Origin of the sequence: Pandoraea communis (assembly GCF_902459745.1) — a bacterium.
In the GTDB taxonomy this organism is placed as follows: domain Bacteria; phylum Pseudomonadota; class Gammaproteobacteria; order Burkholderiales; family Burkholderiaceae; genus Pandoraea; species Pandoraea communis.
Genome location: NZ_CABPSJ010000010.1, coordinates 1 through 80,919, shown reverse-complemented (window position 1 = coordinate 80,919; position 80,919 = coordinate 1). Strand labels below are relative to the sequence as shown.

General features: G+C 63.8%; 58 protein-coding genes and 1 pseudogene. 28 read left to right on the top strand and 31 right to left on the bottom strand.

Annotation, left to right across the window (positions count from 1 at the left end; translation table 11 throughout):
* The first annotated feature begins 34 nt into the window (after positions 1 to 34).
* A complete protein-coding gene (locus PCO31110_RS25375) occupies positions 35 to 9,979 on the top strand; it encodes a filamentous hemagglutinin family protein (RefSeq protein WP_217427305.1) in 9,945 nt (3,314 codons plus the stop codon).
* Positions 9,980 to 10,097: 118 nt separating this feature from the next.
* Positions 10,098 to 10,841 carry an RNA polymerase sigma factor gene (locus tag PCO31110_RS25370; RefSeq protein ID WP_174979785.1) on the top strand — a complete coding sequence of 248 codons (744 nt, stop codon included), beginning with the start codon at positions 10,098 to 10,100 and terminating at the stop codon, positions 10,839 to 10,841.
* Positions 10,842 to 10,863: 22 nt separating this feature from the next.
* Here the strand turns inward: PCO31110_RS25370 and PCO31110_RS25365 are convergent, their stop codons facing one another.
* Positions 10,864 to 11,499, bottom strand: coding sequence for a trimeric intracellular cation channel family protein (locus PCO31110_RS25365; protein WP_010805337.1), 636 nt, complete (start codon positions 11,497 to 11,499; stop codon positions 10,864 to 10,866).
* 540 nt (positions 11,500 to 12,039) lie between these two features.
* Here PCO31110_RS25365 and macA point away from each other — a divergent pair.
* The 3 genes from macA to PCO31110_RS25350 are packed head-to-tail and all read left to right on the top strand — an operon-like array spanning position 12,040 to position 16,796.
* The gene (macA, locus tag PCO31110_RS25360) at positions 12,040 to 13,230 is read left to right on the top strand and encodes a macrolide transporter subunit MacA (protein ID WP_150691744.1); all 1,191 of its coding nucleotides are present in this window, start codon (positions 12,040 to 12,042) and stop codon (positions 13,228 to 13,230) included.
* Between the two features lie 24 nt (positions 13,231 to 13,254).
* Positions 13,255 to 15,336, top strand: a complete 2,082-nt coding sequence (locus PCO31110_RS25355; protein ID WP_150691743.1) for a MacB family efflux pump subunit — start codon at positions 13,255 to 13,257, stop codon at positions 15,334 to 15,336.
* A gap of 11 nt (positions 15,337 to 15,347) precedes the next feature.
* Positions 15,348 to 16,796, top strand: a complete 1,449-nt coding sequence (locus tag PCO31110_RS25350; RefSeq protein WP_150691742.1) for an efflux transporter outer membrane subunit — start codon at positions 15,348 to 15,350, stop codon at positions 16,794 to 16,796.
* 87 nt (positions 16,797 to 16,883) lie between these two features.
* On the opposite strand, the gene PCO31110_RS25345 is transcribed toward PCO31110_RS25350, so the two are convergent.
* Both PCO31110_RS25345 and PCO31110_RS25340 read right to left on the bottom strand, forming a co-directional pair.
* Positions 16,884 to 18,467, bottom strand: a complete 1,584-nt coding sequence (locus tag PCO31110_RS25345) for a sensor histidine kinase (RefSeq protein ID WP_150691741.1) — start codon at positions 18,465 to 18,467, stop codon at positions 16,884 to 16,886.
* 36 nt (positions 18,468 to 18,503) lie between these two features.
* The gene (locus PCO31110_RS25340; protein WP_010805332.1) at positions 18,504 to 19,106 is read right to left on the bottom strand and encodes a response regulator transcription factor; all 603 of its coding nucleotides are present in this window, start codon (positions 19,104 to 19,106) and stop codon (positions 18,504 to 18,506) included.
* Positions 19,107 to 19,917: 811 nt separating this feature from the next.
* Here PCO31110_RS25340 and PCO31110_RS25335 point away from each other — a divergent pair.
* From PCO31110_RS25335 to PCO31110_RS25305, 7 genes are all read left to right on the top strand, one after another.
* Positions 19,918 to 23,262 carry an autotransporter outer membrane beta-barrel domain-containing protein gene (locus PCO31110_RS25335; protein ID WP_150691740.1) on the top strand — a complete coding sequence of 1,115 codons (3,345 nt, stop codon included), beginning with the start codon at positions 19,918 to 19,920 and terminating at the stop codon, positions 23,260 to 23,262.
* Between the two features lie 381 nt (positions 23,263 to 23,643).
* Positions 23,644 to 24,657, top strand: coding sequence for a ubiquinol oxidase subunit II (cyoA, locus tag PCO31110_RS25330; protein WP_150691749.1), 1,014 nt, complete (start codon positions 23,644 to 23,646; stop codon positions 24,655 to 24,657).
* Between the two features lie 3 nt (positions 24,658 to 24,660).
* Positions 24,661 to 26,667 carry a cytochrome o ubiquinol oxidase subunit I gene (cyoB, locus tag PCO31110_RS25325; RefSeq protein ID WP_010805329.1) on the top strand — a complete coding sequence of 669 codons (2,007 nt, stop codon included), beginning with the start codon at positions 24,661 to 24,663 and terminating at the stop codon, positions 26,665 to 26,667.
* Positions 26,667 to 27,302 (top strand): cytochrome o ubiquinol oxidase subunit III, encoded by a 636-nt coding sequence (gene cyoC, locus PCO31110_RS25320; RefSeq protein ID WP_010805328.1) that lies wholly within the window; start codon positions 26,667 to 26,669, stop codon positions 27,300 to 27,302. The genes cyoB and cyoC overlap by 1 nt, the downstream gene beginning before the upstream one ends.
* Positions 27,299 to 27,670 (top strand): cytochrome o ubiquinol oxidase subunit IV, encoded by a 372-nt coding sequence (gene cyoD, locus PCO31110_RS25315; RefSeq protein WP_010805327.1) that lies wholly within the window; start codon positions 27,299 to 27,301, stop codon positions 27,668 to 27,670. Before cyoC ends, cyoD begins: the two co-directional genes overlap by 4 nt.
* Positions 27,671 to 27,672: 2 nt before the next feature.
* The gene (locus PCO31110_RS25310; RefSeq protein WP_010805326.1) at positions 27,673 to 28,611 is read left to right on the top strand and encodes a LysR family transcriptional regulator; all 939 of its coding nucleotides are present in this window, start codon (positions 27,673 to 27,675) and stop codon (positions 28,609 to 28,611) included.
* A gap of 133 nt (positions 28,612 to 28,744) precedes the next feature.
* A complete protein-coding gene (locus PCO31110_RS25305; RefSeq protein ID WP_150691739.1) occupies positions 28,745 to 29,377 on the top strand; it encodes a hypothetical protein in 633 nt (210 codons plus the stop codon).
* Positions 29,378 to 29,383: 6 nt separating this feature from the next.
* On the opposite strand, the gene PCO31110_RS25300 is transcribed toward PCO31110_RS25305, so the two are convergent.
* The 3 genes from PCO31110_RS25300 to hpnC all read right to left on the bottom strand — a co-directional run bounded on the left by PCO31110_RS25300 (position 29,384) and on the right by hpnC (position 32,671).
* Positions 29,384 to 30,559 carry an NAD(P)H-dependent flavin oxidoreductase gene (locus PCO31110_RS25300; protein WP_150691738.1) on the bottom strand — a complete coding sequence of 392 codons (1,176 nt, stop codon included), beginning with the start codon at positions 30,557 to 30,559 and terminating at the stop codon, positions 29,384 to 29,386.
* A 125-nt stretch (positions 30,560 to 30,684) separates the two neighbouring features.
* A complete protein-coding gene (locus PCO31110_RS25295) occupies positions 30,685 to 31,635 on the bottom strand; it encodes a DMT family transporter (RefSeq protein ID WP_246189981.1) in 951 nt (316 codons plus the stop codon).
* Positions 31,636 to 31,807: 172 nt separating this feature from the next.
* Positions 31,808 to 32,671: a squalene synthase HpnC gene (gene hpnC, locus PCO31110_RS25290; protein ID WP_010805322.1), complete on the bottom strand. Its 864-nt coding sequence runs from the start codon at positions 32,669 to 32,671 to the stop codon at positions 31,808 to 31,810.
* A 177-nt stretch (positions 32,672 to 32,848) separates the two neighbouring features.
* Between hpnC and hpnD the strand changes: the two genes are divergently transcribed.
* The 4 genes from hpnD to PCO31110_RS25270 all read left to right on the top strand — a co-directional run bounded on the left by hpnD (position 32,849) and on the right by PCO31110_RS25270 (position 37,851).
* A complete protein-coding gene (hpnD, locus tag PCO31110_RS25285; protein ID WP_010805321.1) occupies positions 32,849 to 33,697 on the top strand; it encodes a presqualene diphosphate synthase HpnD in 849 nt (282 codons plus the stop codon).
* Entirely contained in the window at positions 33,697 to 34,950 is a 1,254-nt protein-coding gene (gene hpnE / locus PCO31110_RS25280; protein ID WP_150691737.1) for a hydroxysqualene dehydroxylase HpnE, read from the top strand. Before hpnD ends, hpnE begins: the two co-directional genes overlap by 1 nt.
* Before the next feature lie 228 nt (positions 34,951 to 35,178).
* The gene (gene shc, locus PCO31110_RS25275) at positions 35,179 to 37,143 is read left to right on the top strand and encodes a squalene--hopene cyclase (RefSeq protein WP_150691748.1); all 1,965 of its coding nucleotides are present in this window, start codon (positions 35,179 to 35,181) and stop codon (positions 37,141 to 37,143) included.
* 12 nt (positions 37,144 to 37,155) lie between these two features.
* Positions 37,156 to 37,851 (top strand): phosphorylase, encoded by a 696-nt coding sequence (locus PCO31110_RS25270; protein ID WP_150691736.1) that lies wholly within the window; start codon positions 37,156 to 37,158, stop codon positions 37,849 to 37,851.
* Between the two features lie 114 nt (positions 37,852 to 37,965).
* Here PCO31110_RS25270 and PCO31110_RS25265 read toward each other — a convergent pair whose 3' ends face one another.
* From PCO31110_RS25265 to PCO31110_RS25245, 5 genes are all read right to left on the bottom strand, one after another.
* Positions 37,966 to 39,168, bottom strand: a complete 1,203-nt coding sequence (locus PCO31110_RS25265; protein ID WP_150691735.1) for a glycosyltransferase — start codon at positions 39,166 to 39,168, stop codon at positions 37,966 to 37,968.
* Entirely contained in the window at positions 39,165 to 40,160 is a 996-nt protein-coding gene (gene hpnA / locus PCO31110_RS25260) for a hopanoid-associated sugar epimerase (protein WP_010805316.1), read from the bottom strand. Before hpnA ends, PCO31110_RS25265 begins: the two co-directional genes overlap by 4 nt.
* The gene (gene hpnH, locus PCO31110_RS25255) at positions 40,161 to 41,282 is read right to left on the bottom strand and encodes an adenosyl-hopene transferase HpnH (RefSeq protein WP_010805315.1); all 1,122 of its coding nucleotides are present in this window, start codon (positions 41,280 to 41,282) and stop codon (positions 40,161 to 40,163) included. It abuts the gene before it with no gap.
* A 23-nt stretch (positions 41,283 to 41,305) separates the two neighbouring features.
* On the bottom strand, positions 41,306 to 42,265 hold the full coding sequence (gene ispH / locus PCO31110_RS25250) for a 4-hydroxy-3-methylbut-2-enyl diphosphate reductase (protein WP_010805314.1): 960 nt from the start codon (positions 42,263 to 42,265) through the stop codon (positions 41,306 to 41,308).
* Positions 42,266 to 42,624: 359 nt separating this feature from the next.
* Positions 42,625 to 43,272 carry an MlaC/ttg2D family ABC transporter substrate-binding protein gene (locus tag PCO31110_RS25245; protein WP_150691734.1) on the bottom strand — a complete coding sequence of 216 codons (648 nt, stop codon included), beginning with the start codon at positions 43,270 to 43,272 and terminating at the stop codon, positions 42,625 to 42,627.
* 236 nt (positions 43,273 to 43,508) lie between these two features.
* Here PCO31110_RS25245 and hpnN point away from each other — a divergent pair, with 236 nt between their 5' ends.
* A complete protein-coding gene (hpnN, locus tag PCO31110_RS25240) occupies positions 43,509 to 46,142 on the top strand; it encodes a hopanoid transporter HpnN (protein ID WP_150691733.1) in 2,634 nt (877 codons plus the stop codon).
* A gap of 6 nt (positions 46,143 to 46,148) precedes the next feature.
* On the opposite strand, the gene PCO31110_RS25235 is transcribed toward hpnN, so the two are convergent.
* From PCO31110_RS25235 to PCO31110_RS26350, 9 genes and pseudogenes are all read right to left on the bottom strand, one after another.
* Positions 46,149 to 48,266: a TonB-dependent copper receptor gene (locus PCO31110_RS25235; RefSeq protein WP_010805311.1), complete on the bottom strand. Its 2,118-nt coding sequence runs from the start codon at positions 48,264 to 48,266 to the stop codon at positions 46,149 to 46,151.
* 330 nt (positions 48,267 to 48,596) lie between these two features.
* Complete coding sequence (gene dxs / locus PCO31110_RS25230; RefSeq protein WP_150691732.1) at positions 48,597 to 50,513, bottom strand: 1-deoxy-D-xylulose-5-phosphate synthase; 1,917 nt, start codon at positions 50,511 to 50,513, stop codon at positions 48,597 to 48,599.
* Positions 50,514 to 50,535: 22 nt separating this feature from the next.
* Positions 50,536 to 51,609 (bottom strand): 2-aminoethylphosphonate aminotransferase, encoded by a 1,074-nt coding sequence (locus PCO31110_RS25225; RefSeq protein ID WP_010805309.1) that lies wholly within the window; start codon positions 51,607 to 51,609, stop codon positions 50,536 to 50,538.
* A gap of 41 nt (positions 51,610 to 51,650) precedes the next feature.
* Entirely contained in the window at positions 51,651 to 52,838 is a 1,188-nt protein-coding gene (aepY, locus tag PCO31110_RS25220; protein WP_150691731.1) for a phosphonopyruvate decarboxylase, read from the bottom strand.
* A complete protein-coding gene (aepX, locus tag PCO31110_RS25215) occupies positions 52,831 to 54,540 on the bottom strand; it encodes a phosphoenolpyruvate mutase (protein ID WP_150691730.1) in 1,710 nt (569 codons plus the stop codon). The genes aepY and aepX overlap by 8 nt, the downstream gene beginning before the upstream one ends.
* Positions 54,537 to 55,301 carry a phosphocholine cytidylyltransferase family protein gene (locus PCO31110_RS25210; protein ID WP_010805306.1) on the bottom strand — a complete coding sequence of 255 codons (765 nt, stop codon included), beginning with the start codon at positions 55,299 to 55,301 and terminating at the stop codon, positions 54,537 to 54,539. The genes aepX and PCO31110_RS25210 overlap by 4 nt, the downstream gene beginning before the upstream one ends.
* A 15-nt stretch (positions 55,302 to 55,316) precedes the next feature.
* Positions 55,317 to 56,339, bottom strand: a complete 1,023-nt coding sequence (locus tag PCO31110_RS25205; RefSeq protein WP_010805305.1) for a flippase-like domain-containing protein — start codon at positions 56,337 to 56,339, stop codon at positions 55,317 to 55,319.
* Complete coding sequence (locus tag PCO31110_RS25200) at positions 56,340 to 57,089, bottom strand: HalD/BesD family halogenase (RefSeq protein WP_036664576.1); 750 nt, start codon at positions 57,087 to 57,089, stop codon at positions 56,340 to 56,342.
* Between the two features lie 33 nt (positions 57,090 to 57,122).
* Positions 57,123 to 57,737, bottom strand: a pseudogene (locus PCO31110_RS26350) (CDP-alcohol phosphatidyltransferase family protein); the annotation flags it as partial.
* A 502-nt stretch (positions 57,738 to 58,239) separates the two neighbouring features.
* Between PCO31110_RS26350 and PCO31110_RS25195 the strand changes: the two are divergent.
* Positions 58,240 to 58,995: an SDR family oxidoreductase gene (locus PCO31110_RS25195; protein ID WP_150691729.1), complete on the top strand. Its 756-nt coding sequence runs from the start codon at positions 58,240 to 58,242 to the stop codon at positions 58,993 to 58,995.
* 129 nt (positions 58,996 to 59,124) lie between these two features.
* Here PCO31110_RS25195 and PCO31110_RS25190 read toward each other — a convergent pair whose 3' ends face one another.
* The 7 genes from PCO31110_RS25190 to PCO31110_RS25160 all read right to left on the bottom strand — a co-directional run bounded on the left by PCO31110_RS25190 (position 59,125) and on the right by PCO31110_RS25160 (position 64,984).
* Positions 59,125 to 59,472 (bottom strand): hypothetical protein, encoded by a 348-nt coding sequence (locus PCO31110_RS25190; protein WP_010805302.1) that lies wholly within the window; start codon positions 59,470 to 59,472, stop codon positions 59,125 to 59,127.
* Between the two features lie 153 nt (positions 59,473 to 59,625).
* Positions 59,626 to 59,976 (bottom strand): cupin domain-containing protein, encoded by a 351-nt coding sequence (locus PCO31110_RS25185; protein ID WP_010805301.1) that lies wholly within the window; start codon positions 59,974 to 59,976, stop codon positions 59,626 to 59,628.
* Between the two features lie 59 nt (positions 59,977 to 60,035).
* On the bottom strand, positions 60,036 to 60,875 hold the full coding sequence (locus PCO31110_RS25180; RefSeq protein WP_010805300.1) for a siderophore-interacting protein: 840 nt from the start codon (positions 60,873 to 60,875) through the stop codon (positions 60,036 to 60,038).
* Positions 60,875 to 61,522, bottom strand: a complete 648-nt coding sequence (locus tag PCO31110_RS25175) for a PadR family transcriptional regulator (protein ID WP_150691728.1) — start codon at positions 61,520 to 61,522, stop codon at positions 60,875 to 60,877. Before PCO31110_RS25175 ends, PCO31110_RS25180 begins: the two co-directional genes overlap by 1 nt.
* 360 nt (positions 61,523 to 61,882) lie before the next feature.
* A complete protein-coding gene (locus PCO31110_RS25170; protein WP_036664573.1) occupies positions 61,883 to 62,680 on the bottom strand; it encodes a transporter substrate-binding domain-containing protein in 798 nt (265 codons plus the stop codon).
* A 474-nt stretch (positions 62,681 to 63,154) separates the two neighbouring features.
* Positions 63,155 to 63,613: an HU family DNA-binding protein gene (locus PCO31110_RS25165; protein WP_010805297.1), complete on the bottom strand. Its 459-nt coding sequence runs from the start codon at positions 63,611 to 63,613 to the stop codon at positions 63,155 to 63,157.
* Between the two features lie 312 nt (positions 63,614 to 63,925).
* Positions 63,926 to 64,984, bottom strand: a complete 1,059-nt coding sequence (locus PCO31110_RS25160; protein ID WP_150691727.1) for a hypothetical protein — start codon at positions 64,982 to 64,984, stop codon at positions 63,926 to 63,928.
* A gap of 319 nt (positions 64,985 to 65,303) precedes the next feature.
* Here PCO31110_RS25160 and PCO31110_RS25155 point away from each other — a divergent pair, with 319 nt between their 5' ends.
* Positions 65,304 to 66,557 (top strand): sugar MFS transporter, encoded by a 1,254-nt coding sequence (locus tag PCO31110_RS25155; RefSeq protein ID WP_010805295.1) that lies wholly within the window; start codon positions 65,304 to 65,306, stop codon positions 66,555 to 66,557.
* A 21-nt stretch (positions 66,558 to 66,578) separates the two neighbouring features.
* Here PCO31110_RS25155 and pagP read toward each other — a convergent pair whose 3' ends face one another.
* Entirely contained in the window at positions 66,579 to 67,241 is a 663-nt protein-coding gene (gene pagP / locus PCO31110_RS25150) for a lipid IV(A) palmitoyltransferase PagP (RefSeq protein WP_174979783.1), read from the bottom strand.
* 734 nt (positions 67,242 to 67,975) lie between these two features.
* On the opposite strand from pagP, the gene PCO31110_RS25145 reads away from it, so the two are divergent.
* Together PCO31110_RS25145 and dmpG are read left to right on the top strand one after the other, a co-directional pair.
* The gene (locus PCO31110_RS25145) at positions 67,976 to 68,920 is read left to right on the top strand and encodes an acetaldehyde dehydrogenase (acetylating) (RefSeq protein ID WP_010805293.1); all 945 of its coding nucleotides are present in this window, start codon (positions 67,976 to 67,978) and stop codon (positions 68,918 to 68,920) included.
* Positions 68,921 to 68,952: 32 nt separating this feature from the next.
* A complete protein-coding gene (dmpG, locus tag PCO31110_RS25140; protein ID WP_150691725.1) occupies positions 68,953 to 69,972 on the top strand; it encodes a 4-hydroxy-2-oxovalerate aldolase in 1,020 nt (339 codons plus the stop codon).
* Positions 69,973 to 70,055: 83 nt separating this feature from the next.
* Here the strand turns inward: dmpG and PCO31110_RS25135 are convergent, their stop codons facing one another.
* Both PCO31110_RS25135 and PCO31110_RS25130 read right to left on the bottom strand, forming a co-directional pair.
* Positions 70,056 to 70,847, bottom strand: a complete 792-nt coding sequence (locus tag PCO31110_RS25135; RefSeq protein ID WP_010805291.1) for an IclR family transcriptional regulator — start codon at positions 70,845 to 70,847, stop codon at positions 70,056 to 70,058.
* Positions 70,847 to 71,788, bottom strand: coding sequence for a flagellar brake protein (locus PCO31110_RS25130; protein WP_150691724.1), 942 nt, complete (start codon positions 71,786 to 71,788; stop codon positions 70,847 to 70,849). Before PCO31110_RS25130 ends, PCO31110_RS25135 begins: the two co-directional genes overlap by 1 nt.
* A 403-nt stretch (positions 71,789 to 72,191) precedes the next feature.
* Between PCO31110_RS25130 and PCO31110_RS25125 the strand changes: the two genes are divergently transcribed.
* Positions 72,192 to 73,793 (top strand): hypothetical protein, encoded by a 1,602-nt coding sequence (locus tag PCO31110_RS25125; protein WP_150691723.1) that lies wholly within the window; start codon positions 72,192 to 72,194, stop codon positions 73,791 to 73,793.
* Positions 73,794 to 73,862: 69 nt separating this feature from the next.
* On the opposite strand, the gene PCO31110_RS25120 is transcribed toward PCO31110_RS25125, so the two are convergent.
* Positions 73,863 to 75,065: an ammonium transporter gene (locus tag PCO31110_RS25120; protein WP_010805288.1), complete on the bottom strand. Its 1,203-nt coding sequence runs from the start codon at positions 75,063 to 75,065 to the stop codon at positions 73,863 to 73,865.
* A 348-nt stretch (positions 75,066 to 75,413) separates the two neighbouring features.
* Here PCO31110_RS25120 and PCO31110_RS25115 point away from each other — a divergent pair, with 348 nt between their 5' ends.
* The 6 genes from PCO31110_RS25115 to PCO31110_RS25090 form a co-directional block, all read left to right on the top strand.
* Complete coding sequence (locus PCO31110_RS25115; RefSeq protein WP_150691722.1) at positions 75,414 to 75,713, top strand: antibiotic biosynthesis monooxygenase family protein; 300 nt, start codon at positions 75,414 to 75,416, stop codon at positions 75,711 to 75,713.
* 154 nt (positions 75,714 to 75,867) lie between these two features.
* Positions 75,868 to 76,599, top strand: a complete 732-nt coding sequence (locus PCO31110_RS25110; protein WP_010805286.1) for a FadR/GntR family transcriptional regulator — start codon at positions 75,868 to 75,870, stop codon at positions 76,597 to 76,599.
* 51 nt (positions 76,600 to 76,650) lie between these two features.
* Positions 76,651 to 78,063 carry an FAD-binding oxidoreductase gene (locus PCO31110_RS25105; protein ID WP_010805285.1) on the top strand — a complete coding sequence of 471 codons (1,413 nt, stop codon included), beginning with the start codon at positions 76,651 to 76,653 and terminating at the stop codon, positions 78,061 to 78,063.
* A gap of 110 nt (positions 78,064 to 78,173) precedes the next feature.
* Positions 78,174 to 79,064, top strand: coding sequence for an amidohydrolase family protein (locus PCO31110_RS25100; protein ID WP_010805284.1), 891 nt, complete (start codon positions 78,174 to 78,176; stop codon positions 79,062 to 79,064).
* A 137-nt stretch (positions 79,065 to 79,201) separates the two neighbouring features.
* Positions 79,202 to 80,431, top strand: coding sequence for an MFS transporter (locus PCO31110_RS25095; protein ID WP_010805283.1), 1,230 nt, complete (start codon positions 79,202 to 79,204; stop codon positions 80,429 to 80,431).
* A 75-nt stretch (positions 80,432 to 80,506) separates the two neighbouring features.
* Positions 80,507 to 80,919 (top strand): electron transfer flavoprotein subunit beta/FixA family protein (locus tag PCO31110_RS25090; protein WP_150691721.1); only part of this gene is annotated, 413 nt, incomplete at its 3' end.

The window sequence follows — 80,919 nt, the reverse complement described above, 5'->3', positions numbered from 1 at the left end:
TGCCGGTTCGCTTACGCTTGGCCAGTACACGGGCGTGGGCCGCACAGGGGCCTTCGCGACGGATGTCGTGATCGGCGCGATCGATGACATCACGTCGCAGATGAAAGCGGGCGATGCGCTCGACGCGACACGCACGAATACGCTCTGGCTCGATGCGGCGCGTCTGAATGCCACCGGCTACGGCGAGCTGGACCTCGTGACGTCTGGCGACATTAACGTGCGCAGCGACCTGCGTCTGGATAACGGCGGCCGTCTGAATCTGGTGTCGCCGGGTGTCGAGGTGAGCGGCAACATCATCGTGCCGAGTGGCACGGTCAATATCTCCAACACCTATCTGCGCGCGGGCGAGCAATACCCCGTGGCACTGTTCCAGCCCAACGGCACGGTGGGACTGACGCTGTCGCCGGGCGCGCGAATCGACGTGCGCGGGCTCTGGGTCAACGGCGCTACCGATCCCGACTCGCTCTCCAAGGTTGCCTTCCTGAACGGCGGCAACGTCACGTTCGATTCCACCAGCGATCTGACCATCGGCGACGGCAGCGTGATCGACGTGTCGTCTGGCGGCGCAATGCTCGCCAACGGCAAGACCCGGGGCGGCACCGGTGGCAACGTCACGCTGATCGCCGGCGACTCGGCGAGCAATGTGAACGTCAGCGTTGGCACGATGACGATGAACGGCACGATCCTCGCGTATGGCGTGAACGGCGGCGGCAAACTCACGATCTCGACGCCGGACGCCGTCATGATCGGTGCGAACGCGGCGCTGGCCGGTGGCGAACTGGCGGCAGGAACGTCGGCGAACGTCGCGGTGAAACTCGCCGAGCCCTACACCGTTCCCGCAGGCACGCCGCTGCCGTTCTCCTCGGTCGATGCGCACACCAAGCTGATCATGGACGTGCCGTTCCCGGTGCCGATTCAGCTCGACGTGGCGCCGAGCACCCCCACCGCAGCCGATTGGGTCGTACCCGCTGGCGTGGGAATACTCGCTTACAACACGGACGTCAATTCCGGATACAGCAGATACTATCCCGGCGACACGCTGCCGAAGGGCAAGTTGATCTTCAATATGTTTGGCGCGGACGGCAGCGGCAACCTGCCCGCAGGCACCGTCATTCCGTCGAAGGTGTTCCCCACCGGCTTCTCGATCCTGCCATACCGTATCGTGTACACGGCGGGCACGATCAGCAACGTGGACGTGACCTACCCCGTAGGGGTGGTCATCCCGGCCGGCACGACGCTCGCGCGCAACGTCGCCGTCACGCCGGTGCCGACGTTCAACGCGGGCGCGTCGGGCAGCAATACGCCGTTCTTCAGCGCGGGGTTCTCGAGCTACGACATCAATGGCGGGCAGGGCGTGCGCGTAGACAACAGCGTGAAGCTCGCGCCGGTCATGCCTGTGTACCACTTCACGGCAAACAGCGCGAGCGCCCCCACCGGCAGCGATCCGTCGAAGGTCATGGAGGTGGTGCTGCCGCAACTCTTTGCGGAAAACGCGCAGACTGCCATGCTCACACAGCGCGCCGGGGCCAGCCTCGCATTGCGTTCGATCACCAAGGACTATCAGGGCAACAAGGCGGGCGGTGAGGTGAGCATCGGGCAGGGCGCATCGGTCGTTGTCGATCCAGGCCAGAACATCACGCTCGATTCGTTCGGGCAGATCACTGTCGATGGCGCGCTGACCGCCCGCGGCGGCAAGATCACACTGAATGCACAAGCCGATGGCGCATTGCCCAGTGCCCGCAATTTCGACGCTGCCGGCAACAACCTTGGCATGGCGATCTGGTTGGGGCCGACGGCCTTGCTCGATGTCTCCGGCTTTGGCTACACGGCGGTCGACGCCTCCGGGCGCACCTACGGCACCGTGTCGGACGCCGGCAGCATCGCGCTGAACGGCAGCGTATCGTTCGTGATCGTTCGTCCGGGCGCGGAGTTGAACGCCGATGGCGCGGCGGTGAAGGTGAGTACGGCGACGGTGCCGGGGCAGCCGTCGAACGCTCCGGGCAGCATGGCGCTGGCCTCCAACGGCGGGGCGATCGCGCTGAATTCGATGAGCGGTCTGATGTTCGACGGCAACGCGCATGCCAAGTCAGGCGGCGCAGGTACCTCGGGCGGCGATCTGTCGCTGTCGTTGACAACAGCGCAATATCAGGATCCGGCCAATCTGATTCCGATGTCAGTGCTAGTCCCTGGGAAGTTCGTGGTCACACAGCACAGCGGCGTTCCGGCCGCGCTCACCGGACCTTCCGCTGCGGCCTCGTTGGCGTTCGGGCAGGCGACGGTGAGCGTCGATCAGATCAAGGGCGGTGGTTTCAGTTCGGCATCTCTGCTGTCGACCGACTTTCTGATTTTCAATGGCGATGTGTCGCTCTCGCTCGACAAGAGCCTCAAGCTCATGGCGAACGCCATCACGTCGAATCTGCCCCAGGCGGGCATACCGGTGCCCACGAGCAACACCGTGCGGCTGGCCGCGCCCTACGTGAGCTTCAGCGCTACACCAGCCGTCTATCGCGACGGCTATCGGACCGGGGCCATCGGCAACGTGCAGCCGGCTAAGACACCGACCACAGCGACATTCGAGGTCGACGCGAACCTCATCGACATTCAGGGGCCAGTCAGTTTCTCTTCCAACACCTCTTACTGGGACACGAATCTCAGCCAGTGGGTCCAGACCCCCGCCGCGGGCTTCAAGACGACACGCTTCGTGAGTCAGGGCGATATTCGTTTTCTTCCGACAACGGCGTTGGCGGCCGGAACGTCGTTGGGCTCGCCCTGGGACCTGGATTTCGAAGGGGCGCAGATTTATCCGACGACGGGGGCCAGAGCGAACATCGTCGCGGGAGCAAACAACCCGGACTACAACGCCACCCTGACACTGGGCCGCACGACGGCGGACGTGCCGGATATGCCGATGTCCGCGTTCGGCTCGCTGCTGATGTCGGCGCCGAACATCAAACAGGGCGGCGTGGTGCGTGCGCCCTTGGGGACGTTGATCTTGGGACAGGTCGATAACGTACCGGGTTCGGGGGGCATCACCCGGAACATTGCGTTGTTGCCCGGCAGCGTGACATCGGTGTCCACCGACGGCCTCACCATGCCTTATGGCGGCACCTTCGACGGCGTGACGTACACCTACAACGGCGCGAGCATCTCGCCGTTGGATGCGGGCGGCTTCACGGCGGGTGGCTGGGGCATCGGTTCCGGTATCCGGCTCAAGGGACAGTCGATCGCGGTGGACGGTGGCGCGGTGGTCGATCTTTCGGGCGGCGGCTCGCTCACCGGCGCGGGATTCGTGTCGGGTCGAGGCGGTTCGGTCAACGTGCTCAACACGCCGTTGGTCAATGCAAACCCGACCATGAAACTCAGCAAGGCGAGCGACAAGGTCTACGCCATCTTGCCGGGCTACGCGTCGAACTATGCGCCGGTGGCGCCGGAGAGCGGTGCGGGCGATCCGGTCGTCGGGCAGCGCGTCACCATCGGCAACGGTGTGCCGGGCCTGCCTGCCGGCACCTACACGTTGCTGCCGTCGAACTACGCACTGCTGCCTGGGGCCTATCGCGTCGAGATCGGCGGTACGGGCCAGAATCTGCCGGCCATCGCGACGGCGGCGGGCAACGACACCTATTTGACTGCGGGGTATCTGCGTATCGCCAACACGCCGGTAGTCAACCAACTGCCGTCGACCCTGTTGGTCACGCCGGGCACGGCCGTGCGCAAATATTCTCAGTTCAACGAACAGAGCTACAGCGACTTCCTCTCGAGTCAGGCGGCGCAGTTCGGGAACCTTACGCCGATGCTGCCGCGCGACGGTCGTGCGCTCGACGTTGTGTTCGTCATGCCCGACCAGGCGCCGACGACGCCGGCTTTCACGTTCGACGGCAAGGCGCTGTTCCGCGCTGCGCAGGGCGGTGTCGCGGGACAGGTCGCGGTGGAGAACGTCGGCGAAATTACTACGGGAACCCCAACGCCGGGATTCACGGGGTTGTCGGTTGCGGCAAACGACCTGAGCGCGATCAACGCGCCGCGCCTGAGCATTAACGGCTACGCGGCTCCGACGCTGGGACAGCGATACAGCATCTACAACAGCGGCGTCAACGATCTCTACTTGCGCGACGGCGTCACCTTGTCTGCCGGCGAGATCTATCTGATCGGCACCAACATCACGTTGGGCAATAACGTGACGCTGACGACTGTTGGCAAGGGCGCGGCACCGTTCGACACTGCGACGACGGGGTTGCCCTACGTCGCCGGGAATAACACGGTGCTTGGCCTGTCGAACGGCGAGATAGCATTTGCTGGCACGCAATCGAGCAACGGCGCGATCACGATAGGCGCGGGCTCAGGCCTGTTCTCCGAAGGCACGCTGGTCTTCTCGACCAATGGCTCGTCGACGCTCGATTCGACGGCACGCTTCGGCGCGCGCAATATCACGCTCGCGGTGGGCTCGCTCAATGTGGGCGACGCGTCGCAGGTGGCTGCCGCAGGGAACCCGGCAGGCATGCTGTTCAATCAGGCCATGCTCTCGACGCTGATGCATGGCGACGCGTCGAGCGGCGCACCTGCCCTCGAGAAGATCACGTTGGGCGCCGCCGGGGCGATCAACGTGTTCGGCAGCAGCGGTCTCGATACGCGTGGCTCGGGCGTGGATGTCGTTCTGAAGTCCCCGGCGATCTACGGCTATGGCGCGACAGGCGATCGCGCAACGATTGCTGCCGACCGGCTGACGTGGAGTGGCGTGGCGGGGGCATCGGCACCGCCGCTATTGACGGGGGGGCCGGGCAGCGGCGCGTTGAGCCTGGTGGCGAAGGAAATCGATATCGGCCAGTTCGTGCCGGTGGATACGACCAGCGTCACGCGCACCATCTACGGCTTCAACGACGTCGATCTGACGGCCAGCGACCGAATCATGTCGGCCGGCAACAGCAAGCTCTTCGTGTTTCAGGCGCCGAGCACACAAAGCGGCGCGGTCTTCGGCCAGAGCGGCACGGGCGGTAACCTCACGTTGGCGACGCCGCTGCTCACCGGTACGCAGAAATCGATCATCGGCTATACGGCGGGCGGCGCGCTCAATGTCGTGGCCCCGGCGGGAACGACGCCAAGCACGGCAACGTCGACGGTTGCCGGTGCAGAGATCGATCTGACGGGCGATAACGTGCGCATTGGCAGCACCGTCCTGCTGCCCAGCGGCAAGCTCGCCGTGGACGCCACGCACGACGTCGTACTCGCCGACGGCAGCCGCATCGATCTGAGCGGTCAGACCTCGCAGATTCGGGCGCACACCGTCTACGGCTTCGGCGGCACGGCGACGTTCTCGAGCGCGCAGGGCGGCGTGACACAGTCGCCTGGCTCGATCGTCGATGTTTCTGCGCAAAACAGCAATGCGGGGGCGATTACGATCGACGCTCGTGCCGGCACGGTAACTCTGAACGGCCTGTTGCGCGGCAGCGCGAACCCGGGGTTTGTCAGCGCCGACTTTGGGGCAGCAGCCGGCACTTTCGCCGACTTTGCCGGACTGAACGCGCTGCTCACGCAGGGGGGCTTCTTCGATTCGCGTAGCTTCGTGCAGAAACAGGGCGATCTGGTCGTCGGCGACGGCGTGAAGGCGCATAACGTCGGCATCTCGGTCGACAGCGGCAGTCTGACGGTCAACGGCACGATCGACGCTTCCGGCACGTCGCCGGGCACGATCCGTTTGTCGGCCGGCAACGGGCTTACGCTCGGTGGCGGTGCGGTACTCGACGCGCACGGCACGAAGCTTCAGGTTGACAGCTACGGCGTGCCCATCGAATCGAAGAATCGCGGTCATATCGAACTGACGACGTCGGGTGGCACGATGACGCTCTCGCCGGGCGCCGTGTTCGATCTCAGCACACCGGGCGGCGGGCGCTACGGCGAGGTCATCCTCAACGCGATGCGAACGGGGGAGACGTCGGGCGACATCGCTATCAACGCACCGGGGCCGCTGACGATACGCGGTGCCAACAGCGTCGCGCTCAATGGCTTCTGGACGTATAACCTGGCGGCAGGCGGCGCGATTTCGCAGGCGACGCTTGACGGTTACGACACGGCCAGCACTGCGTTCATGAACGCCGCTGCCGGTAACGGTGCGCTGGCGGCGCGCACGGCCGGTCTCTCGGCCTACGGCAGCGCCTACCACCTGCGCCCCGGCGTGCAGATCGCCTCCGTTGGCGATCTGTCGACGATCGGCGACATCGATCTGTCGAAGTACCGCTACGGCGCAGGGGCGGATCGTGATCCGAATTCGGCAACGTATGGCGCGGGCGAACCGATGGCGCTGGTCTTGCGCGCGGGCGGCAATCTGACGATCGGGGGCAGCATTTCGGATGGGTTCAAGTCGTCCTCTGGCACGCCAGCGGTCTACACTCCGATCGACATCTCGACGGATCCTAATGCGCAGCTATGGTCGCCTAGTGACACCGGTCTGAATAATTCCAGCTACGTTTATTCCAGTGCAGTGACACTGATGAATGACTGGACCGTGCCGAACGATCAGTTCTATCAGGACATGGTCTCGGGGTATGGCGTTCCCTTTGTCGATATTGCTGGCCATGCCTATGGGCCGGGTAGCATGATCCCGGCGGGTACCACACTCAGTCCCGGGCCTTCTTTAGGGGGGAACGGTTATCTCGTCTTCGATGTCGCAACTTTGCCGCCCCTGGGAGCTGTGGTCACGCCCGGCGTTGCTGGGGCGGCACCCACGTCGCCGATGGCGCCAATGCTCGCGCCCGGTTCGTCCTCCGCTTCGATTCGCCTTGTCGGTGGCGCAGACGTTACCTCTGCCGACCCGCGTGGGTTGCAGGCGGCACGTGCGCTCGCGGGACAAGGGAATGTCACGCTGAACGACGCGGCGTACAACAACTCGCTGAGCGCTAAGTCCTTCAGCGTGTTGCGCACCGGGACGGGCAATCTCGAGATTCTTGCCGGCGGCAACTTCAGCGAAGCCACGCCGTATGGCGTCTATACGGCCGGTACGAATTCCGCGCCGATACTCGCGGTGGACGGTACCAATCCGTATAACCTGCCGGCAGCCGGTTCGGGCGGCGGTGTTCAGGTCTGGTATCCGGAGCATGGTGGCGACGTGCTGATATCGGCACAGCAGGATGTGACCGGCAATATCCAGATGGCCGATAACTCGCAGCGCTTCGTCGACAGTAACCTCACGTCGAATTGGCTGTGGCGCCAGGGCGGGGCGGGACTCACGACGGACCCGACCGCGTGGGGGATCAACTTCGGCTCGATGGCCGTGCTCGATCCAAACAATATCGCTCCGGGAATCATCGGTTTCCAGGGCATCGGCACGCTTGGTGGTGGCAATTTGACGCTGATGGCCGGACGCAACGCTGGCGTGATGACGTCCGGCAACAACTTCCAGTCGACGGGCCTCGACCTCGCTGTTGCCTCGACCGGTCGTGTGCTGCCCGACGGCAGCCTGGTGCAGACGGGCGGTGGCGATCTGAGCGTGAAGGTCGGCGGGATGCTCAACGGACGTCCGTCCGTGGGGCAGTCGGACCGTCCTGGCGATTACTTCGGTTCGGTGACGAGTTTGCGCGGCGACGCCACCATCGACGCGGGCTCGGTCGGTGCGACGGCGGCGTATGCCAACGGCAGCTATTGGAAGTCCTACGATCCGCGCGCACAGGCGCTCACGACGATCAAAGGTGTGACGCAGACGCGCGGACCGGTGCTGATCCCCGGCGACGGCACGGTCAGCGTCAGTGCGCGGGGCGATCTCGTGCTGGGCGGGGTCGGCGACGCGGGCATGACGGCGTCGCAGAACGTCGACGGCGCCTTCTACACGACTGCCACGGGCTCCCTGACCAAGGGCGGCAACACGCAGTTCACGCTCTTCCGTCCGGCCACCGCCATTCGCCTGTTCTCGGCCGGCGGCGATGTCATGCCCATCGACGGTGGATATGCGGGCAATGGCACCGCGAACGGCGGCAGCTTCTTCCCGGGCAGCCTGAGCGTGACGGCCGCCAATGGCGACATCCGGTTCAATACGGCGATGACGCCGGACGATCCGCGAACCAATCTCGAGTTGATCGCCTCGCCAGTGGGGCAACTCGAAATGTTTGCGGCGGGCACGATCTATGGGCAGGGCGCGACGGTCTCAATGTCCGGCGCCGACATGGCGAGCCTGGCCACGCCGCAGCATCCCTTCTTCCAGACGATCAAGGGGCCAAACCTCAACAGCGCGTCGCCGGACGCGGCGATTCGTCAGGCTGCGGCCAATCCGCTTGCGTATGGCGAAGACACCATAACGTCGCCGCTGCACGGGCAGGATAGTGTGCCTGCCCGTATCTATGCCGGCGTGGATATCGACGATCTGAGTATCGGCAAGACGCTTGTCAGCCTGAACGACCCTGTGGCGCAGTTTGTCCCGACGCACGGCGTCTGGTACGTCGCCGCGAAGCCTTTCGAGGTCATGGCCGGGCGCGACATCGTCGGTGTCGGCACGTTGCCGGACACGTTCGCGAACCTGACCGGCAGCGATGTCACGCTCATGCAGGCTGGGCGCGACATCATCTATCAGTCGGCGAACATTGTCGGACCGGGCCTGTTGGAAACGCAGGCGGGACGCAATCTGTATCAGGGTTATGTCGGCATGCTCACGAGTGTGGGCGATGTGATGCACCCGTCGAACACCACCGGCGGCGCAGACATTTCGGTGCTCGCCGGCGTGGGCGCCAACGGCCCCGATTACACGCGCTTCGCCAGGTTGTACTTCGATCCCGCCAACCAGTTGGCCGGCGGCAGCGCGCTGGCCGGCAGTGGCAAGGTGGTGCACGCCTACGGCGACGAACTGACGGCATGGCTCAAGGATCGCTTCGGCTACACCGGAACGTCGGCCGATGCACTCGGGTACTTCCTCGCGTTGCCGCAGGTGCAGCAGGGCGTGTTCGTGCGTGAGGTGTACTTCAAGGAGTTGCTGCTCGGCGGACGCGAGTACAACGACACGAGCAGCCCGCGCTACGGCAGCTATCTGCGCGGTCGAAGCGCCATCGCCACGCTGTTCCCGGCAAACGACGTGCAGGGCAATCCGCAAAACTACGACGGCGCGATCACGATGTTCAGCAGCGTGACGGGTACGAATACAGTGAACGGTGTGACGACGCCTGTCACGACCGATGCCGGTGTACGCACCAACTTCGGCGGCAACATCCAGATGCTGAACCCGGGCGGCAGAACGCTGGTGGGTGTCGAAGGGGTAACGCCCGGCGCGACCGCAGGTGTGGTTACGCAAGGCGAAGGCGACATTCAGCTCTACAGCCGGGACAGCATCCTGCTCGGTCTGTCGCGGGTAATGACGACCTTTGGCGGCGGCATTCAGGCGTGGTCGGCCGAAGGGGACATCAACGCCGGTCGTGGCTCGAAGACGACGGTGCTTTACACCCCGCCCAAGCGCGTGTACGACAACGTGGGCGACGTGGCGCTCTCGCCGTCGGTGCCGTCCAGCGGTGCGGGTATCGCCACGCTGGCGCCGCTGCCCGAGGTGCCGGGCGGCGACATCGACCTGGTCGCGCCGCTGGGCACCATCGACGCGGGCGAAGCCGGGATTCGTGTGTCGGGCAACGTCAACTTCGCAGCGCTGGCGATCGTCAACGCCGCCAACGTTCAGGTGCAGGGCAAGTCGACGGGGTTGCCGGTGATTGCGGCGGTCAATGTCGGCGCGCTGACCAATGCGAGCGCCACGGCCGCGCAGGCAGCCACCGCCGCGCAGGACGCTATGGCACGCGACCGGGCGGCGCAGCGTCAGAACGCGCCGTCGATCTTCTCGATCCGCATGCTGGGCGGGGGCTCGGATACGCCCGCCCCCAACGCCGACCAGAAGGGCGCATCGCTCGCGCCGCAGGCAAGGGCGAGTTACGACCCGTCGAGCGCATTCCAACTGGTTGGGAATGGAGAGTTGACCGAAGCACAGAAGATGCAGCTCACGCGGGAGGAAAAGGCACATCTGTGACGGCAGCCGGTGCGTTACAAAAAATAATCTGCGGATTTGCCCTTCGATATCCGTCATGTCATTGAGGCTTGCACGAAATGGCAGACAGAAGCGTTCATGGGGATCGGGGGGGGAAACAATGTTCGCGCGTGGACAGTACGGGGAAGCACGGAGCACGGGAGGCGCTGAAGTGGATCTGGGCACGGCAAACAGCGTTGCCGACGCCGTCTCAGCCGCCGAGGCGCGCGAACTCGGCGGGGCCGGGCAGACCGGCGCGGCCATTCAGGTGCTGCGCGAGTGCCTGGAGTCGAACTACGAGCGCTTGCTGCGCCGGCTGTCGCGCCGGATCGGCTGTTCCGATACCGCCAGCGACAGCCTGCACGAGGCGTGGGTGCGCCTTGGCAGCGCCACGTTGCCCGACGCGGTGCACAGCGCCGAGACCTATGTGTTCCGGATGGCCTACAACCTGGCGGTCGACCAGATGCGCGGTCGTCGCATGTGGGAATCGCTTGGCGAGGAGCACGAAGTGTTCGACGTCCTGCCGGACCGGGGGCCCGGCCCGGAGGCGGTGGCCGGTGCGCGCTCCGAGCTTGCGGCGCTCTCCCGCGCATTGGACGAGATGTCGGGACATCACCGGCGCGTGCTCATGGAGTTGCGGGTCGATGACCTGACACGCGAAGAAGTCGCCGCGCGTCATGGCTTGTCGCTGCGCAAGGTAGACACGCTGCTGCGCCAGACACTCGACTACTGCGCCACGCAGACCGGCCGGATGGCATCCGGCGGTATTGGCGAATCACGTCGTCCGGCAAAGCGCGCTGCATCGACTTCCGCCCCGGCGGCGCCCGTCTCGTCATCGCCTCCCTGCGAACACGCCGGCGTCTGATCGTACCGGGAACACCGGCCCGTCAGTGCATCGGCTCGGCCGGTGCTTCGTTCTCAAAGGTGCGAAAGCGCCAGCCGAACCACACGGCCAGCATCCGGATGACAAAGCCGGCGGCGAAGCAGATACCCGTCGCGATACCGTTCTCGACACCCAGACGCAGCATCACGACGTACATCGCCCCTGCGATGCACGCCACGCTCGCGTACATCTCCCGGCGCAGCACCAGCGGCACCTGACCGCAGAGCAGGTCGCGCAGCATGCCGCCGCCAATCCCCGTGAGTACGCCGGCCAGCACGACAATGACCGGACTCGTGCTGACGGTCATGCCGATGTCGCAACCGAGGATGGTGAACGCCGCGAGTCCGATGGCGTCGACGGTGATGAAGGTCATGCGCAGCCGGTGCACGTGGCGCGCAACGATGGAGGTGAGCGTGGCCGCGCCCAGCGTGAGCAGCAGATATTCCGGGTGGGCGATCCAGACCAGCGGGTGCCGGCCGAACAGCACGTCGCGAATAGTGCCGCCGCCCAGCGCCGTCACCATGCCGATGAAGGCGAGTCCGAAGCGGTCCATGCCGCGTTGCATCCCCATGATCGCGCCCGACATTGCTTCGGTCACGATGGCGATCAGGTAGAGGGCGTAGAAGATCTCTGTTTTCATAAAGTCCCTTCAGGTGCCGGGGGAAATATATCACTTCATGAGATTTCCCCGATAGTGACGCCGCCCCGTGGCCTGCCCTGTGATTTGTACAAGTTTTCACCGGGGCCGCGCGATGCGACACTCTTTCCAACGAAACGACGTATGCAGGCAGGTGCCCCGTACGCCGGGCGTCAGAAGCCAGTGGCCTTTGCCAATTATCGAGGAGTCCGTCATGCCCTACATTCCCGGTCTGCTTTCCAACCTCCTTGCGGGTCTGGTGGCCGTGTTCCCTTTCGTCGGCACCCGTTGATGCGAGTCCTCTTTCAGGTTCACAGTCTGTTCGTTGTCGTCGTTGGCGGATTATCTTTGCTGCGGTCGTTGGGACGGATGGTCTCCAACGTTGCCAAACGCCTTAAACTCTCAACTTTTCGTGCCCCGAACGGTGCCTCGGGGCGGTGATCTGCCGGTGCGTGGTATCGGCAGAGCGACCTGCCAGTTGGTGGCAACGGATTTTGCGCAGCGTATTTTTCGACGTGCTTCTTTGACCCCCCACTTCGTTCCATGATCCAGTTCATTCGCCGCCGACGTTATCTTGTCGCCAGCCTCGTCGTGCTCGTTGTTCTCGTGGCGCTCGGTCTGCGCAGTCTCGCGACTCCCAAGCCGCCGCAGTACATCAGCGCCAAGGTCGAGCGCAGCGATATCGAAAACACCGTCCTCGCCACCGGCACGCTCCAGGCGTTCCAGCAGGTCGACGTCGGCGCGCAGGTCTCCGGGCAGTTGAAGTCGCTCAAAGTCAAGCTTGGCGATAAGGTCAGGAAGGGACAATGGCTCGCGCAGATCGACCCGGTGCTGGCACAGAACAGTCTGCGGCAGGCCGAGGCCGACGAGCAGAACCTCCAGGCGCAAAAGCGCTCCACCATCGCGCAGCTCAAGCAGGCGGAACTGGCGTTCGCCCGTCAGCGGCAGATGCTGCCCGACGATTCGACCTCGCGTCAGGATTTCGAGTCGGCGCAGGCCGCACTCGACTCTCAGCGCGCCACGCTCGCGGGCCTCGACGCCCAACTGCGCAAGGCCGGTGTGGCCATCGAGTCGGCCAGGGCCAACGTCGGCTACACGCGTATCGACGCACCTATCGACGGTGAGGTCGTTGCGATCGTTACGCAGGAAGGCCAGACCGTGATCGCGCAGCAGCAGGCACCGGTGATTCTGAAGCTCGCCGATCTGGACACGATCACCGTGAAGGCGCAGGTCTCGGAGGCCGACGTCATCCGCGTGGCGCCCGGGCAGACGGCGTATTTCACGATCCTCGGCGATCCCGACAAGCGCTACTACGGCAAGCTGCGCGCGATCGAACCTGCACCGCAGAACTTTCTCGATACGCAGAGTACGCTTGGTGGCGGTGCCACGCGCAACAATACGGCCGTCTTTTACAACGCACTGTTCGAAGTGCCGAACGCGGATCACCGCCTGCGCATTTCGATGACGGCTCAGGTGAACGTGCTGCTCGGCACCGCCAAGCAGGCGTTGAGCATTCCCGTGGCGGCGCTCGGCAAGAAAGCCGGCGCCCAGCGCTACGAGGTCCGCGTGTTGGGCGGCGACGGCAAAGCCGTGACGCGTCAGGTCGTCATTGGCCTGAACAACAACGTGCAGGTCGAAGTGCGCGAGGGGCTCACGGCGGGCGAGCGCGTGGTGATCGGCGAGGCGAGCGACTCCGTGTCGGCCGCCGACACTTCGGCCAACGCAGGTCGGTAAGGGAAGTCAAAGATGTCGAGCGCCATGGCCCAATCTCCCCTGAACGCAAGTTCGCCCCCCATGCTCGAGCTGACGGGTGTCACCCGGCGCTTTCCGTCGGGGGATCGCGATGTCGTCGTGCTGCGCGACGTGAATCTCACCATCGCGGCGGGCGAGATCGTCGCCATCATGGGCGCGTCGGGCTCGGGCAAGTCGACGCTGATGAACATTCTCGGATGTCTCGATCACCCGAGCGAGGGCAACTACCGCGTGGCGGGACGCGAGACGCGCGATCTCGACGCCGACGCGCTGGCCCAATTGCGTCGCGAGCACTTCGGTTTCATCTTCCAGCGCTACCACCTGTTGCCGCATCTGGACGCCGCCGCCAACGTCGAGATGCCGTCGGTCTACACCGGCACGCCCCACGCGGTGCGTCGCGCGCGTTCGGTGCAGTTGCTCGAACGGCTGGGGCTCGCCGACCGTACCGGCCATCGGCCGAGCCAGTTGTCGGGCGGTCAGCAGCAGCGCGTGAGTATTGCGCGGGCGCTGATGAACGGCGGCGAAGTCATTCTGGCCGACGAACCGACCGGCGCCCTCGATACGCGCAGCGGCAAGGAAGTCATCCGCATTCTCAAGGAACTCAACGCGCTCGGACACACGGTCATCATCGTGACCCACGACGAGAACGTTGCCGCGCACGCCCGCCGCATCATCGAGATTCGTGACGGCGAGGTGGTGGACGACCGGACGAATACACCGGTGGCCGATGTGCCGGAAGCGATGCCGGTTGCTGCCGCCGATGGCGATGGTGGCGACGGGGGTGTCGTTGCCATTCGCACGCCTGCCGCGCCCGTCGCACGTTCGACCGATCCTGCCGCCGCGGACGTCAGCCATGGCGGGGCGTTGCCGCCGCGCCGCTGGGCAGGAGGCATCGACCGCTTTGCCGAAGCGTTCCGCATGGCGTGGATCGCGCTGGTGTCGCACCGTCTGCGCACGTTTCTGACGATGCTCGGGATCATCATCGGGATTACGTCTGTCGTCTCGATCGTCGCGATTGGCGAGGGGGCGAAGCGCTACATGCTCGCCGAGATCGGCAGCATCGGCACGAACACGATCAACATCTATCCCGGCAAGGACTGGGGCGACAATCGCGCCGCCACGATTCAGACGCTCGTGCCGGAAGACGTGAGCGCGCTGTCCGAACAGGTTTATGTCGACAGCGCGACACCGGAGACCGCGCGCAGCTTGCTGCTGCGGTATCGCAACATTGACGCGAGCGCGATGGTGACCGGTGTAGGGGAGCACTTCTTTCAGGTGCGCGGCATGAAGATTGCCCAGGGCATCGCCTTCGGGCCGGACGAGGTGCGCCGTCAGGCGCAGGTCGCGGTGATCGACCAGAACACGCGCCGCAAGTTGTTTGGCGCGAACCCGAACCCGCTGGGCGAGGTGATCTTCGTCGGCAACCTGCCGTGCGTGGTGATCGGCGTGACGGCCGAGAAGAAGAGCGCTTTCGGCGACATGAAGAGTCTGAACATCTGGGTGCCGTACACCACGGCGGCTGGCCGGTTGTTCGGGCAGCGCAACGTCGACAGCATTACGGTGCGCGTGCGAGAGGGTCAGCCGAGCAAAGCGGCGGAGAAGAGTCTGGAATCGCTCATGACGCAGCGTCACGGGCGCAAGGACTTCTTCACCTACAACATGGACAGCGTGGTGAAGACCGTCGAGAAGACGAGTCAGTCGCTCACGCTGTTGCTTTCGTTGATTGCGGTGATTTCGCTCGTCGTGGGCGGGATTGGCGTGATGAACATCATGATCGTGTCGGTCACCGAGCGCACTCGGGAAATCGGTATCCGCATGGCGGTGGGCGCGCGGCAGAGCGACATCATGCAGCAGTTTCTGGTTGAGGCGGTGATGGTGTGTCTGATGGGGGGGGCCATCGGCATTGCGCTGTCGTTTGGCACAAGTTTCATCTTCTCGCTGTTCGTTGCCCAATGGAAAATGGTGTTTTCGATGGGCTCCGTTGTAACGGCCTTCCTGTGTTCGACGCTCATCGGCGTTGTGTTCGGCTTCATGCCTGCGCGCAATGCGGCGCGGCTGGACCCGGTCGAAGCACTGGCACGCGATTGAGGTACTGCCTGATGACCCAAGTCATTCCTACGATTCGTATTCCGACGCTGACCCGTACGGTGCTCGCATTGGCGAGCGCGGCCACGTTGCTGGCCGGGTGCGCGGGTGTGCGCCATGAGCCGCTGCCGGCGGTGCCGGTTCCGGCGCAGTGGACCGGTGCGCCGGTTGCGTCCGCTACCGCAGCGGCGGCTCCCGCCGCCCCCGTCGGCACGATAGCCCCCGATTTCTGGCGCGCGTTCGGCGACCCGGTGCTCGACCGCCTGATCGCCGATGCGCTGGCCGTCAACAACGATCTCGCTGCGGCGGGTATCCGGGCCTATCGCGCGCAGTTGCAAGCCGGTCTGGCGGATACCAATCTCACTCCCGGCGTGACGGTACAGGGCAAGGGGAGTGTGTCGCGCAGACTGGACAACCACTTCGTGACACGGACCAGCGGTCTGACGGCGACGGCGAACTACGAGCTGGATCTGTGGGGCAAACTGGCGGCACAGCGAGATTCCGCCCGCTGGGAGTTCGAAGCCACCGAGGCTGACCGGGAGGCGGCGCGTCTGGCGGTGATCAGTCAGACGGCGCAGTACTACTGGCAGATTGGCTATTTCAATCAGGTGATCGCTTACGCCGAGAGCAACATCGCGTACAGCGAACGTGTTTTGGCGTTGGTTCGTTCGCGTCATGCCGCAGGGGCGGTCTCTTCGCTGGATGTGGCGCAAGCCGAGCAGGCGCTGTCGGATCAGCGAGCGACGCTCACGACGCTGTTGCAACAGCGTACCGAGAACCGTAACGCACTGGCGATTCTGTTTGACCGTCCGCCGCAGCAAGCCGCTGCGGAGCCGTCGGCACTGCCCACGCGGGCGTTGCCTGCCGTGCCGGAGGGGCTGCCTGCGGAGCTGCTGAGTCGACGGCCCGATTTGCGCGCTGCGGAACTGCGGCTGCGAGAGATGCTCGCTAACGTCGACGTGGCGCGGACGAGCTTCTATCCGACGTTCACGCTGACGGGAACGCTCGGGACGTCAAGTTCGTCGCTCGAACGCGTGCTGGCCAATCCGTTTGGGACGTTGGGGCTGGGACTGGCGCTGCCGTTTATCGAGTGGAACACCATGCAATTGCAGATCAAAGTGTCGCAGACACAGTTTGACGAAGCCGCTGTGACCTTCCGTAAGAGCCTCTTCACGGCCCTGAGCGAAGTCGAGAATGCGCTCTCGGCGCGAGAGCAACTGGCGAGGGAAGGGGAGCAGCGTGCGCTGTCGCTGGCGCAGGCGCAGCGCGCGGAAGCCCTTTTGCGTTCGCGCTATCTGGCCGGCGCCATCGACATTCAGCCCTGGCTCGATCAGCAAAAGAGCTTGCGCGACGCACAGGCCGCAGATGCGCAGGTGCGGCTGAACCGGCTGAACAATCGCATGGCGCTCTACAAGGCGCTGGGCGGTTCCGACAACACCTCGGAGGTTGTTCCGCCCGCCTGATCGGGACGGCCCACGAGGCGGCAGGAAAGCAAACAGACCGGCAATGCCGGCCTGTTTGCTTTCTGGCGTCGTCGATGTCTGAAGCTATCAGGCGGCGGGTTCGCTGGTGCCCAGCGATTTCGGCAGCGTGATCGTGAACGTGGTGCCAACACCGACCTGACTCGTCACATCGATGGTTCCCTTATGGAATTCGATGGCGGCGTGGACCACCGCGAGGCCCACGCCCGAGCCGTCCTCCAGCACCGCGTTGCTGCGTGAGCGGAACGACATCTGGAAGATTTCCCTGAGTTCGTCCTCCGGAATGCCCGTGCCGTTGTCGCGCAAGACGACGCACAAGGCCCTGCCCGTATCGGACACGCCGATATCGATCGCGGGCGCCACCATCGTGTACTTGGTGGCATTGCTGATCAGGTTGATGAACGCGTGGAACAGCACGTTGCTGTCGCCGATCATGCGACTGTCGAGACCTTGGGGGGCTTGCACCGTAATCGTCGCGTTCGGGAACATATCCGAGCCGACGCCGCGCACGTCTTCGAGCAGCGCAACGAGCGACAACTCGGCGCGTTTGCCGAACTTCGGGTCGTCGAGCGATGCGCTTTGCGCGGCATCCAGCCAGTTCTGAATCAGATGGTTGAGCTTGGCGACGGCTTCGCGAATCTTCGTATAGCGCGGACTCGAATCCGTTTCCTCGTTACGCGGGCTCAGCAGGCGTTGCGCGTGGCCGTCGATCACATTGAGCAGCGTGCGGAACTCGTGCGTGGCCATCGACCGGAAGGTCTTCTGGAAGTTGTTGAGGCGTTCCTCGTTGGCCAGTGCACGTTGCAGGATCGTGTTCTTGGCTGTCGCGAGCTTCTGATTGCGCACCAGCGACGACGTACTTTCCTGGAACTTGGCGAGCGAGCGCGACAGCGTGCCGATTTCGTCACCGCGCGCAAGCCAGGGCAGTCGCAGCTTTTCCTTACCCGACACCGCGTTGCCCGACATCCGGATCAGGCGCGTGAGCGGTTTGAGGATGGCCGTGTCCACGTAGACCAGGCAGAGCAGCGTCAAAATAATCATCGCGGCGATGAGGCCGTCGATTTGCAGGAGACGGTTGCGAGCCGCCTTGTTCTTGGCTTCGACTTCCTTGATGAGGGCTTCGGTGCTGCGAAACACCAGCGAGCCGAAGGTGCTATTCGCCTGCGTGTACTTGTTGTTCGACTCACCGCGATAGAGCTTGGCGGCGTCGTTCAGCTTGCCGCTCTGGGCGAGCTGGAACACCTGATTCGAAGCGCGCCGATACTGAGCCCACTGCGTCTGGAATTTCGAGAATGCCAGACGGAATTCGTCGTGCACCAGCACCTTCTGATAGCGCTCCGAGGCCGTTTTGATCTTGTCGTCGAACTCGGCGGCGGCGGCGCGGGTATCGGCGAGCGCTTTGGGCGACATCGGGGCGAGGGCTTCGGATTCTACGGTGCGAAAGTCCGAGATGTAATCGTTGAGTTCCTCAAGCACGCTGAGGTGTTCTATCTGCGTGCGTTCGGCCTCGATGGCGCGGCGCTGGGATGCATCGACTTTGCGGTGCACCACAACGCCCACCGCGACCATGGCGATGAGGCTGAGGGCGAGCAGTAAATACATCCTGCGCCGGATCGGGAGTTGCTTGTTGGGTGATGAAGACGCTTTAGCCATGCGGGCGATCCGTCGCGGAAAGAGAGTCTGATGCGATCAAAGCTGGATGATGTTGAGCAGCGCGGCGCGTACCACGGCTTCCGTGCGCGTGGCGACATTGAGCTTCTCGCGGGCGTTATCGATATGGAAGTCCACCGTGCGTTTGCCCAGATCGAGGATGATCGAGATTTCGGCGGACGTCTTGCCGCGTGCCGACCATTGCAGCACTTCCACTTCCCGTTTCGTCAGGCCGAACGGCAGCGGCGCGTCATCCGGCGTTTCGTCGTGCTCGGTGTACTTGCGGATGACAGTGTCGAGCACGTCGAAGTCGACCGGCTTGAGCATGTATTCGTCGGCGCCGGTGCTATGCCCGCGCATGATCGACGCCTTGTCGGCGTTGCCCGTGAGGAAGATGAAGGGAATCTTTCGCTCGCCCTGAATGATGCTGCGGGCGCTTTCCAGAAACTCGAAGCCGGTCATGCCCGGCACATTGATGTCGCACAGGATGACGTCCGGCATGAACGACGCCAGCGTCGCCAGTGCCGTCGTAAAGTCGTGCGCCACCTTGACGACGTAGCCCCGATCCGTCAGGTCTTCGCGAATCAGGTCGGCTGAATCATGATCGTCCTCGATGCAGAATACTTTGGTGGGAGATGACATCCCTCTGGCCCCGATTTTTGTATGTGAATGCCGAAATCGTACTAAAAAATTGCCGGACGACGAAGTTCTTCTTAATTTCCGCGTTGGTGGCATATCGGTTATGCGCGATGGGTTCACCGTGTTGCATAACGAAGAAAGGACCGCTTGGGGCGGTCCTTTCTTCGTGGCAATCAGGGTGATTCAGAGATTGAAAGGAAGAAGGTGGCCGAATTTCTCGAACAGTTCCGTGGCGGCGCAATAGAGGGCAGCGGGCATATTGTTTCTCCTTGATCTGGGGGGCGGCGATCGTGCCGCGTATCAGTAGGCAAAAAAGTGGCCGATGGTCACGGCGCACTGCATACCGGTTTCGACGCACGTTTCGTTGGTCAGCAGGCTGTCGATGAAGTCGAAGAGGTGGCTCATGATGTCGTTCTCCGGGTTCTGGTCGGGGTGAGGGGCGGCTCAGCCGAAGATCGGGGCGATGACGCCCACGAGGCCGAGGAGTGAGGGAAAGCCGTAGGCGATGATGGCGGGCATGTCGTTTCTCCTTGAAGGGTCCGGGGTCCGGGTTTCGGCTGCCGCTGTGTTGCGTCAGTCGGTGAGTGAAGTATCGTCACTGCCCCACCCTGGCGAAACTGTGATTAATACAAGCCGGACCGATTTCCCGTGAAATCGCAGTGTGAAAAACAAAAAAATCCTTGTTTAACAAGGATTTGCGAGTGGTTTTGCCCAAACCCCGTATAAATCGCAGTGACACTCCATCGAGCACTCCGTACCATGCGCTTCGTATTACAAATCATTACGAAATACGAAAATGGGTATGGAGTACTGAATGATGACGATTCGTATGACTGGCGTCGCGTTTGCGGCGCTTTGCATGATGATGTCGCCAGTGGCAGAAGCCGACGATATCGAGCACATCACCGACGGAAACGGGGTGCCGTTCATCGATGCGCGCTTCGTGACGCCGTCCTTTGGCGATTATCGATACTCGGAAACCACGGGGCTGGGCGTGCCGTCGAGCGACACCATTTCGGCAATCCAAAGGGCGCAGACAGTGGCTGCATTGCGCTACTGGGGCGAAATTCTCAGGTTTCCGCAGGGGCAGGTGCCTGCGGTTCTCAACATCGGCCTGTCGAAGACCGGCGGCACCCATGCCGACAGCCCGTTTGGTGCTGACGGTAACGGCGTCGACACACTGGTGGTTTCAGCGCTGCTCAAAGGCGAGGCTCCGGCGCCTTCTTTCTTCAAGGCGCATGGAGAAATCACCATTACCGACATGAATTTCTCGCCGGCGCCGTACATTCCGTCGCAGATACCGCTCAATCGGCAGGCCGATCTGCCTGCGGTGATCTTTCATGAGGTGGCGCATAACCTGGGTATCGGCACGAATATCGTGATGAATTACTCAGGCGGGGCGCCGTACGCTGCGTCTTTCCCGCAGCAGCTCGACGTCTGGACTTCCCACTTGCGCGACAGCAAAGGCAATCCGGCCCAGCCGGGACAAGTCATCCATTGTCCGGTTTGCGTGAATACCCCGTCGGCCAATCCGTTCGACGTCAGTTCGGAGGGGGGATACTTCGCCGGCGACCACGTGAGCGAAGTGCTGGCGGGCGCGATGAAGGGAATTCCCGTGGTTACGACGGGACTCGATAGCAACGCGGCCGACCTTCCGTTCATGTCGCACATCGAGTTGAAAAACAGCTTGATGAGTCACCAGCAGTATCGCAATTACACCGGGTTCATGGAGGCCGAACTGGCGGCGCTTCAGGACCTTGGCTACAACATCGATCGTCGCAACTTCTTCGGCCGCTCGATTTACAACGACGGGCTGACCATCGTTAACGACAGGCCGTACTTCGGCCGCAACGCCGACGGCACGGCCTACTTGCCGAACGTCTACAACACCGCCACGCAAGGCCTGGGGTTACACATCTACGGCAGCTACAACAACGTCTCGCAATTGGCCGATCTGTTGAGCGCGGGGCCCGGTGGCGCGGGCATTCGCGTTGACGGTGTGGGGAATACTGTCGTCGTGCTTCCCGGAACGCGCGTGTATGCCGACGGTGCCTATGGGCGTGGCGTGATGTTCACCTACGGCAAGAATCACACCTTTGTGCAGCGTGGCGACGTCCAGGCAATGGGCGAGCATGGCATCGCGGCGAGCTTCGACTTTGGCTACAACCCTCTCGGCGACGGTCAGGATTTCGAATATCGGGGCTCGTACATCCGCCAGGAGCAGAACAATCCGCTGCCGTTGCCCGACGAAATCAACGGGCCATTGGTATCGCAAGTCGACGTCACGGGCCGGCTCGCGGGCAAATACGCTTCGCTCTACATGTCCGAGAGCGGTTATGTCGGGCAGATCAACATCATGCGCGGGGCGGCGCTCTATGGCGACATTCTGTCGTTCTATTCGCAGCGCGACAGCAGCGGTGCGCTACGGTTGACGCAACTCAAATTCGGTTTGACGCCGGATGCAAACGGCCGTGCCACCTTGCAGCCGGATGCAGCCTTCAACTTGCGCTTCGACGGCAACATCGTCGGCGGCAATCTGTCGCTGTCGATGGTTGGTGGCACCACACAGATCAACGGCGATCACACGGTCTACGACGTGAATGTGGCCAATGGTGCAACCCTTACCGGCAACAGTCGCTATCAACTCGATGCTGCCGGGCGCTTCGTCAACGCGGGCACGGTCGCGCCGTTGCTGGCTGGCGGTTTCATCAGTGTGGGCGGAGACTACACACAAGCGAGCACGGGCCGCTTGCTGAGCTCGCTCGCGGCCGACGGCACTTTCAGCAAACTGGTCGTCTCCGGCAATGCCACTCTGGACGGCACGCTGGCGATTGCGCCGCAGCGCGGTTGGTACGCGAGCGGTTTCAGCGTCACATCGAACCAGTGGCTCAATGCGTCGAGCATCACGGGTGCCTTTGCCAGCGTAACGGCCTTGCTGGCATCACCGACGCTGAACGCCAGTGCCACGTCGTTGGGCAACAACACCTACCGCGTGGCTATCACACGCGCGGCGAGTGCATATTCCCGATACGGTGTCGACGGCAATAGCCAGCGGGTCGGATTGGCGCTCGACAAGCTCGCGGGCGGTGCCGGTGCGGACCTGCAGCCGTTGGTGGCGGCGCTCGACTTTTCTGCGGCGGACGGCAGCGGCATTGCCAGGGCGTTGCCGCAACTCACTCCGGCCGCGTATGGCGCCATGTACACGGGTGGTTTGTTGCGTGAGCGTCAGATTACCGACATGGTTGCGGCGGCTGTTGGCGCCGATGGCGTGAAGGGAGCGGGTGAGGGCGCGCTCAAGGGCAACTGGCGTGCGTTCGCGATGCCTTTCGGCAGTGGATATTGGCGCGGAAGCGCTGGAGACATGGCGGGTGCGAGCGGCAATACCTACGGCGTGGTGTTTGGCGTTGAGAGGGTGGCGGGTGAGGGGCGCGACTGGACGTTGGGCGCGCATGGTGCCATCAGTGGTCAGTCGACGCGTCTGGACGGTCAGACGCCTGGCTCTGGAAAGACTACGGCGCTCGATGTCGGTGTGCATGCGAGGTATGCGCCGGACTTGAATGCTGGGCCGCATGCGTTTGCGTCGGCGCGGGTGGGGGTTGAGGATGGCCGGGTGGATCGTTCGATTGCGGTGAACGGGTATTCGGCGGCGCCGAGGGGGACGTGGACGGGAGCGACGGCGTCGGCCACCGTGGGTGGTGGTTGGCGCTGGCAGTTGAGTGGCACGACGAGTGCGGGGCCGATTGCGGCGCTCGACTACACGGCGCTATATCGACCGAGTCTTACCGAAGGCAATGCTGACGGTGTGCGTTTGCATGTTAACGGCAAGACGTTCAATTCGCTGCGGAGTCGTCTTGGAGGTGAAGTGCGTTTCGAATTGCCGATGATTTCCGGCAATGCGTTGACGGCGAGTATGCAGGCCACGTGGAATCATGAGTTGACGGGTGGCGCAGTGACACAGAGTGCGTACTTCGCGGGATATCCGGGCGCGGCGTTCACAACGCGTAGTGAGGTAGTGGGTAGAGACAGCCTTGGGTTGCAGGCGGGGGTGTCGTATCGGTTGGCGCAGCGCGTTGTGTTTGGTGCGGCGGTGTCGAGCAACCTCTACAAGGCGGGGAGTGCGGACGTGGCGGGGTCGGTGTCGGCAACGTGGCGTTTTTAAGAAACGGAGAAAGAAGGAGGGGGAACCGGGGGGGGAGGGCGTAACAGGCCGGACCGGGGACCCCCTTCCGAGACGAGTTGGGTCACTGTTTGAGTATCGGAAGGGGGTCTCCGGTCTGGTGCCGCTGGGGTAATCAGTACCTGAGCGTGGTGAAAAAGGTGGTTTTCAGCCACGCAAAAAACAAGCTCAAAAGAGCCAAAAGAAAAGCAAAACTACGAAGTACCGGCCTGCGTCATTATGTCGCGATGTATGGAATATGTATATGCGTAGCATTCGTCACGCAAATTGTGTATCCATACATAGAGGCTTTAAATGTCCATGCATAACGTCTTGCCCACCGAGAGGGGAAGGGCAGACACGACACCTGTCGCGCGTTGGCGCATGTGGTGTGCGCGGGTTGCGGCGGCGATGGCGGTGGTGTCCATGAGCGGTTGCACGCTGGAGCTGCTTGACCCGAAGGGCAGTGTCGGGGAGCAGGAAAAGCATCTGATCCTGATCGCCATGGGTGTCATGCTGCTTGTCGTGATTCCGGTGATCGTGCTCACGCTCGTGTTCTTCTGGCGCTATCGCGAGACCAACACCGCTGCGACCTACTCGCCCAAATGGGCGCACTCGACCAAGATCGAAGTGGTCGTGTGGAGTATCCCCGTCGTCATCGTCGTCGCGCTTGCCGTGATGATCTGGGAGACGACTCACAAGCTCGATCCGTACCGTGCCATCGAGCCCGTTGTGTCTGACAAGCCGCCCGTGCGAGTCGAAGTCGTGGCGCTCAACTGGAAGTGGCTCTTCATCTATCCGGACTACCACGTCGCCACCGTTAATAAGCTCGTGTTGCCGGTCGACACGCCCGTCGAGTTCAAGCTCACGGCCGAGTCGTTGATGAACGCCTTCTTCATCCCGCAGCTTGGGAGCATGGTCTACGCCATGTCGGGCATGCAGACCAAGCTGCACCTGATCGCCAACCAGACCGGCACGTATGCCGGGATGTCGTCCGCCTACAGCGGGGCGGGCTTTTCGGACATGCACTTCAAGGCGCATGTGACTTCGCGCGGTGACTTCGACAAATGGGTCAGGGAAGCGCAGGCCGTGCCCGACGCGCTTGACGCACCGACCTACGTCAAGCTCGAACAGCCGGGCACCGGTGCGCCCGTCGCGATTTACGCCAACGTCATGCCGGGGCTGTTCGACGCCATCGTCGGCAAATACATGGGGCCCATGGACGGCACCTCTCAAGGCATGCGTGTCGCGGGCAGTGCCCTCGACGACATCATCGCCGCCGCCAATTGCCGTGTGGACGGCCAACTCGGCCCACTGGATCGCCGCGCGCTTCTCGCGCAGCGTCCCGAGCGCGAAGCCGGTGTGCCACCTGCTGCGCCGCGCGCGTTCACGGAGTAAGTCATGTTTGGAAAACTCGATCTCGACGCCATTCCGCTGCACGAGCCCATCATCATGGGCACGCTTGCCGTGGTGCTGATGGGTGGCGCGGCGCTTCTGGGCGCCATCACGTACTACCGGAAATGGGGCTACCTCTGGAAAGAGTGGATCACCTCAGTCGACCACAAGCGTATTGGCGTGATGTACATCGTGCTCGCGCTGGTCATGCTGCTGCGCGGCTTTGCCGACGCCATCATGATGCGCGCGCAACAGGCGGTTGCCGCCGGAGGAGAGGCGGGCTATCTGCCGCCGCATCACTACGATCAGATCTTCACGGCGCATGGCGTCATCATGATCTTCTTCGTGGCCACGCCGCTCGTGCTTGGCTTGATGAACGTGATCGTGCCGCTGCAAATCGGCGCGCGCGACGTCGCCTTCCCGTTCGTGAACTCCCTGTCGTTCTGGCTCGCCGCCATGGGCGCCGTGCTCGTCATGATGTCCATGTTCGTGGGCGATTTTGCCGCCACCGGCTGGGTCGCGTATCCGCCGCTGTCCGAACTGGGGTACAGCCCGACCGTCGGGGTGGACTACTACATCTGGTCGCTACAGATATCGGGGCTCGGCACCACGCTGACCGGCATCAACTTCATCGTCACCATCCTGCGCATGCGTGCGCCCGGCATGAACCTGATGAAGATGCCCGTGTTCACCTGGACGGCGCTGATCACCAACATCCTCATCGTCGCCGTGTTCCCGGTGCTGACCGCCACGCTCGCGCTGCTCACCGCCGACCGCTACCTGGGCATGCACTTCTTCACCAACGAACTGGGCGGCAACGCCATGATGTACGTGAACCTCATCTGGATATGGGGTCACCCCGAGGTGTACATCCTGATCTTGCCGGCGTTCGGCGCGTTCTCCGAAATCATCGCCGCGTTCTCGCGCAAGCCCCTGTTCGGCTACAAGTCCATGGTCTACGCCACCTCGTCCATCGGCATTTTGTCGTTCTTCGTGTGGCTGCACCACTTCTTCACCATGGGCTCCGGGGCCAACGTCAACGCGTTCTTCGGGATCATGACGACCATCATCTCGATTCCGACCGGCGTGAAGCTGTTCAACTGGCTGTTCACCATGTATCAGGGCCGTATCCGATACCACTCGTCCACGCTCTGGACCATCGGATTCATGGTGACGTTCGCCATCGGCGGCATGACCGGCGTGCTGCTCGCCGTGCCGGGGGCCGACTTCGTGCTGCACAACTCGCTGTTCCTCGTGGCGCACTTCCACAACGTCATCATCGGCGGCGTCGTCTTCGGGTGCCTCGCGGGGATTACGTTCTGGTTCCCGAAAGTGTTCGGCTTCACGCTTAACGAACGCTGGGGCAAGATCTCGTTCACCTGCTGGCTGGTGGGCTTCTATCTGGCCTTCATGCCGCTGTACGTGCTGGGCTTCAAGGGCATGACACGCCGCATGAACCACTACGTGCAACCCGACTGGCAGCCGTACCTGATCGTGGCCGCCGTGGGCGCGGCGGTGATTGGACTGGGTATTCTGGCGTTCATCGTGCAACTGGCCGTGAGCATTCGCGACCGCAACGCCAACCGCGACCTGACGGGCGATCCGTGGGACGCACGCAGCCTGGAGTGGGCAACGTCGTCGCCGGCGCCGTTCTACAACTTCGCGCACGTGCCGCACATCGACTCGCTCGAGCAGCATTGGGACGACAAAGCGCGCGGCCTCGCATGGCGTGAGCCCAAGCAATACGAAGACATCCATATGCCGCGCAACACCGGCACCGGTTTCCTCGTCTCGGTGTTCAGCGGTGTCATGTGCTTTGCGCTCGTGTGGCACATCTGGTGGCTCGCCGGTGCGAGCCTCGTCGCCACGCTTGCCGTCTTCCTGTGGCGTACCTACGACCGCGACGTCGATTACTACGTGCCGGCGGCCGAAGTGGAGCGTATCGAAAACGCCCGCTTTGCCGACCTGCGTGCAGCGCTTCCTGCGCGTCAATCCCTGCAAAAGGCCGCCTGATGTCCTCGGCATCCCTTCATCCTCATCACGGGCACGGCGCCAACGCGCCGTCCGACGATCACGCTCACGGTCATCACGACACCGGCGCCACCACGACGCTTGGTTTCTGGATCTACCTGATGAGCGACTGTCTCATCTTCTGCGTGCTGTTCGCCACGTTCGGCGTGCTTGTGCAGAACACCGCTGGCGGGCCGACCGGCCGCGAGTTGTTCGAGCTGCCGTTCGTGCTCGGCGAGACCATGCTGCTGCTGCTCTCCAGCTTCACGTTCGGCCTCGCGTCGCTGTCCATGCGCCCGGGTAACGAGGCCATCGTCCAGCGCTGGCTGTGGGTGACGTTCGCGCTCGGTGCGGCGTTCGTCTCCATGGAAATCTACGAATTCTCGGCATTGCTCCACGAAGGCGCCGGGCCGGGACGCAGCGCATTCCTGTCGGCGTTCTTCACGCTTGTGGGCACACACGGCCTGCACGTCACGTGCGGTCTGCTGTGGCTCGTCGTGATGATCCACCAGATCGGGCGCTTCGGCTTCGACGCCGTGGTGCGCCGCCGCCTGCAATGCCTGAGCTTGTTCTGGCACTTTCTGGACCTCGTCTGGATCTGTGTCTTCACCTTCGTCTATCTGCGGGAGTTCGTATGACGCGCGCTCAAGTCCACGACCATGCGGCGTATGCCTCGCAAAGTCACCTGCGCGATTACGTCATCGGCTTCTTCCTTTCGCTGGTGCTCACGTTCGCGTCGTTCGGTGCGGTCATGCTCAAGCTGGTGCCGGCGGGCATGGGATTGGCGAGCATCGTCGTGCTGTGTGTGGCGCAGCTGATCGTGCAGCTCGTGTACTTCCTGCACATCGGCGCGAAGCGCAGCCAGCGTCAGAACTCGGCCATCTTCCTGTGTACCGCAGGATTGATCGCCATCATCGTCGCCGGCTCGCTCTGGGTGATGCATAACGCCAATACCAATATGATGCCCACGCACATGTCCATCGAACGGGCAAAGCTGCGCGATTGATCATGGATCGCCTCAAATGCATGGAGGTGTTCGTACAGGTCGTGCGCGCCGGCAGTTTGTCCGCTGGCGCGGCGGCCTGTGGCATGTCGGCAGTCACCGCCGCGCGTCACGTACAGGTGCTCGAGGCGCGCCTTGGGCAGCCGCTGCTGCGGCGTAACGGGCGGCGCCAGGTGCCGACGGCGTTGGGCCAGCGGTACTTCGCCGAGTGTGCGGAAGTGCTCGCGCGGGTGGAGAACGCCGATGCGCTGGGCGATGCCGGGCCCGCGGGGGCGTCGATGCCAGGGGCAATTTCACGGCCCGTCGGTCAGCTTCGCGTGAGCGCACCGACAACCGTGGGCTCGCACCTGCTCATGCCGATCTTTGCCGAGTACCTGCAATCGCATCCGGACGTCGCACTCGATCTCGCACTCAAGGATCGCGTTGTCGATCTTGAGGAAGAGGGAATTCACGCGGCCTTTCAGGCGGGCGGAAATCCCGTGCCGGGGCTGGTGGCGCATACCCTGCGCGGCGTGACGCGTGTGGCATGCGCGTCGCCTGCTTATCTGGCGCGGCGCGGCGTGCCCCGGCAACCCGTCGATCTGGCCGGACACGATTGTCTCGGGTTCCGCTATGACGACGTGCTGGGCCGTTGGGTGTTCACGCAAGCCGGGGCGAGTGGCGGCACGGTTCGCGACGCCCGGCTCATCGCCCACAATCCGCTTGCGCAGTTGCAGGCGGCCGTGCATGGCATGGGCATTGCGCTATTGCCGGAGTATCTGCTCGCGCCCGAAGTGCAAGCGGGACGGCTGGTGCGCGTGCTCGAGGCCGATGTGCAACTAAGCGAGCCCATGCACCTCGTGCATCTTGCCGGACGCTTCGTGTCGTCGAAGCTCGACGATTTCGTTCGTTACATGGTCGCAAAACTGGGGCCCGAGGCCTGCCCGGCCGCGACGTCGGCCTGATGGCCGGGCCGCGCGGAAGGCGGTGGCACGTCTTGCCTTCACTTGGGCTAAGATGCTGCCATCGACGTCGTGGCCGATGCGATATCTCCAAGAGCGTAGCCGTCCGAGCACGCCATCCCTTTGAGCTGGAACGATGCTACGTGGCAACGCATTGCGACGCCTCGTCGCCTGTGCCATGGCGGGCGCGGGCTTCGTGTGGACGGCGCCCGCGCCCGCGCAACCGCCTCAATACCGGAATGACGCCGAACTGATGGGGGCGGCGATTGCCTCACCCGAAGGCGTGGGGCTGGTGCTGGAGCGGCTGGTGCAGAAATGCGGCCTCTACGGAGAGCCGACCCGAGCGCATGGCAACGCGGCGTTGCGCGCGTGGCAGGCGCGTCACCGTGACTATCTCGCCGAGGGCCGGCGCGTGCGCGCCGAATTGCAGGCCGCTTACACCGACGCGCAGGCACGCGAGCGTTTCGATGACCTGTTGCGCACGCAGTTGCCCACGCTCGTCGAGCGTCAGTTCGTCGTGTACTCGCGCAGTATCGACGATCAACCGACCGAGGCCGAGAAGGCCGATTTGTGCGACGGCTATTTCAACGCCGTCGACGATTTTCAGTTCGATCTCAAAGTGAACGATCCGGCGCTGGCCGCGTTTTTCGACCGGCGAATGGCGGCGCGAGAGGAGAAGGGGGGCACGAGCCCGCCGGACGGCACCCGTGCGCCAGACGCATCGCCGGACGCCACCGTGGACACACCGTCCATACCATCGATAAAGTGAGCCGGATTACGCCGTTGTCGCTGTTGTTGCCGTGTTCCCCTCGTCCGGCCGCTCGCCCGTGAGCAGGTAGCGCATGAGATCGGCCACAGGACGTATGCGATCGCCAAACGGCAGCGGGTCGCGGCCTCGGAAGAAGAGTCCGCGCGCCACGTCGCCACGCACCGCCTGTGCAAGCTTCAGATCGATGCAGAACTGCCCGATGCGCGCCACGCCGTCGCGAAACCCGCAGGCCTGCAAGCAATCGAACCCTTCCAGACATTGCCGCACCTTCGCCTTGGCCTGCAAGGCCGTCTCGCGCGACAGATATTTCTTGAGCCACGGTGTGAGCACCGCGCGCGCAGGCAGTCCGGCCACGCTGGTAAATTCGGCAATGTCTTCGGGGCGGGCGCGAGCGAGCACTTCCTTGAAGGCCGGATGGGCGTCCGATTCCTCCGTGACGGCAAATGCCGTCCCCAACTGTACGCCGGCCGCACCCTTGTCGAGCCAATGCAGGACCTGCTCGTGACGATGGATGCCGCCCGCCACGATCAGCGGCACGCTGTCCCAGTCGATGCCGAGTGCGGCATAGATCTCGCGGCACTCCGCGAGCACGCGGTCGAACGAGAAGCGCGCGTCGCCCAGATCCTCGATGCGCGATGCGCCGAGATGCCCGCCCGCATGCGCCGGATGCTCGATGACGATGGCGTCCGGCAGGCGTCCCTTCTTCATCCACTTGCGCAGTACCAGACTCACGCCGCGTGAGTCCGACAGAATCGGAATGAGGGCGACGTGCGGATGCTCGGCCGTGAGTTCGGGCAGATCGAGCGGCAGTCCCGCGCCCATGACGATGGCGTCCGCACCACTCTCGCACGCCTGGCGCACCAGCGACGCGTGCGCGCTCACCGCTTTCATGACGTTGACCGCCACTAGCCCGTTGCCGTCGGCAATTGCCTTGGCGGCGCGGACTTCGCGATCCAGCGCGATCAGATTGACGGCCTCGATGGCCGCCTTGTCCCGCGTGCCTTCGACTTGGGCGAGCAGGTCGGGGTGATGGTGACGCAGATCGATGCTCGCGATCGTGCCCATGCCGTTGTGCCGCGCGACTGTGCCCGCCAGCCGGTGCGCGGAGATGCCGATTCCCATGCCGCCTTGCACCACCGGCACCAGCCGGCGGCCGGCCAGCGTCAACCATTGCTCGTTCATGTCAGTTCCGTTCGTCGAAGTTGGCTCGCTCGCGCAAAGGCGCCGAGATGGCGTTGCGCGCGCGAGAAGGCAGTCTGGCACCTGCCGGGCAAACGGTTCTTGCGATGGGTCAAGCGCAGGGGGGCTCAGGCGGTGGCGTCCGTGCGGCATGACGTCGCAGTGCCCGTCGCCGTGCCGAGCGCGATGCCGCCGACGATCAGGGCGAGGGCAAGCCAGACGTCCCATCCCAGCGACTCGCGCAGGATGAGGGCCGAGGCCAGCGTACCGACGACCGGTACGCCGAGCAATCCGAGCGAAGTGACGCCCGCCGGCAACCGACGCGTGACTACGCCGGCAAGCCAATAGGCAATGCCGCCGCCGATCACCCCGCCGTAGGCGAGCAATCCCGAGAACCCGCGCCAGCCGCTGATATGCGGCGCGCCGTCGACCACGAGCGCGAGCGCGCACATCACACCGCTGGCGAGCAGCAACTGCCACGGGCTGAGTTCGAACGGACCGTTGACCCAGCGGTGCGCTCGCGCGTGGACGATGGCCACCGCCCAGGCGAAGGCCGCCGCCAGCACCAGCGCGTTGCCGAACACGGCCTGACGGTCGTGCCAGTCGAATGCGAGCGGGTTGAACATCACGGCCAGACCCAACAGGCCGCACGCGAGTCCGAGCGCACGGCGCGGTGTGAGCGCTTCGCCCAGCCACACGCGTGCGGCTGGCATCACCCAGAGGGGCGTGGTGTAGGCGAGCACGGCGGAGCGTCCCGCGCTGACGTATTGAAGACTCAACGCGACGAGCAGCGAGAACACCGTCATGTGCAACAAGCCCACGCTCAGGATGACGGGCAGATCGCCCCGGCGCGGCAGCACGAGACGCCGGGTGAGGGCGCAGATGACGAAGAGCGTCGTCATGCCGACGACCGAGCGCAGTGCCGCGCTCCACCATGGAGAGACATGCAGGAGCAATGCCTTGCTCACCGGCCAGTTCACGCCCCACGCCACGATGACGATGGTAAAGAGCACACCGGCGTGCGAGCGCACGGGGGAACGATTCGAGGCAAGACGTTGGAGACTGGCAGGCAGGTTCACGCGCACGGGCTCCCGTAGGTTGCAGATGGGCGTGCCGCGACAGGCGGGACGCGCTATCCCGTCACGTTAGGACACCTGTGCAAGCCGGAGAAGCGCCAGAAGCGAGGCAATCGGTGGTGCCACGGTGCGCCGAACCCCGCGCGGCTGAGGGCCGCGACAGGGCGGAACGGTTTCAGTTGGCGCGTGCCTTGGGCGGTGTGCCGCTCAGTTTCATACCGAGGCCGCGCAAGAACACGCGCAGTCCGTCGGATTTTCCCAGTTGCGGGCGGTGGCGGAAGACGTCGTAGTTGGCCGCTTCGATCATGTCGAGAATGCGCAAGCCGCCATGCACCACGCAGCATAGTTCGAGCCCAAAACGCCCCGGCACCCGGTTGGCGAGCGGTGCGCCGCGCAGCATCATCTGACGCGCGAAGTCGACCTCGTAACGCATGAGCGCGCGCCAGCGGTCGTCGAACGTCTGCGCGCCGATATCGGCGTCGGTCACGCCGAAGCGGGCCATGTCGCCCTGCGGCAGATAGACGCGCGCCTTGCGCCAGTCGACTGCCACGTCCTGCCAGAAGTTGATGAGTTGCAGGGCGGAGCAGATATCGTCGGAGCGAGCGACGTTCTCGGGCGTGTCGAGCTTGAACAGACCGAGCATGATGCGCCCGACCGGGTCGGCAGAACGCCGGGTGTAGTCGCGCAAGTCGGCAAAGGTGGCGTAGCGCTTGACCTCGATATCCTGATCGAACGCCGAGAGCAGGTCGGAGAAGGGCTGAACGGCGAGGCGATGCTCGGCGATGACGCGCGCCAGGGCGGCGAACAGCGGCTTGTCGGGAGATGTCGGCTGTCCGGCGGCGATCTTGTCGAGTTCGGCCTGATAGGCGGCGAGGCCGGCGTGCCGCTCGGCGTTGGTCGCATCGCCCTCGTCGGCAATGTCGTCGGCGGTGCGGGCAAAGTTGTAGATCACGCCGACCGGCGCGCGCATCTCGCGCGGCAGCAGGATACTGGCGACCGGGAAGTTCTCGTAATGCTCGATCTTGGCGTCGGAAGTCATCGGGCTGGTGAGGCAATTGGGGCAACGCGGCTGCGCTGAGTGCCCCAAGATTCTATGCTATCGTTGCAAATTCTGGCGGGAAAGTCGCGCCAATCCCCGGTATACTTCCCTCCTTGCAAGAATCTCCAGAGTTTTTTCCGTGGTGTCACCCTGTTCCCCTGCACGACGAGGAGCCTCGTGAGCGTCGCCGAACCCATCGATATTTCGCCTGAGCAAAGCAGCGCACGTGTGGCGTCGGGCAGCAGTTTTTACGCTGCCATGCGTATCCTGCCGCCTGCGCAACGCGAAGGCATGTTCGAGATCTACGCCTTTTGCCGCGCCGTGGACGACATTGCCGACGACGGCGAAGACACGTCGGCGAGCCGTATGTCGCGTCTGGCCGTCTGGCGGCGCGATCTGGCCGATCTGTACGACGGCCGCCCCGCGCCGTCGCTCGTGAAACTCGCCCGAGTGGTCAAGCAATTCGGCCTGAAGCACGAAGACTTCCTTGCCGTCATCGAAGGCATGGAAATGGACGCCTGCGGCCCCATCGTCGCGCCCGATCTCGCCACGCTCGATCTGTATTGCGATCGCGTGGCGAGCGCCGTCGGACGCTTGTCGGTCAAGGTGTTCGGCATGCCTGAGCAAGATGGCATCGACCTGTCTTATCACCTCGGCCGTGCCTTGCAATTGACGAATATTCTGCGTGATATCGACGAAGATGCCGGCATCGGCCGGGTCTATCTGCCGCGTGAAACGCTGGCCGACGCCGGTCTCGTGGGCGTGACCCCCGAGATGGTCGTGGCTGCCAAGCTCGACCGTGCCTGCGCGCCGCTCGTGACGCGCGCGCGCGAGCACTATGCAAGGGCGCGGGCGATCATGGTGCGGCATCCGCGTCGCATGGTCGTCGCACCCGCCGTGATGGCCAAGGCCTACGGGGCGATTCTCGACAAGCTCGTCGCACGCGGTTTTGCCGTGCCTCGCGAGCGCGTGCGTGTGCCGCGCTGGCGCCTCATTCTGATGCTGCTGCGGCAGATGGTCTTCTGATGGCGGGCACGGTTCACGTCATCGGCGCCGGCCTTGCAGGGCTGGCCGCCGCGGTAAGGCTCGCCACGCGAGGTGTGCCTGTTGTGCTGCATGAGGCCGCGCCGCAGGCGGGCGGACGTTGCCGCTCGTATTTCGACCGGCAGTTGAATGCCGTGATCGATAACGGCAATCATCTGGTGCTCTCGGGCAATACGACGATGCGCGAATTCACGCGCACCATCGGTTCCGAGCACACGCTGAGCGGCCCCGATCGCGCCGAGTTCGCGTTCATCGACCTCGATGGCGATGCGCGCTGGACAGTGCGTCTGTCGGAAGGGCGCCTGCCGTGGTGGATTTTCGATAAAGGTGCTCGCGTGCCGGGCACGAAATGGTCTGACTATCTATCGCTCGCACCGCTGCTGCGCGCAGGGCCCGACGCGACGATGACGGACGCCATGAATTGCCCGCCCACGCTGTACAAGCGGTTGATTCACCCGTTGTTTCTCGCTGTGCTCAACGCCGATCCGGCGGAAGGCTCGGCGCAGATGGCCGCCGCCGTCATTCGCGAGACGCTCGCGGCCGGCGGCAAGGCTTGTCATCCGCTGATTGCTAGCGACGGTCTGGACGTGTCGTTCGTCACGCCCGCGCTGGCCTACCTGGATGCGAAGGGCGCGCGCGTGATGATGCAGCACCGCGTGCGCGCGTTAGGCTATGCGCCGGACGGCAGCCGTGTCGAATCGATCGATTTTGGCGACGGACCGCAAACGCTGGCGGCCGACGATGCCGTAGTGCTCGCCGTACCGCCGAACGTGGCGGCTGCGTTGGTGCCGGAACTGACCACACCGGATGAATACCGGGCGATCGTCAACGCGCACTTTCAGGTGCCGCCGCCGCCGGGTTGCCCGCCGATGATCGGCGTGGTGAACGGTGTGAGCGACTGGATCTTCGCGTTCGACGGCCGACTGTCGGTCACGATCAGCGGTGCGGACCATTTGCTCGACGAATCGCGGGAATCGCTCGCGCTTCGCATTTGGGAAGAAGTCGCACGCGCCTGTCAGGTGCCGTCCACGCCGATGCCGGTGTGGCAGTTGGTGCGCGAGAAGCGCGCCACGTTCGCAGCGACACCGGCGCAGGACAAGCGTCGCCCAGGCACGCAGACACGCTGGCGCAATCTCGTGCTGGCCGGCGACTGGACGGCCACGGGGCTGCCCGCGACCATCGAAGGTGCGCTGCGCAGCGGCAACCGGGCGGCCGACACGCTGCGTCCGGCTTGAGCCCTGCCGTATCGTCTTATGCGCCAGCCGGGCAGAAGAACCCGGCGCAATCGCAAGAGTGAATGTTTAACCGGCGCGTGCCACGCGCCGCTCATACGCCTTTGAGTAGGCAAGAACGCCATGGATACGATACGCGATGCTTCCGAAAAGGAAGCGCGACGCACGGCCACCGCCACGGCCGTGGATCTGAAGCTGCATACGGAGCTTGCCAAGAAGGTGAGCACGGCAATGGCCACGCAAACTCTCGAGACGGGAATCGACCGCTCGATCACGGCGTTGCTCGACCTGCAACAGGAAGACGGTCACTGGCTGTTCGAACTGGAAGCCGACTCGACCATTCCGGCCGAATATGTGCTGCTTCGTCACCATCTGGGTGAGAAGGTCGACGCCGAACTCGAAGCGAAGATCGCCGCCTACCTGCGTCGTATTCAGGGCGAACATGGCGGCTGGCCGCTGTTTCACAATGGCAAGTTCGACATGAGCGCCAGTGTGAAGGCGTACTTCGCGCTCAAGATGATCGGTGAGCCGATCGACGCCCCGCACATGGTGCGGGCACGCGAGGCCATCCTCTCGCGTGGCGGCGCGCAGAATTCGAACGTCTTCACTCGCATTCTGCTGGCGCTGTATGGCGTACTCTCCTGGCGTGCGGTACCGATGATGCCCGTCGAGATCATGCTGCTGCCGCAGTGGTTCCCCTTCCATTTGTCGAAGGTGTCGTACTGGGCGCGCACCGTGATCGTGCCGCTGCTCGTGTTGCAGGCCAAGCGTCCGCTCGCGCGCAATCCGAAGGGGATCGGCATCGACGAACTGTTCATCGGCAACCCCAAAGACGTGGGGCCGCCGAAGCGCGCCCCGCATCAGAGCCGTTTCTGGTTCACGTTCTTCTCGGGTGTTGATCACGTGCTGCGTGCGCTCGATCCGTACTTTCCGAAGACGCTGCGCGAGAAGTCGATCAAGCGCGCCGTCGATTTCGTCGAAGCGCGTTTGAACGGCGAAGACGGCCTTGGCGCGATTTATCCGGCGATGGCGAACGCGGTCATGATGTACGACGTACTCGGCTATCCGGAAGATCATCCGAGCCGTGCGATTGCCCGCAAGTCGGTCGAAAAGCTGGTGACGCCGGCCGATCATGAGACTTACGTGCAGCCGTGTCTGTCGCCGGTGTGGGACACCGCGCTCTCAGCGCACGCGTTGCTCGAAACCGGCGACAAGCGCGCCATCGAACTGGCTGGCAAGGGGCTCGAGTGGCTCATCCCGCTTCAGATTCTGGACGTGCGGGGCGACTGGATCTCGCGTCGTCCAAATGTGCGGCCGGGCGGCTGGGCCTTCCAGTTCGCCAACCCCCATTACCCGGACGTGGACGACACCGCGGTGGTCGCCATGGCGATGGATCGCTACGAGAAGCTCGCGGGCACCTTCGAGAACGACAAGGTCGATGCGAGCACGCGTCCGATGCGCCATGCCATCGATCGCGGCACGGAGTGGGTGATCGGCATGCAGAGCGGCAACGGTGGCTGGGGCGCGTTCGAGCCCGAGAACACCCATCTGTATCTGAACAACATCCCGTTCTCGGATCACGGTGCGTTGCTCGATCCGCCGACGGTGGACGTCTCGGCGCGTTGTCTGTCGATGCTGGCGCAATTGCCGTCGTCGCCGGCGCGCAAGGCGTCTGCCGACCTGGCGTTGAAGTACATCCTCGACGATCAGGAAGCCGACGGTAGCTGGTACGGCCGCTGGGGCATGAATTTCGTGTACGGCACGTGGTCGGCCATGTGCGGTTTGCAGGCGGCGGGTTTGCCGCCGGAGCATCCGGCGCTGGCCCGTTCGGCGCAGTGGCTCCTCTCGATCCAGAACGCCGATGGCGGCTGGGGCGAGGACGGCGATAGTTACAAACTCGACTACAAGGGCTATGAGGCAGCACCGAGCACCGCGTCACAGACGGCATGGGCATTGCTCGGCCTGATGGCGGCAGGCAAGGCGAACGATCCGGCGGTCAAGCGCGGTGTCGACTATCTGCTCAATACCCAGAACGAAGACGGGCTGTGGGACGAGGAACGCTACACGGCGACAGGCTTCCCGCGCGTGTTCTATCTGCGTTATCACGGCTATCGCAAGTTCTTCCCGCTGTGGGCGCTCGCGCGCTACCGGAATCTGACGGTGCGCAACGATTGCCCCGTGCCCTGCGGCATGTAAGACGCGAACGCCATGACACCGCCCATCATCGTTGTGACCGGCATGCCCTTCGAAGCCCGCATTGCGCGCGGTGACGGCGTGCTCGTGGTCTGCGCGCAGAACAATACGCTCGCCGCAGACCTCGAGGCCGCAATGGCACAGGGCGGTGCGCGCGGCCTGGTGAGCTTCGGTACGGCCGGCGGCCTGATTCCCGGCGTGAAGCCCGGTCAGTGGGTCATTGCGCACAAGGTGCTGGATATGCCTCAGCAGGCGCGTGAATATGTCTCGGCGATTGGCTGGGCGGATGCGCTGCGCCGCGCCATGCCAGGCGCCTTACGTGCCGATCTGGCCGGTGTGAGCGCGCCCGTGGTGACCGCCGGGGACAAAGCCAAGTTGTTCCGCGAGAGCGGGGCGGCGGCGGCGGATATGGAGTCGCATATCGTGGCGCGAGTGGCGCAGGCGCACGGGCTGCCGTTCGTTGCCGCCCGCGTGGTGATCGACCCGGCGGAGCGTTCGCTTCCCCCGGCGGCGCTCGCCGGACTTCGCAGCGACGGCTCTACCGATATTTTCGGCGTGCTGCGCTCGCTCGCCGTTAATCCGTTGCAACTGCCTGCCTTGCTGCGCATCGGCAAAGACGCGAGCCTCGCCAGGCAGGCCATGCGTCACGGGCGCGAGATCGTTGCCCTCAAGCTGGGGGACGGATTCGGTGCGGTGGCCGCAGGCATCTGAGCGAGCGGTACTTCGCGCGTCCGGTCAAACGCGGGTGTCGCCCAAGAAAATGCCAGCGCGTCTGAACTGACGGGCTGGCATTTTCATTTTGGGCAGATGCCCGTGTGTGCTGGATCACGCGTCCGACGATTGCTGTCCGCGCGCCTGAGCGCGTCCCTTCCACATGCCGCCACGACCGCGCCAGTGTTGCAGCGCCGAGTCGAACGTGAAGACGGTGTACAGCGCAGCGACGAGCGGCAGCAGCGGCCCGAAGCTCGACGGCTGACGATAGAAGCGCAGCATCGGCAGGTACGACAGCGTCATCGCTATCCAGGCGAAGAGCCCCAGCCACTGGGCAATGCCCGAGGCGAAGATCGTCATGGCCGGCGGCACGATGAACGTAAGCAGCAGCGACACGATGGTGCCCGCCAGCAACACCGGCGAGTACTGCAACTGCGCGTACGCCGTGCGCGACACCATCTTGCGAATCTCGCCGAGATTGTCGTACGGACGCACGCTCACCGCGCGCTCCGTCAGGCCTAGCCAGATCGCGCCTTGTTTCTTGAGCAGGCGACCCATGGCGCAGTCGTCGATGATCTCGTCGCGAATGGCTTCGATACCGCCACCGGCTTCGAGCGAGGCGCGATGGATCAGCATGCATCCGCCGGCCGCCGCTGCCATGCGCTTTTTCGGATCGTTGACCCAGGCGAACGGATACAGCATCTGGAAGAACAACACGAACGCAGGGATCAGCGTGCGCTCGAACCATGCCGTGCAACGCAGCTTCGCCATGAGCGAGACGAGCACGCGATGGTCGCCCGTGGCGCGCGTGACCAGCCGGCGCACGTTCTCGGGCGAATGCGCGATGTCCGCGTCGGTGTGCAGCAGGTAGTCGGGGGCGATGCCGCCGTCGTTCGTGCCGGGATCGCTGGCGAACGCCACGCCCTGGCGCACCGCCCACATCTTGCCGGTCCAGCCACCGGGCAGCGGCTGACCACCGAGCACGTCCACGCGTCGCGTAAAACCGTCGGCCGCAGCGCGTGCGGCGGCTTCGCGGGCGAGGTCGGCCGTGCCGTCGTGACTCTGATCGTCCACCACCACGATGCGCAGCCGTCCTGCATAGTCCTGACGGCACAGCGATTCGACTACCTGTCCGATCGACTCCGCCTCGTTGCGCGCGGGAATGACAACGGCCACGGCGGGCCAGACATCGGGCACAGGCAGACGGTCTTCGTCCAGATCGTCGCGCTCACGCGCGCGCCAGAAGCCGCCCTGAGAACTCAGCAGATAGATCCAGATGGCCAGCGACAACGCGGCAATCCAGGCCAAAACAGTCATGACAAAAATCCGGCAGAACCAAACCAGGCGAGCGCGTCGCGCAGGCCTTCGGGGTGGGGGCGGGCGGTGTAGCCGAGGTCGCGCTTCGCCTTCTCGGACGAGAAGAACATGTGATAGCGCGACATCTTCAGGCCATCAACGGTAACGAACGGCTCTTTGCCCGTGAAGCGCGCGACGCCTTGCGCTGCCATCGCGAGCGGATAAAGCGGCCAGCGCGGCAGGGCGATCGTCGGGGCCTTGCGGCCGACCAGGCCTGCAATGGTCGCGAGCATGTCGCGCAGCAGGACGTCGTCGCCGCCAAGAATGTAGCGCTCACCGATGCGGCCGCGTTCGAGGGCCAGCAGATGGCCTTCGGCGCAATCGTCGACGTGCACGAGATTCAGGCCGGTATCGACGAATGCGGGGATCTTGCCTTGCGCGGCTTCGACGATGATGCGCCCGGTCGGTGTGGGCTTGATGTCGCGCGGCCCGATGGGCGTGGACGGATTGACGATCACGGCGGGCAGACCGTCGTTCGCGATCATCCGTTCGACCAGACGTTCGGCCGCGACCTTGCTGCGCTTGTACACGCCGATGGTCGTGGCTTCGTCGTTCGGGGAGGTTTCATCGACGGGGCCGGTGGCGTCGTGCACACGCAGCGTGGCAACGCTGCTGGTATATACCACCCGCTCGACGCCTGCACGCAGCGCGGCTTCCATGACCGTGCGCGTGCCGACGATGTTGGCCCGCATGATGTCGTTCGGATCTTTCGCCCAGAGGCGGTAGTCGGCGGCGACGTGGAGCAGGGCATCCATCCCGGTGAGCGCGCGTTGCATCGATGCCGCATCGCGCATGTCGCCTTCCACGACTTCCACGGGCAGGTCGGCGAGGTTCGCGCGCGGGCTGGTGCCACGCACCAGCAGGCGAACCTCGTGACCGCGCGCGAGCGCCGTGCGTGCCACCGCAGAACCGACGAACCCGGAGGCTCCGGTGACCAGCACACGCGAGCGCATTTACGCCTTGGCCCGGCGCAGTTCGTCGAGCTTGATCTCGACGTGCTTCGAGAACACGTACTCGGCCGGACGCTGCTTGGCGAACGAGACGTCTTCGGCCATCGGGCCATCGGTACGCACGCCCTTGAGCGCCACACCCAGCGCGCGCAGCGGACGCGTCAGCGTCTCGTTCACGGCCGTGGCTTCGAAACCGCTGTGCACCATGCAGTCGGCGCACTTCTCGTAGTTGCCCACACCGTACTTGTCCCAGTCGGTGGTGTTCATCAGTTCGGTGTACGTCTTGGCATAACCTTCGCCAAGCAGGTAGCACGGACGCTGCCAGCCGAACACGGTACGCGTCGGGTTGCCCCACGGCGTGCAGTGGTACGAGCGGTTGCCGGCGAGGAAGTCCAGGAACAGGCTCGACTGGCTGAACGTCCAGTCCTTGCCGCCGTTGCCGCGCTTGAGAATGTCGCGGAACAGTTGCTTGGTCTTCGAGCGGTTCAGGAAGTGCTGCTGATCCGGCGCGCGTTCGTAGGCATAGCCCGGCGAGACGGTGATGCCGTCGAGGCCCAGGTCCTTCGTCGAATCGAAGAACTTGGCGACCTTCTCCGGGTCGGCATTGTTGAACAGCGTGCAGTTGATGTTCACGCGGAAGCCACGCGACTTGGCCAGCTTGATGGCCGACACGGCGCGGTCGTACACGCCTTCCTGCGACACTGCGGCGTCGTGCATTTCACGGTCGCCGTCGAGGTGAATCGACCAGACGAAGAACGGGCTCGGCTCGTAGTCGTCGATCTTCTTTTCGAGCAACAGGGCGTTCGTGCACAGATAGACGAACTTCTTGCGCTCGATGATGCCCTTGACGATCTGCGGCATTTCCTTGTGCAGCAGCGGCTCGCCGCCGGCGATCGAGACCACCGGTGCGCCGCACTCGTCCACGGCGTCGAGCGAGTCCTTGAGCGACACACGCTGATTCAGGATGGGATCCGGATAGTCGATCTTGCCGCAGCCCGAGCAGGCGAGGTTGCAGCGGAACAGCGGTTCGAGCATCAGCACCAGCGGGTAGCGCTTGTTGCCCTTGAAGCGTTGCTTCATCAGGTAGGCGCCAACATACGCCTGTTGCAGGAAGGGGATGGCCAAGTTCGGCTCCTGTTCGTGTTGCGTTAGCCAGCGACCGCGTGTTGTGCGGCGACCGGCTCGTTTTTAATCAATTCCGACGGCAAGCGAAACTGGATGGTTTCCTCAATGCCGTCCATGAGGGTCACGTCAACGGTGTCGATACGACGCAGCGCGTCGATCACGTCTTCGACCATGCGTTCGGGCGCGGACGCCCCGGCGGTAATGCCGATGCGGGCCTGGCCGCGCACCCATTCGGGGTTCAACTCGGTGCCGTCGGCCACGAGATAGCTCGGCAGCCCCATTTCGGAGCCGATTTCGCGCAGGCGGTTCGAGTTCGAGCTGTTCGTCGCCCCGACCACGAGCAGTACGTCCACACGCTCGCACAGCTCGCGCACGGCGGTCTGGCGGTTCTGTGTGGCGTAGCAGATGTCCTTGGTGTTCGGCCCGACGATATTGGTAAAGCGACGTTGCAGCGCAGCAATGATACCGCGAGTCTCGTCGACCGACAGCGTGGTCTGGGTAACGTACGACAGCGGCGTATTGTCGGCGAGCGGCAATGCGTCGACATCTTCTTCGGTCTGCACAAGATGCACCGGACCGTCGATCTGCCCCATCGTCCCCTCGACTTCGGGGTGGCCGGCATGGCCGATCAGAATGACTTCACGACCGGCAGACACATAATTCTTGCCTTGAATGTGCACCTTGGTGACGAGCGGGCAAGTGGCATTGAGCACCTTCAAGCCGCGCGTCTGCGCTTCCTGTTCGACGACGCGTGCGACGCCATGTGCACTGAAAATGGTCACGGCGCCCGCAGGTGCTTCGGACAACTCGTCGATAAAGCGCGCGCCCTTGGCCTTGAGCGAATCGACCACATGCTTGTTGTGGACGATCTCATGGCGGACGTAGACGGGGGCGCCGTATTTTTCCAGGGCGCGCTCCACGATCTCGATGGCACGTATGACACCCGCACAAAACCCGCGGGGTTGGGCAAGGAAGACTTGCATTCAGCTCTCCGGCTCAGGTCGGCCGGGATGGCGGTGCTATCGGGTGTCCATGTTGAGAAGCCATGGCCTCATGGAACGCGCGGCGCCAGTTTCGATGGCAAATCGCGCACACCCTCGGGGGGACCGCCGTCCGGTCGTTTGACAAGCAGCGATTGTAACCGCGGCAGCCAAATGTTGCTGACGACCTCCCGTGGGAAGGCGCCAGCGAGTGTTGCATAAATGTTGACGAATCGGCGTCGATCTGCCACGGATCTGGGCCGAATCTGCCGATAAGTGGGTCGAGCCGTCGAGGGAGATGCTGACACCGACGCCCCCGGAGGCGCCGCGCTGTTCACGATGCCCGTCGTTAAGTTGTTGTTTTATTTGGCGAAACGATCGTTCTTCTCGCGCAGATAGGTGACCAGTCCGTCAATGCCGCCTTGAGCGATACGTGCCTTGAACTGCGGCTGATACAACTGGATGAGCCATGCGTCGGCCACGTTCTCGCCCATCATGTTGATGTCATAAATCTTCCAGCCTTTGTCGGTCTTGGCCAGACGATAGGCGACCGAAAGATTGTCGCCAGTCCCGCTGACCGTGGCGCCCACCACCACATCGGTGCTGTTCGCGGTGAGTTTGGCCGGGGCAAACTTGAATGAGATCTGCGTGCCGCGTACTTGCGAGAGTTGCAGCGCAAAGGTGTTCACGAGCAACTGCTGAAACTGCTCGAAGACCTGTTGCTGCTGGGCCGGTGTGGCGGCATCGAATGCTTTTGCGCCCACGGCATAGCGCGTGGTGCGGTGGAAATCGGTGTAGGGCAGAAAGTCGCGGGCGACAACACGTGCGGTTGCGGCGACATCGCCGTCGCGGGCGGCCGGGTCGGCCTTGGCATTCTTGACGACCGTCTCGACTGCCGTCTTCACCAGATCGTTCGGATTCGCGCTGCTTGCCTGTGCCCAGGCACCTGAGACGCCACAGATGCTGCTCAATGCGACGGCGGCGGTTGCCGTCACCAGAAATTTGTTCATACCAGTTCGTCTTCGTCGGTTTTAGTCGGTTAAAACGAGTAGGCCCGTAGTGTAGTTCACGCGGCCTTGTATACTGCTGCGATTTCGTAAATTCACCGTTTCCTCGTTTTCCATGAACTGATCGACGGAATTTGTCCACGATTGGTTCCCCGGCGCATCGGATACATAACGTTTGACCTTATGGATCCAGGCGGCCGAAGGCGAGGGCGGCCTCCACTTTCTTCCGGAACCGCTACATGCTGACTTCGCTCGTCGTGCGCATCGTCCGTTTTTCGGCGAAGCACGCGTACCCAGTCATCTTCGCTTCGCTGCTTCTCGTTATCGCGAGTTCTGTCTACGTCGCCAAGCACTTCGCGATCAACACCGATATCTCGAGCCTGATCGATTCGAACACGCCCGCCGCCGAGCGCGGGCGTGAAATCGACCGCGCTTTCCCGCAGAAGGCCGACATCACGCTGGCCGTGGTGCAGGCCCCGGCCGTGGAGTTCGCCGACCGGGCTGCCGCCGAACTGGCCGAGAAGCTGTCGACCGAGACGGACGTGTTCCGCTCGGTGAGCCGCCCGGGATCGGGCGAGTTCTTTGCGCGCAACGCGCTGCTCTTCGCGTCGCTCGACGACGTGAAAACACTCACCGGCAAGCTCGAAGACGCGAAGCCGCTGCTCAACCGTCTTGCACAAGATCCCAGCCTCACGGGCCTGTCGAATCTCCTGTCGGTCACGTTGCAGACGCCGCTGCTCACCGGGCAGGTGAAGCTGCCGGACATGGCGCGCCTGCTCGGCCGCGCGGCCGATACGACCGAGGCGGTGCTGGCGGGCCGTCCGGCGGGCATGTCGTGGCGGGCCCTCGTCGTGCCGGATACCGTGGCGCGCAGCTACGTGCAGGTGCAGCCCGTGCTGGACTATGCGGCGCTCGAAGCCGGCGCCAACGCCGCATCGCGCATTCGCGAGGCGGCTGCCGACCTGAAGCTCGCCGAGCGCTATGGCGCGACGGTTCGTTTGACGGGCCCGCGTCCACTGTCCGATGAGGAATTCGCATCCGTGCGCGAGGACGCCGGGTCGAACGCCGTCATCACGCTGCTGGCCGTGCTCGTGGTGCTGTGGCTGGCGGTACGCTCGGGCAAGATGATTCTCGCGGTGTTCATCACGTTGCTGGCGGGGCTGGTCGTCACGTTTGCGCTCGGCCTGATGATGGTTGGCGCACTGAACATGATTTCGGTGGCGTTTGCCGTGCTGTTCGTCGGCATCGGCGTGGACTTCGGGATTCAGTTCGGCGTGCGCTACCGCGACGAGCGTCATCGTCTGGACAGCGACGGCAAGTCGTCGGCCGACGACGTGCTTCGTGGCGCGCTCACGGGGGCAGGCAAGGCGATTGCGATGCCGCTGTCGCTCGCCGCGGCGGCCACGGCGGCGAGCTTCTTCTCGTTCCTGCCGACAGACTATCGCGGCGTGTCCGAGCTGGGGCTGATCGCCGGCGTGGGCATTTTGTGTGTGGCATTCCCGTCGGCCATTACGTTGCTGCCCGCGCTCATCAGCGTGTTCAAACCGAAGGGCGAAGCGAGCCCGCCGGGCTTTCGCAGCCTCGGTCCGGTCGACGATTTCACCGACAAGTACCGCAAGCCGTTGCTGTATGGCACGCTCGCCCTTGTCATCGCGGGCTTGCCACTGCTGGCGCATCTGCATTTCGACTTCAACCCGTTGCATTTGAAAGATCCGAAAACGGAGTCGATGGCGACGCTGCTGGATCTGGCCAATTCGCCGGAAGCCGGCGTGAACGACGTGCAACTGCTCGCCCCGAATCTTGACGCGGCCAATGCCGAGGCCGCGAAGCTGCGCGCTGTGCCCGAGGTCGGCCGCGTGGTCACGCTCACGACGTTTATCCCGGCGGAGCAGCCGGCCAAGCTCGCGCAGATCGGTACGGCTGCCGCGTCGCTGCTGCCGGTGCTCTCGCAAACGCCGTTGGCCCCGGTGGCCGATGCGGCGCGGGTGTCGTCGCTCAAGACGGCGGCCGGCCAGTTGGAAGACGCCGCGCTCGATCACCCCGGCGAAGGGGCCAAGGAAGCGCAGCGTCTGGCAACGGCCTTGCGCAAGCTTGCGGCGGCCGATGCTGCCACCCGCGACCGGGCGGATCGTGCGATCGCCGAGCCGTTGAAGCTTGCCCTCGGCCAATTGCGCGACGCGTTGCAACCGCGTGAGGTCACGCGCGAATCGCTGCCCAAGGACATCGTTTCGCAATGGGTCGCGGCCGAGGGACGCGCGCTCGTGAACATCTCTCCGCACGTGGCGAAGGGCGCCGATCCGAGCGATGACGCCATGCTGCGCAAGTTCAGTGCGGCCGTGCTGGCGAGCGCACCCGATGCCGTTGGCGGCCCGATCTCGATCCTGCGCTCGGCCGACACGATTATCCGCGCCTTCATCGAGGCAGGCCTCTGGGCATTGCTTTCGATCACTGTGTTGCTGTGGCTAGCGCTGCGCAACTTCGGCGACGTGCTGCGTACGCTGGTGCCGCTGTTGGTCTCGGCCGCCGTCACGCTCGAAATCACTGTGCTGATCGGTTTGCCGCTGAACTTCGCGAACATCATCGCGCTGCCGTTGCTGCTTGGCGTTGGCGTGGCGTTCAAGATCTACTACGTGATCGCGTGGCGAGAGGGGAAGACCCACTTGCTGGCCTCGAGTCTGACGCAGGCGATTGTGCTCTCTGCCGCAACGACGGGCATCGCCTTCGGCAGTCTGTGGCTGTCGCACCATCCGGGCACGTCGAGCATGGGCAAGCTGCTGGCGCTCTCACTCGTGTGCACGCTGATCGGCGCGGTGTTCTTCCAGCCGGTGCTCATGGGCAAGCCGCGCGAGAAGGAAGCGCCTTCGAAGCCATAGCGCTCATCAAATCTTCGCCCCCACACGTACCCAAGCCGAACGCCCCGGCTCCATGACCGGCACGTTCGCCGCATACCCGAACCCAGCATTGCCGGCGAGGTTCAGGTGCTCCGAATACGCCTTGTCAAATACGTTGTCCATGCCAATCGAGATGTGCACGGCCTTGCTCACCTTATATTGCGTATGCAGCGACACCACGCCGAAGCCGGGGCTCGGGCCGAAGTCCTTGCCGGCAACGTTGCCTTGGTTCAACGCACAACGGCGCTGTGGTGCGACGATGCGCCATCGTCCACCAGCCGTCCACGATCCGTGCGTGTATTCCAGCCCCAGGCGCGCTTCCAACGGAGGTATCTGCGGCAACGGTCCGCCGTTTTGGCGATTGCGTCCCCACGCATATGCGAGCGAACCATCGAAGCGCCACGCCGCAAAAGGGCGCCACGCCGTGCCGAGTTCGCCGCCCATGATCTGCGCATTGACGTTAGTCGCCTGCTTCGCCGGGCCCGTCGCGTAGTTGAAGAGGATGAAGTCCTGCACCTGACCCGCATAGGCGGATACCCATGCGTCGAGTTTCTCGGTTCTGTACTGTGCGCCGACATCGAGTTGCGTTGTCTTCTCGGGGCGGATTGCCGAGAATGCATTCACCGAACCGCTTGGCCCTCGGGCGGCCGAGAACAATTCCCAATAGTCTGGAAAACGCTCTGTATGGCCGATGCCCGCGTACCAAGTGACGGGCACCGATGCGAGATCGTGCTCGTAGCGAATGAATCCGCTCGGTAGCACTCGCGAGCGCGTTACGTCGAACGTCGGGTTGGGCTGGACCGGCCCGCTAGCTGTTGCGCGCTCGTCGCGCGCCGACGCACGATCCGCCCGTGCTCCGGCAATCACGCGTGATTCGTGACTGGCCAGCCACGTTAGCTCACCGAAGGCCCCTGCGTTCCAAAGGTTCGCGCGCGGATTCCATGGTTGTCCACCACGCTCTTGCATTCCTCGTGCCGTGCGCAAATCGAGACGGCTTGATTGCACATCGATCCCCGTCACGAGTTGGATCGCGTCGTCCAGGCGCCAGGTTGCGGCGGTGCGCGCGCCCACCATACGCCGGCGTACCTCAGAGGCAACGCGTATGCGCATACCTGCCGTCGAAGCGGGAGTTCGTAACGTGTAGTTGTCCATGACATGATCGGCTACGTTGTAATAGACCTGTGCCTCGATCCGGTCGAGCGGGCCACCGATGCGCTTCCTGTCGAACTTCAGACCGAAGGTTTCACGCCGGAAACGCGAGCCGTCCATGGCGCGCCCGGCATAGCGGGCATACCCGTCGCCTGTGCCCGTGGTGATCTCGAGTCGAGTGTCGTTGTCAGGCGTCCAGCCGAATGTCGCGTTCGCGTTCCATTTGCTCCATTGCGACGGTACCACGCGCCCGTTGCCATCCTTATAGTCTTGCGAATGCGCGTGATTTGCGGTCACCCGGCCATAGAAGTCCGGCGTGCCCGCTGCGATGTCCAGGTTCTGATCGTTGCGCCCGAATGAACCGCCGACCATACTGCCTTCGAAACGCATGCCGGGCGCCTTGAAGCGCGGTGTCGTTCGCTCGAATAGCACTGTGCCGGCCGATGCCCCTGGTCCGTATTGCACGCTCTGCGGGCCCTTGATGACGGTTACCTTGTCGTAGCTTTCTGGTGCGATGTAGGACGTCGGCGAGTCCATCCGACCCCCACACGCACCGAGTGTCGACATGCCGTTCGCCAGCAACTGGAGCCGCGATCCGGACATGCCGCGCAGTACGAGGTCGCCATTGGTGCCGCCGCTGCGGATCGACGCGAAGCCAGGGATCGTCTTCAGATAATCGGCACCGTCGCTCGCGGGCAGAGGTTGGCGTGGTCTTTTCGGATCGGTGACGACCTCCAGCGGTATTGTGTCAGGAGCGGCAACCACTTCGATCGCTGGGAGCATGAACACGTGTTCCGCGTGCGCGAATTCGCCGGCCTGCTCGGCCCCCACCGGTTGCGCGAATGCGTATGAGAAATGGAAGGCGCCAGCAGCAAGTGCGGGAAGGGTCACGCTGTGCACGTGCCAGCGGTGCTTCGCGCGGAGGGGGCGCGCACGATGAACGAACTGGGAGGACATGAATCGGTACGGGAAAGACGTCGGTGCGGCTGATCGCCGACACGAACGGAAGGGAAAATCCTGCACATGGCGAAGGGCTCGCAAAATCGCGTAGCCGGATTCTGAGGCGTTGAGATGGGATTGTGTCGAGCGGCGGCGTTACGCAGTTTTGCAGAAGCGGCGCTAATTGGCGGCAAAGGTGCCGAAATCCCGGATATCGGCATTGCCGAACCCGGTTCTCGGGGAGCGTGAACTTTGGGAGTTTGCCCTGTGCATTTTGATCTGACTCTCTAAATCAGATCAAAAGATGCCGTTTTGCTACGGATATGGAAGTGTGGTGAAACGCTTCGCTTAGGGGGCCGACGGCACCGCCTCGACCTTGCCGCCGAGACGCTCGGTCAGTGCCCGGCGAATCGACGCCGCAATGCCCTGCGCGTCGAGCCCGACCGACGCGAGCTGCTGCGCGGGCGTGCCCTGATCGATGTAAGTGTCGGGCAATCCCAGTTGCAGCACCGGAATCAGCACGCCATTGGCGTTGAGGACTTCGACACACGCCGTGCCGGCACCCCCCATCACAACACCTTCCTCGATCGTGACGATGAGGTCGTGCGTGCGGGCCATGTCGAGCAGCGTGGCGTCGTCGAGCGGTTTGACGAAGCGCATGTTGACCACGCTCGCGTCGAATTCGGCGGCCACCTGTTCACTCGGCGTCACCATCGAGCCGAACGCCAGAATAGCCACGCGACGACCCACCGGGGCAGCGCTCCGGCGACGCACCTGGGCACGGCCCACGGGCAGTGTCGTCAAGCCGGCCTCGGTCTTCACGCCGGGGCCGGTGCCGCGCGGGTAACGCACGGCGCAGGGGCCGTCGATACCGAGCGCCGTCTGCAACATCTGTCGGCATTCGTTTTCGTCGGCCGGGGCCATGACCACCATGTTGGGGATGCAGCGCAGGTAGGCGATGTCGTAAGCCCCAGCGTGCGTTGCGCCGTCGGCGCCGACGAGACCGCCTCGATCGATCGCGAAGACGACCGGCAGGTTTTGCAGGGCCACGTCGTGAATCACCTGATCGTAGGCCCGTTGCAGGAACGTCGAGTAGATCGCCACCACGGGCCTGAGCCCCTCGGTCGCCAACCCGCCTGCGAACGTCACGGCATGCTGCTCGGCGATACCGACGTCGTAATAGCGCTCAGGAAAGCGCTTCTCGAATTCCACAAGCCCGGAGCCTTCGCGCATGGCGGGCGTGATGCCGATGACACGCTTGTCTGCCGCCGCCGCGTCGCACAGCCATTCGCCGAAGATCTGCGTATAGGTCTTGGCCGAGACCGTGCCCGGCGCGGCCGGACGAATCCCTTCGCTCGGATTGAACTTGCCCGGGCCGTGATACAGCACCGGATCGGCTTCGGCGAGTTTGTAGCCGCGGCCCTTGCGCGTCACGACATGCAGGAACTGAGGCCCCTTGAGCGCCTTGATGTTCTCGAGCGCGGGGATGAGTGCGTCCAGATCGTGGCCGTCGATAGGGCCGAGGTAGTTGAAGCCGAACTCCTCGAACATCGTGCCCGTGGGCGAGACGATGGCCTTGGCGTGTTCTTCGAGCTTGTGCGCCAGTTCGCGCATGGGGGCGGGGGCATTGCGCAACAGATTGCGCACGCTCTCCTTGCCGGCCGAGTAGAACTGACCGGACATGAGTCGTGTGAGGTACTGATTGAGCGCGCCGACCGGCGGCGAGATCGACATGTCGTTGTCGTTGAGCACAACGAGGAACGGCAGGTCTTCGTAGACGCCGGCATTGTTCAGGGCCTCGAAGGCCTCGCCGGCGGTCATCGCCCCATCGCCGATCACGGCAATCGCGTGCCGTTTCTCGCCCTTGACCTTGCTGGCCAGCGCCATGCCGAGCGCTGCCGAAATCGACGTGCTCGAATGCGCCGTGCCGAACGTGTCGTAGGGCGATTCGTCGCGCTTCGGAAAGCCCGACAGGCCTTGCCATTGCCGAAGGGTCGGCATGGCGTCGCGGCGGCCCGTGAGAATCTTGTGCGGATAGGTTTGATGACCCACGTCCCACACAATGCGGTCGTTGGGTGTGTCGAAAACGTAGTGCAGTGCGATCGTCAGTTCGACGGTGCCCAGATTCGACGAGAGGTGGCCACCGGTGCGCGACACACTGTCGAGCACACAGGCACGCAATTCATCGGCCACGCGACGCAAGTCGGCGCGCGAGAGCGCGCGCAACTCGGATGGGGATTGGATGCTGGCTAGCAGATCTTTCATGGCTGAACGTCCGTCCCTGCGCTCACTTCACCAGTCTGGCGACGGAAGCCAGCAGGCGGTCGATGTCGGCGGCCGTGAGGTTGCCCATCGTCGAGATACGGAACAACGACTTGGACAAACCGCCTTGCCCTGCGTAGATCACAAAACCGTCGGCCTTGAGCCAGTCGTGCAGGCGCACATAGTCGACACCCGCGGGCAACTTGTAGGCGCGCAGCACCACCGACGACTCACCCGGCGGCAAGACGCTGTCGATGCCCAGCGCGGCCAGACCGGCGCGCGCTTGCTCGGCGAGCGCGCCGTAATGGGCGTGGCGCTGTTGCCAGCCACCGGCGTCGTCGAGTTCGCGCAGTGCTTCGACCAGCGCGTAGTAGGCGTGCACAGACGGCGTGAACGGCGTATTACGCTCGGCCTGAAGCTTGGCGAGGCGCGCGATGTCAAGGTAATACGTGCGGCTGGCGGCCTTGGCGAGAGCGTCCTTGCGCACCATCACGAAGGACACGCCCGGCACGCCGTGCAAGCACTTGTTCGCGGTCGCAGCAACGGCCACGATGCCCGAATCGTCGAAATCGATGGCTTCGGCGGCGAAGCTGCTCACGCCGTCGACCAGCAGATCGATGCCGCGCTCGCGACAGGCGGCGGCGATGCCGGTCAGATCGTTCAGGCGGCCTGTCGTCGTCTCGTGGTGGATGATCGCCACGTTCGTGTACGGACGGTCTCCCGCCGTGTCGAGCCGGTCGACGATCTGCGCGAGATCGGGTGCCTGCATCCATTCGAAGTGAATGACGTCGTGATCGATACGGTACTGCTTCGCAATCTGCGAGATGCGCTCGCCATACACGCCGTTCTCGACGATCAGCAGGCGCCCGCCTTCCGGCACGAGACCTGCGGTCATGCTCTCGACGGCTGCGGTGCCCGAGCCGGTCATCAACACGGGGGCCCACACAGCCGGATCGAGGCCGTAGACCGCCGTCAGACGTGCGCGGGCCTCTTCCTGCAGATCGAAGAATTCGGGCTCGCGGTGGCACAGATCGGGTTGCAGCAGGCTCTTGCGGACGCGCTCGGTCAGGGTGACGGGGCCCGGATTCAGTAACAGCATGGCGAAGCTTCCTCGGCAGATTTCGTGAATGGGGGAGACGCTCAGGCCGAAGCCGGTGCGCGTCGTGCAATATGGTCCATCAGGCGTGCCTTTACCGCTTCCGGCGTGATCTTCGGGCGTGGCAGCCCGTCAGGCGTGCCCGGACGCGTCGTCAGGCAAGCGAAACGCGGTCCCTCGCTCAGGCTGGCGGTGTGGCTGTCGAACAATGACTCGACGACGTCGAGCGTATCGCCTTCGAGCGCGAGCGCATAACCGCTTGCGGCGGCTACGCCCGCGAACGACACCGTCGGCGAGACCGTGGCCTGCGCGCCGGTGGAGTCGTGCGATGCGTTGTCGAGCAGCAGATGGATGAGATTCGACGGGCCGTACGCACCCAGCGTGGCAAAGGCGCCCATGCGCATGAGCGCGGCGCCGTCACCGTCGAGGGCGACCACGCGCAGGTCGGGGCGCGCCAAGGCGAGGCCCAGCGCCAGCGTCGTCACGCAGCCCATCGAGCCAACCATGTACAACTGGTTGGCGCGGTCGTCGAGCGCATACAGTTCGCGGCCGCAGAAGCCAGTCGACGCCAGCACGACGGTGTTTTCGAGCGGCGTGTGGGCGATCACACGGGCCAGCGCGTCGCGACGCGTGGGCATCTCGGACGGGGCGACACCCTTCATGAGCGACACCGGCGCGGGCTGGGCCGGACGCGCCGGGCGCTCGGCCGGTTGCAGCGGGTAGGGCGCTACGCTGCCCTTTTGCATCACGAGTGCATAGGGTCGTCCGGTCTCGTCCATGTGACGGACCGCGCGCTCCAGCGCCGGCGCAATCGCTTCGGGCTCGGTGGGGAACAGCTCCCAGGGCACTTCCATCAGATCGAGCATGGCCGGCGTGATCGGGCCCATGAGTGCGTGTTGCGGCTCATCGGTAATGCCCGGCTGGCCACGCCACGTCACAATCAGCAACTGCGGCAGGCGGAAGGTCCATGTGAGCGAAGTCAGCGGACTCACGGCGTTGCCGAGGCCCGAGTTCTGCATCATCGTGACCGAGCGTGCGCCACTGCCCTCACCGAGGGTGGCACCGGCCGCGATGGCGACGGCGTCGCCCTCGTTGGCCGCCGACAGATAGTGCAGCGTCGGGTCTTGCAGCACGTAGTTGATGAACGGCGTGAGGAACGAACACGGCACGCCGGTGTACCAGGTGAAGCCGTGCTTGCGCGCGGCTTCGACGAACTGTCCGGCCTCAATCACCTTGGGCCTCCGGGGCGGCGCTGCTAAACGGCGTCTGACCATGGGCGAAGTCTGCCGCGCGGCGGAATTCCTCCATGTCGTTCACACCACGCCAGTGGCCGTGCACGTATTGCACCTCTATCTTGGCGCCGTCCGCCGCGAGGGCGTTGATCAGTTCGGGCATGCCGAGCTGATCGAAGTCCGGGCGTGCCTGCAATGCCGTGAAGACGCGTTGCAGTTGCGCACGGCCTTCGTCGCCGCGCACACCGAGCAAGCCGATCCAGCGGCCATTGGGCGCGCGCCCGGCGTCTGCGGCGTTGCCGCTGATCTTCTCCAGCAGCACTTGCTGACCGAACAGCCCACGGTCGTCGCCGGCCGAGCAGTACGCGAAGTCACGCACGCTGGCGTTGGCAGCATTGGCCGTGGTCGCGGCCGTCGAGTCGACGACAACGGTGAAGTCGGCGTTGCTTTCCACCAGATCGCGCACGATGTAGCTGCGGAACAGCAGGTCGCCGTAGGAGATCACCGTGTCGTGCGTGAAGGCATTGGCCACGCGGGCGAGTGAGGCGAGTTCGCCGGTTTCGGCGTACCGTTCGTTGACGGCGAGCGTGATGCCGGCGGTCTCGATGGCGTCGGCGCGATAGCCGCCCACGACCGTGATGTCGTTCACATTCTGCTTCTTGAAACCGTCGACCAGCCAGCGCAGCAAGGGCTTGCCGGCAACGGGCAGCATCACCTTCGGACGGTCGGTCGTCACGCTCTCGAGGTTCTTTCCACGGCTGGCGGCGAGCACGATGGCCGAGCGCGGTGCGTTCGCGGCGGACAGGTAACGGTCTTCCGCTTGGGTGTATTCGTCGGCGTCTTGCAGGCGGAAGATCTCATCGACGGTCGCAATCCGGTCTTCGACGTTGACGAGGGTCTCGCTGCGGTGGATTTCGGCGGCCACGGCCTGCATGGCCGACGTGGCGGAGCGAATCAGGTGGTTCGCCCAGATCACGACGCTGATACCGGCTTCGCGGAACACGTCGGTGGGCGTGCTGTAGTACTTGGTCGGCACGATCACCAGCGGGCAGCGGTTATCCCACTCGCGGGCGAATTGCACGATTTCGTCGGCACGCTTGAGTTTGCTGTGAATCAGGATGGCGTCGGCACCGGCCTGGCGATAGGCCTCCGCCCGGCGCAGGGCTTCTTCCATGCCCCAGCCCGCGATCAGCGCTTCGACGCGCGCCACGATCGAGAAGTCGTCGTCGGCCTGCGAGTCCTTGCCTGCCTTGATCTTGCCGCAGAACTCGTCGATGTCCGCGAGCGGCTGGCGCTCGCCGCCGATGAAGCTGTTGGTCTTCGGGAAGATCTTGTCTTCGATACACACGCCGGCCACGCCACGTTGCTCGAGCTTGCGCACGAGGCGTCGCATGTTGTTGAAGTTGCCGTAGCCGGTATCGCCGTCGAGCAGGATCGGAAGATCGCTGGCGTCGGCCATGAATTCGAGGTTCTCGACAACCTGCGTCCAACTGGCTTCGTTGTTGTCGCGCACACCGAATTGCGCCGAGATGGCGAGGCCCGATGCCCAGATGCCCTTGAAGCCCGCTTCACGCACGATACGTGCGGACAGGCCGTTGTGGGCTTCCATCAGGAATTCGAGTTGATTGCTGCGCAGCATGGCGCGCAGTTGCGACGCGCGCGTGGCGGTCGGCGGCGGGGTGAATGCGTCGGGAGCGTTCATTCTGACACCATCGTGAGCGGTTCGAGTTGCGGCAGCACCTGTTCGGTGGCGCGCTTTACATCTTCAGGGTAGTCGATTTCGATCCACGGGAAGCCCGTGACATCGGCCGTTTCGAATTGCGCGCCGCGCTCGAGCAGCAGATCGCGCACGGCTTCTTCGTGCGGCATCTTGGCGCGGCCCGATTCAACGTAATCGCGGGTGATTTCCGCAAGACGTGTCGCCGTCGCTTCGTTGAAGCGGAAGAAGCCGACCGATTCGCCCACGGTGTCGTATTCGAGACCTGCCATCACCTGCTTGCGCAGTTCGACGGGTACGCCGTTGCGCAGGCATAGCTTGACCGGCTCATCACCGACTTCGAAATCGCGGTCGATGAGCAGACGGTTCGCCGTCTCACCCGCCACCAGGGCGTTGAAAATGCGTTGGTCGTAGAGCACATCCGCGTCCATGACGAGGACGTCGCCGCCCGCGGTCATCGCGTCGGCGGCCGTGTGCAGGGTCAGCACGCTGCCCAGATGGAACGCCGGGTTCAGACGGATCTGCGGACGCGGTGTCCAGTTCAGGCGATCGAGGGCTTCGCTCACTTGCTCGTGATGGAAGCCGAGCGCCAGCACGACATCGGTGATTCCCGCCGCCGCAAGCATGCGCAGATGGCGCTCGAGTAGCGACATGCCGTCGAACGGCAGCAGGCACTTGGGCGACTGCTTATCTTCGGGCTGTAGCAAACGCAGGCCCATGCCTGCTGCGAGAATGATGGCCCGCATGATGAATATCCTTCTTTAGAGCGGTGCAGAGTCCGTGGCGGCAGGCAGCGACACGCTTTGTTGCGAGGCACGCCGGCGGCGCCAGCCACGTTCGGAGAAATGCAGATAGACGAGGCCCGGCACGCCGAGCAGCAGCTCGCGCGTACGTTTGGCCAGGGAGAGAGCCAGCGCGGCGTCGGCCGGCAGGCCCACGAGCGGGGCGAGCAGCAGGTAACCGCCTTCCTGCACGCCGAGCGAACCCGGCACGAAGAAAGCAGCGCCGCGAATCGCCTGCCCGAGACTTTCGAGCAGCATCGCGTCGATCCAACTCACCGGGTAGCCGATGAATTGCAGAATCAGCCAGACCTCCACTGTGCCGACGATCCAGCCAACAAGGCTGAGCAAAAAGCTCGCGAGCACCTGACGGCGCTGGCCATACATGCGTTGCACGATTTCGTCGACGGCGTCCGCCCGGTCGAGCAGCGACGACCAGTCGCGCTTGGACGACATTCTGGCGAGCATACGGAATGCCCAGCCGAAGATGCCGCGCCGTTGCGCAACGTAGAACGCGTATAGCAGGGCGGAGATGAGCGCGGTGGCAAGCAGCATCGGCAGCCACAGGCTGTCACCGGCGCCTTGTGTTGCGCTGATCCCGAAGACGGCCAATCCCAACAGCGCGAAAACGATCTGCGCCACCGCCTGTAGCGTCGTACTGACGGTGATGGCGGCCGCCGCTTCGCGACCGGCCAACCCGCGTTGCTTCATTTGACGCACCATCGCGATCGGCCCGCCGATCTGACCGGCCGGCAGCAGGCTGTTGACCGACTCTCCGACCCAGCGCGTGAGCGTGGCGCGGCGCAGCGAACAGGATTTCGCCACCAGCACCTGAATGGCGGCGGCGTCGAGCACCAGCGGCACGAGGTGGAAGGCGGCGATGGGCAACAGTCCCCAGCCGGCGACCGCCAGCGTAGACATCACCGATCCCGTGCCCTGCCAAATGAGCAGGGCGACAAAAAGGGCGAAACCTAGGGTGAGAGATACGATGGCAGTCCGGTTCATTTAGCGTTTCGTCCGTCCCAATAGCTGACGAAACACTTGGCGGAAACCGAAGTAGGCGATGGCGTCTTTCATGTTCGAGATGAAGCGCTGCCATGTGCCCATGCGCGGGTCGGTCACATACTCGAACGTGAGCGAGATTCGCTCCTCATTTTCGCCGAGCGGTGTGATCCGGTGATGCAGTTTGTCCCCGTCGAAGAACACCAGCGCACCGGGTGGATACGCCACTGCGCCTTCGACTTGCGCCACGCCGGGGTTGCGGGTGTGAAGCCGGTATTCGAGCTTGCAGCTCGATTGGTCCACCACGCCAAGCAGCAGCGTGTAGCGGCGGCCCTTGTAGTAGGACGTGTCATAGTGCCAGCCGATGTGATCGCCCGGACGCGTGTAGTAATACAGCGCATATGCGTGCGGGTCGTCTTGCGGCGACGGCAACAGCTTTTCACCGGCCAGACGCTCCAGGAAACGCATCAGGGCGGGCGAGCGGTACAACTCGGCCACGAACGGGGCAAGCTCGTCGAGCGTATGACGGCTCACGCTGCCGCCCTGTTTGTGACCGGGAAGGTAGTTGCGATTGACGTTCGGCGTGACCGAGCGAACCACGGCGATCAATTGTTCCGTGACCGCTTTCGGCAGGAACTTCTCGAGATAGATGAATGCGTCCTGCGACTTGAACTCGCGGGTCGCGGCGTCGAAGTCGATGGCGTCCAGTGCACGTTCGATTTCGGCGTCTGCCGCGAACGCCGCAGGCGCCATCGGCTGGGCTGCCTCGACGGCGGTGGCGGCCTCGGCCGTGGCGGCAGACTCACCGGCTTCGACCGGCAGCGCGCGGCGCATGACGCGCACGTAGTCGGCGATCACGAGCAGCGCGAAGATCGGCGCGCCGATGGCGGCGGCAATCAGGAAGCCGCGCGTGCCGTCGAACAGCGTGACGAGCGGCATCAGATAAAGCACATCTTCCGTCTCGAAGCCGCCGACGGATGCCTGCTTCGTGCCGGCCTTGCCCACGCGGTCTTCGATGCGCATGCGCAGGAAGAAGACCAGGGCCACCGCAATGCCGGCAATCCAGCCGAGCGCGGATGCCGAGAGCGGCACGGGCAGCGGGTATGGGTCCGGGGCGACAGCCGCCACGCCCATGCCGATACCGCCGAACAGCAGCACGGTGACCAAGGCGTCCGAGGCCAGGTCATACAGGTGGCCAATGCGGCTCGTCTTACCGCTGATGCGCGCCAGTTCGCCGTCCGTGTGGTCGATGAAGTTCGACAGCACGAGCAACACGGCGCCCAGATTGGCCATCGCGTAGCTACCTTGCGCAAATGCCCAGGTGCAGGCCAGCCCGACGATCAGGCGAAGCGTTGTGAGGTGGTTCGGGCTGACTCGGGTGTCGACGAGCGGCGTGACCATCCAGCGCGCAAGCCGCGCATCGTATTGGCGCGGGCGCGGCGGCACGGGACGTGCGGTATTGCTTGTGGCCGGCGCAGCAGCAGGCGCCGAAATGATTTTCGGTATCGTTTCCATGAGGGGGGAATATATACCCATAAGGCGGTAATGTGCAGTGCACCTAAAAGACCTGTACTTACCGCGACAACCTTGACGATTCGGGGAATTGACGCGCGATAAACGTCTCGCCGCGCTAGCGTGCCGATCGTTCCGGGGCCTCGCCAAATACGTTTTTACTACCTTAGGTTATAAGCGCAATGAATTTGCAATTATATTCCGCAATACTCCGTTTCGCTTGCCGGCACCCGGTGTCGTTTCGACGCACCGGTAGCGGTCCGCACAAACCTTCACGCCCGGCTTGACCGGCAAATGGCGAGTGGCCGGGATAGCGGTGCCGGGTCGATGCGCGGATAATGGCGCTCCCGTTAGTCCCTTTTTGCGGTGTTATCCGACCGCACATCTCCCCATGTCCCAAACGATTGCCATCCTTACCGGCGCATCCCGTGGTCTCGGCGCGGCGCTCGCACGCGGTTTGCTCGCCCCCGGCACCCATCTCGTGACGCTGGCACGTCGCACGGACGACGACCTCGCCGCCTTGGCGAGCGCGCAAGGTGTCACGCTCGAACAAATCGCCGTCGATCTGGCCGATACCCAGGCTACGGCGCAGGTCGCCAATCGAATCTTCGCCGCGCTGCCGCGCGACGCCGGCCGCTATCTGCTGATCAACAACGCTGGGACGGTCAACCCGGTTGCCAACAGCTCGGCCCTGACGGACCCGGCCGCCATCGGTGCGGCATTCGCACTGAACGTGACCTCGGTCATGTTGCTCACAGCCCGCTTTCTTACCGCCACGCAAGGGCTGGCCGCCAAACGGCAGATTGTGAATATCTCGTCGGGCGCCGGCCGCAATCCGAACGCTGGCTGGGCGGTCTACTGCTCGACCAAGGCAGCGCTGGATATGTATACGCGGGTGGTCAACGCTGAACATCGGGAACACGGTGTGCAGGCGGTGTCGCTGGCCCCCGGCGTGGTCGATACCGGTATGCAGGAGACCATTCGCAGCAGCAGCGCGGAGAGTTTTCCGGCACTGGCACGTTTTCAGGACCTCAAGGCGAGCGGCAAACTCGCTTCGCCGGAAGATGTGGCTCGCCGCATTCTGGCGCTGACCGAGCGTGACGATTTCGGCCAGACCGAGATCGACGACATCCGTCACTACCCCTGATCCAGCCTGCCGGGCGCGAGTGCTTGCCGCCACCTGCGCGACGGGTGAAGCCCCCCCAAAAAATGCACCAGCCGGCGTACTGCCGGCCGGTGCCGTCTTGGTGCAGCCGACAGCGGTGTGACGCGCTGCCTACTGCTCGGTGCTGGTGATGAAAACGCTGCCGTTGCGCTCCGGTGCGTACAGAATCAGTGTCGGCGTGTGAATGTCGAAAGCACGCTCACAAGCTTCCCCATACGAATCGAATTGCACGGCCCAGGCACCGTTACGCACGTAGCAATGCGTGATGGTGTCGGTACGCCGGTCAAACTCCTGACCGAGAAATACGCCCTGCGTGTAACACCAGACGACGAACCCGTGAAAGTCTGCCTGCTCCGGTGCGCGAAACACGCGCCAACGAGCATCGTCCCGCCCTATCTGACGCGCTGTCGCGCCCGCTGCCCAACGCTCGAAGCCGTCGTGTCTTTTGCGTTGCTCCATGTCGTCGTACCCCCTTGGGTGAACCGCCCTCCGGGTGCCGAGATTCGACATCCCCGGGCGCGTTTTCATAGTCGGAATTTGTTCCTGGCATTTCTATCAGGCAATTCCGAAATACGGCAGGGAATTTCTCCAAAGGGGACGGACGGACCGGCGTCAATCGTAGTGAATCGCCAGCCAGACGGTGGTTTCGCCTTGGGCTGTCCAGGCCACACGATGACGCCGATGGGCGGCAATCGTCACCGCGTCGCCCGCTGTCAGCACAAGCGTCTGACCGGGCGTATCGGCGAAAGCCAGACCCGCAGCGCCGGTGAGCAACACGACCCACTCATGCTGCGCCTGGTCGTACCAGAAGCCCGCGGGGGATGCCTGTCCGGTCGAGACGATGCGCTCGACCCGCAGCCCCGGCCGGGCGAGCAATGTGTCGAACTGCTCGGCCGCCTTCGGATCGGGGTGCGAGGGCAGGCCGGCAAAGAGGTTCGTGTCGGGCAACGGTGGCGTATCCATACGTACTAAGCGTTCTCTCTTGAGCAGAGGATAGAAAGCATACACGCGCTGCCACGCCTTCAATCGTCCAGATTCTCGTGCACGGCGGCGTCGCCGCGTCGCCAGTAGGCGGCCGCCTTCACCCATTTCGGGTTGAGGCCGCGAGTGTCGACGAGATGGCGGCGCACGGCCTTCGCCACGCCAGCTTCGGCCGCGACCCATACGTGGATATCGCCGCTGGGCAACGTGGCGACCTGAAGCGCGTCGAGCAGGGCCGTGCTTTCGCCAGCAGGCTTGCCTTCACGATAGATCCATTCCACCACCACATCGGCGTTGCTCGCGAAGCGCAGACGGTCGGCCGGACTGTCGACTTCAACGAAGACGAACACCAGTGCGCCGGCGGGTAGCTCGGTCAGGCGTCGCGCAATCGCCGGCAGTGCCGTGTCGTCGCCGATGAGCACGTAGCCGTCGAAGTTCATGGGAATGACGAACGAGCCACGCGGGCCGCCCACGCCGATGCGGTCTCCCGGTTTGGCCGTGCGCGCCCACTGGGTGGCCGGCCCCGATTCATGCATGGCGAAATCGATCACGAGCGTTTTCGTCGCCGCGTCATATTGGCGCGGCGTGTAGTCGCGCATGAGCCGCGGTGCGTCGCCGGGCGCCGGTTTGGCCACGCCCTCGGCACCGATCTGCGGCAGTGCCAGTTCACCGGTCTCGGGGTTGGGGAAGAAGAGTTTGACGTGGTCGTCGAAGCCGGGGCTGGTGAAGCCTTCGAGGTCGTTGCCGCAGAGCGTCACGCGCACCATGTGCGGCGTGAGCGACTCGACGCTGCGCACTTCGAGCAGCCGCATGCGAAGTTCGTGGCGCACCCGTTGCGGCGTGCGATCGGGGATGGCGTTCGGTGCAGCGTTGTTTTGCATCAGAGTCGCTCCAGTTGTTGCGCGGCCGCGTCGAGAATCGCGGCGAACGCGTTGGCTTGTTCGGTCGTGAGCGGCTCGCCGCCCAGACGCAAATGCACGGCATATTTGAAGTTATGCAGCGCGCGCATGACTTGTGGCGGCATCTCTTCCGAGCGTTCGCGGCGTGTTGCGAGCCGCGCGAGCAGTTCCGTGATCGAGTCTTCGTTTTCGGCCAGATACTCGCGCCCGGCGTCGGTGATCTCGTAAGACTTGCGCTGGCTGTCGCCCGCGCTTTCCTGCACGCGGATGTAGCCCATTTCTTCGAGCAACGTGAGCGTCGGGTAGACAACGCCTGGGCTCGGGCTATACGTCCCGTTCACGCTCTCTTCGATGGCTTTGATGAGTTCGTAACCGTGACGCGGTTGTTGGGCAATCAGATGCAGCAGCACGAGTCGCAAGCCGCCGTGACTGAAAAGGCGGCCGCCGCCGCGTCCGCCCCGGCCACCTCGTGCGCCTCGGACTTCATCGTCACGTCCGAAACGGCCGTCACCATAGCCTTCGCCAGCGCCGCGCCGTCCGTGGCGTGCACCACGCCGCTCGTCGCCAAAATCCATTTTGTCCAGGTCCAGCGGGCCACGGCCCATGAAATCGCCACGTGATCCACGCATGATGCGACTCCTTATCGATGTAATTGAGACATGTTTACGATATATCTAAATTGCATCGAAAGCAAAATTTTCTTACGTAGCGATCCTGTGGAAAATGGGTGAAATCCCTGTCGGACGGGGAGAGCGAGGTATTTGGGAGGGAGGAAAAAGTGCGGAAACTATATCGAAATGCGCGTTTCGATATGCCGATGCGGTACCCGGCACCCGGCCGCTGAGGGGCAGTGACTCGCGGCGGCTATGGGGAGCTATGTCTTATGCGGCTCGCTCGTTGTGCCAGATCGCCGGACTTGGTGTGGCACTCAACGGTTCGGGGGGACTGTTGCCGTGCTACGCGCAACGTGCGCGAATCACCGGCGGTGCTTACTCCAGCTTCGGAAGATCGGTCTCGAGCCACTTGCGATATCGTTTGTTCAGCTCGCCGTTGACCGTATTGCGTGTGACGAAGTCGTTGACCGCGGCCAGTAACTCCGGCTGATTGAGGCGCATCGCGATGCCCATCGCCTGTTGCAGCAAATTGAACTTCGGCTCGAACTGGCCCGGCGCGCGTTGACGAATCGCGTTCGCGACCGTCACGGAGCAGCCGATGGCGTCAACCTGTCCGGTGAGTAGCGCTTGCATCGCGGAAGCATCGTCGTCGAAACGGCGGATCTCGGTGCCTTCGGGGGCCGTCTTGGTGAGCGCCATGTCCTGTGTACTCGCACGCGCAACGCTGACACGTACGCCTTTCAGATCGGCGGCCGATTTGATGGGCGCGCCCGTTTTGCCGAGCAGCACGATGGTCGCGGCAGCGTACGGTTTGGAGAACTGGACCTGCTTGGCACGCTCGGGCGTGATTGCGAGCGAGGCGACGAGAACATCTACCTTGCCGCTGAGCAGATACGGAATCCGGTTCGGTCCGGTCACCGGCATGATGTTGAGCTTCACACCCAGATCATTGGCCAGCAGTTTCGCGACGTCAGCGTCGTAACCGTCCGGCTGCGCCTGCGCATTCGTCGTGCCATACGGCGGGAAGTCGATAAGCATGCCGACGTTAAGCGTGCCCTTCTTCTTGATGCCGGCAACGGTCTGCGCGTGGGCGGGGGCGGAGAATAGCGACAGCGTGCTGGTGAGCAGTCCGCCGAGTGTGCCGCCGAGCGATCCGACGAATGCGGCCGGCATGGCAGCAACGCCGAGCGTGGCGAGAAAACCGCGGCGGGAACTGATATCCACGCTGCCCGGAACGGTTCGCCGGCTGGCGGGGTGCGATGACACGTGTTGCGATTGCGCAGGGTGACGCGATAACTTGCGAGTCATGCTGGGTCTCCTGAGGCCGCGAAGACATCGCCGAAAACGCCAGTTCGTCGTGCAAGGCGTGCATCCATTTGCTGGCTGACGGCTGTCCCCGAGCGATGGTAGCGGGCGCCACAAGATGCGTCCACTCCGCACAAACCCCAGCGAAAACCCTAAGTTTCGGTTGAGCGGTGCTTCATCGCCAAAATGATGAGGATGACGAAATCAGCCTCAGGCAGGGAGCGAAAACAAAATGAGGACGAAAAAAAACGGTGCCGGAAATCGGCACCGTATTCAGGCCTTGCCTGCCGGGTCTTTGCCATTCGCGCTGCCGCAGATGCCACGGCGGCGCGACAGCAAGACTTACTGGGCAGCGTCCTTGACCTTCTTCAGCGGGCGAACCTTCACGCGCACCGAAGCCGGCTTGGCCGGGAACCAACGCTCTTGACCCGTGAACGGGTCCTTGCCGAAACGCTTCGCCTTGGCAGCGATTTGTTGCGACGTGACCTTGAACAGGCCATGCAGCGTGAATTCGCCAGCGCCCTTCTTGTGCAGCGAGCTGACGATGGTGTTCTCGAGCGCGGCCAGCACTGCCTTGACTTCCTTCACGGCGACAGCCGATTGTTCGGCGAGGTGCGCTGCGAGCTGGGTCTTGTTGAACGCTTCCTTGATCGGCGAAACCTTGCCGCTGGCGGCTGCCTTCGGGGCTGCCTTGGGAGCTGCCTTCGGGGCTGCCTTTTTCGCTACCGGAGCCTTCTTTGCTGCCGGAGCTTTTTTCGCCACAGGGGCCTTCTTTGCTGCTGCTTTCTTTGCCGTTGCCATATCGATCCAATCGATGAGAATAAGAAAGTGCCGTCGGAGAACGGCCACCCGAATGATACGTCTTGCTGCGCCGACGATTCTACCTAAGAAATCGCTTTGTGAGAGTAGTGCGCGAATTATGTTGCGCGCTTGCCGCACAAGGCTGAGCGGTGATCGGCGCTGCATTTCGAGTCGTTTCGTTCGCAACGTGCCGATTCGTTCCTGTCGCCGTGAATTCCTGGCGCGATTTCTTCGCGGGTTTCGCCGGATTTTTTTACGCGATTTTTGTGCGCGTATCAGGCATCGCTATCCACCTCGAAGGCCCCGAAACCCTTAGAAACGCTGCATTTCGCAGGTTTCGCAACGGCCATCGCCGTTGCACCAAGCGTCGGTGAGCGTCGTGCCGTCGGGGCCAAAAGTGATGTTGTGCTTCGCGCCATAGCTGCCTGCGAGTTGCAGACGATCACCCGCAAGCGTGCCCTGCACGGAGGTGTGAATGTTCGGTTCGACGTCGTCGATACTGCCGGTGACTTGCGCGCCGTTGAGTGCAAGCGCCATCAGCCGTGTCATCGGCGAGCCCCAAAAACCCCACCACGGCGGTGCGTTTGTGCACAGACCACGCCAGCGTCCCGACGGATTCACGACGCGCAACGGTGCTGGCGCGCCGGCCTGCGCAGCGGTGCCTGGGGCGATCGGCGGTGTGACGAGCGTGGCCCCTGCGGGCGGCGGCGCATCGATTGCCGCGACGTCGCGTGCGACTTCCGGCGAGCCGGCGCTCGTGGCGTTCACCGCGTTCAGCCCCGGCGTGTCGCCAATGGCGCTCGGCAGCGGGGTGCTGGTTTGCGGGGCCGTCGCCGCGATAGCGGCATTTTGCGACGCAGCAGCGGGCGGTGCGTAAGTGCTGGTGTTGCCGGGCGACGGTTGCACTGCGGCGGGCGCCGCGCTGAACGTGCCTGGTGCACCGTCCACACGCGCCATATCGGGTGGCAGGCCATCGTTCGGCACCGGTGCAGAGGCCGCTGCGCACACATGACACGACATGTGAGAGAGACTGTTGCGCGTTAGCGGACGCGTACCATAGAGCCGCTGCCCGCCCTGAGCGCCGTCACGCAAAATCGTGACGTAAGGCGTGTCGTCGAGCTGATAGTCGACCCTGGCGCACGAGGGGGCGTCGGTTTGCAGCACGACGTCGGCGGAGAAAACACTGTTGGTGGCGCGTGTCGGGACCACCGACACGGAGGCCGAGCAGTCGGCAATGATCTGCGCGCAATTGCACGCGGCGACCGGAGCGCGCGACGCGCCACCGGACTGTGCCTGTGCCTGCGCGGCCAGGCCGAGCATGCCCGCGACGAGCCATCCCGTCGCGATCCTTAAAGAACTGAAACCCCGCATGATGTTTCCTCGAATGTGGCGGCATATCCTATGCCTGCGGATAGTCGATCAAAAGACGTCGGCTGACAAGCGCCGAAAACAGCGAAAAACAAGGGGAAACGGGGGCTCGACGGCGTATCGCATGCCATCGCAGCGTCACGCAATTATGAGAATTCGCCCGTATCCCGGCATCGATAGCGCGTTCTACACTGACGGGCATTGGCCCCTCATTCAATGAGCCACTGCCCGTTGGTTTCTGGAGACATGCATGCTTGTCGATCGCACGAATGCCCCCGGCCGTTCCGATTTACCCCCTCCCAATGACTCCCCAACATCCCCCATGCCGTCCGTGAATCGCGTCCTTGCGATGCTCGCGGCGCTTTTCTTCGCCATGGGGCTCATTACGTCGCTGAACGATATTCTCGTGCCTCATTTCAAGGCGGCCTTCGACCTGACCTATCGCGACGCGGCGCTGATTCAATCCAGTTTCTTTGCTGCCTATTTCGTGGTGTCGTACCCGGCGGGGCAATACACCGCGCGCGTCGGCTATCGACGTGCGCTGGCCAGCTCCCTGTGGTTGGCGGGTCTGGGCTGCGCACTGTTCTTTCCGGCCGCTGCGCTGACGTCCTATCTCTGCTTTCTTGCCGCGCTTTTCGTGCTGGCGAGCGGCATTACCCTGCTGCAAGTCGCCGTGAACGCCTATGTCGAAACCTTGGGCTCGCGCGGTGCTGCGGCAAGCCGCCTCACACTCGTGCAAGCGTTCAACTCGCTGGGAACGACCGTCGGGCCGCCGCTGGCCGCGCTCTGGATCCTCGCGCCGCAGACAACGACAGCCAGTGCTCATGCCGTCGATAGCGTACGAGGTCCCTACGGCTTGCTCGCCGCGGTGCTCGCCATCGGCGGTGTGGTGCTCTGGCGACTGACGCTGCCGGAGCGGCCCACCGCCGATGCCACATCGCCGGGCTTGCTTGTTAACGTACGTAGCTTGATGGCACACCGTCCATTGCGTTACGGCATCGTGGCGCTATTTCTTTATGTCGGGGCTGAAGTCAGTATCGGCAGCTTCCTGATCGTCTACCTGACGCAAACGGGCACGGGCATTCTCGACCACGCGCATGCGAGCCGTTATCTGGCGTTTTACTGGGGTGGGGCGATGGTGGGGAGATTCGTGGGGGCGTGGCTGCTGCGCAAGGTGTCGGCGGGACGACTCTTGAGCCTGTGCGCGCTTTACAACCTGACGCTGATTCTCGCGTCGCTGGCGTTGCCTGCGTCGTTCGCGATGTGGCTGTTGCTGGCTTGCGGCCTTGGCAACGCGATCATGTTTCCCACGATTTTCTCGCTCTCCGTGGGCGGGCTCGGTGCGCGGGTGAGCGAGGGCGGCGGGTTGATCTGCATGGCGATTGTCGGCGGCGCGATATTGCCGTACCTGCAAGGCGCGCTGGCGGACAGTATCGGGATCGTGCTGTCGTTCCTTGTCCCCGCGCTGGCCTACGGCTACATCGCCGGATTCGGTACATGGTGCGCGCGCACCATGACCGAATCGGCATCCGGCACCGATGCCACCGATGAGAAAGCGGCCGTGAAGCCGACGTGAGCGGCCAGTTGAAGAGGGAGTTCAGCCCGGCTTGCCGAACGTGTAGCGCCCGAAGATGAACAACACGTTGCCGTTGCCTTTGCCGCCCGGCACGTAGGCGGTCGACACGGATGCACGCCCCACGCCGATTTCTGCGAGGGGCAGCGCGGCAGGGAAGGGCACGCCGCGGAGCGTGTCGGAGCGCGACATCAGAAAGACGGTGTAGCCGAGGCCGAATCGAACTGGGCCGGCATTCGCGATGTTCCAGATTCGCCCATAACCCGCCATTGGCGACCAGTCGTTGTGCGAATCTTTGAACGCCATGGCGTATAGCATGCGTGAGCCGTTCTTGCCGTCGGACAGCACGCGGCCGTAGCCGAGCCCCCACGGGTTTTCGTTGTACTGGGCGATTTTTTCGCGGGTGTACGCGAAGCGCAGGTGATGCGTATGCAGCGGCACGTACAGATCGCTTGCGCCTTGTGTCGCCACGTCGCGGAATTCATCGACGATGGCGCCGGCCCAGGTCGAAATGCCGCCGGGAGCGTCGTTGGCCTGCGCTGCGAGCGGCGACAGGAATATCGATGCGGCGCCGAGGGCGGCGAGCGAGCGGTGCCGAGTGCGTGGCGGCTTCCGGCAGGGGGAGGCAAGCGGTGCGAGTCGAATCGATAGCGCGAGCCGCCCGTTGAGTCGGGGGTTCGTAGGCATGGTTGAGTGTGTCTTCTTGCGAGAAACGTGTCGACGGCAAGTGTCGACATCGTGCGGACAAAGGGACATGGCGGACATTGGCGGCATTACCGCAATGCGTCGCGTGACCGGCATTCAAGTCTCTCTAGACCTCACCGTCATCGCAAAAGTTCGAAACGCCGTCATTTTGCACGAATGCTCACTGACGAAGCGTTGATTGACCCAACCTGTTGCGCGGCAAAGATGTCCTTTTGCGTCAATGAGATATCGCGGATATCGACGTGTTATTCACCGGGTTGTGAACATTTTCTGTGGATAACACCGAGCGGTGCAGACCCGGTGGTGCACGCCTCGGGCCGCGCGAAGACTGGCGCTCCATAGGTTACCGGGAGGGCGCAGCAAATGCGCGCCGCATTTTTCCTCCACCCGATCAAGGACTTGAGTCGTCTATCCGCGAGTTGTCCACTGGCTTGCAAACAGATTCTGTGGATAACCCATCCTTGGCTGAACCCGCGCCACGCCTTGTTTTGCAGCACACGGCACAACTTTCGCGCGCGGCAATTCTTCCCTGTCGAATCAGCGACTTGTCATGCTTTTCCGCAAGTTATCAACGGGCTTGTGAACAAAAAGTGTGGATAAGCCATGCTCGTCGTTGATCTCAATATATGAGATCAATGTTTACATATTGACATTTAAGTTGTCGCGGAATTACGATGCGCCTCATACCGGCGGACGGACACGTTCAGGAGACGACAGTGACGGAACGACACAAACAGAAAGTGGCGATCATTGGCTCGGGCAACATTGGCACCGACCTGATGATCAAGGTGATGCGTAACAGCGAGCATCTGGAAATGGGGGCGATGGTCGGTATCGATCCGGCCTCGGATGGTTTGGCGCGCGCGCAGCGGCTGGGCGTGCCGGTCACGGCCGGCGGTATCGACGGTCTGCTGGCGATGCCGGGCTTCGAAGACATTCGCATTGCATTCGACGCCACGTCGGCCAAGGCGCATGCGCATCACAACGCGCTGTTGCAAGCGCGCGGCGTGCAGGTGATCGATCTGACGCCTGCGGCCATCGGCCCGTACGTGATCCCGTCGATCAACCTCGACGCGCATCTGGACGCGCGCAACATCAACATGGTGACGTGCGGCGGTCAGGCGACGATTCCCATGGTGGCGGCTATCTCGCAAGTGGCGAAGGTGCATTACGCGGAGATCGTCGCATCGATCTCGAGCAAGTCGGCCGGTCCCGGCACACGCGCCAATATCGACGAGTTCACCGAAACGACGTCGAAGGCGATCGAAGTGCTGGGCGGTGCCTCGCGCGGCAAGGCGATCATCGTGCTGAACCCGGCCGAGCCGCCGCTCATCATGCGCGATACGGTGTTCGTGCTGTCGGAGCCGGGCGATCAGGCTGCCATCGAAGCCAGTATTCAGGCGATGGTCGACAAGGTGCATGCCTACGTGCCGGGCTACCGTCTCAAGCAACAAGTGCAGTTCGAGTTGTTCGACGCTTCGCGGGCGCTGAACGTACCGGGGCTGGGTAAGCTCACCGGCTTGAAGACTTCGGTCTTCCTCGAAGTGGAAGGTGCCGCGCATTATTTGCCGGCCTACGCGGGCAACCTCGACATCATGACCAGCGCCGCGCTGGCCTGTGCCGATCGTATTGCCGCCACTCGCCTGGCGCTTGCCGCTTGAACGTCGCGCGCTATCAGGAGACACATCCCATCATGACGCAGAAAAAGCTCTATATCTCCGACGTGACGCTGCGCGACGGCAGCCACGCGATTCGTCACCAGTACAGCATTGCCAACGTGAAGGCGATTGCCGCCGAGCTGGATGCCGCCCGCGTCGATTCCATCGAAGTGGCGCACGGCGACGGCCTCGCCGGTTCGAGCTTCAACTATGGCTTTGGCGCACACACCGATCTCGAGTGGATCGCTGCCGTAGCGGAGACCGTGACGCATGCCAAGGTCGCCACGCTGTTACTGCCGGGCGTGGGTACCGTGCACGATCTGCGCGAAGCCTACGACGCCGGCGCTCGCGTGGTTCGTGTCGCAACGCACTGCACCGAAGCCGACGTCTCCCGCCAGCACATTGCATACGCGCGCGAGTTGGGCATGGATACCGTCGGCTTCCTGATGATGAGCCACATGACCACGCCTCAGCATCTGGCCGAACAGGCCAAACTGATGGAGTCGTACGGCGCGACCTGCATCTATGTGGTCGATTCGGGCGGTGCACTGGGCATGAACGATGTGCGAGACCGCTTCCGCGCATTCAAGGATGTGCTCAAGCCCGAGACGCTTACGGGCATGCACGCCCACCACAACCTGAGCCTGGGGGTGGCGAACTCCATCGTGGCCGTGGAAGAGGGCTGCGATCGCATCGACGCCAGCCTTGCGGGCATGGGGGCAGGCGCGGGGAACGCGCCGCTGGAAGTGTTCATCGCGGCGGCGTCGCGTCTGGGCTGGAACCACGGCTGCGATCTGTACACGCTGATGGACGCGGCCGATGACATCGTGCGTCCGCTGCAAGATCGTGCCGTGCGGGTGGACCGTGAGACGCTGGCACTCGGCTACGCCGGTGTGTACTCGAGCTTCCTGCGTCACGCCGAAGCTGCTGCGGCACGCTATGACCTCAAGACCGTCGACATTCTCGTCGAGCTGGGGCAGCGTCGCATGGTGGGCGGTCAGGAGGACATGATCGTCGACGTTGCGCTCGATCTGCTCAAGCGTCGCGCTGCCTGACGTAGCATCTCCGACGCGGTAGCGATGCCGGCCCCCGCCTCTTTAGGCAGGGGCCGGCTTTTTTCGTCTGTCGATGACGGGAATCAGCGTGCGCTGCCGGACCACCCGAGCTGACGGCTGATCTGTGCCGCGGCGTCTTTCACGCGTGGCACGAGTTCCTGCATGCGCTCGCGGCTCATGTACTTGGTCGTACTCGAGACACTGATGGCGGCCACGATATGTTGGCTTGCGTCGTACACCGGGGCCGCTACGCAGCGGATCTGCGGGGTGTCGTCTTCCAGATCGAAGGCGTAACCGTGGCGGGCATAGTCATGCATGCGAGCGAGCCATGCCGCCGTGTCGATCGGATGCGAGGGCCGCTCCGCCTGATAGTGCTCGAGCTGCGCCTGCCATTGCGCTTTGTCCTGATCGAGCAGCAGCGCCTTACCCACGCCGGTCACGCAGATCGGCTTGCGACCGCCGATGCGCGAGCTGATTTCCACGGCGCGTTGCCCCGGCAATTTGTCGAGGTACATCACCTCCCAGCCATCGGCGACGGCCAGATGCACGGTGTCCTGCGTCTCGCTCGCCAACTGCTCCAGCGTCGGCCGGGCGACACGCGGCAAGTCGATCTGACGATACGCGAGAAAACCCAACTCGATGAGCTTGTTGCCCAGGCGATAACCGCGACGCGGTTCGAATCGCAAATACCCCGCGTGCACCAGGGCCGATGCAATGCGATGCGTCGTCGACGGCGTGATGCCGGTGTGCGCGCAGAGGGCCGGCACGGTGTCGATGCCGGCGGCGACCGCTTCCACGATATCGAGACCGCGGAAAAGTGTCTGACTGGCGAGTGTGCGGGGCCGCTCGGCCGGCACAGACTTCGGCTTTGCCATCAGGCCCCCCCGAGCGCGAGCAGGCGCTCATAGACGTAGCACTTCAGTGCGACGTAATGCGAGGGTTCGAGCACGGGCAATTCGATGCCGTGAAGATAGCTTCCGTCATCGCCTTGGTGAACGCCGCGAATCGTGCCGGCGGCGTCGATGGGCATGTCGATATCACCGACACGCACGCGAAACGCCAGTTGCATGCTTTCGCCGGGTGCGCCAAGCGATGTGTCCGCCAGCAGTGAAACGCCTTCGGCGCTCACGTCCTGTAGCAATGCGAGGTGACGCGCCTCACCCGCGACGACCGACGCGATCAGCTTCGCAGACACGCGTTGCGAACGGCGCAGTACCTTGCGGCGAATTTGCGCGGGTGCCGAGAGAATGGCGTAATCGAACGGCGCTCGCTCGACACGTTCGACGGTACAGACGAAGTGGTAAATGTCCTCCCCCGAGAAAGTCCACAGTTCAAGCCGCTCGCTCACTTGCAAGGCGGGAGGCGCAGTGCGGCCGGTCGGCGCCGTGACGAACAGCATCTGATTCGGTGCATGACCAATGACGCGCGTGCGCACCCGCTGCGATCCGGCCCCTGGCGGCAATTGAATTTGTAGCCAGTCGCCGGGGCGCAGATTGAGGTCGGTGAGCGCGTACTGCGGTGGGGGTGTCCCAGTGGCGGACGTTGGCTCGCCGGTGGCCGGCACCGGTGACGGAGCCACGTCGGCCAGCGTCGCGTCGTCTTCGCCGAGATTCGCCACCCGGTGCGGCGCGAACGAGGTGAAGAGCCAGTCGCGTCCGGCCTGCGTGGGAATCATGTCGCCTTCGGCGAGCAACGGTTCTCCGTTTTGATCGACGATAGCCCAGGGCAGGGCTTCTCCCAGCGGTATCTCGTCGGGTGTGAGCGGGACGAGGGGAAGCGCGGTGGCGGCAGACGCTTGAGAAGGGGTGTTGGACATAAGGAGCTAGGGGGCGCGACAGGTGCGCTCGCGTTGGGCCGTCGAAAGGTCGTGATCGTTGGCCGATTGGCAGGGGTGGCATCGGCACACTGGCTTCGCAGCGATGTCAGCGAAGTGGGGACTCGCCAAAGCGCGCAAACAGGGCCGCAGATGTCAGGTTTGGCGAAAGTCTACCGCGCCGCATTGGCACTTGGCGAGAGGGGGGGGCATTCCCGCGCTTGTGCAAGCTGCGTAAGTGGGTACTCGCTGGGGAGGGGGCTGTGCGCGACGTTCGGTGCCGTCGAGACCGGATTGCCGGGGCCGGCGTGCGTGTCCGCTCGACGGGGTGCTACGCGTTCGGCACCGCCTGTCTATAGTCGACGGTTTGCCGGCACGCCCGGCGGCGACGATGTGGGAGGGAGCGATGGGGTACCCGAACGGTGTAGGCGCAAACGGTGGGAACGTCAGCAGGCGCACGACGCCAGACATTGATCTGGCGGACATACATGAGGCGTCGGTGCAGCATCGCTCCGGGGCAAATGGGCTTGGCGAAGGTCTGGAGCGAACAGCTAACGCGGCCCGCAACGCACGGCGCAACGGCATCGACGCGTCGCCTCGTATCGACCCTGAGCTGGCGCGTGCATTTGCCCAAGCGTGGGCGGGATTGTGGGTGAGTACCGGGCCATGTCAGCACTTCTACCGCAAGGAGTTCGATCTTGCACACAAGCGAGATGCGCGTCTGGGCGACACGCTGGCGCAGGTCGAAGCGATGTTGGCGCCCACTCACGGCGACGCCGCGCTCGCGGCTCCCGGCCTTTTCATCTCCGGCGGCATCGCGGTCGAGCAGGTGCACCGCGATATTGCGCAATGGCTCGAGACGATCGCCGCGACGGGCGACCGGGGGTGGCACTTTCGAGGGGCGCGCGACGCGTTGTCCCTGGTCGGCAATCTGTCGATGCTCGCGATCATCGCCGCGTGCTTTCATCAACAGGGGGCAACGGAGGGTGACGGCCCGCAAGCCACCGTTCGCGGTGCTGCGCTAGCGAACACGCCATTCGGGGTGCCCTGGGCCGACTGGACGCTGCTGGCGTTCGAGGGCGCGAAGGGGGTGATCACGCAGTCGCTCGGTTCGCCGACGCTGATTCGTCATCACGCGGTCGACGAAGTGCTCAAACGCATGGACGCGGGGTGCCGGTTGCTGGAGGCGTGTGTCGCGATGCCGCCGCCGACGGAACCTGCATCGTGGCGCAACACGTTAGGCGCGCTCACGCGGGCTCGCGACGTGGCGACGCTTTTCACATTTGCCAATACGGCGATACCGCCCGCGCGACTGGGGCTCTGGGCGCCGTCGTGGTTCACGAGTCCGCCGGCCGAAATCAACGGCTACCGGGGCATCTTGCGCGTGGCGGGTCTCATGCTCGATTCCTGTCGCGCAGTGACGAGTCTGCTGGGCACATGGGCGCGCAATACCGCGTTCACGCTTGACGCACAAGACTTGACGCATCGGTGGCGGTTGCTTTGTGCGCGGCTCGCAGACGTGCCTGCTGCGGACCAGACGGCGGTGCTTCACCGCGTAGCGCGCATGACGCAGCTCTGCGCGCACTGCGACACGCCGCTCCTGACGAAGATCGCATCGCACGACGTGCTGCGCGAGCACTTACTCGCTTCGGGCGAGTCGTTGACGGCAAGCGAGATCGATTGCGCTTGCGAGCGGTTCGGCGTGCTATGCCATACGTCATGCGTCGACGGCATCAACTATCTGAGCCTGAACCCGGGGGAGAGTCCTTGGGGACATCGCTGGACGGGCGACGCGTGGCGGTGGGGCGTTGCAACCCCGGCGCGCGCGTCGTATCGGCTATTGCTGCTGTATCAGCACTGGAGTTCGGCGCTGCTGGAGCGGGCGGTGTCGTCGTCATCGTGCGCGGGAGCGGCGCGCGATGTCGAATCGCCGCCGGACGACCCGGCGGGTGTGACGCGCACACGGTCCGGTGTTGCGCACATCGACGTCGAATCGACTCGGGTCTGAGTCGGTGGCGGCAGCGCGTCGCGCTGCCGCACGAAGGCAAACAATGATTGTTTGTCTTCACTGGCGCACTTACCAGTTCGTCTCGCGTTCCGGTGTCGCGGTGATCTTGTGGATCGAGAGGTCGGCGCCGTAGTACTCCTGTTCGTCGTCGAGCCGCAGACCGACGCTGCGCTTGATGATGCCGTACACGACGTAACCTCCGGCGAAGGCAATCGCCACGCCCATCACCGTCCCGGCAACCTGCGCGACGAAGCTCACGCCGCCCAGTCCGCCGAGTGCCGTCTGTCCGAAGATGCCTGCCGCCAGTCCTCCCCAGATGCCGCACACGCCATGCAACGGCCAGACGCCGAGCACGTCGTCGATGCGCAGCCGGTTCTGCGTCACCGTGAAGAGCCACACGAACAGGCCGCCTGCGACGGCGCCCACGACGAGGGCGCCGAGCGGATGCATGACGTCCGAACCGGCACACACGGCGACCAGCCCCGCGAGCGGGCCGTTGTGAACGAAGCCGGGGTCATCCTTGCCGATCCACATCGCCACGAGGGTGCCGCCGACCATCGCCATGAGCGAGTTGACCGCGACCAGCCCGGAGATGCCGCCCACACGCTGCGCGCTCATCACGTTGAAACCGAACCAGCCGACGATCAGAATCCACGCGCCGAGGGCCAGGAAGGGGATCGACGACGGCGGATGCGCGGCCACTTGCCCCTGCCCGTTGTAGCGTCCCCGGCGTGCGCCGAGATGCAGCACTGCCGCCAGCCCGATCCAGCCGCCGACCGCATGCACGACCACCGAGCCTGCGAAATCGTGAAAGGGCGCACCCAAGACACGCGTGAGCCAGTCCTGAATGCCGAGATGTCCGTTCCACGCAATGCCCTCGAAGAACGGATAGATCACGCCGACAAGGAAGAAGGTTGCCACCGACTGAGGGTGAAACTTCGCACGTTCGGCAATGCCGCCTGAGACGATGGCGGGAATCGCGGCCGCAAACGTCAGCAGGAAGAAGAAGCGAATCAGCGCGTAGCCGTTGTGTTCGGACAGCACCGTGGCGCTCGACCAGAAGTCGACGCCGTACGCCAGCGGATAACCGATAAAGAAGTACGCGAGTCCGGAGACGGCAAAGTCGGTCAGGATCTTGACCAGGGCGTTGACCTGATTCTTCTTGCGGACGGTGCCGAGTTCGAGAAACGCAAAGCCGGCGTGCATGGCAAGCACCAGGATCGCGCCGAGCAGAAGGAACAGCACGTCGCCGGGTGTATTGGAATTGGGCATGAATGTGCTCTTTTGGTGCAAACATGAAGAAGAAAGAAGATAAGCAAGAGCGATGCCAGCATTTTCCAGGTGTTTGATTTGTATTGATGTTTTGTCAGGTGAGGTGGAAATGGGGTGGCGGACTGCACGCTCATGGTGCTGTGTGGCCGACGGATGACCGAAGTCCGTGCGCAGACGCGAGTGACGCAAGTGGAAAATGCGGAATGGTTACGGGGGGGGGGGGGGGGGGTCGCATGCGATGCATCACACGAATGTGCGGTATAGAATCGAGCGTTCTCGCGGCGCCTTCGTGCGACGACAACAGGATCGACACTCGCACCACTACACCCAAACCCTCTAGGAAATCCGATGATCTTTGAAATTGCCCAGATCGAAGTGAAGCCCGGCAGCGAAGCCGCGTTCGAGCAAGGTGTGGCGAAAGCCGCACCGCTGTTCAAGGGCTCGAAAGGCTGCCACGGCATGCGTCTGCTCAAGTCCATCGAGCAGCCGACCCACTACAGTTTGGTGGTGACGTGGGAAACGCTCGAAGACCACACCGTCCACTTCCGCAACTCCGAAGCCTTCCAGCAATGGCGCGCGCTCGTGAGCGATTGCTTCGCCGCGCCACCGAACGTGAGCCACGTCACGGAAGCGCTGATCGGTTTCTGAGCGTCGCAACGCAGCAAAAAAAGGCGGTGGCGGAGCAAGACTCCCCGCCGCCTTTGTCATTCATGGTGCGGGAGTCTAAGGGTTAACTCGGTGGTGAATGCTCAAAGTTTTCATATAACATGCAAACCAGAAAAATATGAGATGCCGCGAGAGGATGACGACCAAGCCCAAGACCCTGACCGAGCAGGTTGCGCAGCAGTTGCAGGACGCTATCCGGCAGGGCACCTATCCCGTCGGCACGAAGTTGCCGACCGGCAAGCAACTCTCCGAAACGTACGGGGTGAGTCAGGCGGTGATCCGTGAGGTCACGGAGCGTTTGCGCTCGCAGGGCCTGATCGATAGCCGGCAGGGGGCGGGGGTGACCGTAAAGGCGCGCACGCCGTCCAGCGGTTTTCAGGTTCCCGTCGGGCAAGACGCGGCGGATCTCGCCAGCGTCTACGAATTGCGACTCGATCTGGAGAGCACCGCGGCGGCGCTCGCCGCGGTTCGTCATACCGACGAAGACATTCGCCGGCTCGCCGACATTCTGGAAAAGCTGGAAACGAATCTGTATCACGCGGACAACGGGGTGGAGTACGACACCGCGTTTCACGCCGCCATTGCGCGCGCCACGCATAACCGTTACTACGCTGACCTTTTGCAGTATCTGAACCTGCAAATCCGGCAGGTCGTGCAGGCGGCGCGCACGAACACGCTGCGTCACGAAGGGCTCGCCGCGCAGGTGCATCAGGAGCACGTGGCCGTGTTCAACGCCATCAAGGCACGCGACCCGTTGCTGGCGCGCGCGGCGTCGCTCTCGCATCTGCTGCGTGCTTCGGCGCGTCTGGGGCTGACGCTGCCTGGACGCGACGTCATCACTGGCGCCATTGCGCCGACCCGGGCCTGACCCTCGTCAGATGCCATCTTCTGCACCGTAACCCCCCCGACGCGTGATCCTATGACCCTCTCCGCTTTTGCTCAACGTCTTATCGACGCTGTCGGTGCCGACAGTGTATTCACCTCGCCCGACGACGTGGCCCCGTGGCTGGCCGACTGGCGCGGCATGTATCGCGGCAACGCTCAGGCCGTCGTGCGTCCGCGAACGACGGAGGACGTCGCAAAAGTTCTCGCGCTTTGTCAGAGCACGGCGACGCCGGTCGTGCCGCGCGGCGGCAATACGGGCCTGTGCGGCGGCGCGACGCCCGACACCTCCACGCAGAACGTGGTACTCAGCCTGGATCGCATGAATGCCGTGCGTAGTCTGGACACCATCGCCAACACGTTGGTCGCTGAAGCGGGCTGCATTCTCGAAGACCTTCAACGCGCGGCACGCGACGCGAATCGTCTGTTGCCGCTCAGTCTCGCGGCCGAAGGCTCATGCCAGCTTGGCGGCAATCTGGCGACGAACGCCGGCGGGGTGAACGTCGTTCGCTACGGCATGACGCGCGAACTCGTACTCGGCGTGGAAGCCGTGCTGCCGAACGGTGAAATCCTGCATGGCCTGCGTACGCTGCGCAAGGACAATACCGGCTACGACCTCAAGCAGTTGCTGATCGGCTCGGAAGGCACGCTGGGGGTGATAACGGCGGCGGCGCTTCGCCTCTACGCACCGACACCCGTTCGTCAGGTCGTGATCGCGGCGGTGACGTCGCCGCGTCAGGCGCTGGAACTGTATGAGTTGCTGTTTGCCGAATGCGGCCCGCGCATGCAGGCGTTCGAGTTCTTCACGGGCGAGTGCGTCGATCTGGTGATGGCACATGTGCCCGGTGTGCGTGCGCCGTTCAACGAGCGTCACGCCGGTTATGTGCTGATCGAACTGGCCGACACGGCCGACGAACAATCGTTGGCCGCCTTGCTGGAGCGTGTGATCGAGACGGCCATCGAGCGTGATCTGTGTGCGGATGCCGTGGTGTCGTCGACGCTGGGGCAGGTCGAGGAAATGTGGAAGTTGCGCGAGGAAATCTCAGAGGCGCAACGCGCAGACGGCCAGCATCTCAAGCACGATATCTCGCTGCCGATCGAAGCCATTCCGGAATTCATGACGAGCGCCGAGGTGCGTGTGCGACGCGTTTGCCCGCAAGTGCGGCCGTTCATCTTCGGTCACTTTGGCGACGGCAATCTGCATTACAACCTGTCGCGCCCGGCGGGTGAAGTGGCGGACTTCATGGTCAGACATGGCGAGGCGATCACCGCCGAAGTGCTCGACGAAGTGGCGCGCTTCGGTGGCAGCATCAGCGCCGAGCATGGCATCGGGCAACTCAAGCGCGAGTACTTTGCGAAGTACAAGTCGCCGCTGGAGCTGCGGCTGATGCGCGAGATCAAGGCCGTCTTCGATCCGGCCGGCATTATGAATCCGGGCAAGCTGCTGTAAGCGGCTGCCTTCTGACGGGTGCCGGCAGTGGCGGTGCCCGATCTGATTTACCCCCCCGGCGTGAGCCCGACGTTTGTGACTGTCGCCCTCGCGCCTCCTGAGGAGTCGACATGACCGTAACGCCTGCCGCCGGAGCGCCGCTGTGCCTTGGCCCGCTGCCAGAGATTGATCCACCCACCTTCGACGTGCCGTTCGGTGCCGTCGACACGCATGCGCATGTGGTTGCCGCAAGCGACGCGTATCCCATGGTGCCCGAGCGTAGCTATACGCCGCCACCCGCGCCCGAAGACAAGTACCTCTCGATGCTCGACGCCACGGGCATGACCTACGGCGTGCTCGTGCAGATCAGTGTCTACGGCACGGACAACCGCTACATGCTCGAGACGCTGCGCCGTCACAACGATCGCCTGCGTGGCATCGCCGTGGTTTCGCCGGATGTGACCGATGCCGAACTCGAAGCGATGCACGCGGCAGGTGTTCGCGGCTTGCGTATCAACGTGTTGTTCGGCGGCGGTATCGGCTTCACGGCGATGGAAGCGCTGGCGCACCGCATCAAGGATCTTGGCTGGCATATGCAATTCCTGATGGATGTGAACGCGTTGCCCGAACTTATGCCGCGCATGACGAAGCTGCCGGTGCCGGGCATTGTCGATCACATGGGACACACGCCGGTTGCGCAAGGGCTCGACGCGCCTGGCTTCTCGGCGCTGCGCTCGCTCGTTCGCGACCACGGCTATTGGGTCAAGCTCTCGGGGGCCTATCGCATCAGCGAGCGTTTCCCGTCGTTCGACGACGTGACCCCCTTCGCGCAAGCCTTGATCGAAGACGCCCCCGACCGCATGGTCTGGGGAAGCGACTGGCCGCATGTGTCGCTCACGCGCATGCCGAACACGGGCGCGTTGCGCAATCTGCTGCCGCAATGGGCGCCCGACGCCGATACGCGGCGTCGCATTCTGGTGGACAACCCGGCACGTCTGTACGGGTTCCCGGCAACGGTTTGACGATGCACCGGCGTATGCGGCGTCGCGGGCGGCGGTATTGCCGCCCGATGTACTGACGCTTTTCGCCACTGATTTTTATCCTATCCGGGCGCATGTCGCGCTCTCGCAATTCAGCAGGGACAAGAGGAGGAGACAAGATGGATTGGTATCGCCAGATGAATAAGACCGAGCGGCGCACTTTTATTGCGGCGTTTGGCGGTTGGGCGCTCGACGCGCTCGACTTCATGGTATTCACCTTCGTGATCACGACGCTGATCACCGTGTTCAGTATCGACAAGGCGCAGGCCGGCATGCTGGCCACCATTACGCTATTGTTCTCGGCCATCGGCGGCTGGGTGGCGGGCGTGCTTGCCGACCGCTTCGGCCGTGTGCGCATTCTGCAAGCGACGATTCTGTGGTTCTCCGTCTGCACGGTCCTGATCGGCTTTGCGCAGAATTTCGAACAGATTTTCGTGCTGCGTGCCTTGCAGGGGCTGGGCTTCGGCGGCGAATGGGCAGTCGGCTCGGTGCTCATGGGCGAAATCGTGCGCACCGAGTATCGCGGGCGTGCCGTCGGCACTGTGCAAAGCGGCTGGGCCATCGGCTGGGCGGTGGCGGCGCTGTGTTACACGGCGTCGTTCTCGTTGTTGCCTGAGGAGTACGCTTGGCGCGTGTTGTTCTGGATTGGCGTGATCCCGGCGCTGTTCGTGCTCTTCATTCGTAAGAACGTGCCGGAGCCGGAACTGTTCGAGCGCACGCGCAAGCAGGAGGCGCACGCGGCCAAGCGCACCTCGGCGTGGGCGATTTTCTCGCCGTCACTCATCAAGACCACGGCGCTCTCGGCGTTGCTGTGCACCGGCGTGCAGGGCGGGTACTACGCCGTGACGACATGGCTGCCGACGTTCCTGAAGACCGAGCGTCATCTCTCGGTCATCGGCACCGGCGGCTATTTGCTCGTGATCATTCTGGGGTCTTTCATCGGCTATTTGACGGGCGCGTATCTGACCGACCGTCTGGGGCGACGCGCGAACCTGCTGATCTTCGCCGTGCTGTCGGGGGCGAGTATCTATGCTTACACGCAGTTCCAACTGAGCAACGACCAGATGCTGATTCTCGGTTTTCCGCTGGGTTTCGCCGCATCGGGCATCTTCAGTGGCATGGGCGCTTATCTGACCGAGTTGTTTCCGTCGGCGGTGCGTGCCAACGGGCAGGGCTTCGCGTATAACTTCGGGCGCGGCATCGGCGCGCTGTTCCCGAGTCTGGTCGGCTATCTGGCCAAGACCAGTGGCCTGGGAACTGCCATCGGTATGTTCGCCGGCGGTGCCTATCTTGTCGTGCTGGTCACCGCCTTCTTGTTGCCCGAGACGAAAGGGCGCGAGATCGAGTAAGTTCGTATCTTCTCAGGGGGCGAGCGCCGTCGAGTCGGCCCGCCTCCCGGTTTTTCTGATTCAAGGGAGTTGCGCATGAAGATCCTGGTACCGGTCAAACGGGTAGTGGATTACAACGTAAAGGTTCGGGTGAAGAGCGACGGCAGCGGCGTCGATATCGCGAACGTGAAGATGTCGATGAATCCGTTCGACGAAATCGCGGTGGAAGAAGCGGTGCGCCTGAAGGAAGCGGGCGTGGCGACGGAGGTGATCGCGGTGTCGGCGGGCGTTGCGCAATCGCAGGAGACGCTGCGCACGGCGCTGGCCATCGGCGCGGATCGCGCGATTCTGATCGAATCGGATGAAGAACTGCAACCGCTGGCCGTGGCCAAGTTGCTCAAGGCGGTGGTGGACAAGGAGCAGCCGCAACTAGTGATCCTGGGCAAGCAGGCGATCGACGACGACTCGAATCAAACCGGTCAGATGCTCGCGGCGCTGGCGAAGCTGCC

Coding starts and splice junctions, on each gene's coding strand:
- PCO31110_RS25370 (WP_174979785.1), top strand. CDS start 10,098: ATGTTCGCGCGTGGACAGTACGGGGAAGCACGGAGCACGGGAGGCGCT.
- PCO31110_RS25365 (WP_010805337.1), bottom strand. CDS start 11,499: ATGAAAACAGAGATCTTCTACGCCCTCTACCTGATCGCCATCGTGACC.
- macA (WP_150691744.1), top strand. CDS start 12,040: ATGATCCAGTTCATTCGCCGCCGACGTTATCTTGTCGCCAGCCTCGTC.
- PCO31110_RS25355 (WP_150691743.1), top strand. CDS start 13,255: ATGGCCCAATCTCCCCTGAACGCAAGTTCGCCCCCCATGCTCGAGCTG.
- PCO31110_RS25350 (WP_150691742.1), top strand. CDS start 15,348: ATGACCCAAGTCATTCCTACGATTCGTATTCCGACGCTGACCCGTACG.
- PCO31110_RS25345 (WP_150691741.1), bottom strand. CDS start 18,467: ATGGCTAAAGCGTCTTCATCACCCAACAAGCAACTCCCGATCCGGCGC.
- PCO31110_RS25340 (WP_010805332.1), bottom strand. CDS start 19,106: ATGTCATCTCCCACCAAAGTATTCTGCATCGAGGACGATCATGATTCA.
- PCO31110_RS25335 (WP_150691740.1), top strand. CDS start 19,918: ATGATGACGATTCGTATGACTGGCGTCGCGTTTGCGGCGCTTTGCATG.
- cyoA (WP_150691749.1), top strand. CDS start 23,644: ATGTGGTGTGCGCGGGTTGCGGCGGCGATGGCGGTGGTGTCCATGAGC.
- cyoB (WP_010805329.1), top strand. CDS start 24,661: ATGTTTGGAAAACTCGATCTCGACGCCATTCCGCTGCACGAGCCCATC.
- cyoC (WP_010805328.1), top strand. CDS start 26,667: ATGTCCTCGGCATCCCTTCATCCTCATCACGGGCACGGCGCCAACGCG.
- cyoD (WP_010805327.1), top strand. CDS start 27,299: ATGACGCGCGCTCAAGTCCACGACCATGCGGCGTATGCCTCGCAAAGT.
- PCO31110_RS25310 (WP_010805326.1), top strand. CDS start 27,673: ATGGATCGCCTCAAATGCATGGAGGTGTTCGTACAGGTCGTGCGCGCC.
- PCO31110_RS25305 (WP_150691739.1), top strand. CDS start 28,745: ATGCTACGTGGCAACGCATTGCGACGCCTCGTCGCCTGTGCCATGGCG.
- PCO31110_RS25300 (WP_150691738.1), bottom strand. CDS start 30,559: ATGAACGAGCAATGGTTGACGCTGGCCGGCCGCCGGCTGGTGCCGGTG.
- hpnC (WP_010805322.1), bottom strand. CDS start 32,671: ATGACTTCCGACGCCAAGATCGAGCATTACGAGAACTTCCCGGTCGCC.
- hpnE (WP_150691737.1), top strand. CDS start 33,697: ATGGCGGGCACGGTTCACGTCATCGGCGCCGGCCTTGCAGGGCTGGCC.
- shc (WP_150691748.1), top strand. CDS start 35,179: ATGGCCACGCAAACTCTCGAGACGGGAATCGACCGCTCGATCACGGCG.
- PCO31110_RS25270 (WP_150691736.1), top strand. CDS start 37,156: ATGACACCGCCCATCATCGTTGTGACCGGCATGCCCTTCGAAGCCCGC.
- PCO31110_RS25265 (WP_150691735.1), bottom strand. CDS start 39,168: ATGACTGTTTTGGCCTGGATTGCCGCGTTGTCGCTGGCCATCTGGATC.
- hpnA (WP_010805316.1), bottom strand. CDS start 40,160: ATGCGCTCGCGTGTGCTGGTCACCGGAGCCTCCGGGTTCGTCGGTTCT.
- ispH (WP_010805314.1), bottom strand. CDS start 42,265: ATGCAAGTCTTCCTTGCCCAACCCCGCGGGTTTTGTGCGGGTGTCATA.
- PCO31110_RS25245 (WP_150691734.1), bottom strand. CDS start 43,272: ATGAACAAATTTCTGGTGACGGCAACCGCCGCCGTCGCATTGAGCAGC.
- hpnN (WP_150691733.1), top strand. CDS start 43,509: ATGCTGACTTCGCTCGTCGTGCGCATCGTCCGTTTTTCGGCGAAGCAC.
- PCO31110_RS25235 (WP_010805311.1), bottom strand. CDS start 48,266: ATGTCCTCCCAGTTCGTTCATCGTGCGCGCCCCCTCCGCGCGAAGCAC.
- dxs (WP_150691732.1), bottom strand. CDS start 50,513: ATGAAAGATCTGCTAGCCAGCATCCAATCCCCATCCGAGTTGCGCGCG.
- PCO31110_RS25225 (WP_010805309.1), bottom strand. CDS start 51,609: ATGCTGTTACTGAATCCGGGCCCCGTCACCCTGACCGAGCGCGTCCGC.
- aepX (WP_150691730.1), bottom strand. CDS start 54,540: ATGAACGCTCCCGACGCATTCACCCCGCCGCCGACCGCCACGCGCGCG.
- PCO31110_RS25210 (WP_010805306.1), bottom strand. CDS start 55,301: ATGCGGGCCATCATTCTCGCAGCAGGCATGGGCCTGCGTTTGCTACAG.
- PCO31110_RS25205 (WP_010805305.1), bottom strand. CDS start 56,339: ATGAACCGGACTGCCATCGTATCTCTCACCCTAGGTTTCGCCCTTTTT.
- PCO31110_RS25200 (WP_036664576.1), bottom strand. CDS start 57,089: ATGGCGCCTGCGGCGTTCGCGGCAGACGCCGAAATCGAACGTGCACTG.
- PCO31110_RS25195 (WP_150691729.1), top strand. CDS start 58,240: ATGTCCCAAACGATTGCCATCCTTACCGGCGCATCCCGTGGTCTCGGC.
- PCO31110_RS25190 (WP_010805302.1), bottom strand. CDS start 59,472: ATGGAGCAACGCAAAAGACACGACGGCTTCGAGCGTTGGGCAGCGGGC.
- PCO31110_RS25185 (WP_010805301.1), bottom strand. CDS start 59,976: ATGGATACGCCACCGTTGCCCGACACGAACCTCTTTGCCGGCCTGCCC.
- PCO31110_RS25180 (WP_010805300.1), bottom strand. CDS start 60,875: ATGCAAAACAACGCTGCACCGAACGCCATCCCCGATCGCACGCCGCAA.
- PCO31110_RS25175 (WP_150691728.1), bottom strand. CDS start 61,522: ATGCGTGGATCACGTGGCGATTTCATGGGCCGTGGCCCGCTGGACCTG.
- PCO31110_RS25170 (WP_036664573.1), bottom strand. CDS start 62,680: ATGCCGGCCGCATTCGTCGGATCGCTCGGCGGCACACTCGGCGGACTG.
- PCO31110_RS25165 (WP_010805297.1), bottom strand. CDS start 63,613: ATGGCAACGGCAAAGAAAGCAGCAGCAAAGAAGGCCCCTGTGGCGAAA.
- PCO31110_RS25160 (WP_150691727.1), bottom strand. CDS start 64,984: ATGCGGGGTTTCAGTTCTTTAAGGATCGCGACGGGATGGCTCGTCGCG.
- PCO31110_RS25155 (WP_010805295.1), top strand. CDS start 65,304: ATGCCGTCCGTGAATCGCGTCCTTGCGATGCTCGCGGCGCTTTTCTTC.
- pagP (WP_174979783.1), bottom strand. CDS start 67,241: ATGCCTACGAACCCCCGACTCAACGGGCGGCTCGCGCTATCGATTCGA.
- dmpG (WP_150691725.1), top strand. CDS start 68,953: ATGACGCAGAAAAAGCTCTATATCTCCGACGTGACGCTGCGCGACGGC.
- PCO31110_RS25135 (WP_010805291.1), bottom strand. CDS start 70,847: ATGGCAAAGCCGAAGTCTGTGCCGGCCGAGCGGCCCCGCACACTCGCC.
- PCO31110_RS25130 (WP_150691724.1), bottom strand. CDS start 71,788: ATGTCCAACACCCCTTCTCAAGCGTCTGCCGCCACCGCGCTTCCCCTC.
- PCO31110_RS25125 (WP_150691723.1), top strand. CDS start 72,192: ATGGGGTACCCGAACGGTGTAGGCGCAAACGGTGGGAACGTCAGCAGG.
- PCO31110_RS25120 (WP_010805288.1), bottom strand. CDS start 75,065: ATGCCCAATTCCAATACACCCGGCGACGTGCTGTTCCTTCTGCTCGGC.
- PCO31110_RS25115 (WP_150691722.1), top strand. CDS start 75,414: ATGATCTTTGAAATTGCCCAGATCGAAGTGAAGCCCGGCAGCGAAGCC.
- PCO31110_RS25110 (WP_010805286.1), top strand. CDS start 75,868: ATGACGACCAAGCCCAAGACCCTGACCGAGCAGGTTGCGCAGCAGTTG.
- PCO31110_RS25105 (WP_010805285.1), top strand. CDS start 76,651: ATGACCCTCTCCGCTTTTGCTCAACGTCTTATCGACGCTGTCGGTGCC.
- PCO31110_RS25100 (WP_010805284.1), top strand. CDS start 78,174: ATGACCGTAACGCCTGCCGCCGGAGCGCCGCTGTGCCTTGGCCCGCTG.
- PCO31110_RS25095 (WP_010805283.1), top strand. CDS start 79,202: ATGGATTGGTATCGCCAGATGAATAAGACCGAGCGGCGCACTTTTATT.